General features: G+C 64.4%; 99 protein-coding genes and 1 pseudogene (2 of these 100 running past the window's edge). 61 read left to right on the forward strand and 39 right to left on the reverse strand.

The window, feature by feature from the left end; genetic code table 11:
• The 3 genes from EGM87_RS19760 to EGM87_RS19770 all read left to right on the forward strand — a co-directional run.
• A protein-coding gene (locus EGM87_RS19760; protein WP_137709018.1) for a cytochrome c3 family protein crosses the window boundary here: on the forward strand, positions 1–307 show its end. It extends 1538 nt beyond the left edge of the window; 307 of the gene's 1845 nt are visible here — the last part of the coding sequence; the start codon falls outside the window, past its left edge; its stop codon occupies positions 305–307.
• Between the two features lie 82 nt (positions 308–389).
• On the forward strand, positions 390–1235 hold the full coding sequence (locus tag EGM87_RS19765) for a metallophosphoesterase (RefSeq protein ID WP_061936724.1): 846 nt from the start codon (positions 390–392) through the stop codon (positions 1233–1235).
• 127 nt (positions 1236–1362) lie between these two features.
• Positions 1363–2130, forward strand: coding sequence for an SDR family NAD(P)-dependent oxidoreductase (locus EGM87_RS19770; protein ID WP_137709017.1), 768 nt, complete (start codon positions 1363–1365; stop codon positions 2128–2130).
• A 36-nt stretch (positions 2131–2166) separates the two neighbouring features.
• Here EGM87_RS19770 and EGM87_RS19775 read toward each other — a convergent pair whose 3' ends face one another.
• The 7 genes from EGM87_RS19775 to treF form a co-directional block, all read right to left on the reverse strand.
• Positions 2167–2478, reverse strand: a complete 312-nt coding sequence (locus EGM87_RS19775; RefSeq protein ID WP_044660774.1) for a hypothetical protein — start codon at positions 2476–2478, stop codon at positions 2167–2169.
• A 90-nt stretch (positions 2479–2568) separates the two neighbouring features.
• Positions 2569–4986: a malto-oligosyltrehalose synthase gene (gene treY / locus EGM87_RS19780; RefSeq protein ID WP_137709016.1), complete on the reverse strand. Its 2418-nt coding sequence runs from the start codon at positions 4984–4986 to the stop codon at positions 2569–2571.
• Positions 4983–6698 carry a 4-alpha-glucanotransferase gene (malQ, locus tag EGM87_RS19785; protein WP_137709015.1) on the reverse strand — a complete coding sequence of 572 codons (1716 nt, stop codon included), beginning with the start codon at positions 6696–6698 and terminating at the stop codon, positions 4983–4985. Before malQ ends, treY begins: the two co-directional genes overlap by 4 nt.
• Positions 6695–8401 (reverse strand): malto-oligosyltrehalose trehalohydrolase, encoded by a 1707-nt coding sequence (gene treZ / locus EGM87_RS19790; protein ID WP_137709014.1) that lies wholly within the window; start codon positions 8399–8401, stop codon positions 6695–6697. Before treZ ends, malQ begins: the two co-directional genes overlap by 4 nt.
• Entirely contained in the window at positions 8398–10503 is a 2106-nt protein-coding gene (gene glgX, locus EGM87_RS19795) for a glycogen debranching protein GlgX (protein WP_137709013.1), read from the reverse strand. Before glgX ends, treZ begins: the two co-directional genes overlap by 4 nt.
• Positions 10504–10533: 30 nt before the next feature.
• Positions 10534–10746, reverse strand: a complete 213-nt coding sequence (locus EGM87_RS19800; protein ID WP_025550207.1) for a DUF2934 domain-containing protein — start codon at positions 10744–10746, stop codon at positions 10534–10536.
• Positions 10747–10873: 127 nt separating this feature from the next.
• The gene (gene treF, locus EGM87_RS19805) at positions 10874–12454 is read right to left on the reverse strand and encodes an alpha,alpha-trehalase TreF (RefSeq protein WP_253719208.1); all 1581 of its coding nucleotides are present in this window, start codon (positions 12452–12454) and stop codon (positions 10874–10876) included.
• Between the two features lie 259 nt (positions 12455–12713).
• Here treF and EGM87_RS19810 point away from each other — a divergent pair, with 259 nt between their 5' ends.
• From EGM87_RS19810 to EGM87_RS19820, 3 genes are read left to right on the forward strand one after another with little or no spacing between them, the layout of a single operon-like run.
• The gene (locus tag EGM87_RS19810; RefSeq protein WP_171009959.1) at positions 12714–15158 is read left to right on the forward strand and encodes a TonB-dependent receptor; all 2445 of its coding nucleotides are present in this window, start codon (positions 12714–12716) and stop codon (positions 15156–15158) included.
• A gap of 6 nt (positions 15159–15164) precedes the next feature.
• Complete coding sequence (locus EGM87_RS19815; protein ID WP_137709011.1) at positions 15165–16583, forward strand: sulfatase-like hydrolase/transferase; 1419 nt, start codon at positions 15165–15167, stop codon at positions 16581–16583.
• Positions 16583–18133, forward strand: coding sequence for a sulfatase family protein (locus EGM87_RS19820; RefSeq protein WP_137709010.1), 1551 nt, complete (start codon positions 16583–16585; stop codon positions 18131–18133). Before EGM87_RS19815 ends, EGM87_RS19820 begins: the two co-directional genes overlap by 1 nt.
• A gap of 78 nt (positions 18134–18211) precedes the next feature.
• On the opposite strand, the gene EGM87_RS19825 is transcribed toward EGM87_RS19820, so the two are convergent.
• The 3 genes from EGM87_RS19825 to EGM87_RS19835 all read right to left on the reverse strand — a co-directional run bounded on the left by EGM87_RS19825 (position 18212) and on the right by EGM87_RS19835 (position 23312).
• On the reverse strand, positions 18212–18718 hold the full coding sequence (locus EGM87_RS19825) for a GFA family protein (RefSeq protein WP_216614602.1): 507 nt from the start codon (positions 18716–18718) through the stop codon (positions 18212–18214).
• Complete coding sequence (gene xth, locus EGM87_RS19830) at positions 18715–19518, reverse strand: exodeoxyribonuclease III (RefSeq protein WP_137709008.1); 804 nt, start codon at positions 19516–19518, stop codon at positions 18715–18717. The genes EGM87_RS19825 and xth overlap by 4 nt, the downstream gene beginning before the upstream one ends.
• Before the next feature lie 164 nt (positions 19519–19682).
• Positions 19683–23312, reverse strand: a complete 3630-nt coding sequence (locus tag EGM87_RS19835; RefSeq protein ID WP_397586526.1) for an autotransporter outer membrane beta-barrel domain-containing protein — start codon at positions 23310–23312, stop codon at positions 19683–19685.
• A gap of 224 nt (positions 23313–23536) precedes the next feature.
• Here EGM87_RS19835 and EGM87_RS19840 point away from each other — a divergent pair, with 224 nt between their 5' ends.
• Positions 23537–24226, forward strand: a complete 690-nt coding sequence (locus EGM87_RS19840; protein ID WP_253719210.1) for a retropepsin-like aspartic protease family protein — start codon at positions 23537–23539, stop codon at positions 24224–24226.
• A gap of 36 nt (positions 24227–24262) precedes the next feature.
• Here EGM87_RS19840 and EGM87_RS19845 read toward each other — a convergent pair whose 3' ends face one another.
• Entirely contained in the window at positions 24263–25069 is an 807-nt protein-coding gene (locus EGM87_RS19845) for an SDR family NAD(P)-dependent oxidoreductase (protein ID WP_025550200.1), read from the reverse strand.
• 241 nt (positions 25070–25310) lie between these two features.
• On the opposite strand from EGM87_RS19845, the gene EGM87_RS19850 reads away from it, so the two are divergent.
• On the forward strand, positions 25311–25886 hold the full coding sequence (locus EGM87_RS19850; protein WP_137709006.1) for a TetR/AcrR family transcriptional regulator: 576 nt from the start codon (positions 25311–25313) through the stop codon (positions 25884–25886).
• Here the strand turns inward: EGM87_RS19850 and EGM87_RS19855 are convergent.
• Entirely contained in the window at positions 25861–26784 is a 924-nt protein-coding gene (locus tag EGM87_RS19855) for a LysR family transcriptional regulator (protein WP_137709005.1), read from the reverse strand. The two genes, EGM87_RS19850 and EGM87_RS19855, sit on opposite strands and share 26 nt — an antisense overlap.
• Positions 26785–26928: 144 nt before the next feature.
• Here EGM87_RS19855 and EGM87_RS19860 point away from each other — a divergent pair, with 144 nt between their 5' ends.
• The 7 genes and pseudogenes from EGM87_RS19860 (at position 26929) to EGM87_RS19890 (ending at position 35036) form a co-directional block, all read left to right on the forward strand.
• Complete coding sequence (locus EGM87_RS19860) at positions 26929–28041, forward strand: S-(hydroxymethyl)glutathione dehydrogenase/class III alcohol dehydrogenase (protein WP_048576202.1); 1113 nt, start codon at positions 26929–26931, stop codon at positions 28039–28041.
• Between the two features lie 69 nt (positions 28042–28110).
• Positions 28111–28968 (forward strand): S-formylglutathione hydrolase, encoded by an 858-nt coding sequence (gene fghA / locus EGM87_RS19865; protein WP_137709004.1) that lies wholly within the window; start codon positions 28111–28113, stop codon positions 28966–28968.
• Between the two features lie 48 nt (positions 28969–29016).
• Positions 29017–29190: pseudogene (locus tag EGM87_RS19870) on the forward strand (2Fe-2S iron-sulfur cluster-binding family protein); the annotation flags it as partial.
• A gap of 5 nt (positions 29191–29195) precedes the next feature.
• A complete protein-coding gene (locus EGM87_RS19875) occupies positions 29196–29597 on the forward strand; it encodes a ketosteroid isomerase-related protein (protein ID WP_137709003.1) in 402 nt (133 codons plus the stop codon).
• Between the two features lie 61 nt (positions 29598–29658).
• The gene (locus EGM87_RS19880; protein ID WP_137709002.1) at positions 29659–30624 is read left to right on the forward strand and encodes a carbon-nitrogen hydrolase family protein; all 966 of its coding nucleotides are present in this window, start codon (positions 29659–29661) and stop codon (positions 30622–30624) included.
• A 256-nt stretch (positions 30625–30880) separates the two neighbouring features.
• Complete coding sequence (locus EGM87_RS19885; protein ID WP_171407213.1) at positions 30881–32734, forward strand: methyl-accepting chemotaxis protein; 1854 nt, start codon at positions 30881–30883, stop codon at positions 32732–32734.
• Positions 32735–32744: 10 nt separating this feature from the next.
• Positions 32745–35036 carry a TonB-dependent receptor gene (locus EGM87_RS19890; protein ID WP_137709000.1) on the forward strand — a complete coding sequence of 764 codons (2292 nt, stop codon included), beginning with the start codon at positions 32745–32747 and terminating at the stop codon, positions 35034–35036.
• A 148-nt stretch (positions 35037–35184) separates the two neighbouring features.
• Here EGM87_RS19890 and EGM87_RS19895 read toward each other — a convergent pair whose 3' ends face one another.
• Positions 35185–35508, reverse strand: a complete 324-nt coding sequence (locus tag EGM87_RS19895; protein ID WP_044660683.1) for a hypothetical protein — start codon at positions 35506–35508, stop codon at positions 35185–35187.
• A gap of 149 nt (positions 35509–35657) precedes the next feature.
• Between EGM87_RS19895 and EGM87_RS19900 the strand changes: the two genes are divergently transcribed.
• Together EGM87_RS19900 and EGM87_RS19905 are read left to right on the forward strand one after the other, a co-directional pair.
• Complete coding sequence (locus tag EGM87_RS19900) at positions 35658–36542, forward strand: DUF1206 domain-containing protein (protein ID WP_061936675.1); 885 nt, start codon at positions 35658–35660, stop codon at positions 36540–36542.
• Between the two features lie 57 nt (positions 36543–36599).
• A complete protein-coding gene (locus tag EGM87_RS19905; RefSeq protein WP_226870466.1) occupies positions 36600–36896 on the forward strand; it encodes a hypothetical protein in 297 nt (98 codons plus the stop codon).
• Positions 36897–37100: 204 nt separating this feature from the next.
• Here EGM87_RS19905 and EGM87_RS19910 read toward each other — a convergent pair whose 3' ends face one another.
• The gene (locus tag EGM87_RS19910; RefSeq protein WP_025548404.1) at positions 37101–37859 is read right to left on the reverse strand and encodes a ZIP family metal transporter; all 759 of its coding nucleotides are present in this window, start codon (positions 37857–37859) and stop codon (positions 37101–37103) included.
• A gap of 214 nt (positions 37860–38073) precedes the next feature.
• Between EGM87_RS19910 and EGM87_RS19915 the strand changes: the two genes are divergently transcribed.
• The 4 genes from EGM87_RS19915 to EGM87_RS19930 all read left to right on the forward strand — a co-directional run bounded on the left by EGM87_RS19915 (position 38074) and on the right by EGM87_RS19930 (position 41176).
• Positions 38074–38559 carry a VOC family protein gene (locus EGM87_RS19915; RefSeq protein ID WP_171009958.1) on the forward strand — a complete coding sequence of 162 codons (486 nt, stop codon included), beginning with the start codon at positions 38074–38076 and terminating at the stop codon, positions 38557–38559.
• Between the two features lie 127 nt (positions 38560–38686).
• Positions 38687–39514, forward strand: coding sequence for an SDR family NAD(P)-dependent oxidoreductase (locus tag EGM87_RS19920; protein ID WP_171407214.1), 828 nt, complete (start codon positions 38687–38689; stop codon positions 39512–39514).
• Positions 39515–39522: 8 nt separating this feature from the next.
• Positions 39523–40377, forward strand: a complete 855-nt coding sequence (locus tag EGM87_RS19925) for an SDR family NAD(P)-dependent oxidoreductase (protein ID WP_137708996.1) — start codon at positions 39523–39525, stop codon at positions 40375–40377.
• A 16-nt stretch (positions 40378–40393) separates the two neighbouring features.
• The gene (locus EGM87_RS19930) at positions 40394–41176 is read left to right on the forward strand and encodes an SDR family NAD(P)-dependent oxidoreductase (RefSeq protein WP_099186863.1); all 783 of its coding nucleotides are present in this window, start codon (positions 40394–40396) and stop codon (positions 41174–41176) included.
• Positions 41177–41333: 157 nt separating this feature from the next.
• Here EGM87_RS19930 and EGM87_RS19935 read toward each other — a convergent pair whose 3' ends face one another.
• The gene (locus EGM87_RS19935; protein ID WP_061936658.1) at positions 41334–41609 is read right to left on the reverse strand and encodes a hypothetical protein; all 276 of its coding nucleotides are present in this window, start codon (positions 41607–41609) and stop codon (positions 41334–41336) included.
• 184 nt (positions 41610–41793) lie between these two features.
• Between EGM87_RS19935 and EGM87_RS19940 the strand changes: the two genes are divergently transcribed.
• The 8 genes from EGM87_RS19940 (at position 41794) to EGM87_RS19975 (ending at position 49651) form a co-directional block, all read left to right on the forward strand.
• The gene (locus EGM87_RS19940; protein ID WP_082718674.1) at positions 41794–42504 is read left to right on the forward strand and encodes a GntR family transcriptional regulator; all 711 of its coding nucleotides are present in this window, start codon (positions 41794–41796) and stop codon (positions 42502–42504) included.
• Positions 42505–42698: 194 nt separating this feature from the next.
• Positions 42699–43625: an SDR family NAD(P)-dependent oxidoreductase gene (locus EGM87_RS19945; RefSeq protein WP_171009955.1), complete on the forward strand. Its 927-nt coding sequence runs from the start codon at positions 42699–42701 to the stop codon at positions 43623–43625.
• Positions 43626–43737: 112 nt separating this feature from the next.
• A complete protein-coding gene (locus tag EGM87_RS19950) occupies positions 43738–44637 on the forward strand; it encodes an SMP-30/gluconolactonase/LRE family protein (RefSeq protein ID WP_137708994.1) in 900 nt (299 codons plus the stop codon).
• A 56-nt stretch (positions 44638–44693) separates the two neighbouring features.
• Positions 44694–45251 carry a UGSC family (seleno)protein gene (locus tag EGM87_RS19955; protein WP_137708993.1) on the forward strand — a complete coding sequence of 186 codons (558 nt, stop codon included), beginning with the start codon at positions 44694–44696 and terminating at the stop codon, positions 45249–45251.
• A complete protein-coding gene (locus EGM87_RS19960; RefSeq protein WP_253719211.1) occupies positions 45169–46269 on the forward strand; it encodes a hypothetical protein in 1101 nt (366 codons plus the stop codon). The genes EGM87_RS19955 and EGM87_RS19960 overlap by 83 nt, the downstream gene beginning before the upstream one ends.
• A complete protein-coding gene (locus tag EGM87_RS19965; protein ID WP_137708992.1) occupies positions 46266–47747 on the forward strand; it encodes an AMP-binding protein in 1482 nt (493 codons plus the stop codon). Before EGM87_RS19960 ends, EGM87_RS19965 begins: the two co-directional genes overlap by 4 nt.
• A 3-nt stretch (positions 47748–47750) precedes the next feature.
• Complete coding sequence (locus EGM87_RS19970; protein ID WP_137708991.1) at positions 47751–48842, forward strand: CaiB/BaiF CoA transferase family protein; 1092 nt, start codon at positions 47751–47753, stop codon at positions 48840–48842.
• 11 nt (positions 48843–48853) lie between these two features.
• On the forward strand, positions 48854–49651 hold the full coding sequence (locus tag EGM87_RS19975; RefSeq protein ID WP_137708990.1) for a sugar phosphate isomerase/epimerase family protein: 798 nt from the start codon (positions 48854–48856) through the stop codon (positions 49649–49651).
• Between the two features lie 28 nt (positions 49652–49679).
• Here EGM87_RS19975 and EGM87_RS19980 read toward each other — a convergent pair whose 3' ends face one another.
• Complete coding sequence (locus tag EGM87_RS19980) at positions 49680–50000, reverse strand: 2Fe-2S iron-sulfur cluster-binding protein (protein ID WP_137708989.1); 321 nt, start codon at positions 49998–50000, stop codon at positions 49680–49682.
• Between the two features lie 216 nt (positions 50001–50216).
• On the opposite strand from EGM87_RS19980, the gene EGM87_RS19985 reads away from it, so the two are divergent.
• Together EGM87_RS19985 and EGM87_RS19990 are read left to right on the forward strand one after the other, a co-directional pair.
• On the forward strand, positions 50217–51230 hold the full coding sequence (locus tag EGM87_RS19985) for an alcohol dehydrogenase catalytic domain-containing protein (RefSeq protein ID WP_137708988.1): 1014 nt from the start codon (positions 50217–50219) through the stop codon (positions 51228–51230).
• A complete protein-coding gene (locus EGM87_RS19990; protein WP_137708987.1) occupies positions 51230–52396 on the forward strand; it encodes a sulfotransferase family protein in 1167 nt (388 codons plus the stop codon). The genes EGM87_RS19985 and EGM87_RS19990 overlap by 1 nt, the downstream gene beginning before the upstream one ends.
• A gap of 80 nt (positions 52397–52476) precedes the next feature.
• Here EGM87_RS19990 and EGM87_RS19995 read toward each other — a convergent pair whose 3' ends face one another.
• The gene (locus EGM87_RS19995) at positions 52477–53706 is read right to left on the reverse strand and encodes a CaiB/BaiF CoA transferase family protein (protein WP_137708986.1); all 1230 of its coding nucleotides are present in this window, start codon (positions 53704–53706) and stop codon (positions 52477–52479) included.
• Positions 53707–53889: 183 nt separating this feature from the next.
• Between EGM87_RS19995 and EGM87_RS20000 the strand changes: the two genes are divergently transcribed.
• From EGM87_RS20000 to EGM87_RS20020, 5 genes are read left to right on the forward strand one after another with little or no spacing between them, the layout of a single operon-like run.
• Complete coding sequence (locus EGM87_RS20000; RefSeq protein WP_137708985.1) at positions 53890–54693, forward strand: enoyl-CoA hydratase/isomerase family protein; 804 nt, start codon at positions 53890–53892, stop codon at positions 54691–54693.
• Positions 54693–55823, forward strand: coding sequence for an NADH:flavin oxidoreductase (locus EGM87_RS20005; RefSeq protein WP_025548375.1), 1131 nt, complete (start codon positions 54693–54695; stop codon positions 55821–55823). The genes EGM87_RS20000 and EGM87_RS20005 overlap by 1 nt, the downstream gene beginning before the upstream one ends.
• Positions 55820–56374 carry a nuclear transport factor 2 family protein gene (locus EGM87_RS20010; protein WP_099186873.1) on the forward strand — a complete coding sequence of 185 codons (555 nt, stop codon included), beginning with the start codon at positions 55820–55822 and terminating at the stop codon, positions 56372–56374. The genes EGM87_RS20005 and EGM87_RS20010 overlap by 4 nt, the downstream gene beginning before the upstream one ends.
• Before the next feature lie 28 nt (positions 56375–56402).
• Positions 56403–57170, forward strand: coding sequence for an SDR family NAD(P)-dependent oxidoreductase (locus EGM87_RS20015; protein WP_137708984.1), 768 nt, complete (start codon positions 56403–56405; stop codon positions 57168–57170).
• A 58-nt stretch (positions 57171–57228) separates the two neighbouring features.
• Entirely contained in the window at positions 57229–58539 is a 1311-nt protein-coding gene (locus EGM87_RS20020; RefSeq protein ID WP_253719212.1) for a DUF1214 domain-containing protein, read from the forward strand.
• A gap of 53 nt (positions 58540–58592) precedes the next feature.
• Here EGM87_RS20020 and EGM87_RS20025 read toward each other — a convergent pair whose 3' ends face one another.
• Together EGM87_RS20025 and EGM87_RS20030 are read right to left on the reverse strand one after the other, a co-directional pair.
• Complete coding sequence (locus EGM87_RS20025) at positions 58593–59591, reverse strand: alpha/beta fold hydrolase (RefSeq protein WP_137708982.1); 999 nt, start codon at positions 59589–59591, stop codon at positions 58593–58595.
• A gap of 69 nt (positions 59592–59660) precedes the next feature.
• The gene (locus EGM87_RS20030; protein WP_137708981.1) at positions 59661–60812 is read right to left on the reverse strand and encodes a Gfo/Idh/MocA family protein; all 1152 of its coding nucleotides are present in this window, start codon (positions 60810–60812) and stop codon (positions 59661–59663) included.
• An 84-nt stretch (positions 60813–60896) separates the two neighbouring features.
• On the opposite strand from EGM87_RS20030, the gene EGM87_RS20035 reads away from it, so the two are divergent.
• Positions 60897–61538 carry a TetR/AcrR family transcriptional regulator gene (locus EGM87_RS20035; RefSeq protein WP_137708980.1) on the forward strand — a complete coding sequence of 214 codons (642 nt, stop codon included), beginning with the start codon at positions 60897–60899 and terminating at the stop codon, positions 61536–61538.
• 57 nt (positions 61539–61595) lie between these two features.
• Here EGM87_RS20035 and EGM87_RS20040 read toward each other — a convergent pair whose 3' ends face one another.
• Positions 61596–63338, reverse strand: a complete 1743-nt coding sequence (locus EGM87_RS20040) for an N-acyl-D-amino-acid deacylase family protein (protein ID WP_137708979.1) — start codon at positions 63336–63338, stop codon at positions 61596–61598.
• A gap of 98 nt (positions 63339–63436) precedes the next feature.
• Here EGM87_RS20040 and EGM87_RS20045 point away from each other — a divergent pair, with 98 nt between their 5' ends.
• From EGM87_RS20045 to EGM87_RS20055, 3 genes are all read left to right on the forward strand, one after another.
• The gene (locus EGM87_RS20045; RefSeq protein ID WP_137708978.1) at positions 63437–64078 is read left to right on the forward strand and encodes a TetR/AcrR family transcriptional regulator; all 642 of its coding nucleotides are present in this window, start codon (positions 63437–63439) and stop codon (positions 64076–64078) included.
• Positions 64079–64175: 97 nt separating this feature from the next.
• Entirely contained in the window at positions 64176–65141 is a 966-nt protein-coding gene (locus EGM87_RS20050) for an SDR family NAD(P)-dependent oxidoreductase (RefSeq protein ID WP_137708977.1), read from the forward strand.
• Entirely contained in the window at positions 65138–66043 is a 906-nt protein-coding gene (locus EGM87_RS20055) for an acyl-CoA thioesterase (RefSeq protein ID WP_137708976.1), read from the forward strand. The genes EGM87_RS20050 and EGM87_RS20055 overlap by 4 nt, the downstream gene beginning before the upstream one ends.
• A gap of 151 nt (positions 66044–66194) precedes the next feature.
• Here the strand turns inward: EGM87_RS20055 and EGM87_RS20060 are convergent, their stop codons facing one another.
• A complete protein-coding gene (locus EGM87_RS20060; RefSeq protein WP_137708975.1) occupies positions 66195–67448 on the reverse strand; it encodes an MFS transporter in 1254 nt (417 codons plus the stop codon).
• Between the two features lie 135 nt (positions 67449–67583).
• Here EGM87_RS20060 and EGM87_RS20065 point away from each other — a divergent pair, with 135 nt between their 5' ends.
• The gene (locus tag EGM87_RS20065) at positions 67584–68393 is read left to right on the forward strand and encodes an enoyl-CoA hydratase/isomerase family protein (protein ID WP_253719213.1); all 810 of its coding nucleotides are present in this window, start codon (positions 67584–67586) and stop codon (positions 68391–68393) included.
• A gap of 54 nt (positions 68394–68447) precedes the next feature.
• Here the strand turns inward: EGM87_RS20065 and EGM87_RS20070 are convergent, their stop codons facing one another.
• Positions 68448–69431, reverse strand: a complete 984-nt coding sequence (locus tag EGM87_RS20070) for a TauD/TfdA dioxygenase family protein (protein WP_061936757.1) — start codon at positions 69429–69431, stop codon at positions 68448–68450.
• Between the two features lie 287 nt (positions 69432–69718).
• Between EGM87_RS20070 and EGM87_RS20075 the strand changes: the two genes are divergently transcribed.
• Positions 69719–70825: an amidohydrolase family protein gene (locus tag EGM87_RS20075; protein ID WP_061936754.1), complete on the forward strand. Its 1107-nt coding sequence runs from the start codon at positions 69719–69721 to the stop codon at positions 70823–70825.
• 53 nt (positions 70826–70878) lie between these two features.
• Here EGM87_RS20075 and EGM87_RS20080 read toward each other — a convergent pair whose 3' ends face one another.
• Both EGM87_RS20080 and EGM87_RS20085 read right to left on the reverse strand, forming a co-directional pair.
• Positions 70879–71625, reverse strand: a complete 747-nt coding sequence (locus EGM87_RS20080; RefSeq protein ID WP_137708973.1) for an enoyl-CoA hydratase-related protein — start codon at positions 71623–71625, stop codon at positions 70879–70881.
• A complete protein-coding gene (locus EGM87_RS20085; protein WP_137708972.1) occupies positions 71622–72725 on the reverse strand; it encodes an epoxide hydrolase family protein in 1104 nt (367 codons plus the stop codon). The genes EGM87_RS20080 and EGM87_RS20085 overlap by 4 nt, the downstream gene beginning before the upstream one ends.
• 171 nt (positions 72726–72896) lie before the next feature.
• On the opposite strand from EGM87_RS20085, the gene EGM87_RS20090 reads away from it, so the two are divergent.
• Entirely contained in the window at positions 72897–73745 is an 849-nt protein-coding gene (locus EGM87_RS20090) for a metal-dependent hydrolase (RefSeq protein ID WP_171009954.1), read from the forward strand.
• A 56-nt stretch (positions 73746–73801) separates the two neighbouring features.
• On the opposite strand, the gene EGM87_RS20095 is transcribed toward EGM87_RS20090, so the two are convergent.
• From EGM87_RS20095 to EGM87_RS20110, 4 genes are all read right to left on the reverse strand, one after another.
• A complete protein-coding gene (locus EGM87_RS20095; protein WP_137708970.1) occupies positions 73802–75376 on the reverse strand; it encodes an AMP-binding protein in 1575 nt (524 codons plus the stop codon).
• A gap of 109 nt (positions 75377–75485) precedes the next feature.
• Entirely contained in the window at positions 75486–76829 is a 1344-nt protein-coding gene (locus EGM87_RS20100) for an MFS transporter (protein ID WP_253719214.1), read from the reverse strand.
• A 4-nt stretch (positions 76830–76833) separates the two neighbouring features.
• On the reverse strand, positions 76834–78309 hold the full coding sequence (locus EGM87_RS20105) for an aldehyde dehydrogenase (RefSeq protein ID WP_137708968.1): 1476 nt from the start codon (positions 78307–78309) through the stop codon (positions 76834–76836).
• Positions 78310–78350: 41 nt separating this feature from the next.
• Positions 78351–79139, reverse strand: coding sequence for an SDR family NAD(P)-dependent oxidoreductase (locus tag EGM87_RS20110; protein ID WP_044660673.1), 789 nt, complete (start codon positions 79137–79139; stop codon positions 78351–78353).
• Positions 79140–79324: 185 nt separating this feature from the next.
• Between EGM87_RS20110 and EGM87_RS20115 the strand changes: the two genes are divergently transcribed.
• Positions 79325–80998 (forward strand): GMC family oxidoreductase, encoded by a 1674-nt coding sequence (locus EGM87_RS20115; protein WP_103001079.1) that lies wholly within the window; start codon positions 79325–79327, stop codon positions 80996–80998.
• A 337-nt stretch (positions 80999–81335) separates the two neighbouring features.
• Here the strand turns inward: EGM87_RS20115 and EGM87_RS20120 are convergent, their stop codons facing one another.
• A complete protein-coding gene (locus EGM87_RS20120) occupies positions 81336–82109 on the reverse strand; it encodes an SDR family NAD(P)-dependent oxidoreductase (protein ID WP_137708967.1) in 774 nt (257 codons plus the stop codon).
• 149 nt (positions 82110–82258) lie between these two features.
• Between EGM87_RS20120 and EGM87_RS20125 the strand changes: the two genes are divergently transcribed.
• From EGM87_RS20125 to EGM87_RS20155, 7 genes are all read left to right on the forward strand, one after another.
• Positions 82259–83461 (forward strand): acyl-CoA dehydrogenase family protein, encoded by a 1203-nt coding sequence (locus tag EGM87_RS20125; RefSeq protein ID WP_137708966.1) that lies wholly within the window; start codon positions 82259–82261, stop codon positions 83459–83461.
• Between the two features lie 16 nt (positions 83462–83477).
• Positions 83478–84605, forward strand: a complete 1128-nt coding sequence (locus EGM87_RS20130) for an acyl-CoA dehydrogenase family protein (RefSeq protein WP_137708965.1) — start codon at positions 83478–83480, stop codon at positions 84603–84605.
• Positions 84606–84769: 164 nt separating this feature from the next.
• Positions 84770–85612, forward strand: coding sequence for a MarR family winged helix-turn-helix transcriptional regulator (locus EGM87_RS20135; RefSeq protein WP_137708964.1), 843 nt, complete (start codon positions 84770–84772; stop codon positions 85610–85612).
• Positions 85613–85690: 78 nt separating this feature from the next.
• A complete protein-coding gene (locus EGM87_RS20140) occupies positions 85691–86899 on the forward strand; it encodes a sulfotransferase family protein (RefSeq protein WP_061934549.1) in 1209 nt (402 codons plus the stop codon).
• A 40-nt stretch (positions 86900–86939) separates the two neighbouring features.
• On the forward strand, positions 86940–88184 hold the full coding sequence (locus EGM87_RS20145; protein WP_137708963.1) for a hypothetical protein: 1245 nt from the start codon (positions 86940–86942) through the stop codon (positions 88182–88184).
• A gap of 318 nt (positions 88185–88502) precedes the next feature.
• Positions 88503–90851, forward strand: coding sequence for a TonB-dependent receptor (locus EGM87_RS20150; RefSeq protein ID WP_025550532.1), 2349 nt, complete (start codon positions 88503–88505; stop codon positions 90849–90851).
• A 105-nt stretch (positions 90852–90956) separates the two neighbouring features.
• On the forward strand, positions 90957–92042 hold the full coding sequence (locus tag EGM87_RS20155; protein ID WP_137708962.1) for a phosphotransferase: 1086 nt from the start codon (positions 90957–90959) through the stop codon (positions 92040–92042).
• Between the two features lie 25 nt (positions 92043–92067).
• Here the strand turns inward: EGM87_RS20155 and EGM87_RS20160 are convergent, their stop codons facing one another.
• From EGM87_RS20160 to EGM87_RS20170, 3 genes are read right to left on the reverse strand one after another with little or no spacing between them, the layout of a single operon-like run.
• On the reverse strand, positions 92068–92556 hold the full coding sequence (locus EGM87_RS20160; RefSeq protein ID WP_253719215.1) for a VOC family protein: 489 nt from the start codon (positions 92554–92556) through the stop codon (positions 92068–92070).
• Between the two features lie 19 nt (positions 92557–92575).
• Positions 92576–94213, reverse strand: coding sequence for an AMP-binding protein (locus EGM87_RS20165; RefSeq protein WP_137708961.1), 1638 nt, complete (start codon positions 94211–94213; stop codon positions 92576–92578).
• A complete protein-coding gene (locus EGM87_RS20170) occupies positions 94210–94638 on the reverse strand; it encodes a carboxymuconolactone decarboxylase family protein (RefSeq protein ID WP_025550538.1) in 429 nt (142 codons plus the stop codon). The genes EGM87_RS20165 and EGM87_RS20170 overlap by 4 nt, the downstream gene beginning before the upstream one ends.
• A 282-nt stretch (positions 94639–94920) precedes the next feature.
• Between EGM87_RS20170 and EGM87_RS20175 the strand changes: the two genes are divergently transcribed.
• Positions 94921–96147, forward strand: coding sequence for an amidohydrolase family protein (locus EGM87_RS20175; RefSeq protein ID WP_137708960.1), 1227 nt, complete (start codon positions 94921–94923; stop codon positions 96145–96147).
• A 25-nt stretch (positions 96148–96172) separates the two neighbouring features.
• Here the strand turns inward: EGM87_RS20175 and EGM87_RS20180 are convergent, their stop codons facing one another.
• Positions 96173–96946, reverse strand: a complete 774-nt coding sequence (locus tag EGM87_RS20180; protein WP_137708959.1) for an IclR family transcriptional regulator — start codon at positions 96944–96946, stop codon at positions 96173–96175.
• A gap of 159 nt (positions 96947–97105) precedes the next feature.
• Here EGM87_RS20180 and EGM87_RS20185 point away from each other — a divergent pair, with 159 nt between their 5' ends.
• The 4 genes from EGM87_RS20185 to EGM87_RS20200 all read left to right on the forward strand — a co-directional run bounded on the left by EGM87_RS20185 (position 97106) and on the right by EGM87_RS20200 (position 101330).
• Positions 97106–97948 (forward strand): IclR family transcriptional regulator, encoded by an 843-nt coding sequence (locus EGM87_RS20185; RefSeq protein WP_025550544.1) that lies wholly within the window; start codon positions 97106–97108, stop codon positions 97946–97948.
• 19 nt (positions 97949–97967) lie between these two features.
• Complete coding sequence (locus EGM87_RS20190) at positions 97968–98915, forward strand: MDR family NADPH-dependent oxidoreductase (protein WP_137708958.1); 948 nt, start codon at positions 97968–97970, stop codon at positions 98913–98915.
• A gap of 87 nt (positions 98916–99002) precedes the next feature.
• Complete coding sequence (locus tag EGM87_RS20195) at positions 99003–100190, forward strand: acyl-CoA dehydrogenase family protein (RefSeq protein WP_137708957.1); 1188 nt, start codon at positions 99003–99005, stop codon at positions 100188–100190.
• A gap of 6 nt (positions 100191–100196) precedes the next feature.
• Positions 100197–101330: an acyl-CoA dehydrogenase family protein gene (locus EGM87_RS20200; protein WP_137708956.1), complete on the forward strand. Its 1134-nt coding sequence runs from the start codon at positions 100197–100199 to the stop codon at positions 101328–101330.
• A gap of 308 nt (positions 101331–101638) precedes the next feature.
• On the opposite strand, the gene EGM87_RS20205 is transcribed toward EGM87_RS20200, so the two are convergent.
• The 5 genes from EGM87_RS20205 to EGM87_RS20225 all read right to left on the reverse strand — a co-directional run bounded on the left by EGM87_RS20205 (position 101639) and on the right by EGM87_RS20225 (position 107159).
• Complete coding sequence (locus EGM87_RS20205) at positions 101639–102097, reverse strand: nuclear transport factor 2 family protein (RefSeq protein ID WP_171009953.1); 459 nt, start codon at positions 102095–102097, stop codon at positions 101639–101641.
• Positions 102098–102107: 10 nt separating this feature from the next.
• Positions 102108–103094 carry a phytanoyl-CoA dioxygenase family protein gene (locus EGM87_RS20210; protein ID WP_025551477.1) on the reverse strand — a complete coding sequence of 329 codons (987 nt, stop codon included), beginning with the start codon at positions 103092–103094 and terminating at the stop codon, positions 102108–102110.
• Between the two features lie 111 nt (positions 103095–103205).
• Entirely contained in the window at positions 103206–104168 is a 963-nt protein-coding gene (locus EGM87_RS20215) for a 3-hydroxyacyl-CoA dehydrogenase NAD-binding domain-containing protein (protein WP_137708954.1), read from the reverse strand.
• A gap of 5 nt (positions 104169–104173) precedes the next feature.
• Positions 104174–105007, reverse strand: coding sequence for an enoyl-CoA hydratase/isomerase family protein (locus tag EGM87_RS20220; RefSeq protein WP_025551473.1), 834 nt, complete (start codon positions 105005–105007; stop codon positions 104174–104176).
• A gap of 40 nt (positions 105008–105047) precedes the next feature.
• Complete coding sequence (locus EGM87_RS20225) at positions 105048–107159, reverse strand: 3-hydroxyacyl-CoA dehydrogenase NAD-binding domain-containing protein (protein WP_137708953.1); 2112 nt, start codon at positions 107157–107159, stop codon at positions 105048–105050.
• A gap of 201 nt (positions 107160–107360) precedes the next feature.
• Here EGM87_RS20225 and EGM87_RS20230 point away from each other — a divergent pair, with 201 nt between their 5' ends.
• Genes EGM87_RS20230 through EGM87_RS20240 form a run of 3 tightly spaced genes read left to right on the forward strand, consistent with a single transcriptional unit; the run spans position 107361 to position 111560 of the window.
• Positions 107361–108530, forward strand: a complete 1170-nt coding sequence (locus EGM87_RS20230) for an acyl-CoA dehydrogenase family protein (RefSeq protein ID WP_226869687.1) — start codon at positions 107361–107363, stop codon at positions 108528–108530.
• 36 nt (positions 108531–108566) lie between these two features.
• Complete coding sequence (locus EGM87_RS20235) at positions 108567–109907, forward strand: aromatic ring-hydroxylating oxygenase subunit alpha (RefSeq protein WP_137708952.1); 1341 nt, start codon at positions 108567–108569, stop codon at positions 109905–109907.
• Complete coding sequence (locus EGM87_RS20240) at positions 109908–111560, forward strand: FAD-binding protein (RefSeq protein WP_137708951.1); 1653 nt, start codon at positions 109908–109910, stop codon at positions 111558–111560. It abuts the gene before it with no gap.
• Positions 111561–111607: 47 nt separating this feature from the next.
• Here the strand turns inward: EGM87_RS20240 and EGM87_RS20245 are convergent, their stop codons facing one another.
• The gene (locus EGM87_RS20245; protein WP_025551465.1) at positions 111608–112576 is read right to left on the reverse strand and encodes a GlxA family transcriptional regulator; all 969 of its coding nucleotides are present in this window, start codon (positions 112574–112576) and stop codon (positions 111608–111610) included.
• A gap of 136 nt (positions 112577–112712) precedes the next feature.
• Between EGM87_RS20245 and EGM87_RS20250 the strand changes: the two genes are divergently transcribed.
• Both EGM87_RS20250 and EGM87_RS20255 read left to right on the forward strand, forming a co-directional pair.
• The gene (locus tag EGM87_RS20250; RefSeq protein ID WP_102999931.1) at positions 112713–113531 is read left to right on the forward strand and encodes an SDR family NAD(P)-dependent oxidoreductase; all 819 of its coding nucleotides are present in this window, start codon (positions 112713–112715) and stop codon (positions 113529–113531) included.
• A gap of 148 nt (positions 113532–113679) precedes the next feature.
• Positions 113680–115343, forward strand: partial view of a TonB-dependent receptor gene (locus EGM87_RS20255; protein WP_137708950.1) — the 5' portion only. 658 nt of this gene lie beyond the right edge of the window; the window shows 1664 of its 2322 coding nt (coding positions 1–1664); the start codon lies at positions 113680–113682; the stop codon falls past the right edge of the window.

The following is a 115343-nucleotide window of genomic DNA, read 5'->3' on the forward strand; positions in this document are numbered from 1 at the left end:
GAACGGCTGGTTCGACCATGCCGCACACCGGACCGAGAAATGCGAAAGCTGCCATGCCGCACCCAAATCGCACGATGCCAGGCAGCTGCTGCTGCCCGGCATCGACAGTTGCCGCACCTGCCATGGCGGGGAAAAGGCCAAGGCGGACGTGCCATCGGGTTGCGCCATGTGTCACAGCTATCATGCCGGCGATGACGCGCCATGGGTTCCCGCCAGCCGTTCGATCGGGAAAGATGCGGCCGACAGGCGGAAGGCGCTGAGCACATCAGCCTATCCCGTGCTGCTGCGCGGGCGGGAGCCCGGTTGAAACGGCGGAACCGGCATAGCCTTTGCAGGAGCGGATGGCGCCGAAGAGTGGCCGAGGACACGAATAAGGGGAGCAAGGACCAATGCTGATCGCGCAGGTCACGGACATCCATCTGGGGTTCGATCCGGACAATCCCGCCGAGTTCAACCGCAAGCGGCTGGACCAGGTCCTGCGTGCCCTGAATGATGGTCCCAACCGGCCCGATCTGTTGCTGGCGACCGGCGACCTGACCGACCGGGGCGATGCGGACAGCTACCGCCGCCTCGCCAACGCCTTCAGCCAGTGCGATTTCCCGGTGTGGCCCTGCATGGGCAATCATGACGACCGGGCGCATTTCGCCGCGCATTTCCCTCACATTCCCCAGGAGGATGGCTTCGTCCATTATGCGATCGCGCAGGATGGGCGGCGGATCATCATGCTCGACACGCTGGAGCCGGGGCGTCATGGCGGCGCCTTCTGCGAGCGGCGCGCGCAATGGCTCGCCGCGCGGCTGGACGAGGACAGCATCACTCCGACGCTGATCGTCATGCACCATCCCCCGGTGGAGGTCGGCATCGACTGGATGAACACCCATCCCGAAGAACCCTGGGTCCGGCGATTCGCTGCGACGATCGCCGGTCGCCCCAATCTGCAAGCGATCCTCTGCGGTCATATTCACCGATCCGCAGTGGCGCCGTGGAAAGGCACGACCATTGCGATCTGCTCGTCGACCGCGCCGCAGCTTGCCCTCGACATGCGGCCGATGGACCCGGACGCTCCGGACAACCGCCCGATGATCGTTGCCGATCCGCCGGCCTATGCACTCCACCGATGGACCGAAGAGGGGCTGATCACCCATTTCGAAACCGCGGACGATCATGTGATGCTCGCGAAATTCGACGGCAGCATGCAGCTTCTGGTCCGGACGCTGATGAACGAGCGGCCCTGAGGCAAGGGTTGTGCATTGCCGGACCGGTTTGGTCCGTTCCGGGCTGCTGCCGGATGTCTCGGCATGCGTTATCCTTGTTCACAATTGGATATGGCCGGGGCAAAGCCGGCAAAAGGAAGGAGCCGATATGTCGCGCATTTTCATAACCGGCAGCACCGAAGGCCTGGGACGTGCCGCCGCCGAAGCGCTGATCGACGATGGGCATGAGGTGATCCTGCATGCGCGTTCGCCGGAGCGGGCCGCGGCACTGGACGGGCTGGGAAAGCGGTCCGGCGGGCTTGTCGTGGGTGATCTCGGCAGCGCCGCCCAAACACGCGACGTGGCCGATCAGGTCAATGCCCTGGGCAGGATGGACGCCATCATCCACAATGCCGGGATCTACAGCACGGCGGACCGGGGACCGGCTGCAGAGGGACATGCGACGATCTTCGCCGTGAACAGCCTGGCGCCCTATATGCTCACCGCCCTCATCGATCGGCCGTCACGCCTCGTCTATCTCAGCAGCAGCCTGCATCGGGGCGGCGAGGGCTCCCTTGACGATCTCGACTGGGAAAAGCGCGAATGGGACGCGGGCAAGGCCTATGCGGAGACCAAGCTGCATGTCGCTGCCCTTGCCGCCGCATTGTCGCGCCGCTGGCCGGATGTCGTCTGCAGCGCCGTCGACCCCGGATGGGTGCGCACGCGCATGGGCGGGGCCAGCGCGCCCGTCGACATAGACACAGGCCGCAGGACTCAGGTTTGGCTTGCCGCCAGCAACGACCCGGCGGCGCTGGTCAGCGGTCGCTATTGGCACGATCTTCAGATGGAGGAGCCTGCCGGCGAAGTGACCGACACCGGCTTTCAGGACCGGCTGCTTCAGAGGCTGGAGGAGATAACGGGCATAGGCCTGCCCTGATTGCGCCAGCCTGCCGGACATGACCTGCCGCCGCGATCAGGCGGCGAGCGCACCCCGCGTCGAGGAGATCAGAAGGGCCTCAGCCAGCGCCAGACATTGTTCGAGCGACGGCCCGGCCAGATGCGTGTCGCTGCCGTCCCAATGCCGGATGCTCAATTCCCAAAGCGTTCCGCTGTCGATGCAGGCGGCGCGAGCGTCCTGACCGGCGAAATGCAGCACGTCCCCGAGCCGCTCGCGGTGCAGAAGATGACGCGCAACCGTTGTGTGGCTTTCATGATGCGCATTGAAGTGCAACTGGATATTTTCGCTGTTGGCTGCCAACCATGGAAGAATATTGCTGTCGATCATCGGGCCTGCTTTGCATGACGCGGCCGGTACACAGATCGCCGCTTCTGGCGTATACTCGCGGAACCTGCTTATGTTCCTCGACATTTCTCCTTATTCACTCAGGTTAATGAAATAGGGGGTGCTGGCGAACATTTCGGCTGCCAGCTGATCGACCTCACCCTCCAACCGGCTGTCGCTCCACCACTGGGCCGGGGGCAGGGCGCCCTGTTCGGTCAAAATCCGTCCGCAGCGGATCATGACAGCGCAGCAAAGGCGCACGCCCGCATGACGGCGTTCGAACGCGAACATATGCGCCGCCCTGGGGCCAGCCGGGCAAAGCGGACGATAGCTGCCCAGCGCGAACAGGTCGGGATGCTCCTTCCGGTAGCGGAGCAGGCGCTGGATGAGGACCATCTTCCCCCCCTCTGCCACGTCGCCCTCGTCCAACAGGCGGAGCCGGCGTGCATAGTCGACGGGCCGCCGGTTGTCGGGATCGACGAGGCTCAGGTCTTCCAGTTCGCTACCCTGATAGATGTCGGGCACGCCGGGCAGGGTGAATTTGAGGGCAGTCTGGACCAGGCTGTCGGCGCGCGCCGCGGGGAGGAGCCGCGCCACGAAGGCCCCCATGTCCTGCGTGAATTCCGGTTTTGCCAGAAGGTGATGCAGCAGCTTACGGGCGTCCGCCTCATAGCCCGCTTCGGGTTGTTCCCAGCTCGATCGCAGCCGCGCTTCGCGGAGGGACTTTTCAAGCCAGCCGGAAATACGACCGGGAAAATCCTCCGGCAAAGCCTGATCGGCCGATGCCGGCCAGGCGCCGAAAAGCGTCTGAAAGAGCTGGTAACGATCAGCGGGATGAATGTCGGCGCCGCATTCGTCCGCCATGCGCGACCATCGGCCGACCGCCTCCTCCCACAGTCGCGGGACGGCGCTCAGCACCGCAAGCCGGGCACGAACATCCTCGCCGCGCTTATGGTCATGGGTCGCCGTCGCGAGCATGGCATGGGGAAAGACCTCTGCACGGGCCTGCACCCTTCGGTGAAATTCCTCCGGAGAAAGGGTGAAGCGTTCCGGATCGGCGCCCACATCATTGGCGGATAGCAGCGGAGCGTAGCGGTAGAAGGCGGTGTCCTCCACGCCCTTGGCGGCGATGGGTGCGGAAAGCTGCTGGAAGCGCCGCACGGCCTCCGCAGCGCAATCGGCATCGCCCGGACCAGTGCCTCCCAACCAGTCAAGGATATGCCTTGCCACCTCTGCCTCGCCGGGGGGGAGGTACGGCTGAACGGCGTTCCAGGCCCGTTCGCGGACCGTCGCGTCTCTCATCGGCGCAGCGCGGCCGTCGCCATAGGTGCGATAGACGGGAAAGACCCAGAGCAGCCGTTCGATCGCCCTGCGGATCATTGCGGGGGTGACGGCTTCCAGTGCGGCGTCGGCGGTCCGTGCCGAACCGGCAAGGGCAGCGAACGCAGCGACGCAGGCGGCAAGCTGGCCTTCGAACTGCCAGGACAGCATGTCGCGGCGCGCCTCCAGCACCACCCTGGCCGGATCGCCATGATCGGGATCGAGGTTCCGCCACAATGCCCGGAGCGGCGCTTCACCGGACGGATCGTGGAGAAGCGCCGTCATGTCGCTCATGAAATCATAGCCGCTGGTGCCGTCGACTCCCCAATCGGGCGAAAGCGGCTCGTCCGCGGCCAGGATCTTCTCCACCACGATATAGGCGCGATCCGGTCCGGAACGGATCGCATCGAATGCGGCGCGCAGGGACCGGCAATAGGCGGCGGGGTCGGACAGGCCATCGACATGGTCGACCCGCACGCCGTCGATCAGCCCCTCCCCGAACAGGTCGAAATATAGCCGGTGCGTGGCATGGAATATGGCGGCGTCCTCGATCCGCAGGCCCGCCAGATCGTTGATCGAGAAAAAGCGCCGCCAGTTCAGCAGGTCATTGGCGGCGCGCCAGTGGACCAGCCGGTAATGCTGCATGTCCAGCAGGCGGCGCAGCTCGTCAGGTTCCTGTTCCAGCGATCCGGGCTTTAGCGGCAGCCGTTGGTCGCCATAGAGCAGCAGGTGCGGATCGTTTCCGGCTGAAAGCCTGAGGTCGCCATCCTCGATTGCTTGGGTCAGGGGCGCCCCCAGCAGCGGCAGCACCAGCGGACCGCTCTGCCAGTCGATGTCGAACCAGCCCGCATAGGGGCTATCCGGCCCAAGGCGAAGAACGTCGTTCCAATAAGGGTTTTCGCCGCCCGCCACGCCCATGTGATTGGGCACGATGTCGATGACGATGCCCATGCCCCGCGCGCGAAGCGCGGCGACGAGGCTGCGGAAGCCGCTTTCGCCCCCCAGTTCGGGATTGATGCGGGTCGGATCGATCACGTCATAGCCATGGGTCGATCCGCTGCGCGCCATCGTGATCGGGGATGCATAGACATGGCTCACCCCCAGCGCCGCCAGATAGGGAACGATGTCCTCCGCCGCCGCGAAGGGGAATTCGCGGGTCAGTTGCAGGCGGTAGGTGGCGCGCGGGATCATGCGCCCCGCTCCCGGTTCAACCGGTCGATGCGGCGGGACACATCCGGCCGGTCGAGCAGCTTTTCCATCCTGTCGGGCAGGCGCCGCCGCCAATTGGGATGCGTGTCGACGGTGCCCGGCAGATTGGGCTGTTCGATCATGCCGACCATATCCTCCATCGGGACAAGAAGCAGGGACGAAGGCGTCCCGGCCAGAAAGGCGAGCGCCCGGTCGATCACCATGTCCGGATCGTCCTTCGCGGGCATGGGCGTTGCTTCACCGATGGCGCGCCACAGCGCCTTGCGGTTCTGGTCCCGCTCCGCCCCGCTTTCCCCGCCGCGATCCAGCAGGCGGCTCCACTCAAGATCGCGTCCGGTCCACCAGCCCGCCAGCGTCGGCGTGTCATGCGTCCCGCTCATCGCCACCGATCGCGCCGGATAGGCGGCGGCGGGCAGGAATTCGCCAGCCTCATCGCGCGAGAAGGGCAGCACCGCCATGCCATGGATGCCCGCCGCCTCCAGCGCGGCGCTGAAGCCCGCAGGCCGGGTGCCCAGATCTTCCGCGATCACGATGGCGCGGGCGCGCCACGCCTCCAGCTTCACCAGCCGCAGCAGATCGTCGAACGGATAGCGGAGATAGGCGCCTTCGCTCGCCGCCCGTCCCTCCGGCACGACCCAGAGCCGTTGCAGGCCAAAGCCGTGGTCGATGCGGATGCCGCCGCCCGCGGGCATATTGGCGCGCAACATGGCGATGAAGGGTTCGAAACCCCGTTCGACCAGCGCCAGCGGGCTATAGCCCGTCAGCCCCCAATCCTGCCCCCGGGGGCCGAGCGGGTCGGGCGGCGCGCCGATCCGCAATCCCTGAAGAAAGGCGGCGGGATCGGATCGCGCGTCGCTGCCGCCGGGATCGACGCCGACGGCAAGATCGGCGATGAGGCCGATGGCCATGCCCGCCTCCCGCGCCGCCTGCTGGACGGCATCCAATCCACGCCGGGCATGGGATTGCAGCAAGCCGGCGTCGTCACCGCCGACAGTCCGGCGGAGCGCCGCCAATTTGGCCGGGCCGGCCTTGCTCCAGTCGATCAGGTCCGATCCATCCGCTGCGGCTATGGGCTCGGCCTCCCCGAAAAGGATGTTGAGGGCAAGGCGGCTGGAAGGGGAATAGGGCGCGAAGCGGGCAGGGTCGTCCAGCGCATGGACCGGGCTGATCGCCACGGCATCGGCGCCCTTCGCGCCCAGCAGCCGCACCGCCTCGCACAGCGTGCCGAAATCCCCGAAATCGCCGGAGCCGCGAAGGGACGGGATCTGGATGGCGACACCCCAGCAACGGCGGCCTATCGGCGGGCAGCGATCCGGCGCGATGGCGATGCGGATGCTGCCCTGTGCGGATTCCAGACGGTAATAGCCCGGTTCCGCCACGCCGGATCGACGCAGGCTGTCCATGCCGATGTCGACGGCATAGCCTGCTTCGTCCAGCAATTGCGCGTCGTGCAGCCGGTCGGGCAGGGGGATGGGCTTGTTCCGGTCCGCCGTGATCATGGCCGGCAGGCGATCCAGCCGGTGGTGGAGCGAGGCCCTGCTTCTGGCGATCTCCTCCGGCGTCCCGGCCGGCAGGTCCAGCGCCGTCAATATGGCGCGCAGGCTGCCGTCGCTGACCTCCTGCCCCGCGCCATCGGCATCGGTCCAGCATCGCATCAGCCCGGCTTCGGCGGCAAGGCGGTGAAGGTCGCTCATGGCTCCTCGATCCAGGCGGCGAAGCTGGCAGGGGCGCCGGGGGAATTGGTGGCGAACAGGGGTGGATCGGCCAGGATCTGATCGAGGGGTGCGTCGCCCAGATTGAGCAGAATGGAAAGATGGCGGCCTGTTCCCAGCCGCCACCGGGCGCTGACGCAGTTCGGGGACAGCGCCCGGGCGCCGATCGCGCGGCATCCCTCCAGACCGGGCACGACATAGGCGTGGCGCAGGGCAAGCAGATTGCGGTAGAGGGCGCGCCATTCCTCCGCGTCCTCGCCCGCGGCGATGCGGGACTGCCCGAAAGTCTCACTGGCATTGGGGTCGGGAATGCGCGCGCGGGCTTCCGCGCTGGAAAAGCTAGCAAAACCGGCGAATTCACGCCGCCGCCCCTCGCGCACGGCATCGGCCAGTTCGTCATGGAAATCGGTGAAGAAGAGGAACGGGCTGCGCGCGCCCACCTCCTCCCCCATGAACAGCATCGGGATTTGCGGCATCAGCAGCAGCAGCGCCGTCGCCGCCCTGAGCCGCGCCGGATCGGTCAGGTCGATGATCCGCTCGCCCATCGCGCGGTTGCCGACCTGATCGTGATTCTGGAGGAAGGCGATGAAGGTCGTGGGCGGCAGATGCCCGCTGGGTGCGCCCCGCGTCCTGCCCTGCTGGTGCGGCGAGGCTTCGCCCTGATAGATGAAGCCCTGTTCGAGGCAGCGGGCGAGCTTTTCCGCAGGCTGCCGGGCGAAGTCGGCATAATAGGCGTCCCGCTCGCCGGTCAGCAGCACATGCAGGACATTGTGGAAATCGTCGTTCCATTGCGCGTCATAGCGGCCGGGCATGAGCCGGTCGGGATCGTTGCGTTCATTTTCCAGCATCAGGTGGACATGGCGCTGGGGCCCGATGGCGCTGCGGATTTCACCCGCCAGCCAGTCGAGGAACCGGTCGTCGCCTATGGCATGGACGGCATCGAAGCGCAGACCGTCGAAGCCATAGTCGTTGAGCCACATCAGCGCGTTTTCACGGAAGAAGGCGGCGACCGGAGGACGGTCCACGGCGACCGCGCCACCCCAGGGCGTATGCCGCTCCGCATGGAAGAAGGGCGAGGCATAGGCGCCGAGATAATTTCCGTCCGGCCCGAAGTGATTATAGACCACGTCCATGAAGATCATGAGGCCATGGCCATGGGCAGCATCGACCAGCGCGCGCAGGTCTTCCGGCGAGCCATAGGCTTCGGCCGGGGCGAAGGGCAGGACACCGTCATAACCCCAGTTCCGTGCCCCGCTGAAGGCATTGACCGGCATCAGTTCGATCGCCGTCACGCCCAGTTCCGCAAGTTCCGGCAACCGGGCCCGGACTCCAGCGAAGCCCTCTGCAAGACCGGCATGGATTTCATAGATGACCGTTTCGGTCCAGGGACGGCCGCGCCAGCTTTCGGCCGGCGGGTCGAGCGCCGTGATGACGCTCCACCCATGGACTCCGCCGGATTGCCGTCGGGAGGCGGGGTCGGGCACCGCCCGTTCCGGATCGAGGCGGAAACGGTAGCGCGTTCCGGGCCCGGCGGGCGCTTCGGCAAGGAACCATCCGTCCGCCTGCGCGGCCATGGCGATCGGCGCCGCGTCTTCGATCTCCAGCGTCACCGCATCCCGGTCCGGTGCCCAAAGGCGGAAGCGCCAGCGGCCTTCTTCCAGTTCGACAGGGCCCCAGAGCGTCATGCGTCCGGCTTCTCGCCCACCCAGCGCACCAGCACGGCCGAATGGGCCTGCACGCCATAATCGCCGGCGATCTCGAACGGTTCCCGCTCGGACTGGGCGCTGTCGATCAGCACTTCATGCGAAGCGGAGGGCGCCGACAGGTGGAAGTCGATGGGCGCATCGCTGGCGTTCAACAGCAACGAAAGGGCCTCTACCCGCCCGTCCTCCAATCGGTGCGCGCGGCGCATCGCCAGCGCGCGCCCCTCCGGATTGTTCCAGTCCTCCTCGCTCAGCGGGTTCCCGCGCTCGTCCCACCATTCGATGTCGCCCACACCGGAGCCCGGGCCGTCCTGACCGTAGAGGAAGGTCGATGCGCGCAGCACGGGATGGCTCCTGCGCAGGGCGATCAGCCGGGCGGTGAAGTCGAACAAGGCCTTGCCGGCCTCACCCTCCATCATCGACCAGTCGAGCCAGCTTATCTCATTATCCTGGCAATAGGCATTGTTGTTGCCGCCCTGGGTCCGCCCGAACTCGTCCCCCGCCACCAGCATCGGCGTGCCGAGCGAGGCGAGCAGCGTCGTCAGCATGGCCCGCCGCACCCGGTTGCGCGTGTCGTTGATGGCGGGATCGTCGGTCGGTCCCTCCGCGCCCCAGTTGCGCGAGAGATTATTATCATGCCCGTCGCGATTATCCTCTCCATTGGCCTCATTATGCCGCTCCTCATAGGAAATGAGGTCGGCCAGCGTGTAGCCGTCATGGCTGGTGAGGAAATTGACGCTGGCCCAGGGCCGGCGGGCGCGGCGGTCGAACAGGTCGCCGGACCCGGCAAGCCGCGCGGCGAGATCGGCGCGCTGCCCCGGATCGCCGCGCCAGAAGCGGCGGGTGGTGTCGCGGAAGCGGTCGTTCCATTCGGCAAAGCCCGGCGGGAAATTGCCGAGCTGGTATCCGCCCATGCCGACGTCCCACGGTTCCGCGATCAGCTTCAGCCGGCCCAATATCGGGTCCTGCCGCAGCACGTCGAACAGCCCGGCATTGGGATCGAACCCATGGTCGGTGCGCCCCAGCGTCAGCCCCAGGTCGAAGCGGAAACCGTCGACGCCGAAGCTGGTCGCCCAGTAACGCAGCGAATCCGCCACCATCTGGATCACGCGGGCATGGGTCAGCTTGAAGGTGTTGCCGGTGCCGGTGTCGTTCAGGCAATAGCGCGGTTCGCCCGGCACCAGCCTGTAATAGGTCGCATTGTCGATACCGCGCCAGGACAGGGTCGGCCCCAGTTCGCTCCCTTCGCAGCTATGATTATAGACGACGTCGAGAATGACCTCGATCCCCGCGGCATGCAGCCGGCGCACGGCGACGCGCAGTTCATCATGCGTATCCCCGGCGAAATAGCTGGGCTCCGGCGCGAAGAAGCTGAGCGTGTTATAGCCCCAATAGTTGCGCAGCCCCTTTTCCTGAAGGAAGCGGTCCTGCACGAAGGCGTGGATCGGCATCAGCTCCAGCGTCGTGACGCCCAGCCGCTTCATATGGTCGATGACCCTGGGGTGGGCGAGCGCGGCGAAGGTGCCCCGTTCCTGCGGCGGCGCGGCCTCCAACAATTTGGTCAGTCCCTTCGCATGGGCTTCGTAGATGACGGTTTCCGACCAGGGCACGTTGGGCCGCACGTCGCGGGACCAGTCGAAACTGTCATGAGTCACCACTGCCTTGGGCATGGCCGCCGCGCTGTCCCGCCGGTCGAAGCCCAGATCCGCGCGCCGCCCCCGTACCGGATAGCCGTGCAGCACGTCGTTCCATCGCAGGCTGCCCGACAGACGCCGGGCATAGGGGTCGAGCAGCAGCTTGTTCGGGTTGAAGCGATGCCCCTGTTCCGGCGCATAGGGTCCGTGCACGCGATAGCCATAGAGAAGGCCGGGCCGCGCATCGGGCAAATAGCCGTGCCAGACCTCATCCGTGCATTCCGGCAGGGCCAGACGGGCGATTTCCTTGCGGCCTTTCGGATCGAACAGGCAAAGGTCGACCCGGTCTGCATTGGCGGAGAAAATGGCGAAATTGACGCCCAACCCGTCGAAGGTGGCGCCCAGGGGGTAGGGTGATCCGCCCTCAAGGCGGTCGGGATATTGGCTCAAGCGGGCTCCGGCTATGCTGGAATGGACGGATCAGGCCGATTTCGTTCGGGAGGCGGGCCTGGAGAGCAGCTCGGCGGCGGCACCGGTCGCCAGCGGATTGGGGAGGGTGCTGTCCTCCGGAAGTCCGCCGATCTCCGCCTCGGCCTGCCGCCAATGATCCTCGGCCAATCCTTCGGGGTGGCCCTGCGCCTCCCATATGGCATAGGCGCGCTCTCGAATCCTGTCTTCGGTATCGTCCGGCATGGAGCCTCCCTCGGCGGCCCTGATGGCTGCCTCGGTCAAATGCGCGGGATGCGAATAGGATGCGCAGTCTGATCTGGATCAGTAAAATTTCAGCCCGGACGTCAGCCCCGCCCAGCGCCATTGCGCGTCATTCGGTAGCAAGTTCGGGATATTTCTCCATGATCGCGCTGGTCACGCCATTGGTCCAACCGAAGCCGTCCTGTGTCGGATATTCGCCGCCGCCGCCGGGCTTGCGTTCCTCCACATCATATTTTTCCAGCATCCGGCCGGTCTCGACATAGGCGGCCGTCACCGTGCCCAGCCAGCGCCTGGCGATTTCGCGCGCCAGCGCGGCTTCACCCGACCGCTCAAGTCCCGCAATCGCGATCCATTGCAGCGGCGCCCAGCCATTGGGCGTATCCCATTGCTGGCCGGTGCGCAGCGTCGTTGTGCGCAGCCCGCCCACCGCCAGCAACCGGCTCCGCACGGTCGCGCCGACCGCCTTCGCCTGGGCGGGCGAAGCGGCGCCGGCGAACAGCGGGTAGAGCGTGGCGGCCGACAGAACCGGCGTCGGCTTGCGGGCGGTGCGGTCCCAATCGGCATAGCGGCCCTCGCGCGCTACCCAGAAATAGCGGTCCAGCGCTCCGCGCCTCTGCCTTGCCAGACGGGTGAAGCGATCGGCGCAGGGGCCGTCCCGCGCTTCGCCGCAACGGTGGGCGATGGTCTCCTCCACGATCAGCATCAGGCTGTTGAGGTCGACGGGCACGATGTCGGCGGTGCGGATCGATGAAAGCCGGCGCGGGTCCGCCAGCCAGCGGCTGCTGAAGTCCCATCCGCTTTCCGCCCCGGCGCGCAGATGGCGGTAGAGCGCCTGGGCGGGGCGCGTCCGGTCCTCTGCCGCCGTCGCCACATCTTCGGCATAGGATTCGTCGCGGGGCTGCGGAACATCGTCCCAATAGCGGTTGAGCAGCGTGCCGTCCGGCATTTTGACGACCCGCGCGCATGCGCCGCCGGCGTCGACACAGCTGGCGCCCGTCATCCAATAATCATATTCGCGGCGCAACGCGGCAAGCCGTCGGGCGTCGACCGCGGGATCGCCCTGTTTCGACAGGCCCAGCATCAGCGCGAAAAAGGGCGGCTGCGACCGGCCCAGATAATAGCTGCGCATGCCGTTGGGAATATGGCCATAGCGCTCGATGGCCGCCGTGAAATCCGTCAGCATGGATTCGATCAGCGGCTGCTGCCCGTCGACGGCCAGGCCGAGCATGGTGAAATAGCTGTCCCAATAATAGATTTCGCGGAAGCGGCCGCCCGGCACGACATAGGGCGCCTCCATCGCCAGGGCGGAACTGCCCGGCGCCACGGCTTCGGGCTGGCGCACCAGCGTGGGCCAGAGCGTCCGGATGTGCCGGCGCAGGGTGCCGGCGTTACGGTCATTGACGCCCGGCACGGCGAAATTGGCGAGGACGAAGCTGCGCAGCGCTTCCTTGTCCTGCGGCCTGCTGCTTCGGAAATCGGCCATGATCGCTTCCGGCGCGCGCCGGGGCACTGCGTCGACGAAGGTCTTGCCGTCGGGGAACAGCCGCTGCGTCTGCACGGCCCGGAACAGGTCGCCATAAATCTCCGCCGGGGAGGTTTGGGCCGAAATCGACGCCGGCAGCGTCAATATTGCAGCCAGAATGACGATACGCCGCCAGGGCGACGACTTCATGGCCGATCGGACGTGCATGGTTCCTCTCTCCTTGACCGAAGACTTTATTATGATGCGCTCCCGTGCCGCGCGGACCGGCTTCTTCTCGCTCTCTTCACCGGAGGGATCAAAGGAAAACCTCTCTCCATTGAGACATTAATGCAACGATTGCGCGGAAAAAAGAAGAGCATAGCGGCTGTGGATGCACTTTCCATTCCGTCATCGAAAACAGATGCAGTATGTCAGCGGCAGATCGGCGGGGCATCGATCGCGCCGACTTCGGATGAGGGAGGAAGTCATGCCGAAAAGCCTTCAACGCCGCCTGATGGCGGGTGTTACCGTCAGCGCCTTTTTCACCGCCTTTCCCGCCCTGGCCCAGGTTGCAGGCGGCAGCGCCGCTCCGCCGGAAGAAGCCAGCGACGTCGAGATCGTGGTCGTCGGCACCGCCGGCGCGGGCACGCGGCGGCAGGATGCGTCCTTCGCCGTCACCTCGCTCAATAGCGAAGCGATCACGCGGGCGGCGCCCAACAGCACCGCCGACCTGCTGCGCACCGTGCCGGGCGTCATGGCGGAAAGCTCCGGTGGCCAGAACGGCGCCAATATCTTCGTGCGCGGCTATCCGTCGGGTGGCGACGCGCAGTTCGTGACCTTCCAGCTTGCCGGCGTGCCGATCTTTCCGCCGCCGACATTGTCCTTCCTGGAAAACTCGCAACTCATCCGGCTGGACGAGACGGTGCAGCGCGTCGAAGCGGTGCGCGGCGGCACCGGCTCCCTCTTCTCCAGCGGCCAGCCGGGCCTGACCGTAAACGTCGTGCCGCGGATCGGCGGGGCGGATTTCAAGGGTTCCGCCAAGATTTCCTATACCGATTATGACGAAATTCGGGGCGACGCCTGGGTCTCCGGCCCGCTCGGCCCCGACACGGGTTTCATGGTCGGCGGCTTCTACGCGCAGGGCAACGGCATTCGCGATCCGCGCTATCGGGCGGAAAAGGGCGGCCAGATCACCGCGAACATCCATCATGACTTTGGCGGCCGCGGTTCCGTGGAGGTATATGCCCGCTATCTCAACGATCACGGCCAGTGGCTGCTGCCGATCCCCGTCGTCTCGAACGGCGGCAAGATCAGCGCCTATCCCGGCTTCGATGCGGGGACGGACACGCTGAACGGTCCGGATACGCGCCGCGTCACCAATCTGGTCGGGCGCGCCGTCGATCTGGCCGACGGACGCGGGGCCAAGGTGATCAACACCGGCATCACCTTCGATTACGAACTGGTCGACGGGCTGCGTTTCCGCGAGCGCATGAGCTTCCTGGGCGGGCGGGCCGACACGGTCGGGCTGGTGCCGGTGGCGGCGCCGGTGGCCGCTTCCGCCATGGCGCAGACGCTGGGCGGAACGGGCGCGACGCTGGCCTCGCTCACCTATGCCAATGGCGGTGGCGTGGTTCCGACCGGAGCCAATACGCAAGTGCTGCGCGCCGGCATCTGGGAAGTGCGCAAGAAGATCTCCTCCTTCGTCGCGGACAGCGCGCTGGAATGGGCATCGGGCAACAACAAGCTGACCGGCGGCTATTATTTCGCGGACTACACCACCCGCGACCAATGGGTGCTGGGCAATCAGGTGCTGTTGCAGGCGGAACCCAATGCGCGGCGGCTCGACATGACGCTGACCAGTGGAGCCGGGGTGTTGCAGGCAGCGACGCTCAACGGTTTCTCCAGCGGGCCCGCCTTCCAGGTGCGCGGCAATTATGAGGGCAAGGACTATGCCTTCTACGCGGTGGATGAATTGCAGATCACGCCCGAACTGCGCGTGGATGGCGGCGTGCGGTGGCAGCGCCATGTGGTCGATGCGACGCTCAGCACATCGGCCGATGGCGGTTCGTTCGATCTGGACGGCAATCCCAACACATTGTACGACAATGCGATTACTCGGCTGGGGCCGCCGCGCTCAATCCGTTACCGGGACTCGGCCTGGTCGTGGACCGTCGGCGCGAATTACGATTTCAGCCGGGAGATCGGTGTGTTCGCCCGGTACAGCCGGGGCAACAGCTTCCCGCAATTCGACAATCTGCGCGAGGCGTCCGCCACCAATATTGCAGACAAGACTGGTCTTGCCGCCGTTGCCGAGGTGGATACCTATGAGGCAGGCGTGAAAATATCGACTGCCTTCGCCAATCTCTATGCGACGGTGTTCCACAACAAGTTCGATGGTCTTGCCACCACGACGCTGATCAACAATGTGCCGATCAGTTCGAATGGCGGCGCGAAGGCGACGGGCGTGGAACTGGAAGGCGCGCTGCGGCCGTTCGAAGGGTTCAGCATTTCCGGCGCGCTGACCTGGCTGGACGCCACCTATCGCGGCTTTTTCAGTGGCGGCGGCACGATCGACAACACCGGCAACCGCGTGCAGCGGCAGCCCAAATGGGCCTGGCGCGTCACCCCTGCCTATGAAGTGACGGTGGGCAGCCTCAAACCCTCCGTCTTCGCGACGCTGCAATATACCGGGGACCGCTTCTCCGATCCGGAGAACAACCAGTTGCTGCCGAATTTCTACCAGCTTGACGCGGGCGTGGCCGTCACCGTCAACGACCGCATCCGCCTGGCCGTCACGGGCAACAACCTGACCGACGAGATCGGATTGACGGAGGGCAATCCGCGCATCATCGGCGGGCAAGGCTCCGGCCCGATCCTGGCGCGCCCGATCCTGGGCCGATCCTTCCGGTTCAGCGCCGCGGTCAATTTCTGATCGCTGATGGACCGGCGCGACCTTCTGAAGGGAATGGCCGGGGCGGCGGCAGCGTCCGTCGCCCCGGCCGGCCTGTCCCAGACGCGGCGGGGCAGGGCGCGCAACGTGCTGCTGCTGATTTCCGACGATCAGGGCCTGGACCTCGGCTGCTATGGCGTGCCGATCCGCACCCCGCGCATCGATCGGCTGGCGGGGGAGGGGACGCGCTTCACCCAGGGCTTTGCCGCCGTATCCTCCTGCAGTCCCAGCCGGGCGGTGATCAATAGCGGGCTCTACACGCACCAGAACGGCATGTACGGGCTCCAGCACGACATCCATCACCAGTCGTTGCTGCCGGGAATAGAAACGCTGCCCTCGCTCCTGCGGCGGGCGGGCTATGCGACAGCGCTCGTGGGCAAGAAGCATGTGGGGCCGGACTCGGCCTTTCCCTATGAGGCGGAACTTGTGCCCGAACGGTCGGGCATCCGCGATGTCCGCGAACTGGCGATTGCGGCGTCCAGCTTCATCCGCTCCACGGACGATCGGCCTTTCTTCGTCACCATCGCCTATAGCGATCCGCATCGCTCCGCCGTCGATTATGGCAATGACCGGTCGTGGCCGGGCGTGAAGCCGGCCCGCTACGATCCGCACAAAGTGCCCGTTCCGTCCCATCTGCCCGATCTGCCGGCCGTCAGAGCCGACCTGGCGGAATATTATGAGTCCGTCAGCCGTCTGGACAGCGGGGTCGGCATGGTCCTGGACGATCTTGCCGCGACCGGCCGCGCCGACGATACGCTGGTGATCTTCCTCAGCGACAATGGGCGGCCCTTTCCCGGCGCGAAGACCAACCTCTACGACGCCGGACTGCACCTGCCGCTGATCATCCGCGCCCCGGGAAGCGCGACCGCGGTCAACGATGCGATGGTGAGCTGGGTCGACATCGCGCCGACCATATTGGAATGGACCGGCGTCGCCGCGCCGACCGCCTATGCGCTTTCCGGCCGTTCGCTGCTGCCGCTGCTGGGCCGTCGCGCCGATCCGCAACGCGACGCCGTGTTCGCCAGCCACGACTTTCATGAGATCAACCAATATTATCCCATGCGGGCCATCCGCACGCGGACGCACAGCTATATTCTCAACCTCGCCTCCCCGCTGGACTATCCCATCGCCGGAGACGTGGCGGGTTCTCCGGCGTGGAAGGCGATCAGCGCCGATCCCGCCATCCGCCTGGGGAAGAGGACGCAGGCAGCCTATCTCAAGCGGGACGCGGAGGAGCTTTACGACCTGACGCGCGATCCGGATGAACTGGGGAACGTCGCCGCCGATCCCGCCTATGCCGGGGTGAAGCGGACGCTGGCCGAACGTCTGCATGCCATGCGGGCGGCGACCAAAGACCCCTGGCTGGCCGGACAGACCGATCCCTATTCGCATATGGGACGGCCGTAATGGCGGACGAGCTGGACCGGCGCGGCCTGTTGCTGGCGGGCAGCGCGGGGGCATTCGGCCTTTACAGTTGGGCGGCGGCGGATGCCGCGGCCGTTCCGGCCAAAAAGAAGCGGTTGAAGCTGCGCCGCCACGCAGGGACCAGGCCGAAGAATATCCTGGTCGTCCTCACCGACGATCATCGCTACGACGCGATCGGCTTCATGAAGGCGCAATCCTTCGGGGAGACGCCGACGCTGGACCGGCTGGCGCGGGAGGGGGTGCATTTCAGGAACGCCTTCGTCACCACCGCCCTGTGTTCGCCCAGTCGCGCCACGATCTTCACCGGGCTCTATGCGCATCAGCACAGGGTGGTGGACAATAATCATCCGATACCGGCCGGCCTCATCTACTATCCCGAATATCTCCGGCAGGCGGGCTATGAGACCGCCTTCATCGGCAAATGGCACATGGGGCAGGAAACGGACCAGCCCCAGCCCGGCTTCGACCATTGGGTCAGCTTCAAGGGGCAGGGCACCTATCTGCCGGGCGAGGATGGCCTGAACGTCAATGGCCGCAAGGTGCCGCAAAGGGGCTATATCACCGACGAACTGACCGACTATGCGATGGACTGGATCGGCAAGCGCGACGGCAAGCGCCCGTGGATGATGCATCTGGCGCACAAGGCCGTCCATTCGGAGTTCATTCCGGCCGAGCGGCATGCAGGGCGCTATTCCGGGGAGACGTTCCGCTATCCGGACACGATGAAGCCAGATGTTCCGGGCCGGCCGATGTGGGTCGAAAACCAGCGCAACAGTTGGCACGGCGTCGACTATGCCTATCACGGCAAGCTCGACATCGCCGACTATTACAAGCGCTATATGGAAACATTGCTGGCCGTCGACGAAGGACTGGCGCGTATCATGGACCTGCTGGAACGAAGGGGCGATCTGGACGACACGCTGATCCTCTATATGGGCGACAACGGGTTCATGTTCGGGGAACATGGGCTGATCGACAAGCGCGCCGCCTATGAGGAATCGATGCGCGTGCCGATGCTGATGCGCTGTCCCTCCCTCTTCGGCCCGCGGACGGTGGAGGACATCGTCGCCAATCTCGACGTTGCGCCCACCATGCTCGCCGCCGCAGGGCTGGAGGCGCCGGATGGGCTTGCCGGCATGGACATGTTGCCGCTGGCGCAGGGACGGGCGGTCCCGTGGCGCAAGGATCTGGTTTATGAATATTATTGGGAACGCAACTTCCCGCAGACGCCGACCGTCCACGCCCTGCGCGAGGATCGGTATAAATATATCCACTTCCACGGCATCTGGGACGTGGACGAACTGTACGACCTGGCGGCCGATCCACAGGAGAGCGACAATCTGCTGGCCAGGCCGGGGCATGAGCAACTGGCCGAACGGATGAGCGCGAAGCTGTTCCGGATGCTGGAGGAAACGGGCGGCATGCAGATTCCGCTCAGTCCGGATGCCGGGGAGCGGAACGAACTGCGCGATCCCAAAGGCTCGCCGGCCGCTCCTTTCCCGCCGCGCTTCTATCGGCCATCGGGAAGATAGCGACGCGAAGATAGGGCGGGGCGGACGGAAGGGGACCGGAAGATGAAATTGGTCATCGAACCGTTGCCGACGCCTCCATCACCGCGCGCCCGAACTCGTTGCGCTCGACGACAGCCATGCACCTCTGCTGGCTGAGGAATCGCCGCCGGAAACGCCATCGTCCAGTCCCACCGTATCGGGCCGGAAACCGGCATGGCGCGGCAAGGCATCGGCCATTTCGAACCAGGCAATGCGGCTGGCATCCCAGATATGGAATTGAGGGGCAAGGGCGGAGGGATCGTCAAGCGTGGCAATCGTGAAGTCGATCGTGTCGGGCTGGTGATCGACCTGCATGGTGAGAGGCGTTCCGCACGCGGCGCAAAAGCCGCGCTCGCCAAAGTCGGAGGACCGGCGGACGGCGCGTTCGCCCGCGACGATGCGAAAGTCCCCGACCGGAACCGTGGCAAAGGCCATGACCGGCGCGCCGCTCGTCAACTGGCATAGCCGGCAGTGGCAATAACCTGCATCGAAGGGCGGGGAATGAAGCGCATAACGCACCGCGCCGCAGGCGCAGCCGCCGGAAAGCATGGCAGAGGCGTTCATCATCCCTTCTCCCTGGCGCGCGGCGGCGGCGCATCCGCCAGTTCGATCCAGACCGGCGCATGGTCGCTGGTCTTTTCCCAGCCGCGCACGTCGCGATCCACTTCGGCGGCGACGAGCCGGTTCGAAAGGGCCGGGCTGAGCAGCAGGTGATCGATCCTGAGCCCCGCATTGCGCGCATGGGCGTTCCGGAAATAATCCCAGAAGGTGTAGATGGTTTCATCGGGATGAAGCGTGCGGAGGCTGTCCGTCCAGCCCTGGTCGAGCAGGCGGAAATAGGCCGCCCTGACCTCCGGCGCGAACAGCGCGTCGTCGCGCCAGCGTTCCGGCTTATAGACGTCGAGGTCCGTGGGCATGACGTTGAAGTCGCCGGCGAGCACGACCGGCAGTCGCTGGTCGATGAACCCGGCGGCATGGTCGATCAGCCGGTCGAACCAGCGGAGCTTATAGTCGAACTTGGGGCCGGGGCGGGGATTGCCATTGGGAAGATAGAGGCCGCCTATGAGGATGCCGTTCACCGCCGCCTCGATATAGCGGCTGTGGCTGTCGTCGGGATCGCCGGGCAGGCCGCGCCGGGTTTCGTGGATTTCGCCGACGCGGCTGAGGATCGCCACGCCGTTCCAGCTTTTCTGGCCATGCCAGACCGCATCATATCCAAGGTCACGGATCGGTACCTCCGGAAACTTCTCGTCGGGCGCCTTGAGTTCCTGAAGGCAGACGATGTCAGGCCGCGTCTCGGCCAGCCAGCGAAGCAGGACAGGGAGCCGGCCGTTGACCCCGTTCACATTGTAGGTCGCGACCTTCACGGCCTGGGCGACAGCCGGCGGGCGTCATGGGCCATGACCGCCGCATCTCGCGCCAAAATATCGTCGCCTGTCTTCATGGTGATTCAGGAGACGCCCGTCCGCGGGACTCGTTCCGCCGTCATGTCGCTTCTTCGGCCATTATCCATGCGGCGCGGCTTTCTTCGTCAGAATTGCCATAGCAGCCCCGCCCGCGCGGCATGGTTCTGACTGGCCGGCGAGAGCGCGCCGCTGTAGCCGAGATTGATCCGCATGTTCGATCCCACCGCCGCTTCCAGCCCGATCTCGCTGACCAGCGTGTCGCGGGCGATCGGCAGGCCCGTCACATGGAAACGCTGGCCGCCCAGGGCGGCTCCCACCACCGGAAGCTGATCTCCGAAAGCATGTTGCCAACCGGCCGATGCGCGCAGCGTCAGCGATGAAGCGCCCCATTGCAGCCGGGTGTCGCCGCGCAGACCGGCGGTCGCGAAGCTGGTCCGCATCGAATCCCCGCCCAATGCCAGCGCCGCGCTGCCGCCGCTTTCCTGCCCTTTTCCGACGCGAAGCTGCACATGCGCCATGCTGATGAAGGGTTCCAGCGCTCCGGCGGACAGGGCGAAGCGATGGGCCGCCTCGGCAAAGGCCTGGGTCGTCGTGGCGCGGTACCGTGTGCTGAGGCTATCCGCGAACCCAGCGAAGGCGACCGAGCGTCGCGCGTCAATGTCCTGCCAACTGACGATAAGACCGCCGCGCAGCGTGACTGGCGCCAGCGCAGCGCCGCCATAGAAACCGGCATGGTAGCTGTCGATGTCGGCATAGCCCTGCGCCCTCATGGCGGCGCGATGATGGCCGCCGACGATACCCAGCCGCAGCGTCGTTTCCGGCACCTGCCATTCGGCCCCGAACAAGGCGCCCGACGAACCTTGCGCCATGGCCGACGCATTGTCATGGCCCCGCCGGTTGCCCCATTCGTCAAGCGCCTTCCCCCAATAGGCAGGCCCCAGCCGGTCGTCGGCCGGACCGCGCAGCCGTTCCAGCGTGGCATCGCGCGAAAGGCCGCTGGCCTCCACCAGCGCCGTACGGATCGAGGCGTGGAACGCCCCGGAAAGCCGGTCGAAGGCATTGCGCGCCGTGTGCGCATCGCTCAGCAGCACGGCGTCATAGGCCGCATTGCCCGAACCCAGTGTCTGGAGTGCGGCTCCGGCGGCGCGCTGGTTGGACGTGGCGGCCACCTCATCGAACCGGACGTCGTTGCGCCTGAGCGTCAGGGTGACCGCATTGGCCGAATAGCCAAGGCTCGGCGTCAGGAAGGCGAAGGAGGAGGTGACCGTGTCGAACCGCCCCCGGATTCCAGCCTGGGCGGTGAGGATGGTATAGGTCGCGCTTGGCCGATACGCGCCGGTCGCGCCGATATGCGCCACCGTGCCGCCAAGCGTCGCCGTGCCCAGCACATCGATGCGGTCAGTGACCGTGCCCGATGGATCGACCTCGATCTCCGTACGGCTGCCCGGCGACAGTTCCAGATCGCCTTCCACCGTGAGCGTCGCGATGCCTGGCCCCGGCGCGATTATCCCTCCCGGTGCGATCCGCACCGAGCCCAGGCGGCCGCGTCCCGCCAGAAGGCTGCCGCCCTCCACCGCCAGCGCGCCGCCTAGCGCGCCGTCGACCGTCAAGCGACCGAACCGCACTTGCGTGGCGCCGGTAAAATCCCGCGATCCGCCGGTCAGCGTCAGATCGCCGGTTCCTGCCTTGATGAAGCGGCCGGCGCCCGCCAGCGTGCCTGCATAGCGGCTGTCGCCCGGTTCCTCGAACAGCAGTTCGGCGCCCGAGTTCAGAACGGCGTCGCCGGTGAAGCGGCTGGCGGCGGTGGCCAGCCGCCCTTCTTCCAGCCGCCAGTCCAGCGTGCTTGCTCCCATGAGTGTCAGAACGCCGCTGCCGCGCTTCACCATCCGGCCCGCAATGCCGCCAAGCGGGCGGATGCCACCGGCAAAGCCTTCATTGGTTCGCTGGTCGAACACTATTGTCGCCGCGTTCGATATGTCGCCGCGGATCGACAGCGCATTGCCGACCAGCGTGCCCGCCGCAACCTCCGTATTGCCGGCATAGCCATTCAAGCCCGACAGGATCAGCGTGCCCGCGTCCTGCTTGACGAGCGTGGTGTTGCCCGAAAGAGCCACCGCGATTTCGGCAGTCATCGTTGTGCTCCAGACGCTTCCGTCACCGACCCGGATGACCGTGCGGTCGCCTCCCGCCAGCGTCAGCCCGCTTCCCGACAGTTGGTAGCCGGTCACGGCGAACTGCATGCCTGCGGTCGACAATGCCCCCGCGCTGCCGTCCAGGACCACCTGTCCGCCACGCCCGGCAAAGATGGCGAAGGCGGCGGGATCGGCTGTGCGGCTGCTCGCGCCATCCTCCCCGGTCCAGTCCGGCGTCCCGGCGCGCCATGTGCCGGGCCCGCCATCCACCCTGCCATCGGAATGGCGCGTTGGATCGCCGCCATCCCAGAAAAGCAGCGGGCGTGCGGACGCGCCGGACAGCAGGTTCACCTGACCCGCCGTCGCCGTCTGGACCGACAGCCTGCCTGGAACCTGTCCGGGCGGCGGGGCGCCGAGTTCCAGGCCATGATCGGTCAACTGCCCGCCATAGCTGAACAGCCGGTAGAGGCCGTCTTCCAGAGGATCGCTGCCGCCAAGGTCGAGGATGCCGTCGAGTGTCAGGTTCCCGGCTATATCGAACAATGCCGGATCGCCCGACCGGCGCAGGGCGGCCACGACGACCGATCCCGAACCCAGCTTCAGGCTGGCCATGTGGAGCGTGTCGCCACCCTTGCCCAGCAGGCGGCCGCCGCCTCCGACATCGACCGCGCCGACCCGGCCCGTGCCGCTCAGCACGCCGCCGTCGGAAAGGCGAAGCGTGCCGCCCAGCGCGCCATCGACCCGCAATGCGCTGCCTTCGACGCGGGTGGCGCCAGTGAAATCGCCCGATTGCCCGGTCATCAAGAGCGTTGCGGAGCCGGTCACGTCGAATCCCCCGCTGCCGGATAGCCGATAGGGATATACCGTTTCCGCGCCCGTTATGTTGCCGGAGGAGAAGGTCAGCGCACCTCCACCGCCGATTTCGACATCGCCGCCAAATCCCTGGGCGCGGGCGATCAGCCGCCCCTCGTCCACCCGCCAGTTCAGTGCATTGCCGCCGCTCAGCGTGAGGGCGCCCGCGCCCTGTTTGATCATATATCCCCAGAAGCTGAACACCCCGCTGACATTCCCGGCGAAGGTCGCGTCCTCCTCCTGGTCGAAGATCACGGTGCCGCCATTTTCCAGATCGCCCCGGATCGAATGGACATTGCCGATGACGGTGCCGCCATCCACCCGCGTGTTGCCCAGATAGCTGTTCTTGCCGGTCAGCACGACCGTGCCCAGATCGTTGAAGAACACCCCGCCCGTGCCGGTCAGTTCCGTATCGATCCGGGTGGTGGCGCCCATTTCCGACCGGATCGAGGTATAGGCGCCGCCGTCCAGCTTCAACGACCCGCCGGTGAGGCGATAGCCGTCCGACCGGAACAGCATGCCGGTGACTGACGGCACGCCCTGGCTGTCGTCTATGGTGACCGTTCCCGGCCTTCCCTGGAATATCGCAAAGGCGGGCACCGGGCGCATCGGGCCGTTGATGACGCCGTTGCTGTCGGTCCAGCTCGGTTCCGTCATGCGCCAGAGGCCGGACCCCCCGTCTACGGCGCCATTGGCGTGCAGTTCAGGATCGCTGCCATCCCAGAAGCGGAGCGCCGTCTGCGCCTCCGCTTCGGCGGGCGTCATCATCATGCCCCCCAGGAAAAGCGCTGCGGTCGTGTCCCGCGCGATCGATCCGGACTGCGCAAACCCTCCGCGTCGACCCCTACGTCGCATCGGCCCGTTCCCTTTTCACGCCAGCCCCCGAAGGGGATTGCGCCCGCTAAGCAGTTCATCGGCAACGCTTTTGCGCCGATCTGTGAGATTGGCGCGGGGAAGGGAGGCCGCAACATTCCATCCGCCGATGGAGCGCGGGCATGCCGCAGACCGCTGGCGGCAAGCGACTGCGCGCTCCGGGATCAAACGACGTTTCCATCGGTTCGAAGGCGATGGACATCGCGACCAATCCCGAATGGCAACGCCTTCTTCCCTATGCACTGGCAGGCGCCGTCTTCCTCATCCTGCTCTTCAACATTCCCTTCATCGGACGCGTCCTCCGCGCCCTCCTATCGGTGGCTCTGCTGGCGCTGTGCCTTCTGATCCTTGCGCAACAGGCACCGTTCGACCCCAATCTGAGCCCGCTGATGAACCGATTGGGCCTTAGCAGCCAGCAGGTGACGGGGGATATGATCCGCATCCGCATGGCGGCAGATGGCCATTTCTGGGCACGGGCCGAACTCAATGGCGTGAAACGCCGGATGCTGATCGACAGCGGCGCGACGGTGACGGCGCTCTCCCGGGAGACTGCGCGCCAGGCCGCGGTCAGCGTGGACGATGGTCTGGTGCCGGTCCTCATGCGGACGGCGAACGGAACCATCCGGGCCGACACCGGCACCGTCGCGCGTCTGAAGGTCGGCGGAATGGAAGCCCGCAACCTCAAGGTGATCATTTCCCCGGCGCTGGGAAATGTTGACATATTGGGCATGAACTTTCTGACGCAGCTCGCGTCCTGGCGGGTGGAAGGACGCGAGCTGATACTGGTGCCGGCCAAGGATCGGGACGGCTGAAGCAAAGGGAAGCCGCTTCCCGCATCGGCGGCCCGTTCAGGCGGTAAGAAGGGCGTCCCGGTAACGGGGCGCGACATCGCTCTTGGACAGATTCGGTCCCATGGCGAGGCGCGCCTCCTGCAAGGTCAGCCATTGCTGTTCGTCGGACAGCGGCGGAATGGTGACGGTCTCCCCCCTGTCGAAGCCGAGCAGGGCGGCATCCACCATATCGCCCGCTTCCATCACGAAACCTGCGGGAAAGGCATCGACATCCTTGCCCGACCGCGCCCAGATTTCGGTTCGCGTGGCGCCCGGCAGGACGGCCTGCACGCGGACGCCCTTGTCGCGCAATTGCGTGGCCATCGACTGGCTGAGGTTCAGGATGAAGGCCTTGGTTCCGCTATACACCCCATCGAACATCTCGGGCGCGAGGGCGAGCACGGAGGACAGGTTGACGATCGCGCCACGGCCCGCCGCGACGAAGGCCTTGCCCGCCGCGGAGGCGAGCCGGGTCGGCGCCGTCACGTTGAGGGCGATGATCCGCGACAATTGCGGCGTGTCATTGTCCAATATGCCGCCGTTCAGCGACATGCCCGCATTGTTGACGAGCATGGTGACGTCGCCTGCGGCCAGACGCTCCTCGATCCGTTGCAGGTCGCCCTCGGCGGTCAGGTCCGCCGCGATGACCTCCACGTCCACGCCCGCTTCGCCGCGCAGCCTTTCGGCCAGCGCATCCAGGCGCGGCCGGTCCCGCGCGACGAGAATGAGGTCGAAGCCGCGTCTGGCCAGGCGGTCCGCATAGACCGCGCCGATACCGGTCGAAGCACCTGTGATAAGGGCGATGTTCTTTTCAGCCTGTGTCATGGCAATACTCCTGGGGATGGTCGAAAGAGCCGGTGAGGCCCGTCACATCAGCGGCGGCATCGGAAAAGCGGCAGGCTCCAGCACGGGCTGGTGCCGGCGGATCCTAACATTATCTCGGGCTGCATCATCGCCCTTCCTGACATCATTGCGAATATGACGACCATCATATATATTACGATTATCATTTGTCCAGAGGGAAGGGGCATGGCAAAGACGCAGAAGAAGAGGAGGACGAGCGGTCATGGCTGACAAGAGCGCGCACAAGGCGAAGACGCGCGCGCGTATCCTGGGCGAGGCGGCTGGGGCCATGCGCATGGCGGGCGTGCAAGGCATCGGCGTCTCGGCGCTGATGCAGCGGGCGGGCCTCACCCATGGCGGCTTCTATGCTCATTTCGAGTCGCGGGACGATCTGGTGGCGCATGCCGTCGACCGCATGTTCGAGGAAAGCGCCATGATATTGGACCGCTTTCTGGGGGAAAGGCCGGACCTTGCCGGCCTGATCGACCATTATCTGTCGGAAAGCGCCTATCGGGCGGTGGACCGTGGTTGCCCCTTGCCCGGCCTTTCGGGGGAGGCCGCACGCATGCCACCCGCCGCGCGCTTGCGGTTCGAAGCGGGGGTCAGGCGGTTTCGAGAAGGGATTGCGCGGGCGCTGGAGATTGCAGGCCGGTCCGATGGCCCGGCCCTCGCCCATTCGCTGCTTGCGGAGCTTGTCGGGGCCATGACGCTGGCGCGGGCGATGTCGGATGAAGGCGCGGCGCTGGATTTCCTCGCTTCGTCTCGCGACCGGCTCAAGGAACGTATCGGTCTGGCCTGACCGCGGCTTCCCTTCTGGGGGTGTTCATCGCCGGCCCCAGTTCATGCAGCAGGCAATCCACGACCTGCCGCACCTTTGGCAGCAGATGCCGCCGCTGGGGATAAACCGCCCATATGGGCTCATCGTCCGGCTGGACATCCTCCAGCAGCAGTTCGACCATGCCGTGCTTCAGATAGGGGAGGATGTAGAAATCCGGGAGCTGGCAGATGCCGAGCCCCGAAATGCACGCTTCCATGACGGCATGTCCGCTATTGCACCTGAAGCGCCCCTTGGGCCGATGGATCATTTCCTGGCCGTCGACCTTGAAATGCCATGTGCCTGCGGAGCCCGCGATGCATTCATGCCCCGCCAGCGCACCGACGCCGGCGGGGCGGCCCGCGGAAGCCAGATAGCTGGGGGCGGCGCAGGTGTAGAGCGTGCGCGACGCCACCCGCGTCGCGATCAGGCGAGGGTCGTTGACCGTCCCCGTCCGCACCGCGACGTCGAATCCCTCGCCGACCAGATCGATGACCCGGTTGGACAATTCGATAGACACGGCCAGCTTGGGATGTTGCATGGCGAAGCGGCGGATGATCGGCGCCACGAAGCGCTCGCCCATGGCCGTCGAGCAGGTGACGCGCAACTCTCCCTGCGGCTCGCTTCTCTCTCCGATCAGGGCGATGGCCTCGTCCCTGTCCTTGGCGATGCGCTCGCACCGTTCGAAGAACACCCGGCCGGTGTCGGTCAGCCGGACGGTCCGGGTGGTCCGGTGGAAAAGCTGCGCCTGCACACGCTGCTCCAGCGCCATGATGGACCGGCTGACATGGGTGGTGGAGACACCCAGCGCCCTTGCCCCGCGCGTGAAGGAGCCTGCGGTGGCGACACTGATGAACTCGTCTATGCCATCCCAGTTGGACATTTGATTATACCAGCTCAGGAATAATGATTTTCCGAAACACTATATTATCACCATTGCGGAACAGCGCTAGGGAGGGCGGAAAGAGAGGGCGCGGCGGGAGCCATGGCCTCTCTTCTCGCAAATGATCATGACGAGGAATGAGAGATGAAGACCCGCGCCGCCGTCGCCTTCGAGGCGAAGAAGCCACTGGAGATCGTCGAAGTCGATCTGGAAGGCCCGAAGGCGGGCGAGGTTCTGGTGGAGATCATGGCGACGGGCATCTGCCACACCGACGCCTATACGCTGGACGGCTTCGACAGCGAGGGCATTTTCCCCTCGATCCTGGGCCATGAGGGCGCTGGCATCGTGCGGGAGGTCGGCGCGGGCGTCACTTCGGTGAAGCCCGGCGACCATGTGATCCCGCTCTACACGCCCGAATGCCGCCAGTGCAAAAGCTGCCTGTCGGGCAAGACGAACCTGTGCACCGCGATCCGCGCGACCCAGGGCAAGGGACTGATGCCGGACGGCACGACCCGTTTCAGCTACAAGGGCCAGCCGATCTTCCACTATATGGGCTGCTCCACCTTCTCCAACTTCACCGTCCTGCCGGAGATCGCTGTGGCGAAGATCCGCGACGATGCGCCCTTCCAGACGAGCTGCTATGTCGGCTGCGGCGTCACCACCGGCGTCGGCGCGGTCGTCAACACGGCCAAGGTGCAGGCGGGCGAGAATGTCGTGGTCTTCGGCCTGGGCGGCATCGGCCTCAATGTCATCCAGGGCGCGAAGATGGTCGGCGCGGACAAGATCATCGGCATCGACATCAACCCGGATCGGGAGGAATGGGGCCGCAAGTTCGGCATGACTCATTTCATCAACAGCAGGGGCCTGTCGCGCGAGGAGACCGTCGCCAGGATTCTGGAGGTGACGGACGGCGGCGCCGACTACAGCTTCGACGCGACCGGCAATACGGAGGTGATGCGCACCGCGCTCGAATGCTGTCATCGCGGCTGGGGGGAAAGCATCATCATCGGCGTCGCCGAAGCGGGGAAGGAGATCAGCACCCGCCCGTTCCAGCTCGTCACCGGCCGGGTCTGGAAGGGTACGGCCTTCGGCGGCGCGAAGGGCCGCACCGACGTTCCCAAGATCGTCGACTGGTACATGAACGGCAAGATCGAGATCGATCCCATGATCACCCACGTCCTGACGCTGGAGGAGATCAACAAGGGCTTCGACCTGATGCATGCGGGGGAGAGCATCCGCAGCGTCGTGCTGTTCTGATACGGCGAGGAGAAAATTTATGGCGGTGACTTCCGGTGCCGTTCCCACGCGATCGGATGGCAGGTGATCATGGAACAGGTGAGCGCCAACAAGGCCTTTGGCGGCGTGCAGGGCGTGTACCGGCACGCCTCCGCCTCGACGGGGACGGACATGACCTTCTCGGTCTATGTGCCGCCCCATGCGGAGGGGACGAAACTGCCGGTCGTCTGGTATCTGTCCGGACTGACCTGCACCCACGCCAATGTCACTGAAAAGGGCGAGTTCCGCGCCGCCTGCGCCGAACTGGGCCTGATCTTCGTCGCGCCGGACACCAGCCCGCGCGGCCCGGACCGCAACGGCGATGCCGTGGCGGACGATCCGGACGGGGCCTATGATTTCGGTCTGGGCGCCGGTTTCTATGTCGACGCGACGCAGGCCCCCTTCGCCGCCCATTATCGCATGTGGTCCTATGTGACCCAGGAACTGCCCGCGCTGGTCGCGGCCAATTTCCCCGCGGACATGGAACGCCAGTCGATCATGGGTCACAGCATGGGCGGCCATGGCGCGCTGACCGTCGGCCTCACTCTTCCCGACCGGTACAAGGCGGTATCGGCCTTCGCGCCGATCGTCGCGCCGGGGCAGGTGCCCTGGGGGCAGAAGGCGCTGGCCGGCTATCTGGGCGATGACCCGGCCGCCTGGCGCCGGCATGACGCGGTCGCGCTGATCGAGGACGGCGCCCGGGTTCCGGCGCTGCTGGTCGACCAGGGGACGGCCGACAATTTCCTGGAACAGGAATTGCGCCCGGAACTGCTGAAGGCGGCTTGCGAGACAGCGGGGATCGACCTGACGCTGAACCTGCGCGACGGCTATGACCATAGCTATTATTTCATTTCCACCTTCATGGCGGACCATCTGCGCTGGCATGCGGCCCGTCTTGGCAAGGATTGATCGATGGTGCAGATTTTCGTGACCGGCCGCGACGGCGCAGAACATGCTTGCCATGCCCATGTGGATGACGGACGCGCAGCCGGTCTGCCGCCGCTCGGCCCTGATGAGAACGACCTGCTCGACAGCAGCGATCATCGTATCGACCGGTCGCGCCTGTCCTGCCAGGTTCCGCTGACGGTCGAACTGGACGGCCTTCGCGTCACCATCGCGCCGGAGGATTGAACGCCATGGCTGCGGACCTGCTCGGTCGCTATTATGCGGCCTTCAATCGCGGCGACAGCGCGGCGATGCTCGATCTGCTGGCGCAGGATGTCGTGCACGAACCCTCGCAGGGTTCAGCGCGGGAAGGGAAGGCGGCCTTTGCGCAATTCCTCGACCATATGAACCGCTGCTACAGGGAAAGGGTCATCGATCCCGTGTTCCTGGCCTCCGCCGATGGAAGACGGGCGGCCGCGGAATTCATGCTGGAGGGCGAATATCTGGAGACGGACGGCGATCTGCCTCCTGCATCCGGCCAGCGCTATATTTTGCGCGTCGGCGCCTTCTTCGAACTGCGCGACGGCGTGATCGCGCGGGTCAGCAACCATTATAATCTGGCCGACTGGCTGGATCAGGTGAAGGCGGGATGAGGCAGGCCGGGGAGGGCGATCATCCGACGCGCTTCGGGCGGAAGCCGCTACGGGACTCCGAATGACCGAGGTCCGCATTGCAGCCGCACAATATCCGATCGAACTGTTGCCGAGCTACGGCGCCTGGGAAGCGAAGCTCAGCCGCTGGGTGTCGGAGGCGGCGGCCAGGCGCGCGCAGCTCCTTGTCTTTCCGGAATATGCCGCCATGGAACTGGCCGGCACCGATCCGGCGGCGGCGGCCGATCTTCATGCTTCGCTCGACCATGTCGTGGCGCTGGGGGAACGGATCGACGAACTGCACCGGCAACTCGCCATCCATTATGGCGTGACGATCCTGGGCGGCAGCCGCCCGTGCCGCAATACCCGGGGAGCGGTCCTCAACCGCGCCCGGCTCTTCTGCCCCGATGGCCGGACCGGTTATCAGGACAAGATCGTCATGACGCGGTTCGAACGGGAAATCTGGGGCATAACGGGCGGCGAGGCCGTTCATGTCCTGGATGCGCCCTTCGGTCGGGTGGGAATTTCCATCTGCTACGATGCCGAATTTCCGCTGATCGCGCGGACACAGGCCGAGGCGGGCGCCAGGATCATCCTGGTGCCGTCTGCGACCGACAGCATGCAGGGCTATTGGCGCGTCCGCATCGGGGCGCAGGCCCGCGCGCTGGAAAACCAATGCTATGTCGTTCAGGCGCCCACGGTGGGGCAGGCGTCCTGGCTGCCCTCGCTGGATGACAATCACGGCGCGGCAGCCATTTACGGTCCGCCCGACGGCATCGCGCCGGATAATGGCGTATTCGCGGTCGGTGAAGTCAACCGGCCGCAATGGCTGTTCTCGGATGTCCGGCTGGATCAGGTTGATGTGTGGCGTGGCTCCGGTACGGTCCTGCCCTTCCTCCATTGGCCTGAGCAGCATGCGGCCATGCGACCGGATGATGCCCGCCGGGACGAGCCTGCGCCTCCCGCTCCAATCACGGCTCCGGACAGGTCTGAGGATCGTCCTGAACCGATCTTCGGAAGTCTTGAATGAGCAGCCGTCGATTTTATCGAGCCTGACCGAAGCTGGCGCAGATGCCTCGCGCCATATCCTCTCATTTCCACCAAGCAGATACAGGATATTCCTGTCGGGTCGCCCAAAGTCACCGGACCCTATTACCTAAGTTATCTGACATAGGTTAAACGCAGAACAATTTTCAGCCCAATGGCAGAAGCGTTAAATCAATCATAACCATTCGGGGCGCAGTCAAACGGCAAGACAAGGCTGGTCAGACGGGGGCTCTTACATCGTGCGGCATCTAGCCCCATTGACAGGTGCACTACGCCGCCTGCCCGGCGCCATCCTGCCGCTCATCGCGTTGACGCTCGTGACCTTCATGACCTGCGGCATCCTCGTGACCGTGCTTGTTTCGAGGATGGACGATGCGGCGGCGCTGGAAAAGGCGCGCATGGTCAACGGCGCCATGAAGCGGGAGACCAATGCTCTTGCAGCCACGGCCCGGGATTATGCGCTCTGGGATGACGCCGTCGATCATCTATACGGCCGGATCGACCGTGAATGGGCCGCCTCGAACTTCGGCGGCGCCATGCCCCTATATATTCTCGACGAGCGCGGCGGGACCATTTTCGGCTGGCAGCCCCGGTCGACCGTCAGAACCACGCTGATGAAGGATGCGCCGGAAGCGCTTCGGCATCTTGAGCGTACGCTGCCCAAGCATGTCGATGATCGCCGCAACTTCCCCATCCGCCCCTTCATCCAACTTTATCGGGGCCGTCCGGCCTTGTTCGCCGGCGCCCCGATCCTTCCTTTTTCCGCGAACCGGCCGCTCCCTTCCGGGCCGCTCCGCCATGTCGTCGTCGTTCGCCTGCTGGATGCCGAGCTGTTCGCCAGTTGGGAACAGGCCTATGCATTGGCCGACATCAGCTTCAACCCGCCGGAAGCGGATCCCGAGACATCGCCCGGTCATCCCTTGATCAGTCCTGACGGGACCGATCTGGGCCATATCCACTGGTTGCCGGTGCGCCCGGGCATAGCGGCACTCAAGAGCCTTTCATGGCTGCTGGCATCGGCCGCCGCGCTCTTCATCCTGTTTTTCCTCGCCGTCTCCCGCGCCATGTTGCGGACCCATGCGTCGTTGCTCGCCGGCCGGTTGCGGGCCGAACGCATCTCCAGGGATCGGGAGAATGCGACTCTGGCCGCGGAAGAGGCGCGCCAACAGGCGGAACAGGCGAGGGAACAGATCGCCGCCATTGCAGAGCGGGAAGGGCGGGAACAGGCCGAACATCGCGAAGCGCTGCGAAACGCCGCGCATGAGGTCGCCAATCTTCTCTCCACCAGCGTGGGTGATCTGTCGGGATCCTTGCTGAGGCAGGCGGATCAGCTTGAAGCCAGCGCCCGCGACACGCTGGCCGCTCTCGCGGAACAGCTCACCGGGACGGCCCTAGTCCGCGACCGCAGCCGTGCGTCGGCGCAGGCCGTGCACGAGATCGAGGCGCATGTGCAGGAGTTGAGCGTGGCCATTGGCCAGATCCACACCCAATCGATCGCCACCCGTCAGAACATGGACAAGACGGAGGTCGAGGCTCGCGCGGTGATGGGCGCCAACGACCAGTTGCAAAGGGAGATAGAGGCGATCGACCTTGCCACCCGCACCATCCGACAAATAGCGGGCCAGACGAACATGCTGGCCCTGAACGCCACGATAGAGGCTGCGCGGGGCGGCAAGGCGGGAGCCGGCTTTGCGGTCGTCGCCGGCGAGATAAAGACGCTGGCGAACAGGGCCGGCGACATGGCGGGCCAGATCGAGCGGCGGATCGAGGCGGTGAACGCATCCGCCTCCTCGATCGCGTCTCTGCTCAACCTGCTGAACACCGTCGTCCGCCAACTGGAGCGCAACGTGTCGGATGTGTCCCTGGCCGCCGATAAGCACCATCAGGGAGCCCGTACGATCCTGGCGAGCAGTCAGAGCGTCGGCGGCGACGCGCAAGCGGTGCACGACGCCATCAGCGCCATCGCCGCGGGTCTGGATGCGGTGAAGGCGAACGCCGAACATACGCTCAATGTAGGGGCCGCGGTCCGGTCCAGCGCCAGCGAGCTGACGCAGCGGTTCGATCTGGTCATCGCCCGCCTGCGCGCGGCGTGAAGGGGTAATCATGCATCTTCGTATCTTCCCGGCCCTGACGGCCTGTGCCGTCATGCTGCCGCATTCCGCCTCTGCCGAGGACCTGCCGAACCCCATATTGGCGGCGGAGATCACCGTCACGGCGCAACGCCGGGAGGAAGCCATCCAGACCGTTCCCGTGGCGATCTCCGCCTTCGGCGAAGCTTTTCTCGACCGCACGCGGCTGGACGACGTCAAGGACATCGTCACCTTCACGCCCGGCTTTTCAGGCAATTCGGACGACAGCTATATCGACAGCATCGCCATCCGGGGCATCACCTCCAACGACTATGGCATTGGCGGCGATCCTTCGATCGGGATCTTCAAGGATGGGGTCTATCAGGGCAGGACAGGCGCTGCCGTGACCTCCCTGTTCGATGTCGCGCAGGCGGAAGCCTTGCGAGGGCCCCAGGGGTTCCTCTTCGGCCGCAATGCCATTTCCGGTGCGATCAGCATCGTGACCAACAAGCCGGATCCTGGGCGTATTTCCGGGCATCTCTATGTCGGGGTCGCCAGCTTCGACCGCAAGGATGCGGAAGGCGCCATCAACCTGCCGGTGGCGGAGGACTGGACGCTTCGCATTGCGGGCTATGCGACGGATTATGATGGCTGGATAGACAATGCCTTCACGGTTGGCCGCAATGATCGCCTGATGGGCGGCAACAAGCAGGCCGGGCGCGTCGCCCTGCGTTACAGGGCCGGCGATGCCGATGTCCTGCTGAGTGCCGAACATGAGCGTCGGCGGCTCGACGGCACGCCTTATCGGGCGTCCAATGACGATCGTGAAGTTCTCGACTATCTCAGCGAAGTCTTGCAGCGGGATATTATTATCCGGGGGTCTCGCCGCGACGTGGATACCGATCTCCTCAGGCCGCGTGACGATGGCGACATCACCAGCCTGACCGCGTCGATCGATCTCGATCTTGGATCGGCACGCTTCAACAGCCTGACTGCCTTTCGCAAGTCCGATTTCCACTATCTGGAGGACTATGACGGAACGGCGCTGCAACTGGGCAATTACGACCAGCGCCAGCATGCCCGCTATGTCAGCCAGGACTTCCGGCTGATGTCCAGAGACGATCGGCGCCTGACCTGGTCGGCGGGGGCCTCGCTTTATTGGGAGGATGTCGCGGCGCGCTTCACCAACCAGGCTGCCGAGGATCTCGTCTGCACGGCGGGCTATGGCTATGCCGATTGCGGCGGGATGACCATGGACCTTTACGGCGCGCCCTACCGGCCGGCGCCGGGCGGCCTGCTGACCGACATCAACGACGTGCGGTCCCGCAACCGCGGATGGTCCGTTTTCCTGGACACCAACTTTCATTTCTCGAAAGCGCTGGAGGCTGGCATCGGCATTCGATATGCGCGCGACCGCAAGCATTTCAGCATCGATGTGCTGCCCAGCCAAAGCAGCCTCGGCAATGTCTGGACCTTCACCTATTTCACCGATGGTCCCGTTTCTTCCAGCAAGAGCTGGGGCGGACTGACGCCACGCGCCTATGTGCGATATGCGGTGGGGCCGGACATCAACCTCTACGCCAGCATCACCCGCGGCTACAAGGCGGGCGGATTCGGATCGTTCACGGTCGCCGCGCCTGTCCCGGTCGAGGCGTATCGGCTGGTGCCCGACGGAACGAAGCCCGACGCCTTCGCGCCGGAGACGATATGGAGCAAGGAGCTGGGGATAAAGGGCCTGGCCCTCGCCAGGACGCTGAGCTTTGACATAACCGGCTTCCATTATCGCTACCGCAATCTTCAGACGGTTTATTTCGACACGGAAAGCCGGACCCAGCAGGTTGTGAATGTCGGCAGCGTGACCGGATATGGCGTGGAAAGCGCCCTCAATTGGAAGCCGAGCCGCTATTTCGACCTGTCGGGCCATGTGACCTGGACGCGAACCGAAAAGCAGGGCGACCGCGACTGTCGGCAAAAAGACTGCGGCGGCCTGCCCAACCCGATCTGGTCGAGCGCGGGCGTCGCGACCGGCCATTATCCGATCGGCCCGGCCGAGATCTATCTGCAAGGCGAGTGGATGCACGAGGGGCGTCGAAGGGAGAGTTTCGACTGGCGGGGCATCACCCGACGGGAAGCTTATACGCAGATCAATCTGAGGCTGGGCTATGACAGCGGCAGGGGCGTCGAAATCGTCGCCTATGTGCAGAACCTGTTTGATGCCTATTTCGTCAGAGGGGTGGAAAATGGCGGCGATCTTACGCCTGCCAATAGCTGGGGCATCGCCCAGCCACGCAGCTTCGGCGTCGACCTTCGATTGCGGTTCCGGTGACGATCCGCGATTCCAACGACGCACTCGCGACGATTGCGCCAGCCCGGTAACGCTGCCGGCCGTGGATGCCCCTGCCGACTTGATCCCTCACGTCATGGCAGATCGAATGTGCTTGTGACGCGCGGTCAGCGCTGCACGACCTGTTCGGTCAGTCGGCGCAATATTCCCAGCGCCCGGCATTGCAGGCCGCGACGGCCCGGCGCCATTCCGCCATTCTCTGCGCGTATTCGCCGCGGGCGTCGGCATAGCTGTCGCGATCGCCTTGCGCCTGGCGGTAGTTGCGCATGATCCTGGCGTCGCGCTGACGGACATAGGCGAGCTGCTGCTGATTCATCCTTCTGATGATCGCGCTGTCGCGTGCGCGTGCTGCGGCGCTGCGCATCGTCGGATCATTGGGGTCGTCCGCATGCGCCGTCACGGGCAGCAGGGCCGCACCTATCGCAAGCGCCAACGCACAGGATCCAAGCTTCATGAATGCGCCCCTCTTTATCAGTCGCCTTCCTTCGCGCGGGAGAGAGCGCAAGGCAATCGATTTGCGATAAATGGAGGGCGCCCGGCAGGTTTCCGACCTGCTTCCGCATGTGCAGCCTGGCAAATGCGGCTGAGGCAACTTCACGGGCGATGCCGCGTTACCCTGCTTCCAATGCGATGGTGAAGATGATGAACGGCACGGAGAGTTATGGCGAACGTCTGACGATACTGGCGCGCATAGGGTTCGCGGCGCGCGGGATGGTGTATCTTCTCATCGGACTGTTCGCCATAGACGTGGCGCGCCACGGCGGCCAACCAAGCGACAATCAGGGCGTTCTCGGCTCCCTTTCCCAAAGCAGCCTGGGGTCGTTCCTGCTCCTGCTCTGCGCGTCGGGTTTCGCGGGCTATGCGCTCTGGCGCTTGATCGAAGCCGCTCTCGACCCCGAACATCGCAGCCGCAGCCTGAAGGGAAGGCTGGAACGGGCAGGCTATGCCATGAGTGGAATCGTGTACGGGGCACTCGCCCTGGCGGCGGTCAACCTGGTGCTTCGCAAGGCGCCGGCAGCCGAAGGAAGTCCCGGCGACCGGACGGCGCAAGGCTGGTCCGCCTGGCTGCTCGATCAGCCGGGCGGTCAGGCCGTGCTCGTCATTTGCGGGGTCATATTCTTCTTCATTGCGCTCGCACAGGCGGTAAAGGCCTGCCGGGGCCGTTTCGACGAACTCGCGGCCGATGTGCCGGTGCCGGAAGCCGTGCGCTGGGCCGGACGGATCGGCTATGCGGCCCGCGCCATCGTCTTCGCCATGATCGGGTGGTTCGTGATCAACGCTGCCTTGCATGCCGATCCCGACGAGGCGGGCGGGTTGGGCGCGGCCCTCAGGCAGCTCCGCGATCAGGAGCATGGGCCGCTGCTGCTCTTCATCGTGGCGAGCGGGCTCGCGCTGTTCGGCCTGTTCAGCATTGTGGAAGCGCTATATCGCCATGTCAGGATCGACGGTTCGCAGCTTCGGGAAATTGCCCGGACGGCCAGACAATGAATGGAAAGGGAACAAGAATTAAGGCCTGATTGTTTCCCCAGTCTCTTAAGGAGGAGGATGGAGATGGTAGAAGTTCACAGGGATCGCTATACGGATGACCGTGTCGTGGTTCATAAACATCGCGGCGGGCGGACCGTTGCGATTGCCTTGATCATCGTTCTGGCGATTGTCGGAATATTGTTCGCAACCGGCTTCTGGAAAGCCGATGTTTCCGGTGGAGATGTTCCGGAGGTCAGTGTGAAGGGCGGCGAACTTCCCAAGGTGGACGTCGATTCCAAGGCGGTCGTCGTCGGCACAAAGAAGGAAACCATCGACGTGCCGACAGTGGGCGTGAAGGATAATGGCGAAGAATAAAGGCCGATTGTAAATTCAGCGCCGGCGCCCTGTCCCGAAAGGGACGGGGCGTTTTGTTATGGCAGGGGGCCTGCCTTCCCTTGCGAAGTCGTCGGCTACCCGCAAACATGAGGGTTGGACGCCGTGTAGTGCATGGGCGTCGGTCCTGCATGTGGAACCGGAGATGAACGAGGCTGGCATTTTCCCGTTCATCTGTGGCCACGCTCACTCCAGCTTCGTCAATATGAAGGCAATCAGGAATCCCGCGACGGCGATGAGGCCGGAAAATTCATGCGCTTCCTCCGTCGCTTCCGGAATCATCGTGTCCACCAGCATGGCCAGAATGGCTCCTGCTGCCACGGCGGTGGTGGCTGCGATCAGATCCGGATCTGCGCCCGCCAGAGTGATGTAGCCGATCAGCGCCGCCAGACCGGAAGCCAAAGCGATAGCTCCCCAGACGCCGAAGATATAGGCGGGGCCCCGGCCCGCCTTCTTCATTCCCGCCGCGCTGGAAAGGCCTTCGGGGACGTTGGAAAGGAACACGGCGATGACCGTGACCATGCTGACGCCGCCGCCATGCAGCAGACTCACCCCTATGACCACGGACTCCGGAATGCCGTCCAGCAAGGCGCCGACGGCAATCGACAGCCCGGAATTCCCGGCAGCCGGCGCCTGGCTCTCGTGCGGGTTCGAACCCGACCGTTTACGATGCCGGGCACCGGCCCGCGACACGGCCACATTCGCAATCGTGTAGACGACCGCCCCGGCCAGAAATCCGAAGGCGGTGGAATCGAAGCCGCCGCGAGCATAGGCATCGTCCATCAGGTCGAAGGCCACGGCCGAAATCAGCACGCCCGATCCAATCGCCATGATCGCGGCGATCAGCCGTTGCGGAAGATCTGCCACATAGGCGATGCACGCGCCTATCAACAGCGCCGATCCGCCCACCAGGCCCCAAAATCCCGCTTCCAAGGCTCCATGCATCGATGCTCTCCCTCATTCTGAAACGGCAAGGGGCGATAAAGGATGCTGGGGCCGCCCCATTTCACGGCGCGCCTATGTCGCCCATGCGCGCTTGCTGGACGACCGCTTGGGCCAGGGCCTCGCGCTGCCGAACCCGCCCGGGACGGCTCGCTTGTCAGCATAGGTTCTTGATAGTACCTATCCTGGCATAAGGTACCCAGCGGCGGAGGACAGGGTGCAGAATTTCTTCAAGGGCTTTTTCCAGTTCGGCTATGTCACCCGCGACGCGGACGCCGCTGTTGCCGCGTTCCGCGCGAAATTCGGCCCGGTCGAGTTCATGGTGAACGAACCGCCGGCGATCGACGGCCGACCGGCGCCGACGCGGCGGATTGCGCTTGCATGGATCGACGATGTGATGACCGAGATCATCGAACCCGATCCGATGCAGAGGACAATCTATGACGATCATATACCCGCTTTGGCGGGGCCGATACGGCTGCATCATTTCGGTTATCTGATCGACGATCATCAGGCGATGCTCCACCGGCTTCGGGGCATGGGCTATGATGTACCGATGGCGGGTTCCATGTCGGGGGTGCTGGACTATAGCTATGCCGATACGCGCCGCGATCTGGGCCTATGGTCGGAATTCATCCGTCTGGAAGAGGCCGGCAAGGCCTTTTTCGACGCCGTGCCGCGCACGATAACAGGCAATTCATAAGAACGATCGTTCTATATATTTGGCGAATTTCCGTTCGACTTCGCATCCGTGATGGAATTCCTTTAATATTGATCGTCTTCATGGCCATATAATAAACTTGGTGAAATATCATCGAGTGGAGAGAGCCGTGCAGCCCATATTGGCGGACAAGGTGGCTGTCGTGACGGGCGGCGCATCGGGCATCGGCAAGGCGACAGCCGAGTTGCTCGCTACGCAAGGCGCGGCGGTGGTGATTGCCGATCTGGACGAGGGTAATGCACGCTCCGCGGCGGGGGCCATTGCAGCGGCCGGTGGACAGGCGTTGGCGCTACGGGTCGACATGCGCGACGAAGCGCAGGTCCGGATGATGGTCGATGAGACCGTGGCGCGCTTTGGGGGTGTCGATCTGCTCGACAACACCGTGTCGTACAACGCGCTCGATCAGACCGGTGCCGATGGCGAGATTCATGAGATGGACGTCGCCATCTGGAACCGCGCGCTGGAGGTCAACCTGCGCGGGCCGATGCTGGCCGCCAAATATTGTATCCCGCAGATGTTGAAGCGCGGCGGCGGGGCGATCGTCAATATTTCGTCCACCGCCGGCTTATTGTCGCTTGGCACCGTTCCCGCCTATGCGGCTTCGAAGGCGGCGGTGCACAGTCTGAGCCAATCGATCGCCACCGCCTATGGCAAGCGGGGAATCCGCTGCAACACGATAGCGCCGGGCTTCATCGACACGCCCACGACACGCAATATGGGCGACCGGTTCTTCCAGATGACACTGGACAATAATGTGCTGCCTTATCTTGGTCGGCCGGACGATATTGCGCAGGCCGCGCTGTTCCTGCTGTCAGACGCGGCCCGTTACATCACGGGCCAGTTGCTGGCGGTGGACGGCGGACAGACCATCCACCTGCCGGTAGTCGCAGACATGTGGCGCATGACGGCGGGCAAGCCGCTGATCGAAACAGCTTGAGGAGGGAAATGATGCAGACGCATGGGCGACTGAGCGGCAAGGTGGCGGTCGTCACGGGCGGCACGAAAGGCATTGGCCAGGGCATCGTGCTGCGTTTCCTGAAGGAAGGCGCCGCAGTGGTCTATTGCTCGCGCAGCCCGGAAAATAATCGGGAGAATGAAGCGCTGATCGCGCAACTTTCCGGCGCTGCGGAACGAGCGCAGTTCGTCGCCGCCAATGTCGGCAACCGGCAACAGATGGAGGATCTGGTCAATAATGCGGCAGAACGATTCGGGCGGCTCGACATCGTCGTCAACAATGCGCAGGGGATCGCGCCTGTCCGGTCGATCGAGAACAAGCCCGACGGCGATTACAGCATGACGCTGATGACCGGCTTCTACCAGTCGCTCTGGACCAGCCGCGCGGCGGTTCCGCACATGCGCAAGGTTGGCGGCGGGCGGCTGATCTATTTTTCCAGCCACTGGAACATCTGGGGTCAGCCCTATGCCAGCGATTACAACATCACCAAATCCGCCAATGAAGCACTGACGCGCAGCGCCGCACGAGAATTCGGCAAGGACAATATCACTGTCAACTGCATCACGCCGGCTGGCGACAGTTGGGCCTATAAAAGCTGGGCCGACCAGAACAGGGAAATGGCCGAAGCCAGCGTGCGCCAATTCCCGATGCGTCGCATGGGCGATTGCGAGATCGACATTGCCGGCGCGGTGCTGGGGCTTTGCAGCGACAATGGCCGCTTCATCACCGGGCAGGTCTTCTGTGTCGACGGCGGCGTATGGGCGACCGCGCCGCTCCAGATGCATGAGGAAGGCACCGACATCCACAAGGGGCACAGCCAGGCGGCCGTCGAACTGACGGCCTGAGCGCGGGGAGGACAGGATGGGATTGATCGAAGGGCAGGTCGCGATCGTTACCGGCGCGGCCAATGAAGTGACGCGGGGCATCGCCCTCCGTTTCGCCCGTGAAGGCGCAAAGGTGGTGCTGGTCGACAAGGATCACGAAGCGGTGCAAGCGGCCGCCCGCCCTATTCCCGGCGCGGAGGCGCGCAGCGCCGACCTTTCCGACCCCGACGCCGCACGGGCGCTGGCCGATGCGGTAGTGGGGGCGCATGGCCGGATCGACATAATGCTGAATGGCGCGCACGCGGCGCTGAAATGGGACCGGCTGGCGGACAGGCAGGCGGCGCCCGACTTCACCGCAGCGTTCAATGACGTGCTGCTGAGCGCGCTCAACATGATGCAGGCGGTCTATCCGCACATGAAGGCGGCGGGCGGCGGGCGCATCGTCAACCTGGGTTCGATCTACGGTCCGACGGCGAATGAGGGCGTGACGGATGCCGTCACCATGGACTTCGCGCTGACGGGCCTTACGCGGTCGGCAGGCGTCGAATGGGGGAAGGATGGCATTCTCGTGAATTTCCTCCAGCCGGCGGTGCCGGACATTGCGGTCTTTGCGGATTATCGCGCGAAGAAGGGCAAGAGCGTCGATACGCTGATCGCCAATATGGCGATGCCGCGCCTTGCCGACCCGGTGGAGGATGTGGGCGGGGCGGCGATGTTCCTGGTCTCGGACGAGGCCAGCTTCATCCTGGGCCATCGCGTGCTGGCGGACGGCGGCCAGCATCTGACCGCCGCGGTCTTCGAACCTGGTGCGGAGCGGTGAGCGAAGGCGGGGCCGGCATCCCAAGCAGGCAGCCGGGCAAGTTCGTCCAGCTCCGCCATCTGGCGCCCGACGAGGGGTTGCGCTTTTCCGGGCCGGGATAAGATGCCGAACGCAATGGCATGACGCGCATGATGCGCCATGCCATTTTCCGCCCCGGTCAGAGCTTGTTGAGATCGGCTGCGGTCAGGCTGGTGACCAGTCCCTTTTCCCCATTGGACAGGGTTGCCGCCGGTATCGACACGAAGCGGCCCCTGTAGATGATCTGTACGGAGGTCGGGGCGCCCTCGGCATTCGCATTGACGCGATCGATGAAGCCGACGCGGACGCCATCGGCCGTCTTGACCATCGTGCGCGCCTTGATGACGGGCGCGTCCTGCGCGGCCGCCGGGCTGGAAAGGGACAGGGCAGCCGCAAGAGCAAAAATATACTTCATATATGCCTCATGATCGTTTGCCCGCGCGCTATCATGCCGGCCGGCAGCAAACAAAATGAATCCGATCCGTTCAGCATGCCATCGCCTATCTGAAGATTGCCGTGGTCATATCCTCATGCCTGCAATTGGCACGGCGGCCCGGTTTGCGTTGAAACCAGCTGCGATTGGGAGCATGGAGCTTTGCATGCAGAAGGAACATGAATATGCCGACGGGGAGCTGGAGGCGTCTGGGCATTTCGAACCGCTGACCCGGCCGGAGGCGCTGACGGAAATGGTTGCCGAGCGGCTGCGCAATGCCATACTTTCAGGCGCACTGGCCCCCGGCACTCATTTGAGCGTGCCGGAGATCGCGCGGCAATTGGGGGTTAGCCGTACGCCTGCGCGCGAAGGACTGATCGCGCTGGAGCGGGAAGGGCTGGTCGAACCCCGCGCCAGGACCGGCGTAGCGGTGATCGCAGGCGGCACGCCCGACATTCTCGATCTGCTCGACATTCGGGAAGGGTTGGAGATCATGACCGTGCGCCGTGCGGCCGAGCGCATGGATGCGGAAGGCGTTGCCCGGCTTAGGGCGTTGTTCGCGCAGCATGAGATCGTGGTGGAGAAAAGCGATCTGGCTGCTCATGTCGAACTCGACGCCGCCTTTCACGGCATGATCCGCGAGGGTGCGGGCAATATGCGGCTGGCGCGGCAACTGGTGCAGATCGACCAGCAATTGCGGGTACTCAACAGCCGGCTCTCTCGCGCCCGTGGCTGGAGCGGACGGGCCGTGCTGCGGGATCACAAGGCGATCATCGACGCGATCGAAGCCGGCAATCCCGACGCTGCCGAACGGCATATGCGGGCGCATATCGAGCGCACCCGCGCATTCCAGTTGCAATCCGCCGGCCAGGACTGAGGCTGCGACCCTTCCATATTCGCCGATCCCGGTTGTGGCCCCGCTCGTGGCGCTGGGCCGCCTTATGTGGACTATTGCCACCGCTCCGCCGCAGGGACGCCCCCATATAATGGATAGGCGATGTTTTGGACGCGGATATGGCGGCGTCGTCCCTCTGCATGTTGCATGTATATGGACAGGCGAGAGGAAGCGGGATGATTCGGTTGGACGGGCGGGTCGCGATCGTCACGGGGGCGGGGCGAGGCATGGGCCGGGCTCATGCCCTTCTGCTCGCCGCGCGGGGGGCGAGGGTGATCGTCAACGACTATGGCGGCGCGCAGTCCACATTGACGCCCGGCACCATTTCCCATGCCCAAGCGGTTGTGGATGAAATCCGCGCTGCGGGAGGTGAGGCGGAAGCGGACGGCGAGATGGTCGGCACCGGCGAGTCCGCCCGGCTCATCGTCGAACATGCGCTCGACGCCTTCGGCCGGGTCGACATTCTGATCAATAATGCCGGCGGATCGCTGATCGGTGAGCCCGATGCCTTCACCGATGAAGAGATAGAGGGCGTGCTGCGGACCAATTTCATCGGTCCCTATATGCTGCTGCGTCGGGTCTGGCCGCTGATGCGCGGTCAGGGTTTCGGACGCATCGTCAACGTCATGTCGTCGGCGGTTCTGGGCGCGGGACATCTGGGGCCCTATGCAGCGGGCAAGGCCGGGCTGCTGGGGCTGACCCATGATGCGGCCTTTGACGGGCGGCCGCATAATATATTGGTGAACGGCATCTTCCCCACGGGCGCCTCCCGCCTTACGGAAACGTCGCACGAAGATCTGGCGCGCTGGTATCGCACCCATTTCCAGCCGGAGAAGGTGTCGGCGCTGATCGCCTATCTCAGCAGCGAGCAGTTGGACTTCTGCGGAGAAGTCTTCAACGTCGGGGGTGGGCGCGTCGCGCGGCTGGCGATCTTCGACAATGACGGATTGTTCGATCCGGCGATCACCCCTGAAAGCATAGCCGCCAATATCGACCTGATTCGTGACCTGAGCAAACCCACCATGATTCCCACGCTCTGGGCGCAGACCGAGCGCTATTTCGTGCATATTCCCTGGACTGGCGGCAAGGCCGGCCTGTTCTGAAGCGGTGAAACGACAGAATATGGCTGCCTGGCAGGAAAGGCCGCAGCCATCAACGGAAGCGGGTTCGGCATAACCACCATGAGCTGACAGGCGCCGGATGAAGGAGAAGAAGATGCAGGAGGGTCACGCCCCGGCGCGCTGCGTGCTGGACATCAAGGCGGAATCGGGCGAAACCCCGGTCTGGTCCGTGGCGGAGCGGAAGCTGTTCTGGGTGGATCAGGAGGCGCACCGGCTCAATGCCTTCGATCCGGCCTGCGGGAGCAATGAAAGCTGGCAGATGCCCGCCCATGTCAGCAGCTTTGCGCTGCGCGGCGCGGGCGAGCCGATTGTCGTGGCGCTGCGTACCGGCCTGTTCGATTTCGACCGGGCCAGCGGCACGTTGGCGCCGGTCGCCGCGCCGCCGCCCTATCCCGTCAAAACCCACCGTTTCAATGACGGCCGGTGCGACCGGCAGGGTCGCTATCTGATCGGTTCGGTCGACCTTTCCTATTTCCAGACCGGGGTGGCCGGCCGCGCCGCCGTCTATCGGCTGGACGGCGGCGGGTTGGCCGAGGTGATCGGAGACATTACGTGCAGCAACGGCATGGCCTTCAGTCCCGACGGACGGATCATGTATCTGGCGGATTCCCCCGCCGGGCGGGTCTATGCCTTCGACTATGACATTGCGACCGGCACGCCGTCCAACCGCCGTGTCTTCACGGAGCGGGATCGCGGCGACGGGATTTTCGACGGGGCGGAAGTGGATGCGGAGGGCGGCTATTGGGTCTGCCTGCTGATGAAGGGCGCGGTGGCGCGCTATATGCCGGACGGACGGCTGGACCGGGAGATTGCCGTGCCGGTTCTGCAACCGACCAAGGTGGCCTTTGGCGGGCCGAAACTGGCCACGCTTTATCTGACGTCCGCGGCGCACCGCCATCTTCCCGGCGATCAGCCCCTGGGCAGGCATGCCGGTGGCCTCTTCGCGATCGAAACGGGCGTTCGGGGCATTGAGGAGCCGAAATACCGCTTCTGAAATGCCCCATTTGACAATTTGCATGCAACATGCAAAAAGATGGCGGAGGTAACGACATGACCATCATTCTCGATCCCACTGCATCGCTGGTGCACGATCTGGCTGAGCCGGGTCCGGATGCCGGCGTCCTGAGGGGCAAGAAGATCGCCATCCGCATCGATATGCTGTGGCGTAGCTGGGACTGGGTCAGCGAGATCTGGGCCGAAGGCTTGCGGGCCGAAGGCGCCGAAGTGACCTTCTGGCGCAGTTGCGGCCGCACGGGCCGGGAGGGCGAGCAAGCCGAACGCGACTATGGCGCGCTACTGGCGCAAAGCGACATGGCCATCGTCGGACTGGGCAATTGCGGGTCCTGCACCAGTTGGACCATCGCGGACGCACTGACCGCGGCAGCCACCGGCATCCCGACCATCGCGGTGGCGACTGCGCATTTCGAAGGGCTGGCCCATAATCTGGCGAAACGGGGCGGCCGGTCGGGCCTGCGCCTTCACATCCTTCCCTATCCTCTCGACATTCTTCCAAAAGAACAGGTCCATGACATTGCACGAAACCACTATCGATCGTTCCTGCGGAATTTCGGGGTGCGAAGCAGACTGGCTGAGCAGTCGGCGGCATGAGGTCGAGGATGACATCGTCGCCTTCAACGATTTCGCCATGGCGCAGGGCTGGGGTGACGGACTGCCGCTGATCCCGCCGACGCAGCAGCGGGTGCAGGATTTCCTGATCGCGGGCGGACGCTTTCCGGACGAGTTGATCGCCGTGCTGCCGTCGCTGCGCGCCGAATGCACGGTGGAGAAGATCGCGATCAACGCGGTCATGGCCGGCTGCACGGGCGACGCGATGCCGCTGCTGTGCGCGGCGATAGAAGCGATGGCGGACCCCAGGTTCGACCTGGCCGGCCTCAATGCCACGACCGGGTCGGTGGTGCCCGCCATGATCGTGAACGGGTCGATCCGCAACCGGCTGGACATTCCCTGTCAGGCCGGTTGCCTGGGCGGAGTGGCCGGTCCAGCGGTGGCCATCGGCCGGGCGATCCGTCTGATCATGCGCAATGTGGCGGGCCAGTCGATCGGTTCGACCTCGCAAAGCGTCTATGGCACGCCGGGGCGTGTCGCCGGCATCGTCTTTGGCGAATGGGAGGAGCGCTCTCCCTGGGCGCCGCTGGCTGAACGTCGCGGCGTAGGAGGCGATGCCGTCACCGTTTACGGCGCGATGGGCACGGCCAATATCTGCGACGTGGTGGCGAACAGTGCCGACGGTTTCCTCGACATGATCGCCAAATCCATGGCCTATCCGGGCGCAAACGGCTTCCTGCCGTCCTCGGCCTTTGCGGAGACTTTGTGCGTCATCAACCCGATCTGGGCGGAGGTGATTGCGAAGGCCTACCCCAGGATCGAGGATGTGCAGGCCTATATCTGGGACAGATGCGCATTGCCGATCGACTGGTTCCGACCCGAATATCGCGATCCCATCGGCAATCTGGGTCGGATCAAGCCCGACGGGCGCGTGCATCTGGTGCCGACGCCCGACGATGTGCTGGTCATGGTCGCGGGAGGGGAAGGCGGCCTGCACGCCGCGATGCTGCATAGCTGGGGCACCTGCCTCACCGTGACCCGGCCCGTCGAGACGGCATGAGCGGCGATGTGATCGTCGGCGATCGCATTCGCGGACGCGCCGAACTGCTCGACCGGGCGGCGCGGCTGGCGAGCGCGATGGCGGCGGCAGGCGTCGGCGCGGGCGATGCGGTGGCGCTGTTGCTGCGCAACGACTTTGCCGTGCTGGAAGCCAATCTGGCCGTGCGCAGGCTCGACGCCTATGGCGTGCCGATCAACTGGCACTGGCACCCGACGGAGATCGGCTATGTGCTGCGCGACGCGACGCCCCGGCTGCTGATCGGCCATGCCGACCTGCTGGACGGGCTGGGCGCCCATATTCCCGAAGGCCTGCGCGTGATCGCCGTCGGCGGTACGGGCGAGCAGCCGGATTATGACGACTGGATCGCTGCCCATGAACCCCATGAGGGCCATGGCAACGGTCTCGGTTCCTCCATGGTCTACACGTCGGGCACCACGGGCAAGCCCAAGGCGGTCAGGCGCCTGCCCGCGACAGGCGAGGAATCGGCGCAGCGCGCCCGTGTGCTGGCGGTCATCCATGACACGGCGCCCGGCAATGTCGCGCTGGTGACGGGACCGCTCTATCATCTCTTCAGCCAGGCGATCCTGATGGCGACTTTCGCCGCCGGGGGCACGGTGGTGGTGATGGAGCGCTTCGATCCGGAGGAGTGCCTGCGGCTCATCGAGCAGCATCATGTGACCCATGGCGCGCTGGTGCCCACGCTTTTTGTCAGGCTGCTGCGCCTCCCCGAAGAGGTGAAGCGCCGATATGATCTCTCCACCCTTCGTCACGTCGTCCATTCGGGCGCGCCTTGCGCGCCGGAAGTAAAGAGGGCGATGCTGAACTGGTGGGGGCCGGTCCTGTATGAAACCTATGGATCGACCGAAACCGGCGTCGTCACGAAGATCAGTCCTCGGGAATGGCTGGCTCGACCCGGCAGCGTCGGCCGACCTGTCCTGACTGGTGAAGTCCGTATTCGTGGCGACGACGGCCAATGGACAGAGGCGGGGCGAACGGGCGACGTCTACCTGCGCATCCACGGCACGCCCGATTTCACTTTTCACGGCGATCCGGAAAAGCGCGCCGCCGTCGAATATGACGGCCTTATTACCTGCGGCGACATGGGCTGGCTGGACGAAGAAGGCTATCTGTTCCTGTGCGACCGGCGCGCGGACATGGTGTTGTCCGGCGGGGTCAACATCTATCCGGCGGAGGTGGAGGCTGCCTTGCTGGAGCATCCCGCGGTATCCGATTGCGCTGTCTTCGGCGTGCCGGACGCCGAATATGGTGAAGTGCTGGTCGCGTATCTCCAGAGCGACGAGGCGCTGATCCCCGATGAGGTGACAGCGTTCCTGCGCGGACGCATCGCCGGCTACAAGATTCCGCGTCATCTGGTCGTCGGCGCCAGCTTGCCGCGCGAGGAAACGGGAAAGATCTTGAAGCGCAGGCTGCGGGAAAGTTTCCTGGCCGGCGAAGCGCGGGAAACGGGAGCATATTGACGGATGGAGGAACCGGGGAAAGGCGCCATCCCGCCCGGCGCGCTGGCGGGGCTGAAGGTCATCGACATGGCGTCGCTCTATGCCGCGCCGCTTGCGGCGACGATCATGGCCGATTTCGGCGCCGATGTGCTGAAGATCGAGCCGCCGGAAGGCGACCTGTTCCGCGACAGCAAGATGTGGCCGCTGGTCGCGCGGGGGAAGCGTTGCCTGGCGCTGGACTTGCGTTCGGAAGAGGGGATCGATCGGCTCAAGGCGCTGGCGGCGCAAGCCGACGTGCTGGTGGAAAATTATCCCGCCGCCGTACTGGAGAGGCGGGGCATTGGCTGGGAAGTCCTGTCGGCGGTCAATCCCCGGCTTGTCATGCTTTCCGTGTCCTGCTTCGGCGCCACCGGTCCTTATCAGGGCCGGCCTGGATCGGGCACGATCGGTGAAGGCTTTGGCGGCCTGACCTTCCTGACGGGGACGGAAGACGGTCCGCCGATGCTCCCTTCCGTAGCCTTGGGTGACGCCGTGGGCGCGATGAGCGCGGTGATCGGCACGCTCTCTGCCCTTTATTGGCGCGACCGCAGCGGACGGGGGCAACAGGTGGACGCCAGCCTCTACGAACCGATATTGCAGATCGTCGCCCATGCGGCGCAAAGATGGGAGCCGGGCCGCTCACCCGAACGTTGCGGGTCGCGACTGCCCGGCGTACTGCGCAACGTCTATCGAACCTCCGACGAAAGATATGTCGCTATCTCTGCCAGCACCGCTCGGCATGCCGCCGATCTGCTGGCGCTGGCGGGCGGGCAGGGGGACGACCAGGATGCCTGCGTCGCCGCCTGGATCGCCACCGTGCCGCAGGCTGCGCTGGTGGAGCAGCTCGTCGCCCGGCGTATTCCGGTGACGCCGGTCAACAGCCTGGACGATATGCTGGCCGATCCTCATATGCGCGCTCGCGGGAGCCTGATCCATGTGGCGGATGAAGCGTTGGGCGATCTGGCATTGGCCGCGCCCGCGCCGCGCCTGTCGGAGACGCCGGGCAGGATTGGCGATGTAAACCCGCCCCTGGGTACGGATGCGGATGCCGCGCTTGAGCGCTGGGCCGGAAGCTGACGGCGCAGCTCATGCGGTATGCGGCGCATCTTGGCATAGCCGATCCCGACGCGCCGTTGCTGGCCGCAACGGCCGGCTCGGTCGATCCGGTCGCTCAGATAAATTGCGCCGCTCGGCTGGGCTTTGCCGGCATCACCGACAATGGTCTGAAAGCCCGCACGCCGGAGGTTCAGCGGCGCATGGGTGTGGCGTTGCGCGACCATGGGATGGAGATGGGCAGCTTCACCCATAATGTTCTGGGGATGGAGCCGCCCTTCTTCTGGGGCGCGCCGATCACCGATATGGAAGCGGCCATGGCGTCCAGCCTGACGGCAGCGGAGCATGTGGGCGGTGGCTGCATCAACGCGGTCCTGCTGGATTGCGGCGCACCGTTGGCGGAACAGCTAGCGCGGGCGACGGAGAATTTCGCTGCCGCCACGAAGCTGGCGGCGGAGCGGGGCGTGGCGCTGGCGGTGGAGATGGTCAGCGGGGAGCGTGTGCCCCTGGCCCTGGTCGAGCGCCTGGCCGACATCGGCGCTATCGCCCGGTGGGCAGGCGTGGGGCTGATCCTCGATAGCTGCCATTGCCATTGCGCCGGCGAGGACATGGCGGCGGCGATTGTGGCGCAGGCGGATATTCTCGCCGCTGTGCAGATCGCTGACATGCCAGGCCGCGTTCAACCCGGTGCGGGCGTGATCGACTTTGCGCCGATCATGGCGGCGCTGCGGACAATCGGCTGGGGCCGCCTTGTCGAGGCGGAACTGATGCCGAAGCTGCGGGACATCGATGGGGAGGCGGCCGCCATCGCCGCGCTCAGGGCGCTGGGCTGACGTTTCTTGCCGGGCGCGCCGTTGCGCCTCAGCCCTGCCGTTCCGGCGTATGCACGATGAGGCCATCCAGCGCCGCGCGCAGACGAATCTGGCAGGAAAGGCGCGAATCCGCCCGCTTGCCATGGGCGAAATCGAGCATGTCCCATTCGTCGGCGGATGGAGGACCGACCCGATCGATCCACGCGGGATCGACATGAACATGGCAGGTCGCGCAGGCGGCGCTGCCGCCGCATTCCCCGATGATATTCTCGACGCCCGCCCGCTTGCCGATGTCCATCACCGACTGGCCGACATCGCCGTCCAGCGTGGTCGCGACCCCGGCAGGGGTGATGAAGGTGACATGGACCATGGTGATCCCCTTTGAACCGGCTTGGCGCGATCGGAAAGCGCTTATGCCGCCGACCGTTCCGGACATCATGTTTGCGATCACTCGCCGCCGATCTTCACACCTCTTGCCGCTACGGGCAGGTTCGGCCGCAGGCCGACCGTTCCAGTGCCGCCGCCTTGTCAGTTTAGGTACTGAATAGTAGCTTTAACGACACGGTATGAGAATGAGGAGAGAGAGATGAGGGCAGCGTTATTCAAGGGCGCGGGGACGCCGCTGGTCGTGGAGACCGTGGACGATCCCCAGCCCGGCGAGGGCGAAGCGGTCATCAAGGTCACGCGCTGCGGCGTGTGCGGCACGGACCTCCACATGACCTCCGGCCATGGCAATGATTTCCCCGTCAACAGCGTGATCGGCCATGAATATTGCGGGGAGGTCGTCGCGCTGGGCAAGGGCGTCGACAATCTCAAGGTCGGTCAGTTCGTCACCGCCATGCCCGTGGCGGGCTGCGGCCGCTGCGCGCCCTGCCTGGCCGGTTATCCCATGGCTTGCGCGCAGATGCAGGGTCTTGTCGGCGGTTTTGGCGAATATATGCGGATCGCGGCGACAAGTTCGATCGTGCTGCCCGACACGCTGACGCCCGCTGACGGTGCTCTGATCGAGCCTCTCGCCGTGGGTCTGCGCGGCATACGGCTCGCGCAGATGCCGCCGGGCGCGAAGGTCGCGGTGCTGGGCGCCGGGTCCATCGGCCTCGCTGCCATCTATTGGGCGCGGTTGCTGGGGGCGGGGAAGATCGTGGCCATTTCCCGTTCGTCACGGCGCGCCGATCTTGCGTTGCAGATGGGCGCGAACAGCTTCGAGGCGCTGGGCGAAGGCGAAGCGGAACGCGTTTCGGCCGCGCTGGGCGGCATGCCCGACATCGTGCTGGAATGCGTTGGCGCGGTCGGCATGACGCAGAAAGCGGTCGAACTGGTCGCGCCCGGCGGAACGGTCGTCTCGCTGGGTTTCTGCACCTCGCCCGACCCGATTCTGCCTTCGCTCGCCACATGGAAGCAGGTCACGATCAAATTCTCGTTCGCCTATGATCTCAGGGAATTCGAACATAGCGCCAATGCGCTGGACGCCGGGCATGTCGAGCCGCGCCTGATGGTGTCGCGGACGGTCGGCCTGGACGCCTTCCCCGACCTGTTCGAGCAACTGCGCGCCGGGGCAAACGAAACAAAGATTCATGTCGATCCGTGGAGCGCGGCCTGATGAGCACGGAAACCATTGTCCAGGACCAGCGGATATTGACCCTCGACGCCCTGCTGGCTGCCTCGACGGCGCGCACGGGCCTTGACGATTTTGGCGACGCCGGCTTTCGCGAGGGGCTGGGCCTGCTGCTGTCGGACATACGCGCGCTCGACCTTGATCCCGCGTGCGTGCAGGCGACCGCATGGCGCATCGGCCAGTCGCTCGATACCCGCGCCCTGGCGGTCAAGGGGTTGAAGGAACGACCGGAGGTGCTGGAGCAGCCGATCAGGGAGCCGATCATCATCGCCGGTCTCGTCCGTTCGGGCACGACGGCGCTGCACCTGCTGATGTCGCTCGATCCGCAGTTCCAGGGGCCGGAACATTGGCTGACCGTCTATCCCATGCCGCGCCCGCCGCGGGAGACGTGGGACGGTATCGCCGAATATCGGACGGAGAAGGCGTCGCTGGACGCCTATCTGGCGGCGTCGCCGGAATCCGCCGACGACCATATGATGACGGCGGAGGGGATCGAGGAATCCCTGTTCATCCTGGGCGCCAGCTTTGCCAGCAACATGTGGCCGTCCATGTGGGACGCCCCCCGCTATGACCGCTGGTATCGCGGGCGCGACGACACTGACAGCTATCGCTGGCTGGCCGATGTGCTGCGCCTGATCGGCGCGGGGGACGATCGCCGCTGGCTGCTCAAGAACCCGACGGACCTCTTTTCCTTGCAGGAGGTGCTGAACGTCTTTCCCGATGCGAAGATCATCCAGACGCATCGCGACCCGGTGGATTCGACGCCTTCGGTCAGCAATCTCATCTTCTCGGCGCGCCGGGCCTTTTGCGGCGACAAGGCGGATCGCGCCGATGTCGGGCGGCGCGAGGCGGAGATGTGGGCGCAGGCATTGGAACGCGCCGAGTCGGTGCGCGAAAAGAGCGACGCGACGTTCATCGACGTCGAGTTCCGCGACTTCACCCGTGACCAAATGGCTTCGATCCGCTCCATCTACAACCAGCTAGGCCTGACGCTGACGGCCGAGACGGAGGGCGCGATGCAGGCCTGGCTGGACGCGCATCCTCACAAGCCGAGCAAGGGCCCCAAGCACAGGCCGGAGGATTTCGGCCTGACGCGGGAAGGGCTGGAGGAACGCTTCGCCGCCTATCGCGCCCGGCACGGCTATATCTGACGGATTTGCATCCGAGGGATCTGCATCTGAGGGATCTGGGCGGGGGGCTCGTTCAAAAATGGGCCCCCGCGCAATCTGTTTCAGATGATCCCGTCTTCGGCCAGCCCGTCAAGCGCCGCCGTGTCCAGCCCCAGTTCCTGCGCCAGCACGTCGCGCGTATGTTCCCCCAGCATCGGCGGGGCGCGATAGTCGGTGATCGGCGTTTCCGAGAAGTTCAGCGGGCTGCGGATCACGTCCAGATCGGGCTTCAGCGGATGCGGAGCGCGCACGCGCAGGCCCCGATGGACCGCCTGTGGATAGGCGAACACCTGCTCCAGATCGTTGATCGGCCCGCTGGGGATGCCGGCGGCCCCGAGCTTCTCCAGCCAGTAATCGACGCTGTTCGTCTGGAAGATCGCGTTGAACACTTCGGTGATCTCGTCGCGATTCTTCACCCGCTCGACATTGGTGTAGAAGCGCGGATCGTCCTTCAATTCAGGATGGCCGACCGCATCGCACAGCGCGACATATTGCTTGTCGTTGCCCGACGTGATCATGATCGCGCCGTCGCTGCACGGGAACATGCTGGTCGGCATGCCGCCATTGCCCTGCGTGCCCCGCCGGACCGGCACTTCGCCCGACGTCAGGTAGATCTGCGCATAATGCGACAGCGCCGACACGCCGCAATCGAGCAGGGCGACGTCGATATACTGACCCTCGCCGCCCACCGCGTCGCGATGATAGAGGGCCGCCAATATGGCATTGGCGACGTTCAGCCCGGTGAACAGGTCGATGATGCTGGGGCCGACCTTCATCGGCCCCGCGCCAGGCTTGCCCTCCGGCACGCCGGTCACGCTCATCAGGCCGCATTCGCCCTGAAACACCGCGTCATAGCCGGGCTTGGTCGCCAGCGGCCCGTCCTGTCCATAGCCAGTGACGGAGCAATAGATGATGCGGGGATTGACGGCCTTCAGGCTTTCATAGTCGAGGCCATAGCGCTTGAGATCACCGACCTTGTAATTTTCCATCACCACGTCGCAGGACTTGACCAGTTCGCGGACCAGTTCCTGCCCCCTGGCGCTGGCGATGTTGAGCGCGACCGACCGCTTGTTGCGGTTGACCGACATGTAGAAGGCGTTTTCCCGCGTCGGCCTGCCTTCCGCATCGCGCAGATAAGGCTCCCCGAAGATGCGGGCGTCGTCGCCCACGACCGGCCGTTCGATCTTGATCACGTCGGCGCCCATGTCGGCCAGCACCTGCGATCCGAACGGCCCCGCCAGCACGCGGGTCAGGTCAAGCACGCGGATCTTTTCAAGGGGCAGTCTGGCCATGGATCACCTTGCTGAAATACCCTTTTCCCATGCCATCGGCAGGCATGATGACAAGATCGGGGCACGCCTGTTCACAACCATGATATGCTCTGCGCGGAAGGCTGTCAGGGGTTCCGCGACCCCCGTCTTTTGGTCGACTATGGTCCACAGCCACGCGGAATGAAAGAAAAGGACGGGAGCCAGATGGGCGACATCTTGCGCGACATGCCGGTCGAGGGCGTCTGCCGACTGACGCTGAACCGGCCCGATGCGCTCAATTCACTGACCTATGCCATGTATGCCGAACTGATCGGCCATCTGGAGGCCGTGCGCTACGATCATGATGTGCGGGTCGTCCTGCTGACGGGCGCGGGGCGGGGCTTCTGCGCGGGTCATGATATTCGCGGCGCAGGCAAGCCCGATTGGGTGGCCGAAGAGTTGGGCAAGGCGCAGTTCCAGCAGCGGGTCATGGCCAGGCTGGGCCAGATTCCGCTGCTGATGCGCGCCCTGCCGCAGCCTGTGATCTGCGCGGTGAACGGCGTGACAGCGGGCGCAGGCTATCCGATCGCAATCGCCGCCGACATGACCATCGCGGCGCGCTCCGCCAAGTTCGTCAACGCCTTCCACAATGCGGGGACGGGCCATGAAATGGGCTTTTCCTACCTGCTGCCGCGCCTGGTCGGATTGCAGCGCGCCGCCGAGCTGATGTTGACGGGCCGCCCCGTGATGGCCGAGGAAGCCGAACGGATCGGCCTCATCCTGCGCTGCGTCGACGACGATGCGCTGATGGAGGAGGCGCTCAAGCTGGCGGAGGCGGTGATGGTCAACAGCCCGATCGGCATCGCCCTCACCAAAAGCTCGCTCCAGTTCAATGTCGACGCGCCCAGCCTGGAAGCGGCGATCGAAATGGAGAACCGCGCCATCTTCATGAGTCAGTCGACCGCCGACACCGCCGAGAAGCGGGCCGCCTTCATCGAGAAGCGCAAACCCCTGTTCAGGGGGAAATGATGAGCCTGATCGATCCTCTGCTCAGCCCTCTAACTCTGCGTGGCCTGACCCTGCCGAACCGGGTGGTGATGGCGCCAATGACCCGTTACCGCTCGCCGCTGGGCGTGCCGACCGATGACGTGGCGAGCTATTATGGTCGCCGCGCCGCAACGGGGCTGGGCGCAATCCTGACGGAAGGGGTTGCGCTGCCGCATTATGCGGCGGCCGATCATCCGGACATACCGCGCATCGACGGGGTCGAGGCGCTGGCCGGCTGGCGCAAGCTGGTCGATGTCGTGCATGATGCGGGCGGGCGGATCATTCCCCAGCTCTGGCATCAGGGGCCGATGTGGAATGTCGAATATGCCGGCACCGGCACCGGCAATCCGATGCGGCCGTCGGGCATCTGGGGTCCGCCGGACGGCATCATCTCCTTCCGTGAGGAGGGACGGGTGGAGAGCTTGGCGCCTGTGCCGCCGATGAGCGAAAGCGATATTGCCGACATCATCGCCGCCTACCGCCAGGCGGCTCGCAATGCGGTGGCGCTGGGCGTGGACGGCATCGCCATCCATGGCGCGCATGGCTATCTGATCGACAGCTTCCTGTGGGACTATACCAACCGGCGCGAAGACCGATGGGGCGAACGCGCCGCCTTCGGCGTGGCGGTGGTGAAGGCGATCCGGGCGGAGATTGGCGAGGATATGCCGATCGTGCTGCGCTTTTCCCAATTCAAGATGCAGGATTACCGCGCCATGCTGGCGGATACGCCGGATGGCCTTGGCGCGTTGCTCGGGCCGCTGGCCGATGCGGGGGTCGACCTGTTCGATGCCAGCCAGCGCTATTTCGACACGCCGATTTTCGACGGATCGCCGCTCAATCTGGCGGGCTGGGCGAAGAAGCTGACCGGCAAGGCGTCCATGACCGTGGGCGGCGTCGCGCTGGACAAGGCCAAGGGCAAGGCCAGGCATATCGACGACAGCCAGCAGTCGGTGAACAATCTGCCGCTGCTGATCGAACGGTTCGAAAAGGGCGAGTTCGATCTGGTCGGCGTCGGCCGGGCGATCCTCAACGATCCGGACTGGTTCGGCAAGGCAAAGCGGGACGAACCCTTCCTGCCGTTCGACCCCGCCAATCTGGAGCGGCTGGCATGAACGAACTGGAGGCGCGGATCGACCGGCTGGAATCGCTGGCGGCGATCCAGCAGCTTCCAATCCGTTACGCGATCGCAGTGGACAGCCGGGATATGGACGCCTGGGTCGATCTGTTCATCCCTGACGTCTATTGTGGGGCGCGCGGCAGCGGGCGCGATGTGCTCAAGTCCATCATCACGCCCGCGGTCAGGACTTTCTATCGGTCCGTCCACCAGATTTGCGGGCACCGGGTCGAATTTGACGATGCCGATCATGCGCATGGCGTGGTCTATTGCCGCGCCGAGCATGAGGACCAGGGCAAATGGGTGGTCATGGCGATCGCTTATTTCGACACATATGAACGGCGGGATGGCGAGTGGTTCTTCGTCCGGCGACGGGAAAAACACTGGTATTCGGCCGATTGGCAGGAACGGCCGGCGGCCCCCTTCACCGGTTGGGCCGGGCATGACAATCCGCCTGATCTTCCTCAGGATTTCGACAGTTGGGCGCGTTTCTGGGCGGACATGGACGGGCAGGACATCGGCCGCCTGACCGACCGGCCGGCACATTGACGGATAAACAATCGGCAGGAGATTCAGGATGGGCGACAGGCGGCGTTTCGAGGGGCGATCGGTTTTCATCACCGGCGCCGGATCGGGCATTGGTGAAGCGACGGCGCATGCCTTTGCCGAGGAAGGCGCGAAGGTGGCGATTGCCGAACTGGCCCCGGCCAGGGGCGAAGCCGTGCGCGACGCCATCCGGGCCAAGGGCGGCACCGCCCTGTTCGTCGCCACCGACGCCACGGACGAGGCGTCGGTGAAGGCCGCGATCGCCGCCGCCAACGAGGCGCATGGTCCCATCGCCCACGCCTTCAACAATATCGGCATGTCGCGCCCCGGCAGCATCGAGGAGATGAGCCTGGAGGATTGGAACTGGACGATCAGCATTTCGCTGACCAGCACCTTTCTGGCGATGAAATATGAAATCCCGGTGATGAAGGCCAATGGCGGCGGCACCATCGTCAATACCGCATCCATGGCGGCGCGGCTCTACACGCCGTCCGCGCCCTGCTCCTATGCCGCGGCGAAGGCGGGGGTCATCCATCTCAGCCATCATGCGAGCTGCGCCTATGCGGACGACAATATCCGCGTGAACAGCGTGCTTCCGGGGCTGACCGCGACGCCGCAGATCGCATCCATGTTCACCGCCGAGGAGCAGGCGGAGATTGCGGGCGAGAATCAGGTGATCCGCCGCGCGGTCGATCCCCGCGAAATCGCCAATGCGGTGCTCTTCCTGTCGAGCGACGAGGCATCGATGATCACTGGGCGCGGGATCGAAGTGTCGGGCGGACGCAGGCACGGAAGCTGACATCAGCCCGTCGGGCGGCGCCCGGCCGCCCGAGGAAATGACGATATGGAGAAGGAGAGTGCCGGATGAGGACGCGAAGGACTTTGCACTGTCACGCCGGGGCCTTCTGGGCGCCGCGCTCTGCACAACGGTCGGCGGCCTGCTGCCGGCATCCGCATCGGGCGCGGCCATGAACAGCAGCGCCGCGCCTGCCGCCGCGCTCAGGGACTGGAGCGCCTATGCCGACCTGTTGAAACCGGCAGGGGCGCTCAACGCCATGACCGGCTTTCCCGAGGATGGCCAGATCCGCGCCGAGCTTTATCGACAACTGGTGATGAACATCGCGCAATCCTATGTCTGGTATTTCCAGTCGACGCCTGAACATCCCGACTGGATGCCGTTCGAAAACAGCATCTTCCTGCTGCAACCCAATCCTGACGCCATTTACCACATCGCGCCGGTCAGCGGCGACGGCGTCTACAAGATCAGCGGCTATCGCGGCACCAACAAGGTGATGGGTTTCGCCGTCGGCCGCGGCATGTTCGGCACGCAAGACCCCAAACCCGGCTTCAACAATTATGATGCCGATGGCCTGACGCTGGACAAGGACGGCTATTTCGAGGTGATATTCAGCGCGGAAAGGCCCAAGGACTGGACCGGCGACTGGCGTTATCTCGATCCTCAGGCGGGCGACATCATGATCCGCCAGTTTGCCTATGACTGGGGCGTCGACGTGGATGCGCGCTTCGCCATCGAACGGCTGGACAAACCGCCACTGAAACCCCGTCTGACGCAGGAACAGATCGCTGCGCGGCTCGACGCGATCATGGGCGGGTTCGTCGAGCGTTTCTCGCGCATCTGCATCGGCTATCAGAACAAGGTCATCCATGATCTTGGCCTGAACGTCATGGAATTGTCGGGCTTCGAAGATCTGGGAAACAGCGGCGAATGGCCGCAAAAATATTTCCGGTGCATCTATGACTATCAGCCGGGCGAAGCGCTGATCATCGAGACGGAATTGCCCGAGAACTGCAAATATTGGAATGTGCAGCTTAACGACGAACTCTGGAACCAGATCGAGTTCGGCTATCGCCAGAGCAGCCTGAACGCGATGCAGGCGAAGCTGGACAGCGACGGCAAGTTCCGCGCCGTGATCGCGTTGGAAGACCCGGGCATCGCCAATTGGCTCGACAGCGGCGGTCACAGGCGGGGCATGCTGGTGGGGCGCTGGCATGGCGCGGACAGCTATCCGATGCCGACGATCAGGAAAGTGCCGCTTTCCGAAATCGCCAGCCACCTGCCCGCCGACACGCCCAAAGTGACGCCGGATGAGCGCGAGGCTGCCCTGCGCAAGCGCAATCTGGGGCTCCAGATGCGCAGGCGCTGGTAGGATATTCTTCCGGCATCCCCGGCGCAGGGGGATGCCGGGGCCTATCGCATGTTTCAGTGCAGGCCTTCCGCAGCGGCGACCATGCGCGACCAGTCATTAAGGCGCTGCCACAATATGGCGCGGGTGGAAGCGAAATTGTGCATGTGCGCCATGCGCGGCACGATGAAGAGCGAGACGTCGCGGGAAGCGGAATAGGCCGACGGCTCGCGATAAGGCTCGGGGCAGGTATCCCGCTCGCCATCCCCGACCAGCACCGGCACCGCGACACGCGCCGCATCTTCCGCGAAGACGCCGGGCAGCATCATCCGCACCGCGCAATGCGGGATGGTGAGGCTGCCGAATATCGGAGCGGTCTGCCGGATCGGGTATCCGCCCTTCATATCCTCCTCCAATATGTCGGCGGGCACATCTTCCCAGTGGAAGGGGTAGACATAATCGACGCCCTCATGGTCGTGGTCCAGATGGCTTGTGACTTCCCCACTCGCCACCTTGTCGAAGCGGCGCATGCCATGTTCGAAAGCGGCCTTGTCGCGCTGGGGCAAGGCGGTGTGGATCGCGCTGACGCCGAAAGGCGCAATCGCGTCGAAGGTGGCGAAGCGGCCCTGCGTCAATATGCTGACGCCGCCGCCCATGGACTGTCCCATGCCCACCAGGAAGAGCGACGGCAAGCCGGGAAAACCCTCCGCCGCCGTGCCGTCGCGCAGGGAAGCGGCAACCTGCCGCACGCAGGCGTCATGGGTCGCCGCCATCGTCTGGAAATCGATGCTGGAGAGGTCCGGGATGCTGCTTTCCCCGACGCCCACATGGTCGATGGCGACGTGGATCAGGCCGTGCCGCGCTTGCCATTCCGCCTCGTCATAGCCTTCATGACCCTCGAAGCGCATCATGAAATAATGGCGCGAATATCCGCCGCCCGGACAGGCGAAGATCGCGACGGGCCGGTCCGGCATCGCGGACGGATCGGGCAATGTCAGCGTGACGGCCATTTCGACCCTGTCTCCCAATTGTGGGGCGGCCGTAGTGACATCAATGCGCTTATGCACTCTCAGCATATGCTTCTCTCCCTGCAAATATCCCCTGGCCGGGCAGGCGGATCGTTTCGTTTATTGGATCGCGCCGGTTCAGCCCATGTCCTTCATGGCGATCCAGCGCCTCTCGGCATTGGCGCGCTCGACCGCCTCGACCACCCGATGTACGGCTGCCGCCTCGGTGAAGCTGGGCGATCCTTCCGTCCCGTTGCGAATGGCATCGACCATATGCCGGAACATCCAGTCCATCGCGGCGAAGGGACGCGGCTCCGCCGTGGCGCCCGCGACGCCGGGAACGGCATAATAGTCGTCCACCGTCACCTCTTCGCAGGTGCGCTGGCCATAGGTCAACAACCGCGCATCGCCGGCATAGAGCTTTGCCGAGGGGAAATTGCCGAAGCTGTCGTCGACCAGCAGCAGCCGGCCCCTGTCGCCCCAGACCTCCACCCGCCAGCCTTCGGTGTCGGGCACGCACCAGCCCGCCTGCAGGCTGCCGATGGCGCCATTCTCCATGCGCAGCACCGCGCTGCCCAGATCGTGCGTATCCGGCCGCAGCACTTCGCCATTGGGCAGGAACCATTCGGGCACGCCGGTCGTCAACATGCCGGTCGCCTCCGCTACCGGGCCGATCAGGTGCGTCAGGAACAGCAGCGAATGGGTGGCGAAATTGCGCCAGGCGCTGCCACCGCTGCTCTTTTCCGCCAGCCAATAATAGGGGTCGGTATGTTCCGAATAGGCGCAATAGGCATAGGGCTTGTCGTTGGCGACGATCAGCGGCAGCATCAACTGAACATTGAAGCCCAGCGGGCGGCCGATGAAGCCTTCATCGATCATGCGCTTCATCTTCTGCGCATGCGGCGACCAGCGGAACTGCGCGTCCACGACGCCGACGACGCCGGCGGCCCGTTGCGCGTCGCGCATCGCTTCGGCATCGGACAGGCTGACCGCGAAGGGCAGGGCGTCATAGACATGCTTGCCGTTCTTCAGCGCCGCCATGACCATGGGAAAGCGGAAGGACGGGCGCGTGCCGACATCGATGATGTGCAGGTCCGGATCGGCCGACATCTCCTCATGATTCCAATAGGCTTTGGGAATGTCATATTCCCGGGCCGCCCGTTCCGCCGTTTCCTGGCGGGAGGTGCAGATGGCCGCGACTTCCACGCCGTCGATCCGCCGCCAGGCCGCGCCATGGACCTTGAGGCTCCAGTTGGCGCTGATGATCCCGACTCTGAGTGTATCCGCCATTGCCTTGCACCTTCGCCTTGATTTAATTGAACCTATGTGTCCAATTAAAAAGAAGCCCGCGCAAGCGGGAAGGGGATCAGGAATATGATGATTGGGCACCAGGCCCGACGGCGGCGGGGGCGTCCCACGGCGGAAGAGACCCAGGCGCGCGAGCAGGCCGTCATGGAGGTCGCTGCGGCACTGTTCGAACAGCATGGCTTTGCCGGCGTGACGATGGCGGAGGTGGCGCGTCGCGCCCGCATCAGCAAGACGACGCTCTACGCCCGCTACCCCGACAAGCCGGCACTGTTCCGCGCGATATGCAGCTATGCCTGCCGCGTCCCGGCCTATCGTTTCGCGGCAGTCGCGACAGAGGGGCGTGAGCCGGACGATGTGCTGGCCGATTTTGCCGTCGCGATTGCCGAAGCGACCGCCGACCCTGCCGCTGACCGCTTCCTTCGCCTGGTCATTTTCGAAGCGCCTCGATTTCCCGAACTGGCGGAGCAGATATTGCTCGAGAGCCGCGACGTGGCCGCGCCGCTCGTCGTCTGGCTGGAGGGGCTGGCGCGGGAGGGACGGCTTGCCAGCCATGATCCGGCTTTGCTGGCGCGGCAATTCGGCGCGCTCGTGACGGGCGGTCATGATGGCCTGCTGCAATGCTCTGAACAGGAGACGGGAAAACGGATCGCCTCAGCGGTCGCATTGCTGCGGCCGCTGTTCCGCCATGAAAAAGACCGGCACGGATAGGACCGTGCCGGTCTTCAGGAGGCCCGCGCGCCCCTTATCCACGCGGACACGCCCTATTCAGGCGACCTCATGCTGCCTGGCCTGCGCGGTTGCCGGAGCGCCACGAACGCCGCGCACCAGACGGCCCGGCAGCGCGTCGGTCGCTTCACCATTGCGGTAGGTCACGGCGCCGCTGACGAGGGTCGCGACATAGCCCTTCGACTTTTGCGACAGGCGCTTGCCGCCCGCCGGCAGGTCCGCGATCACCTGCGGCCGGTGCAGGATCATGTTGGGGATGTCGAGGACATTGATGTCCGCCTTATAACCCACGCCCAGCACGCCGCGATCGCACAGGCCCACGGAGTTTGCGGGCTGGCTGGTCAACGCCTTGATCGCGGTCGGCAGGTCCAGACCGTCCCGGCCCAGCCGCCCGGTCAGCAGATAGGTGGTATAGGCCGCGTCGCAGATCATGCCGTAATGCGCCCCGCCATCGCCCAGCGCGACGATCATATTGTCCTGCCCGATCAGGTCGCGGCTCTGGGCGAGATATTCGGGCACGTCGGACGAATAGGAACAGAGGATCGCCCGGCCTTCATCCTCCAGCAGCGCGTCGTAGATCATTTCGCGCGGATCGACGCCGCGCCGCGCCGCTTCCGCCTGAATGCTGTCCTCGGCCGCGAAATTGTAATCGGCCGGATCGCTGATGCGGAACAGCGCTTTGATCGACTTGATCAGCCCGACGAAGGCGGGGTTCGGATCGTCCGGCTCCTCCGCGATCAGGCGCGCGCGCAGTTCCGGATCGCGCATCCGCGCCACCTTTTCCTCCAGCGGCAGCTTGGCCAGCGGGCGGAAGCTGGGGTTGAGCGAGAAGGGGTGGTAGCTGAGCTCCAGCCCGTACATGACGCCCATCGGACGCGGCATGAACTGGCAACGGATGGTCAGGCCATCAGCCGCCGCCTGGCGCACGCCTTCGACATAGCGGCCCCAATTGTCCGGCCGCGTCGGCATGGCGATCAGGCTGAAGGTCACGGGAACGCCCGCCTGCTGGGCGATGGTGCGGAAAATCTTCAGTTCCACCTCGGCATCATTGTCGAGATTGGGGTTGCACTGGAACGTGCCAGCGCCCGCATCCTTCAGGCCCTCGGCCAGGGCCAATACCTCGTCCAGCTCCGTCGTGACCGAAGGCGCGAGTTCGCCGGAACGGAAACGGTGGAACAGATTGCGCGAACTGGCGACGCCCAGCGCACCGGCCTTCACCGCCTCGCTGACGCAGCGGCGCATTTCGACCAGATCCTCCAGCGTTGGAGGCTCCAGATTGGCGCCACGCTCGCCCATGACGAAGACGCGCAAGGGGCTGTGGGGGATTTGCGCGGCGAAATCGACGTCGGACACGCGCTGTTCCAGCGCGTCGAGATAGTCGGGGAAGCTGTTCCAGTTGAACGGCACGCCTTCGGCCATGACGACTTCGGGAATATCCTCGACCCCCTCCATCAGCTTGATCATCAATTGATGATCGCCGTCCCGCACCGGCGCGAAGCCGACGCCGCAATTGCCCATGACGACGGTGGTGACGCCGTGATTGGACGAAGGAGCCATGCGGTTTTCCCAGGTGATCTGGCCGTCATAATGGGTGTGGACATCGACGAAGCCGGGCGTCACCGTTAGGCCACGCGCGTCGATTTCCTCCGGAGCCGAAGCCTCGATCCTGCCGATTTCAGCGATCACGCCATCCTTCACGCCGACATCCGCGACATAGGGCTGGGCGCCGGTGCCGTCCACGATCGTGCCACCGCGGATCACCACGTCGAATTGACTGCTCATGCCTCTCCTTTCAGAATCGCCACGCAATGGAGTCGCGTAGATAAATAGTATGTGCTATTTATAGCATCGATGAAGACAGGACAATGGCCTAGTGACGCATGCATGATATTTCCGATCGTCCCCAGGACGTTGCCGTTCCTCGTCGCCGCGCCCGGCGGTCGACGGCGGAAATTCGGGCGCTCATTCTCGACGCTGCCCGCGCGGTCTTCGCGGAGCGGGGCTTTGCCGGCGCGACGACGCGCCATATCGCTGCCCGCGCGGAGGTGGCGGAGCCTTTGATCTTCAACAATTTCGGCAGCAAGGAGGCTTTGTTCATCGAAGCGGTGACCGAGCCGTTCAATGCCCGTTTCCGCGAATTCCTGGACTATAGCGACACGCTGCCACCCGACCGTGAGGAACGCAGCATGCGCTTCGTCCAGGCGCTGTATCCCTTTCTGCGCGACCATGCCGATCTGTTGCTGGCGATGGTCAAGTCCAGGGGGGACGTGGATGCGGCGGCCATTCATGGTCTGGACGACTATTTCACGCGTGCCGTCGCCCGCATGCGATCGCAATATGAGCAGGCGGGGCTGGAATTCGACGTGCCGCCGGAACTGATGGTCCGCTATGGATTCGGCATGCTGGCCGGATCGGTCCTGCTGGGCGACTGGTTCTTTCCCGAGGGCGGACCGGACCCGGACGTCGAGGAAAGCGTTCTGGCGCGCATGCTTTTCAAGGCGAGCGAACCCAAACAGCTTTGAGTTACGGCGCCGCCATTCATCACATGGCCGAAATTCCATCGCCCGGCTTGGCGGCCGGCCGGGCTGCCGCCATGGTCAGCGCCTGATGGAGGCGCGGATGGCGATCGATTTCAACGGGCAAGTGGCTGTGGTGACGGGTGCGGGCGGCGCGCTTGGTTCGGCCTTCTGCCGGGAACTGGCGCGCAGAGGGGCAGCTGTGGTCGCCAATGACCTGGGTGGAGATCCGACGGGGCAGGGCGGATCGACCGGCTCTGCCGATGCCGTCGTGGAAGAACTCAGGAATCTGGGCGCCCGCGCCATCGCCAATTACGACACGGTGGCGACCGAGACGGGAGGACAGGCCGTCGTCGATGCCGCGATGTCCGCCTTCGGCCGGGTCGACATCGTCATCTCCAATGCCGGCAATCAGCGGAATGGAGCTTTCGGCGCACTGACCGGGGAGGACATCGAATCCGTGCTGGCCGTTCATGTGAAGGGCGCGTTCAACATATGCCAGCCCGCCTATCGCGCCATGACGGAGCAGGGCTATGGCCGGATCGTGCTGGTCAGTTCGCAATCGGGCGTATTCGGCAACCCCTATCGCGCCAATTATGGGGCCGCCAAGACGGCGCTGATCGGCCTGATGAACGTCATCGCACAGGAGGCTCCCGCAGGGATCGTCGTCAATACGCTCTTCCCCAATGCGCAGGGCGGGCGGCTGGGCGGCACCCCTGTCGAGCAGCGCCCGGACATCGCTTTCCTCAAGGCCGCAGGCGCGCGGACCCGTCATTTCATCGAAGGGATGAAGCCGGAATTCGTCGCCGCCCTGGCCTGCTATATGGCCAGCCGGGACTGCACCTCCTCCCAGCATATGTATTCGGTGCTGGGCGGCAAATATTCGCGGCTGTTCGTCGGCCTGACGCGGGGCTGGTACAGCCCCGGCCCGGACGCGCCGAGCTGCGACGACATCGCCGCCCATATCAGCGAGATCGACGACCGCTCGGAATATGACCTGCCGTTGAGCGGTCTGGACGAGATGGATACGGTCCTGTCGGTGCGGCGCGCTCTGGGACTCGATGCATGATCGCGGCGGATGGGCCGTTCCATGACGATAAACCCCTGCCGACGCGGGATGCCATTTCCGACATCCTCGATGTCACGCAAACGGGACCGGACCGGTTCACCGGATCGGCCGGAGCGCACAATCACATTGGGTCGGTGTTCGGCGGGCGATTGCTGGCCCAGGCCTTGCTGGCAGGGATGAAGACGGTGGAAGCGCTGCCCGCAAGCTCTTTCCACGCCTATTTCCTGGCCGCCGGGCGCACGGATCGGCGGCTCGACTATCAGGTTGCGCGCCTGCGCGACAGCCGTCGCTTCGCGAACCGTCAGATCACCGCCTGTCAGGATGGGCGGGCGATCTTCACGATGATGGCCGAATTCCATGCGCCAGAGGAGGGATTCGTCCATCAGAACGCAGCGATGCCTGTCGTGCCGCCGCCCGAGCGGGTCGCGCCGATCCAGCATTTCGTGCGCGAACGGGCGGCGGAGTTGGAACAGGCGGTGACGCACAACTTCGCCGCCGCCCTGGCGATAGAGATGCGCCCGATCGCGCCGGAAGACTATTTCCTCGCACGGCCGACCGAAGCGGCGCGATCATTCTGGTTCCGCCAGTCCGGCGCCGCCACTGTGGAGGACAGCCGGTTGCAGCAGTGTCTGCTCGCCTTCGCCAGCGATTACTGGCTGGGCGGCGCCGCGGCGATCCCGCATTTCCTGCCCACCAACAGCGGCGAATTCCTGATCACCAGCATGGATCATGCTGTGTGGTTCCACCGCCCTGCCCGCTGCGAGGCATGGATGCTGCATCATACGTCCAGCCCGTCGGCGGGTGATGGCTTGGGCCTCACGACGGGGCGGATTTTCGACCGCGATGGCCGTCTGATCGCGTCGACCGCCCAGGAATGCCTGATGCGCCGCCTACGGACTTGAGGCGAGCTTAGAGCCAATCGACATTCAGAAGATGACGAGCCGAAAATGGTGGTTTTCCGTGACCCGGAGCGCAGCCTACTCAAAGTAGGTGAGCACCGGAAGCACGGAAAAGCGTCATTTGCAGGCCGTCAGGGCTGAATGTCGATTGGCTCTAGTCCGGTTGGCCGCCCTCCGGATAGCGCCCCATCATCAGGTAGAACAAGGCGGCGAGAAAGAAGCTGCTTGAACAAGCCAGCAGGGCAATGTCGTAACTGCCGAAACGATCATAGGCCATGCCGATCAGGCTGGCGCCTACCGCGACGCCAAGCGCGATGCCCAGCGTCGACAGGCTGTAGATGGTGGCATAGCTGCGCAGCCCGAAATAGCGCGCGATCATGAAGGCGACGATGTCGATCTCCGCCCCCTGGCCAAGGCCGATCATCAGCACCGCGCCATAGAAAAGCGCGGGCGGTACATCGTGCTGGAGCAGCAGCAGGCAACCGACCGCAGGCGCGAAATTCAGGATGAAGGCAATTGCGGGCGCCCAGAAGCGATCGACCAGGACACCGCTGAGCAATGCGCCCATGGCGGCAGCCGCGCCCATCATCGATACCGCGCCCACGGCGGCGACGGCATCGAGCCCCTTTTCCACGCCAAGCGGCTTCATCTGGGAGAGCAACGCCACCACCGGCACATAGTTGAGAACGGACGCCGCGATGAGGATGCGGACCTTGCCATTGGCCAGCAGCGACAGCGCGCTGTCAGCGCGGGGCAGCGCGGTGCGTCCGGACCGCAGCTCCGCAGTGCGTGAGGGCACCCAGAACCAGATGAGAGGCAGCGCGATCAACAGGATGAAGGCGGCAAGCAGCAGATAGCCGCCCGACGATCCGAAGCGCAGGATCATCGGGTATAGCGCCATCGGCATCAACGCGCCCGCGACCGCCAGCCCCGACCGGCCTATGGCGAGCGCGGTCCCCCGCGTCCGCTCGAACGCGCCGCTCAGGATGCGCGTGACGGTGATGCCGGTCGTCGCCATGCCGACGAGCGCAAAGCCGAAATGCACCGCGTAGAAATAGCCGAGCGATCCGCCCATGGAAGCGAGCAGCCCATAACCGATGGCGGTCAGCAGCAGGCCCGCTGACAATATCGGTCTGACGCCGTGACGATCCGTCATTCGGCCGATGACCGGCGCGATGAAAGCGATGATCAGGCCGAAGCTGTGGACGAAGGCGATATCCCCGCGCGACCAGCCGAACTGCTGCTGCAAGGGTTCCACGAACAGGCTGGAAACCGCAGAATAGAGGGAATAGCCCAGCGATCCTGCGAACAGCGCCGCGACGCCGGGACGCCAGGCGCGCCTCCATTCCTGCGCGATCAGATGCAATTGGGATGTACCGGCGGCGTCAGGGGGCGGGTGCGGGCTCATGCCCCATTCCTGCGCGAAAGCGGGCGATGGGAACAGCCGCATTCCATTTCTACGCATATGTGTAGAGACCATGGCCATGGCTTGCCAGCGGGTCGACGGCGGCGGCACCGTCATGGCCATGTTGGGGAGAGGATGATGGCCGAGGATATTGTCGTCGAACGGCTGACGGACGGCCAGGGAATCGCGCTCGTAACGCTCAATCGGCCCGCGCGCATGAACGCCCTGCTTCGGGAGACGGTCGCCCGCTTCAACGGGCTGATGGACGAACTGGCGGCCGACGCCGCCTGCCGGGCCGTCATCATCACCGGCGCCGGGCGAGGCTTCTGTTCAGGGCAGGATCTCGCGGCGTCCAACCAGCGTAACCAGACGGGCAGCAGCGGCGTCATCGAGAAACTTCACTGGCAACAACTGTTCGCCGGCATGGGCGGACGCATCCGGTCCATGCCGAAACTGGTGATCGCGGCTGTCAACGGCCCGGCTGTGGGTGCGGGCATGGCGATCGCGCTCAGCGCCGATGTACGGATCGCGACCCCCGCCGCGAAATTTCTGGTGGCGGCGGTGCGGATCGGGCTGACAGGCGGCGAGAGCGGCATCTCCTATCTGCTGCCGCGCATGATCGGCGCGGCGCGAGCCTTCGACATATTGCTGACCGGCCGCGCGATCGAGGCGGAGGAAGCCGAGCGCATCGGCCTTGTGCGATCGCTGTCCGATCCGCAGTCGCTGATCGATGACGCCATCGCCTATGCGCGCTCCGTTCTGGCGAACAGCCCCTATTCGGTCGCCCATACCAAGGCATTGATGTGGGCCAATCTGGACGCCAACAGCTATGAAGCCGCGATCCAGGCGGAGAACCGGGCGCAGATACTGGGCACGATGACGGAGGATTATAGCGAGGCGACCGCCGCTTTCATGGAAAAGCGGCCGCCGCATTTTTCGGGACGATAGGCCAAAGGCGCCCCATCACGGCCCGAAGGCGGTGACAAGGCGCTCCCCTGATTGTCAATCCACGATCCGCTTGACGGCCCGGTTGCGGTCGAGCGTGGGATCGAGATAGCGGCCCACCGCATAGTCGCCCATGATCGTGGTGCGTCGGGCGCTGCGTGGGACGTTCAACGGCACGCCCTCCGCATGGTGGATCATCCGCCAATTGTCCCATACCAGCATGTCGTTCTTCTGCCAGTCGTGGAAATAGGCATGTCGCTCATCGGTCAGATGCCCCGCCAGTTCGGCGAGCAGCGAATCGCTTTCGGCCCGATCCATGCCCAGAATATACTGCGCCTGCAGCGGCGAAATCTTCAGCGCCTTGCGCCCGGTCTCCCGCTGGGTGATGACCATCGGGTGGACGACGGGCGGGAAATCATATTTCGTTCCGCCAGAAGGCGTGTCGCGCGCCAAGGCACGGAGATCGGCCGGGACGCCATATTTGCACTGCATGAAGTCCGTCACGAAATGATAGACGACCTCCATGCCGTCGATCTTCTCCTTCATTCCGGGCGACAGCCGCTCATAGGCTTCGATCGCATCGATGAACCCGGTTCGGCCAAGCTGCGTCGCCGGCTTCTCCATGCGGAGCACCGCGCCGCGCACGATCGTCGGCATGAAGCTCTGGTCCCAATGCCACGGGATATAGCCCGCCCGGTCATGCCCGCCGAAATGATAATCGGTCTGGAAGCGGGGCTTGTCGTCCGCCGGGTCATATTTCAGCGTCATCATGAACTGGTTATTGGGATCGTTCATATCGGCGGTCGCAGCCGGCTCCATCTCCCCGAACAGACGGCTCAGCCGCATCTGCGCTTCGTCATCGGCATCGGGATCGCGGAACAGCAGCAGTCCGGCCTCGATCCATATGTCGCGGATTGCGTTTGCCATGTTGTCGTCCAGCGGGCGCGACAGATCGACGCCGATGATCTCCGCACCGAAACCGGGGCTGAGTGCGCGGACCTTGAGCCCGGCCCTTTCCTGAACCTCGTCTTCTTTCAGCATCATTCTCTCCTCGCGCATGCGGCCGGGCCATAACGGCGGACCAGTGCGCTCATGTTAAACCTTATCCATTGCCCCTATAATCGGGCAATTTTCGAAAAAACTATTCAATATCATTGAACAATGATCTTGAATGGACTTTCGACAACTCATCAGAAGTCTGATGACATCGCCCGGAACCCGCCCATAACGGCGCCTATTCCTTCGGCCATGCTATAAGGGCGAGCAAGACGGGGGTGGCGGACGGCAGCCCCGTGTCGGACGAGATCCCCAAGAAGGAATGGAAAAGGATGAATAGTTTCACCGCGACCCCGTGGCCCAAGGACCGCGTCATGCCGGCCCGATCGTGGGAGAGGCCCGCCGGCATGCGCGTCATTTCCAGCGACGATCATCTGATCGAGGAACCGGGGCTGTGGGAAAACCGGCTGAAGGGCGCGGACAAAGATCGCGCGCCTAAATATTGGAAGGATGAGACGGGCTTCCATCTCGAAGTCGACGGGCAGAATTATGACGTCCCCGGCCTGCCGCCGACCTTCCCTGAAGGGCGCGAGGGCTTTTGGGATGTCGACAAGCGCCTGGCGGACATGGACGCGGAGGGCATTGACGCCGCCATCATCTATCATGGCCGCCTCAACAGCCTGATCCGCATGCCGGACAAGGAATTCTGGTATCGCTGCGTCGATGTCTGCAATGAATGGGCCGCGGAATGGAAGGAAGCGGCGCCCGACCGGCTGTTCCCCGTCGCGCTGCTGCCCACCTTCCTGTGGCCGGAACGAACGAAGGATTATCTCCAGAAGCTGAAGCAGCTCGGCTACAAGGCGATCGACATTCCCGTCAGTCCCAAGGGCGTGCGCTACAACAGCAAGGATATGGACCCGTTCTGGGAAGCGATCCAGGAAAGCGGCTTTCCCGTCTCCTTCCATATCGGCGCCTATCTGCAATATAGCGGCCGGGGCTCATTGGGCGCGAACCTGAACGCCAATCTGATGCCCTTCACCGGGCTGTTCGGGCAGTTGGTTTTCTCCGGCCTGTTCGACCGTTTCCCCGGCCTGCGCGTCGTCTTCACCGAAGGCGGCGCGAGCTGGGTGCCCGGCACGCTGGAAAATGCCGACAAGGTCGCACGCGACTATGCGACCGAATTGCGGCCCAAGCTGGCGCAGAAGCCGAGCTGGTACTGGCATAACCACTGCTACACCACTTTCATGGAAGACGATGTCGCGATGGAGAATATCGCGCGCATCGGGGATGGCCGGGTGATGTGGTCGACCGACTATCCGCATCCGGAAGGTGTGATGGGCAGCAGCGACGCCATCATGAAGCGCATCTTCGACACGGTGGGTGAGCCCGCCGCGCGCAAGGTGCTGGGCGAAACGGCGGCCCAGCTCTGGGGCATCTGACCGGAAAAGGGGTAAGGGAAGGGGAGCGGATCTTTGGTTCACCCCCCTTTCTTTCAGCCGGGCGTCGCGCTGCTCCACGCCATGGCGCCCATGGCCTTGCGCTGTTGCAGCGCCTCCGTCTCGATCGCCAGCGCGTCGGCCAGCGTGCCTTCCGTTCCGCGATCGATCACGCTCTTGGACATGCGGATCAGGCCGGGATCGAGCCCGGCGATCTCCCCGGCAATCTCGATGGCTCTGGGCAGCAGTTGCGCAGCCGGCAGAAGCTCATTGACCAGGCCCACGCGCAAGGCCGTGGCGGCATCGACCGGCTGGCAGCTCAATATCATCTGGCGGGCGAAGCGCGCGCCCACGGCGCGGGGCAGGCGCGACCCCATGCCGCTGCCGGACAACGCGCCGATCTTCGCATGCGTATCGGCAAACCGGGCATTCTCGCTGGCCAGAATGAAGTCGCAACCCAGCGCCAGCTCAAGCCCGCCAGTATAGGCCGCACCGCCGACGGCGGCGATCATGGGCTTGCCTAGGCGCGGTACGCGCTGGATCAGCGCCGTCACGCCCTGGCGCGGCGCATCAGGGGCAGAGAAGGTCTTGAGGTCCAGCCCGGCGCAGAAGGCGGGCGGCGCGCCCGTCAACACGCCCACCCGCCAGCGGTCGTCCTGCACGAAAGCATCGAATGCCGCGTTCATGGCGTCGAGCAGCGCGAGATCGATCGCATTGCGTTGCGCCGGCCGGTTCATCGTCAGCAGCAATATGCCTTCGCCGGCTTCCTCGGCCAGCAGCACGCCATTCGGTTCCAGCGTCATATCCGGCTCTCGAAAAATGCGACGACGTCGCGGGCGAACGCCTGGGGTTCCTCCATCGCGGCGAAATGCCCGCCCGCGTCCATCTTCGTCATGCGGACCACATGATATTGCCGCTTGGCCAGGGCGTGGCTGGGCATGGGATAGAATTCGCCGGGAAAATGGGCGAGCGCGGTGGGCACTGTCACCGGCCCGGCCGCCAGCGCGTCGCCGTTCAGGCCGTAATACATCCATATCGACGACATCACATTGTCGGTGACAAGATAGGACATGAGGTTGGTGATCAGATGATCCTTGCTGAACCGGCTCTCTATATCGCCCTTGGTGTCGCCCCAGCGCCAGAATTTCTCGACCACCCAGGCCGCCCAGCCGACCGGATTGTCGTGCAGCGCAAGGCCGATGGTCTGCGGTTTGGTGGCCTGTTCGTGATGATAGCCGCTTTCCGCCTCCATCACCGTGCGGACCAGCGCCCAATAGTCGAGCAGTTCCGCATCGGCATCGGCATGCGGCGGCGGCGCCATGAAGAAATTGAGATGGATCGCCGCCACGACATCGGCATGGCTGATGCCCAACTGCGTCGTCACCGCCGATCCCCAGTCGCCCCCCTGCGCGAAGAAGCGCGGATAGCCCAGCACGTCCACCATCAAGACGCGCCACAAGGCGGCGACGCGGGCGGGGCCGATCGGCCGCGGCGGCCGGCCCGACCAGCCATAGCCGGGCAGGGACGGCACGACGACGGAAAAGCCCGCCTCCACCAGCAGCGGGATCGCCTCCTGGAACTCCACCACCGATCCCGGCCATCCATGCGTCAGCAGGATCGGCGGCCTGTGCGTGTCACTGCCCCGCACATGATAGAAATGAAGGGGGATGCCGTCGATCTCGACCATGAACTGCGGCCAGCGGTTGAGCTTCTCCTCCTCCGCGCGCCAGTCATATGTGGTGCGCCAATAATCGACCAGCTCGGCCAGATAGCGCGCATCCATGCCATATTTCCACTGGTCGGGATCGTCGGGCATATAGCCGATGCGACTGTCCGCCAGCCGGTGCCGGATATGATCGAGCACGGACTGCGGCACGTCGATGCGGAAGGGGGTGGGAGTCAAAGGGCCTCTCCTCAATGATCGGCCGATTCATAATGCTTCCATCCCCTGGCCGAATATCCATGGGCGGATGCATCACAGTCATGATCGGACTCCCGGGCAGTCATGACGGGAGAACGGGCCGGTGGTACGATGGCGTATCCTTGATGACAACGAAAGAAAGAGGGGATGTCCGTGGGCATCATCATACGCTATCCACGTATCGATTTTTCGAAGGTGCGCGCGCATTGGGCGCCCAATATCGCCTTCGCCCAGTTTCAAAACGCGACGTCGATCATTCCCGCCCCGGTCGAACCCTGGCTGATCAAGGTGCTGAACATCGCGATGGAACGCCTGCCTGCCGGTTCGGAGCAATTGCGCGAGGACATGGCCGCCTTCATCGGCCAGGAATCGCAGCATTACCGCCAGCATCAGAAGTTCAACAAGGTGATCGCGGCGCAGGGCTATCCCCGGCTGGCCGAGTTCGAGAAGAAGTTGGCCGACGATCTGGACGCTTTCCTGAAGAACCGTTCGCTCAAATTCATGCTGGCCTATGCCGACGGCTTCGAATCGCTGGGCGCGGTGCAGGGCGGCATCTGGTTCGAGCGGATGGATGCGCTGATCGAAGGCGCCGACCCCAATGCCGTGGCATTCTGGAAATGGCATATGGCCGAAGAGTTCGAACATCGGGAGGTCTGCTTCCAGATCTATCACCGGATTTACAGCCGCGGCCTGTGGGGCAGGATCTGGAACGGCTATTTCTACCGTGTCTATGGCTGCCTCTATGCCATGGTTCATTTGCGGGGTTTCATGGACCGCATGTTTTCCTACCTGATCGAGCAGGACAAGAAAAGCATGACGCCTGCCCAACAAGCCGCGCTTGATCGCGACATCAAGGCGCTCAACAATTTCCAGCTCAGGGTATTTTTCCCACAACTGCTCAAGAACTTGCTGCCCTGGTACGATCCGGGGAAAAAGCCAACCCCGCCCCGGCTGTTCGATTTTCTCCGCCAGTTCGAAAAATCGGGACCGGCGGAGGCCTGAGCTGACGGTTCGCCAGAAATGACGGGGCGCGCGGCGCTGACGCCTCTTCTTCCCGGTCACGCGCTTTTATACAGTTCCTTCAGCGCGAACTTGATCACTTTCCCCGTCGAATTCATCGGCAGCGCGTCGAGGAAGGTGACGCCGCGAGGGATCTTGTAATTGGCGAGATTGGCCTTCGCCCAGCCGATCACCTCCTCCGCCGTGATGGAGGAACCGGCGGCCCGGACGATGAAGGCATGGCCCACTTCGCCGAGCCGCTGGTCGGGCACGCCGATGATGGCGGACTGGTGGATGCCGGGCAGGCCCGTCATCTGCTTCTCGATCTCCGCCGGATAGACGTTGAAGCCGCCGACGATATACATGTCCTTCAGCCGGTCGGTGAGCTTCAGATACCCGTCCGCATCCAGACAGCCGACATCGCCCGAATGCAGCCAGCCATCGGCGTCGAGCGTAGCGCGGGTCGCCTCCGGATTGTCGAGATATTCGATCAGCAGCTTGTCGTCGCGGATCAGCACTTCGCCCGGCTCTCCCACCCCCAGCGAGCGGCCATCCGGCCCGGCGACGCGGATTTCGGTGCCGGGGATCGCCGTGCCGACCGTATAGGCGATGCGCTCCATCGGATCGCCCGGTCGGGTGTGCGTGGCGGAGCCGCAGCATTCGGTCATGCCATAGCCGGTGCTGATCTCCTGGATCGGGGTTTCGGCCTGGAGCCGCTTCATCAGTTCGATCGGCACGACGGTCGATCCCGTCGACATGAAGCGCCAGCTCGAAATGTCCCAGTCGCGCCAGTTGGGAAAGGCCAGCATTTCCTGAAACACGGTCGGCGGCGCGGGCATAACGGTGATCCGGTTCTTCGCCACCAGGTCGAGCACGCTCGCCGGATCATAGGCTTCGGGCCAATAGAGCGTGCTGCCCGCGATCAGCGATGCGATCCAGCCCGCCTTGTAGGATGCGTTGTGCGAGAAGGGACCGAAGGCGGCATAGCGGTCGTCCGCCGTCTGCCGGGCGATGTCGACCCATGCCTGACCGCCGCCCAGCGACCGGCGATGATCGAACAGCGCGCCCTTGGGCGCTCCCGTCGTGCCGGACGTGAACATGAGGTCGGCCAGCGTGTCGGGCTTCACCATCGCCTCGCGCTCGGCAAGCTGCGCGTCGCTGCTGTTTGCGGCCAGCGCGACGAAATCCTCGAAACCGATTTCGCCTTCGCCCAGTTCCTGCGGTTCGGCGCGCAACACGATGCGGCGGCGCAGGCCGGGCATCGCTTCGTCCTTCAGCATGGCCGGATAATAGCGGCCCAGGAAACTGCCGATGGAAAACAGGCGGACAATCTGTCCCCGCCGCACGATGTCCGACACCTCGCCGCCCTTCAGGCGCGTGTTGAGCGGCACCATCACGCCCGCGGCGCGCTGGATGCCGATGGCGATGGCGACCCATTCCCACATATTGGGCGCCCAGATGGCGGCCCGGTCGCCCGGCCGGGCGCCGTCCGCGATCAGGGCCTTGGCGACCAGATCGGCCTGGCGGTCGAGTTCGCGATAGCTGATCGCCCCGTCAGTCTGCGAAACCAGGGCCGGGCGGTCCCCGTGACGCGCGGCGGCGCTGCGCATGAGGGCGGGAATAGTCGTCGTCATGATGGCCTTTTCGTCAGGATTCTGGTGCCGATGCCATGTTGCAGCATGGGCCGAACTTGCCTTCGAAGGAAGGACAAGCTTGGCATCACCGTGGTTGTGATGGCTGGCTTCATCGATCCAGATGGCGCAGGAAATCGGCCCGCGCCGACCAGACCATCCAGGCCGCGAGCGGTCCGGCGGTCAGCAGGCCGGTGATGATCGCCCAGCCCAGCTTCATGGGATCGCCATAGACATAATCCGTCAGGAAACCGATCAGCATCGGTCCCAGCGCATAGCCGCACAGATTGGACGCCAAAACCATCAGCGCGGCGAAGCGTCCGCGCATCTCGATGGGCGCGATCATCTGCACGGCGGCCATGGTCGGCCCGTAGCTCGACCCCATGGTCATCATCATCAGCGTGATCGCGCCGAACAGCAGGGCGAAATTGCCGGCTGCGAAGGCCGCCGCCAGAACCGGGGGAATCGCGATGCAGAAGCCGCACAGCAACCGCAGCGCCATGTCGCGGGTGCCGCGCGCGAAGCGATGGTCGATCAGCACGCCCAGCGACAGCCCGCCGACGATGCCGCCCAGCGCGACCGCGACCGACATCATCGTTCCCACCTCCGCCGCGCTGACGCCCAGCACGCGGCGGGCATAGGTCGGCGTCCATACCATCGTCCCCTGAATGGCGACGGCCATCACCGCCGATCCCAGGATCAGCCCCAGCATCAGCCGGGGATGCGCGCCGATATGGCGGAAGAAGGCGCCCCAGCTTGCCGCCTGCAGATCCGGCGGAGGCTGGCTGCGGCGCTTCGGCTCGCGAAAGGCGAAGGCCAGGAACGCGACCGCCACGCCGGGCAGACCCGTCACCACCAGGACTTGCCGCCAGGGGGCAAGTCCCGCGAACGGACCGCTCAACGGCTCCGCGCTGAACAGCGCGAGCAGGTTGCCGCCCAGCGCGTAGGACAGCGATATGCCGATGACGCCGGACACGGAAAGGCAGGCGATCGGCGTCGTCAGCCGATGACGGGGGAAGATGGAGGCAAGGAGCGACTGCCCGGCGGGGGATACCGCCGCCTCGCCCGCGCCCACCAGCAGCCGGCCGGCGAAGAGCTGGCTGTAGCTGCGCGCCAGCCCTGTGCCCGCCGCCGCCAGTGACCAGACCACGATGCCGGTGAACATGATCGCGCGCCGCGAATAACGGTCGACCAGCCCGCCGATCACCAGCCCCATCAGCCCGTAGAAGAGGGCGAAGGACAGGCCTTGCACCAGGCTGATCTGGAAATCGTTGAGGCCAAGGTCGGCCCGCATCTCCGGGATCAGCACCGATATGACTTGCCGATCGATCATCGACACGATCTGGAAGATCATCAGGATGAAGACGGTCCACCAGGCGCTGGCCGGACCATAATTGTCCGGCCAGTGACTGGTCTGGGCGGGGGCGTCGGCGGGGCCATCCACGCGCGCGTGCAAGGGGTCAGCCCTTCAGATGGGCAGGCAGGTCCTGCATGAAGACGGCCTTGATCTCGGTGAAGCCGTGCAACCCTTCCTCACCGCCCTCGCGGCCCACGCCGGACTGTTTGAAGCCGCCATAGGGGATGGTGTAGTCGATGACGCGGCCATTATGGCCGAAATTGCCGGTACGGATGCGGCGGGCGACCTTGTAGGCGCGCTCGACATCCTGCGTGAACACGCCGCCCGACAGGCCGTAGATATTGTCGTTGGCGATGGCGATCGCCTCTTCCTCGCTGCCATAGGCGATGATCGTGCCGACGGGTCCGAAAATCTCCTCGCGGGCGATGGTCATGTCGTTGCTGGCGTCGGTGAACAGGGTCGGCTCCACGAACCAGCCCTTGTCGAGATGCGCGGGGCGGTTGCCGCCCGTGACGATGCGGGCGCCCTGCGCCTTGCCCTGCTGGATATAGTCGAAGACGCGGCCGTGCTGGCGTTGAGTGACGAGCGGACCCATCTGCGTCGTTTCGGTGAAAGGATCGCCCACCTGCACATATTGCATGGCGGCGGCGAGCGCTTCCTCCACCGCGCCCTTCAATGAGGCGGGCACTAATATGCGGCTGAAGGCGGCGCATTGCTGGCCGCACAGCCCGACCAGGTTCGGCATGATCCCTTCCACGACCTTGCCGATGTCGGCATCGTCCAGGATGATGGCGGCGGACTTGCCGCCCAGTTCCGTCGTGATGCGTCCCGACCGGGCGCTGACGACCGAGGCGATGTGCAGGCCGGCGGCGGTCGAACCGGTGAAGCTCACCTTGTCCACCCCTGCATGGCGGATCAGATAATCGGACACGTCGCGATCCGCCGTCAGGACGGAAAAGACGCCCTCGGGCACGCCCGCCGCCGCGATGCATTCGGCCAGGATCAACGCTTCCAGCGGCGTTTCGGGCGAAGGCTTGGCGATGATCGTGCAGCCTGCCGCCAGCGCGAAGGCGACCTTCAAGGAGAGCGTGGCCAGCGGCGCGTTCCATGGCACCACGGCGGCGACGACGCCCACCGGCTCGCGCACGACGATGGCATGCCCGCCGGCCATGGCGGGGCGCACCTCCTCAAACCCCTTTTCGGCAAGGTCCGCGGCATAGGTGTAATAGCCGCTCATGAAGGGGGCCGTCATCGACGATTGCGAATAGGGCATGCCCACCTGCAGCGACCAGGCGCGGGCGAAATCGTCGTTGCGCCTGGCCATTTCCTCAGCGATGCGGCGCAGATAGACGGCGCGCTCCGGCCCGGTCATGTGGGGCCAGGGGCCGTTGTCGAAGGCATTGCGCGCCGCCGCGATGGCGCGGTCCATGTCGGCGGTGGTCGCCTTGGCGACGCGGCCCACTTTCTCCTCGGTGGCGGGCGAGATGATCTCGATACCGTCCGATCCCGAAGAAGGGGACCAGTCGCCGCCGATGAACAGCTTTTCGGGGTTCGCGAGGTGGAGAAGCGTATCGGTCATGCGCGATTTTCCTTCTGGATTCGGCAAAGAAAGGGGGCTGCTTAGGTCTCGACCACGACAGGCAGCGACAGGATATTGGCGACGCCGCCATCGACCGGCAGCATGTGGCCCGTGATATAGGCCGATGCGTCGGACGCCAGGAACTGGACGGGGCCGACCATCTCCTTCGGATCGCCAAAGCGGTCGAGCGCTATGGCGCTGCGGAAGATCTTCGCCCGCTCCGGATGGCCGACGGTGGGCGCTGCCATGTCCGTGTCGAAGAACCCGGGCGCGATGGCGTTGCAGGTGACGCCATGGGGCGCCAGGTCGGCCGCGATGGATCGCGTCAGGCCCAGCACCGCATGTTTGCTGGCGACATAGGCGGACAGGTTCGGCCGCCCGGTGTCGGAGACGTAGGAGGCGAAGTTGATGATCCGCCCCCATTTGCGCGCCGCCATGCCTTTCGACAGGTCGCGGCACAGCAGATACATGGACGATACGTTCACATCGAACATATTCTCCCAATGGGCGAGGGTGGACTCGTGGAGCGGTCCCCATCCGCCGATGGCGCCGTTATTGACCAATATGTCGATGGCCGCGCCTTCGGCGTTCAGCCTGTCGGTCGTCGCCTGCACCGCGTCCAGATCGGCCAGGTCGAACGCGATCGTTTGCGCCCGCCCGCCAGCCGCCCGTATTTCTTCGGCGGTTTCCTCCAGCTTCGCGCCGTCCCGCGCCGCGAGGATCAGCGATGCTCCCGCGTCCGCCAGCCCCAGCGCGATCGCCCTGCCCAGGCCGCGGGAGGCTCCCGTGACCATCGCCGTGCGTCCCGCGAGCGAGAAAAGCCCCGTCATTCTTATCCTCATCCTTGGCCAAGACTACGTCCCGATGCAGTCATAGCGCTGGCGACCCCCGGATTTCGATGGCATCCGCCAAGCCATCATAAGGGCGATGTTCGTCGGTAAAGTCCGACATAAGGCTTGCGCACCCTTCATCCCTCCCCGCTATGCACGGTGCTGAGGATAAGGAGAAAGGCAGCATGGTCGAGGCGCAGAGCAGCGTGGAGGCGGAAGCCGATTATGTCATCGTCGGCGCCGGATCGGCCGGCTGCGTGCTCGCCAACCGGCTGAGCGCCAACGGCCGCCACAAGGTCGCGCTGCTGGAGGCGGGCGGCGACGACCGGCCGTTGCAGAATCTCTTCAATCCCGCGCAGGCGATGAGCACGATGAACATTCATGTGCCCGCCGGCTTCACCAGGATGCTGAAGGACCCGCGCATAAACTGGAATTACATGACCGATCCCGATCCGGGTTCGGACGGCCGGCAGCATTTCTTCCCGCGCGGCAAGGTTCTGGGCGGTTCCTCCTCCATCAACGGCATCCTCTGGGTGCGCGGCTTGCCGGAAGATTATGACGGCTGGCGGCAAAGGGGGCTGACGGGCTGGGGCTGGGACGAAGCGGAAACCTATTTCCGCCGGATCGAGAACCAGCAGGGCGAAGGCGCCAGCCGCGACCAGCAGGAAGGCCCGCTCAAGATCAGCGACGTGCCGATGCGGCACCCGATGCTGGACATCATGACGAAAGCGTTCGAGGAAGCGGGCGCCCCGGTCGCCAAAGACCTGAACGGCACCACGCGGGAGGGCGTGGCGCGGGTCCGGCTCAACGCCCATAAGGGCCTGCGCGTATCGGCGGCGGTCGCCTATCTGCACCCGGCGATGAAGCGGCCTAACCTCCAGGTCATCATCCATGCCCACGCCACGCGCATCCTGTTCGAAGGCAGGAAGGCCGTGGGCGTCGAATATTGGAAGGGCGGCCGGCTGCGGCAGGTGCGCGCCCGCCGCGAAGTCATCCTTTCGGGCGGCACGATCAATTCGCCCCAATTGCTGGAACTGTCCGGCATCGGCCAGGGCGAACGCCTGCGGGCGCTGGGCATCGCGACGCTGGTGGACAGCCCGAACGTCGGTGAGAATTTGCAGGACCATTATGCATCGATGGTCCGCGCTCGCCTCAAGCCGGGCGCTTCCAGCTTCAACGCCATGTCGCGCGGCCTGCCGCTGGTGGGGCAGATGATCCGTTTCGCCGCGAGCCGTACCGGACTGCTGGCGCTGGGCGGGTCGAACCTGACGGCCTTCCTCAAATCCGATCCGGCGCTCGACCTGCCCGACCTGCAATTCTTCGCCAGCCCCGCCACGGTGGATTTCGAGGCGCTGGCCAAAAACGGCGCCATGACGATGGAAAAGCTGCCGGGGATGACGGTGGGCGGTTATGTGATGCGGCCGCAGTCGAAGGGCTCCATCCATGTGAAGAGCGGCGACTTCCATGACGCGCCCTCGATCAAGCCCAACTTCCTGTCGGCGGAGGCGGACTGCCGCGCTCAGGTCGGCGGGCTGCGCTGGGCGCGCCGCGTGATGGAAAGCCCCGCGCTCGCGCCCTATTTCGACCATGAACTGACGCCGGGGGCAGCGCTTCAGAGCGACGAGGAATTGCTGGCCTTTGCGCGGGCGAGCGGGTCGACCGGTTATCATCACACCTCCACCTGCGCCATGGGCGTCGGCCCGGATGCGGTCGTATCCGGCACGCTGAAGGTCAATGGCGTGGAAGGCCTGCGCGTCGTCGACGCCTCGGTCATGCCCGCCGTCGTGTCGGGCAACACCAATGCGGCGACGATGATGATTGCGGAGAAGGGTTCCGACCTGATCCTTGCAGAAAGCTGATGGGAGTGGCGCCGCCGCCTCTCTCAGTCAGCGATGCTTTGGATTGAAGCGCGACTTGCTCCTGCACAGGAACGCGGTTCAAACTGGGCTGCATGGACAAATTCGGAATGTCGGGAAATGGCCAATCCAAGACATTCCCCTCCCGTAAACGGGAGGGGTTAGGGGTGGGCGCGAGCGGAGCGAGCTTCTGACTTAGCCGTTGAAAATTCACGCAGGTGCCGCGCCAGCCCACCCCCTAACCCCCTCCCGCCTGCGGGAGGGGGAATGTCCTGATTCCACCCAAATCACTCAGTCGGGCGAGTCTGGAATTATCCACCCCGCCTGGGCAGGACAAACTCTAGGCTTCCCGCCGCACCTGCTCACCGAACAGCAGCAGCGACTGGTCCGTCGGCAATGCGGCCCAGATCTGGCGCGCCGCGCTGTCTATGTCCATGACGCCGATGCCCTGTTCCATCTGCCTGCGCATCTGCGAAGCGATCGGATAATGGTCGTCGGCCATCGCCGCGACATGCCGGGTGAGGGGGGTGTCGACGAAGCCGGGCCGCACCGCCGTGACCCAGACGTTGCGTCTATCCCGCATCGCCAGTTCCCGGCGCGCCACCCGCACCCACATTTCCAGGGCGGCCTTGCCGGCGCAATAGACGCTTTGTCCGATGGTGGGAGAGCGGGCGGAGGAAGAGGACATCATGACCAGCCCCGCCTCTCCGGCAAAGCCGCTCTCTCCGACCGCGCGCAGGAACATCTCTCCCAGCCGCAATGGCGCGGCGACATTCGCGGTGATGTCGCGGGCATAATCGTCCGGCGGCACCTCTCCGACAAAGCCCGTCATCCCCTTCATATGCGCGTTCTGGATGAATATCGCGCGGGCACCCCGAAAATTGGCAAGGCTATCGGCAAAATGCGCGCCGACATTGTCCCAACTCTCGGGATCGGCCAGGTCGAGGAAGATGCTCTCATGATGGGGATGCGGCCGCCGCGACAAATTGATGATGCGCGCATCGCCATAGGGAACGTTGCGCGCCAGGCCCAGGCCGATGCCCTCGGTCGCGCCCGAAATCCATATCAGACTGCCGCGTTCCGCACCCGCATCTTCTTTATCTGCATTTTGCATGTATGATTTTCATCATGACGACTATCTGCTGTCAAATCGTGCCGCCGCACCATCGCATGGATGATGCTGCTCCCCGCCCTGCTTGCACCCCCGGGGAGTGCAGGCCATGGAAATCGGGTATCACCCTATAGTCAGCCGGAGCCGATCCGATGGAATTGCGCCTCGATCCCGATCTTCAAACCTTCCGGACGGAAGTGCGCGCCTTTATCGACAGCGTCTTGCCTGCCGACATGAAGGAGCGCCAGCGTCGGAAGGTCGCCAACAACGCCGCCGTGCCCGACTTGCTGGAATGGATGCGCATCCTCAACGCCCATGGCCGATCCGTGCCGCACTGGCCGGTGGAGTTTGGCGGCTGCGGCTGGACTCCGATGCAGCTCTTCATCTTCAATGAGGAATTGTACAGGGCCGACGCGCCCGAATTCGACTGGGGCGGCACGCATATGCTGGGGCCGGTGCTCTACACCTATGGTTCCGATTATCTGAAGGACAGGTTCCTGCCCATGATCCGCGAAGGCGCGACGATGTGGGCGCAGGGCTTTTCCGAACCGGGGTCGGGCTCCGATCTCGCCTCGCTGCGCACCAGCGCCGAACTGGTCGGCGACAAATATATAGTCAACGGGCAGAAGATCTGGACCAGCGGCGCCGCACATGCGGACTGGGGCTTTTTCCTGGTCCGCACCGACAAGACTGTAAAGCCGCAGCGCGGCATCAGTTTCCTGATCATCAAGATGGACACGCCGGGCATCACCGTGCGCCAGATTCCGCAGATCAATGGCGAGGCGCATCTGTGCGAGGTGTTCCTGGACAATGTCGAAGTGCCCGCCGACCAGTTGATCGGGGAGCCGGGCATGGGCTGGACCTATGCCAAGTTCCTGCTGGAGCATGAGCGTACCACGTCCAGTTTCATTTACTGGAGCAAGCGTGAGCTTGCCCGCGCAAAGGACATCGCGCTTGGCGAAAGCGTGGGCGGCCGCCGCGTCGCGGACGATCCCGCCCTCCGGGCCCGTTTCGCGAAGGCGGAGGCGGATCTGCTCGCGCTGGAATGGTCCGTGCTGCGCGTGCTGGCGCATGAGGAGTTGGACGCGCCGGAGGCTGCCGCCGCCTCCGTGCTGAAGATCAGGGGCTCGGAACTCCAACAGGAAATCACCATGTTGCAGGTCGACGCCATGGGCGCCAAGTCGCTGCGCTTCTTCGACGCCGCGCCCGTCCCGCCGCCGGCGCCCACCGACGTGTGGCCCGACTATGCGCCCGGCCGGACCACCGTGGCGCTGATCAACCGGGCGGCGACCATCTATGGCGGCTCGAAGCAGATCCAAAAGAATATTCTGGCCAGGCTCGCCTTCGGCCTTTGAGGGGAAGACAGGGACAATGGATTTCGCGAAGTCGGACATTCAGGCGATGCTTCTGGACAGCGCCGATCGGCTGCTGTCCGAAAATGCCGACGTCGAATATTGGCGGCATCAGCGATCGAGCGCGCTGGGCTTTGACGAGGCGCGCTGGGCGCAGTTCGCGGAACTGGGCTGGCTCGCCCTGCCGGTGCCCGAGGCTGCGGGCGGTCTGGACGGCACGATGGAGGATATTGCGCTGCTCAACATCGCGCTTGGCAAGGCCCTGGCGACCGAACCCTATGTCAGCACGGTCGTCCTGGCCGATCATGTGTTCAAGCAGGCGGCGGACGAGGCGCGCGCATTGGAATTGCTGGGGGAGATCGCGGGCGGCACGCTGCGCGTCGCGCTCGCGCATCAGGAAAATGGCGCTCATCCGCTCGATGTCGAAGTGACGGGCACACAGGCTCGTCCTTCGGGCGACGGTTATATTCTGTCGGGTACTAAAATCATGGCGCTCGACGCACCGGGCGCGGGGCAGTTGATCGTCTCGGCTCGCATCGAGGGAGAGGAGGGCATCGGCCTGTTCCTCGTGCCCGCCGATGCATCCGGCCTTTCCGCCCGGTCCTATGCGTTGATCGACGGCACCCGCGCGTCCGACATCGTCCTTGCCGATGTAAAGTTGCCGTCCGCGGCTCTGCTGATCGGCGGCAATCGCGGCTCGGCGGTGCTGCGCGAGGCGATCGACCGCGCTTCGATCGCGCTGATGGCCCAGGCGGTGGGCGCGATGGAGGCAGCGAACAAAATCTGCGGCGCCTATGTTCAGGAGCGGAAGCAATTCGGTGCCGCGATCGGTTCCTTCCAGGCGATCCAGCATATCATGGCCGATAATTTCGTCGCGGCCCATCAGGCGCGATCCATGCTCTACCATGCCTTGGCCAATGCCGATCAGGATGAGGCGAGGCGATCCGCCGCGCTCTCCGCTGCGCGGCTCGTCGTCGGGGAGGCCGGGCAGACCGTCTCGCGCAACGGCATTCAGGTGCATGGCGGCTATGGCCTGACCGATGAATATGCGATCGGCCATTATTTCCGGCGCCTGATGTGCATCGAAAAGCAATATGGCGACCTGATCCAGCATGGCGAGCGGTTCGGGAACAGCATCTTCGGCTAAATGCCTGTCCCGATCAGGGTCGAGGCACAAGTGTTCCCGCGCAGGCAGGAACGGGTTTTCCCGAAGCAGGAAAATTCGCCTGGGCGGGAATTTCGGTCCTTGGCCGGGCAGGCGGATCGCGCCCGCCCCTTGCGGATCGTATCGGCCTATGGCTTTGTGGGGCGATGACGGGAAGGGCCAGGACTGGGGAAGGGCGGCGGGACCTTGAGGCATGCCGCGCCGCGCTGGAGGCGCATTATGCGGTGCATCGCACCATTCCATCCATGGCTGGTCTTGCCCGGCTGTGGGACTATGCCAGCAAATCCTCGGCATCCCGGCGCGTCGATCAACTGATCGAGGCGGGCGCGCTGCTCTGGTCGACCGACCGGCGGCTGGCGCCCGGCCCGGCCTTTCGCATCCTGCCCGACCCGCAGGCGCAGGTCAGCGATGCTCCGCACTTGAACGATACGGGTCCGAACGATAATGGCCGGCACGATCCCGATCCGCTTCAGGCCGCGCTGGCAGCCTGGGCGACCGACTATGATCCCGTGCTGGTCCGCGCCTATTCCGTCACCACGCGCCTGCTGCGCCTCGCCCGCAGCATGGAGCGGCATATGACGCAGTCCGCCGCAAGGGAGGGGCTGACCTCGGGCGACGTGCTCCTGCTCGATGCGTTGTACCGCGTGGGGCCGCCCCATCGCATCGCGCCGACTGCACTCAAACATTATTTCCTCATGTCGCTGGCGGGCGTCGCCAAGCGGGTCGACCGGCTGGAGGCGCTCGGCTTCATTCGCCGCGTTCCCAATCCGGACGACCGGCGCGGCCTGTTCATCGAATTGACCCATGCAGGTCGAGCCGCGCTCACCAGGCTGGTGGCGGTCGACCGCACCGCTCCGCACATCCTTTGGCCAACGGTGCTCAGCGATCGGCAATATCAGGCCATGATAGAATCCCTGACGGTCGCGGAAGCGGTCGTGGCCGCTGCCGATAAGAACGATCGTTCCGAATTTCCTCCTCCAGATATGTGATGTTCTGCCGGTTCATTGACTTTTCTGCGCCAATCCGATCCAGTTTCCATATCTTGGTAAACTAAATAGGAGCGGATGATGCGGAGCAGGTCGGAAAAGGTTGGAAATGTCGCTACCCTTTCGACCGGCATAGACGCTTCGGCTCTCATTCGTAGCTCGCAGATGATCGCCGGCCATTTCGATACGCCCGATCCCGCGCTGGTCGGACGGGTCGAGCGGTTCATAGCCTGGCTGAACGACCAGCCCCCTCTGCGCGCGGAGCAGAAGGCCGACGTCGAACTGCAACTGCGCAAGCTGTTATCGACGCGCCTGCGCCTGGCCGCCGACCGCAAGCGCATTCCCGCCATTGCCGAGGAGAAGATCGAGCGACCCATTTTCGTCATCGGCTTCGGCCGTACCGGCACCACGCTCATCCATTCGCTACTGGCCGAGGATATTGGCGCCCGCGCACCGCTCTGGTGGCATAGCCATTCGCCCAGTCCACCGCCGGGCGAGGTGCCAGCGACGCCGGAACGGATCGAACTGGCCGCCCGGGAACTGGACGAGATGCTGATGCGCTCGCCCGGTCTGCTGACCCTGCACCCCTATTGGGACAAGCGCGGACATTGCCCGATCGAATGCGAGGAAATCTTCACCCTCGACTTCCAGAACGCCTATCCTTCGCTGCTGTACAAGCTGCCTGCGCTGGCGATGATCCTCGACGCCAGCAATATTGCCGATGCCTACCGCTTCCACCGCCAGTTCCTCCAGCAGTTGCAGTGGCGGCAGCCCACCAGTCATTGGGTGGTCAAGGGCATCTATCACCAGTTCGCTCTGGACGCGCTGTTCGAAGCCTATCCCGATGCGCTGTGCATCTGGCCGCACCGGGACCCGGTTCAGGTTCATCCGTCGATCATGGCGATCACGGCCGTGCTCTATGGCGGCATCACCAACTGGCAGATGGATTTCCAGGCTCTTGGCCCCGCCTTTGTCGAAAGCATCGCCGCATCGCTGTCCGAAACGATGGAAAATCCGCTGGTGGACGATCCGCGCATCTTCCATGTCGATTTCCACGACCTGACGCGCGATCCGGTGGACGTCATCCGCCGCGCCTATGGCCATTGGCAACTGGATTGCACACGGGAATTCGAAGCGCGGATGCGGGCCTGGCTGGCCGATCCCGGCAATGCCTCCAACCGCTATGGCCGCTACGATTATGCGCTGGAGCCTTTCGGCCTCACCCGCGAGATGATCGAGACGGCGTTCGAGGGCTATTCGCGCCGGTTCAGGCTGGGGCGCTTCGCCTGACGTTCGGCCTGATGCCGAATGCCGACATGAGAGAGGGCTGATGACCAATCCAATCGCCAATGCGGATCAGTTCGCCGCCGAAGCGGAAGTTCGCGCCATGTGGGACGATGCGGCAACCAGGGCAGCGCGCGACCATTGCGCGCAGCTCTGGCGCGTGGGTCATGGCAGCGACGTGCCGCCGGAGGTCGAGCCGCTTTTCGACGCGGCGATGGATGCGTGGATGGGCAATTACCTGTTCAAGGCGGCGGCCCGCGATCCGATCCGGCCTCGCTTCGTGCGTAATTTCATGCCGGGCCATGGCTGGAATGGCGCGGTCGTGCCCGATGCGCGGATGGGCGGCGACAATCCCGACAATTGTTATCGCCTCGCGGGCATCGCACATGGCGGCCGTTATCGGATCACTGGCCGGGTGATCGACGCTTGCCCGGCGCATGTGTCCTTCACGCTCGTCGAGAATTGGGGCACATCGATGACCGTCCAGACAGTCGAACTGCCCGGCATCGATGTGACGCAGGACGGTCGCTTCACGATCACCATAGACGATCAGCCCGCCAATGGGCGGCGCAACCACATGACGACCAATCCACGCGTCAAATTCCTGTTCGTGCGCGATTCGATGATGGATTGGGAAAGAGAGACGCCACTGGCTCTGGAGATCGAACGGATCGACGCGGCCGGCGCCCAGCATTTCTCCTTCGAGCAGCGGCTGGACGAAGCGCTGCGGCGGGCGCGGGAAGAGGTGCCGCTCTATTTCTGGTTTTTCCGCCTGTCGGCGGCACGTCCGGCCAACAGCATGCCGCAACCCGTGCGCACGGCCAGCGTCGGCGGCCTCGTCACCCAGGCAAGCAGCATTGGAAGGCTTCGTCTGGAGGAGGATCAGGCGGCGATCATCCGCTTCGACCCCGCCGGCGCGGCCTATAGCAGCCTGCAACTGGCGATGTGGTGGTACCGGTCCATCGACGCGCATCTTTTGCAGAGCGGCCTCTCCGCGGCACAATCGGCGCGCGATGCCGACGGGCTGATCACCGCGGTCGTTTCGGCGCGCGATCCGGGCGTCGCCAATTGGGTGCAGACGGACGGATTGCGCGACCTGTTGCCGATGATCCGCTGGCAGGGTCTGCCGGAAACGCAGCAGGGCGCTGGGCCGATTCACTGGCTCGACATCCTGCCCTTCGACCGGCTGGACGCGCATTTGCCCGCCGGCATCGCGCGGACGAACCGGCAGCAGCGCGAGGATCAACTCCGCGCGCGGCGCGCCGCCTGGTCGCGCAGGATCAGCGTTTGAGTGAAAATATCCGGCCGGCCGGACAAAAGCATCCGACGAAGATCTGGAGATTTGCTTTGGTCGGAATGTTGATGCCCATGTAACCGTAAGGAATGGAAAGCGAAAAGCCGGCGGTCGAACTGTGGCCTGGAATCAACCATCCGCTCAAATCTTCATCCTCTTCCTCCGGCGATCAGAAGATCGTGTATCTGATGATGCATAACATCCGCTAATCAAGGGTTTGGCATGGCCGGAAATGAGGCTAGCTGGCTTTCATCCGTTCGCCGGCTTCAGAGCAGAGCCTATTGGCCGGTTCCATCCAGTCCTTGAGAGGATGCAATGACCTATCGACGCTATCTTGCCGCGACCTGTGCGGCCCTGTTCATATCCGCGCCTGCCTTCGCGCAGGATAATGCGCAGCCGCAGGCCGAAGGCGTGTCGAGCGGCGACATCGTGGTCACGGCGCGCCGTCGCGACGAAGCGCTCCAGGATGTGCCGATTTCCGTCTCCGCCATTTCGGGCGAACAGCTTTCCCGCTCGGGCGTGACCGACGTTCAGGGTCTGCAGTATCGCACCCCTTCGCTGTCGATCACGAGCGCGCAGAGCCAGCGCAACACCGTCGCCTTCTCGCTGCGCGGCCAGCGCACGCAGGAAACGCAGCTTTTCACCGACCCGCCGGTCGGCACCTATTTCGCTGAAGTGGTGCAGCCGCGCCCCTATGGTTTCGGCAACAGCCTTTACGATCTGGAATCGGTTCAGGTTCTGAAGGGCGTCCAGGGCACGCTCTTCGGCCGCAACATGACCGGCGGCGCGGTGCTGGTCGAGCCTGCTCATCCGAAGCTGGGCGAATTCGCCGGCGAAGTGCGCGGCCAATATGGCAATTACGACATGCACGACCTGTTCGGCATGGTGAATGTGCCGGTCGGGGATTCCGTCGCCCTTCGCTTCGCGGGCAAGACCCGCGAACGCGACGGCTGGGCGCGCGACATCGGCAGCGGCCTGCGCCTCGACAACCAGAATTACGACACGTTCCGCGTGTCGGCGCTGGTCTCGCCTGGCAACGGCATCGAATCGCTGACCATATTCGACTGGTTCAAGTCGCGGGAAAACGGCACGGCGTCTTTCCTGACGTCCATCAACTATCCTTCGGCTCTCAACAACTATGCCAGACTCGCGGATATTCCGGGTCAGTTCGCGGAGGCGCAGCAGCTTTTCCGCTCGCGCCGCTTCACGCTCAATTCCGGGTCGGGCAATGGCAGCAATCTCGACGTGTTCGGCCTGCCGCGGGAGAGCATCAAGAACTGGGGCATCACCAACAAGACGACCTGGGATCTGGCCGACGGCCTGACGCTGAAGAATATCTTCGGTTATCGCAAGGAGCGTCGGGATACCGTTCAGGATTATGACGGCATTCCCGCCTTCCTGATCGCCCCTTATCAGTTTGCGCGTTCACGCAACATTTCCGAAGAACTGCAACTTCAGGCCAAGATGTTCGAAAACCGGCTCGACCTCATCGTCGGCGGTTATTATTTCGAGGAAAAGGGCATTGACGGTTCGCTCGCCAATACGCTGCCTCAACTGAATATCCTGGGAGCCGGCCTCAATCCTGCGACGACAGACGCGACGCTGTTCGTCACCAGCAATCCGGGCGAAGGCTATTCGCGCACCGCGGCCGCATTCGTCGCCGGCACCTTCAAGGTCACGGATCAGCTCAGCCTGTCCGGCGGTCTTCGCTATAATTATGACAAGCGCAAGATCACCGTTTCGCCTTCGCAGCCCAACTATCCCAATGCTGACGGCACCTTCGGCCGCTGCTCGTTCGACACCGATACGTCGACTGCCGGCGTTCAGCGGGTTCCGCTCAGCCAATGTTCCTTCACCAACAGCAAGTCGTTCAAGGAATGGACCTACGACGCGACGGTGCAATATGAGCCGAGCCCGGAAGTCACCACCTATGCGTCCTATCGCCATGGTTTCCGCGCGGGCGGCTTTTCGACCCGGGCCACCGACGCGATCACGCTGCGGCCGTTCCTGCCCGAATTCGTCGATGAATATGAAATCGGCCTGAAGACCAACCACCGGCTGGGCGCGGGCCGCCTGACCACCAGCACCGCCCTGTTCCGTCAGGACGGCAGCGACGTGCAGAAGCAGCGCGCGACCTTCATCGACGGCAATGTCTTCACCATCGTCGACAACACCGCCAAGCAGCGCAATGTCGGCGGCGAGTTCGAGGCGAATTTCAGCACCGACAGCTTCTCGCTGGCGGCCTTCTATTCCTATACGAAGGTCGACATCCGAGCAGGCCGGGTCGTGCTGAACGGCCTGACCGAGTTCGAGCAGCGCGGCGTGCCCAAGCATCAGCTCGGCGCCACGGCAACCATTTCGCCGCCGGTCAGCGAAGATCTGGGCCAGCTCAACTTCGTCCTGAACTATACCTGGCGCAGCAAGATCTATCTCGACGACTTCGAGATACAGGGCGTGCAGCCCGCCTATTCGCTGATCAACCTGCGCGCCGAACTCAACAATGTCGGCGGTTCGGGCGCTTCGGTGGCGGCCTTCGTCAACAATGCGCTGAACGAGACCTACCGCATCGGCGTGCTGGGCCTCATCGCGGAAGGGCTGGGCTTCCAGAACAGCGTCTATGGCGAACCGCGCACCTATGGCGTGGAAGTCGGCTTCAAATTCTGATCCGGACCGGGCCGTGAAGCATCAAGGGGGCGCAGAGTTCTGCGTCCCCTTTTTCTTGCACGCCGCCGTCTGGCATTCTGTGCGGAAACGACGCTGGAGAGAATGATGAGTGAGGCTTATCCCGCCGATGCGCTACCCCTGCCGTTGACGCCGCAGCAGATCGACAGCGCGTGGCTGACCCGCGCCTTGCGCCAGCGGCTGCCTCATATATCCGTTGTTGAATCGCAGGTGATCGATGTCATTCTCGGCACCTCGACCAAGATTCGCGTTCGCCTCGCCGTGGAAGGGGAGGGCGCCGGGCAGATTGGCGAAACCCTGATCGTCAAGGGCGGCTTTGAGGAGCATAGCCCTAAGATGGCGGCGATGTACGCCAATGAAACGCGCTTCTACGCCGACATCCAGCCGCTCATCCCCATGCCGTCGCCGCGCGCCTATTTCGCGGGCACCGACCCCCATTCGCACCAGTCCATCGTCATCATGGAGGATCTGAAGCGCCCCGGCGTCGATTTCTGCGACGCCTTGCGCCCGCAGCGGTTCGACCAGATCACCCGCCGCATGGAGACCATGGCCGCCTATCATGCCGCGACCTGGGCTTCACCCCATTTCCGGCCCGGTGGCCGCTGGGCCGACATCGCCAGCCGGTTCGACGGTTGGGGGCTGGACTATATGCGCCGTTATCTCCTGCCCGATGTCTGGGCGCATTATATGGCCTCGCCGCGTGGCGCGGCCGTCTCCACCCGGCTGCACGACCGCGACTGGATGGAACGGGCGCTGATGACCATAGGGGAGATTCAGCGCGCCCAGCCCCGCTGCCTGATCCATGGCGATACGCATCTGGGCAATCTCTACATATTGGAGGACGGCACGCCCGGCTATTTCGACGCACAGGTGGCGCAGACCGCCTGGCACCATGAAGTCTCCTATCATATCGTCTGCGCCGCGGACCTGGCCGACCGCGCCGCATGGGAAGGCGATCTGCTGCGAATCTATCTCGACGCGCTGGCGCGGGAGGGTGGTCCCGTTCTGGATTGGGAAGCGGCCTGGCTCGACTACAGGCGGTCCATTCTGTGGGGCCTGTTCATCTTCCTCACCAATGAGGTGCGCTTCCAGACCGAGGCCGTCAACACCGCCTATGCCGCCCGCTTCGGGCAGGCGGCGCTCGACCACGATCTGCGTCTCCTATTGCCCTAGGGCAAATAGGAGACGCAGCGCGCGTTCATATCGCCAGTTCATTCATGAACTTGTCGATTCTGGCGTTCAGCTTATCGGCCAAAGCCCGGTCCGAAAGCTCCACATAATAACCAAGCTGCTCCACCGTATCGAGGTGGATCACCGCCGCATCGCCATTGGGCATTTTGGCGCCCCAACTCTCGAACACGCAATCGACGCCATCAGGCCGCTGCGACAGGTCGTCGACCGCATAGCCGAGATGGAAAATGCCTTCACCGCGCGTTTCCAGCCATTCCCTGGCATTCCCCTGGCCGACCACCGGCTCGATCATTTCCAGATAGACGTCGCCCCATTTGGTGAAGGCGTTCCTATTGGCGAAGCGCCCGCGCCAGTCGCGATAGCGCCCTTCATAATCGGTATCGAGCCGCCAGAAAGGCCCAAGGCCCAGCAGATTGCGATAATGCGCCATGCCTGCATCGATGTCGCGCACCACGACGCCGATCTGATAGAAATCGCCCTTGAACTTCATGGTCATGCTCGCTTCCGCTCTGTGGTCAGCCGGCGGATCGGGCCTTCGCCTGATCGCGCAGCAGGAATTTCTGGATTTTCCCCAAGGGCGTGCGCGGAAAGTCATCCACCAGGAACAGATGGCGCGGCACCTTGTAATTCGCCATCTGCTCGCGGCTCCAGGCCGTCAGTTCAGCCAGCGTCAGCGCTGCGCCTGCCTTAAGGATGACGCAGGCGGCGCAGACCTCGCCCATGCGATCGTCGGGCCAGCCGATGATGCACACATCAGCGATGGCGGGATGTTTGCGCAGGATATTCTCGATCTCCGCCGGATAGGCGTTGAATCCGCCGACGATGACGACATCCTTGAGGCGGTCGAGAATGCGGAGCGTGCCGTCCTCGCCAATGCACCCGACATCGCCGCTATGAAGCCAGCCATCCGCGTCGATCGTCGCCGCGGTCTGCTCCGGCTCCTCGAAATAGCCCTGCATGACCACTGGCCCGCGAATCAGCAGTTCGCCGCTTTCTCCGGGAGGCAGCGGATTGCCGTCCCCATCGACGATGCGCAGTTCGACGCCGGGCAGCGGCTTGCCGACGGTCTTCGCAATGGTTTCAAAGCTGGCGTCGGGATAGTTGACTGTGGCCAGCGCCGTGCATTCGGTCTGGCCGAAGCTGGTCAGGAACAGGTCGAACCCGAATATCTCCCGCCCGGCGCGGATCAGCTCCACCGGAACATTGGATGCGCCCGTATGCCCGACCCGCAGGGATGAGATGTCGAACGCACCGAAATGCGGATGTTCCATCAGTGAGAAGAAGATGGTCGGCGGTCCCATCAGCACGCTGATCTTCTCGCGCTCGATCAGCCCCAGCAGCGCTTCCGCGTCGAATGTCGCCAGCGGATAGACGGTGATCCCCGCGACCAGCGCGGAAATCCAGCCAGACCGGTAACCGAAGCTGTGGAAGAAAGGATTGACGATGGCCATGCGGTCGCCGGCCCGCAGGTCGTTGGATTCGTTCCAGATGGCCGGCACCCACAGCGCCTGCCCATGATTGTGCATCGCGCCCTTCGGCTGCCCGGTGGTGCCGCTGGTGAAAAGAATGTCGGCGGTCGTTTGCGGCGTCACGGCCGCGATCCGCGCCACCAGCTCTGCCTCGTCCGCCTGTTCCCGCTGGAAGGCGGCGAAGGCAGGCCCGTCCAGCGCCACGATATGGCTCAACCCCGGCAGGTCGCGCACCGGCCCGGTTTCGCCTGCGCCGCCGCCCGCCTGAACCAGCATGGCGGCATAGTCATTGCCCAGAAATCCCGTCACGGTGAACAGGATCTTGGCGCGCGTCTTCGCCAATATGTAGAGCGCTTCCCCACCCTTGAAGCGGGTGTTGACCGGCACCATGATCGCGCCGATGCTTTCCGCCGCCGCCGCCGCGATCATCCATTCCGGGCTGTTGGGCGCCCAGATCGCCACCCGGTCGCCATGGGCGACGCCATGGGCGATCAGGGCGCGGGCAAGACCGTCCACCCGGTCCTTATATTGCGCGAAGCTGATCCGCGCCCCGTCCTCGCCTATGATGAAGGGCGTGCTGCCATAGCGTGCCGCGACATGCGCGATGACTTCCGGCAATGTGTGTTCCAGCGTCTTCGGCAGGTCGGAAAAATGCGGATTCGCCATGGTCGTCGCGCCGGTCACAACAGCCCCTTTTCCTCCGCCGTCTGCACGTCCGGGGACACGCCGGCTTCCCGCATGGCCTCGATGACCGCCGTGGTGGCGGAGGCGATGCAGGGGAAGCCGACATAGGGCGTAAGCTGCACCAGCAATCCCTCCAGCTCTTGCGCCGTCAGTCCGTTGGCGATGCCGATCTTGACGTGGTTCTTCAGTTCCAGCGACTGTCGCATGGCGATGAGCGCCGATATGACGGCCATGCTCTTTTCCCTGGGCGCAAGGCCCTGATGCTGCCAGGCGTCGTGAAAGGCCCAGCTTGCCGCCATGCGCGGAATGGGCGAGCCGAAACGGTCAGCGGTGCAGGCCTCCCGGAAGGCGTTGCCGAACCCTTCGCCCATGATGCCGCTGATGAAGTCGACGCCCGATTTCTGTTTCTCGTCCAGCTCAGCCATCCATTGCCTCCATGCGTTTTGATTGTCTGGCCTATGGGTGGCGGCGTGCCCGCGTCAATAACGCCGCCACCGCCATCGGAGGGTAACACACACTGATCGGCCATCTGATGGCATCGGCATCCCATCGCCTATGTGATGGCAGGGCGGGGCCGATATTCGCGCCATGCAGCCATGCCTATATAGATTTCGACACTTACAGGTTTCGACACTGGGCGCCCCGGTTTGATGGCGGCGTGGTCCAGATCATATCGAATAACGTCATGGTTTTGGGGAAGGAACATCATGTCTGCACAAATCGAAGCGGCGGAAACTTCGCCCGTTTATTCCGGTCCGATCTTCGATGCCGATACGCATTTCTGGGAAACGGATGAGGCTTGGACGAAATATCTGCCCCAAGACGCCGCCGAACGTTATGGCGTCACGTTCAAGACAGGACCGGACGGCGACTTCGCCATGTATGTGGGGCCGCGCAAGGTGGAGATCAGCGCCGACCATCTGTTCGAGGATGGCCGCGTTCCCGCGCCCGGCAAGCTGCATGAATGGCTGCGCGCCATGAAGGAAGGCAAGGCCGAGATCGACATGCATGTGCCCAAGACCCCGGCCATGGTCGAGCCGGGGGAACGGGTGAAACTGCTCGATGCCTGGGATGTGCGTTCGTCAATCCTCTTCGTCGGCAACATGATCACGGCCATCAGTTTCCTGGACGACCCGCGCTATGCCTATCCGGTATTGAACGCCTATAATGGCTGGATGTACGACCAGTGGAAGTATAATTACAACGACCGCATCTTCTCATGCCCCATCATGACGCTCGACAATGTCGAGGAAGCCTGCAAGGCGCTGAAGGATGTCGTCGCCAAGGGCGCGAAGCTCATCCTGATGCCGATGGGCCCCTATAACGGCAAGGCGCCCGCGCATCCCGATCACGATCCCTTCTGGGCGATCGCCAATGAAGCCGGCATCCGCGTCGTCTTCCATGTTTCCGAAGCCATCTACATGAAGGATCATATGGCGCTGTGGGGGGAGGGGATGCAGCAGTCGCGCATCCGGCAGTCCGCCTTCGTGTGGATGCACGGCTATTCGGAACGGCCGGTGATCGAGACGCTGTCGAGCTTCATCTTCTGGAACTTCTTCGAACGCTTTCCCAATGTAAGGCTATTGTCGGCCGAAAATGGCGCCGAATGGGTTCCGTCCATGCTGGTGAAGATGGACAAGTGCCGGGGCATCGCAAAGAACGGCCATTGGCCCGCCGGCCAGTTGAAGGACCGGCCGAGCGCCATTTTCGCCCGGCATGTGTCGGTCGTCGCCTATCCGGAGGACGATCTGAAATCCATCATCGATCAGGTCGGCAATGCCGATTGGGTTCTGATGGGATCGGACTATCCCCATGCGGAAGGCGTCGCGGAACCGCGCCTGTTCGCGGAGGAAGCGTGCAGGGGCCTGTCGGCATCGGATGTGCGCAAGGTCATGTATGAAAACGGCATGCGCTTCATGGGCCTGCCGGTCTGAACCTGATCCGACCCGTCGCCGCGCGTCAGCTTCCCGCTGAGGCGTGGCGGCCCGCCTCCACCGTGGCATTCAGAAGCCGTTCGAAATTCTGCTTCATCCGGTCCAGCGGAGCCGCCAGCATGAGCGCCCCCAGCAGATCGCCGTCAGGGCCCATGACCGGCACCGCCAGGGCCGCGGTGTCGCTCAACATCTCCCCGAAGCTGGCGCAATAGCCCTGTTCGCGTATCGCCGCGAGGCCGGCGCGGATGACATCGGGGTCGGTCCGCGTGCTGTCCGTCAACTTCCTGAGATGGGCGCGGGCCAGATATTCCTCCACCTGTTCGGGGCTGGCAAAGGCCATGAGGACGCGCCCGGCAGCGCTGGCGTAGAGCGGCGCACGCAGCCCTGCCTGCATGGCATATCGCACCGGCTGCGGGCTGTTGCTCGCCTCGGTGTAGATGGCCTGCCCGATTTCCCAATCGGCAATGGCGAACCCCACCGACTCGCGGGTTTCGGAGGCGAGCTGCTTGACCAGGGTGCGGATGAGTTCCGGCGCCGACCAATGGCGCACGATCCGGCTGGCGAAATGATAGGCCGCCGGACCCAGTCGGTATCGCCCCTCCTGACAGGACAGATAATGCATGTCGCACAGACCCCGCAGCGTGTCGACGAATGTGCTCTTGGGCACCGTCATGACCACGCTGAGTTCGGCCAGGCTCATGCCGTCCTGCTTGCCTGCCAGCAGGGCCAGCAGATCGAGCACGCGGGTGATCGCCTTCGGTCCGCGGGCGCGGGTTTCCTCTGATTTGGCCTGCTGCATCGTCCCCTGTTCACCTTTCCGGTCTCAACTCGCATTGCATAGCTGTTCGAAAATTCGAACGCAATTCGAAAAACCGTTGGACATTATATTCATGATGCGGTACGAAAATCCGTGCAGCAGATGCAATTTCATGCATCCGCGGGAGGAAGAGGAAAGCCAATGGCCACCAGCGCATCCCGGACCATCAAATCCGCGCATCGAGTGCTGGAGATCCTGGAATATTTCGACCAGGATCGCCGCGTCGCCACCGTCATGGAAATGTCGCGCACGCTGAACTATCCGCAATCCAGCACATCCGAACTGCTCCGCTGCCTGACGCGGCTGGGCTATCTCCACTATAATCGCGTTCGCCGGACCTACAGTCCGACCGCGCGGGTCGCCCTGCTCGGCGCCTGGGTGAAGCCTTCGCTGTTCCGTGGCGGGCCGGTGCTGTCCGCAATCGACGAGATCGCCAAGCTGACGGGCGAAACGGTGCTGCTGTCGACCAGTTCCAACTATGTGCTGCAGCATCTGCATGTCATCCACGGCAATAATGAGGATGCGCTCGATGCTCATGCGGGCGATCAGCTCTCCATCCTGCACAGCACGCAGGGGCGGCTGCTGCTTTCGAGCTACCGCAATGAAGGCATCCGTTCCGCGGTTCACCGCCTGAACGCGGAGGAAACAGACCTGTCCCGGCATGTCCGCCTTGCCGAGCTTCTGTCCGAATTCGCCGTGCTGCGTGAAAAGGGCTGGGCCATCGAACAGGATCGGGACGGGGTCGGCTGCGTCGCTGTATTGCTGCCTTTCGGCCGGAATATGGATCGGCTGACCGTCAGCGTCATCGCCCGTCCGTCCGTGATTGCGGAGCGCGGACAGGAAATGCTGGACCTGCTGATCAGCCGCAAAGCCCGGATTGCCGAACTGCATCAGGAGGAAGACGGGCTGGAGCGGGACAGCAGCAATGTCGTGAAAATGCCCGAGACGATCAAGATCGCCAGCTACCGGCGGCATTTCGCCTGAGCGCAGGGCCGGTATCGGCGTGAACCGCGCGGTGCTGCCCTGCGGAAAGGGGCGTGTCCGCCTTGCGGAGGCGCCGGCGCCGTCCGTGCCCCGGAACGATGAAGTGCTGGTGCGCATGGCCCATGCGCCTGTCAATCCGGCTGACCTTCTGGCGATTGAAGGCCGATATTCCTTTGATCTGCCGCACGACCAACCGCTGGGAGCCGAGGGCGCGGGGCTGGTGGAGGCAGTAGGCGAAGCCGTTGCCGACCTTCGTCCGGGCGATCTGGTGATGGTGCTTGGTCGGGGCAACTGGTGTGCGATGCGCCTTTTGCCCCGTCGCCATCTGATAGCTCTGCCGGCCGGATTCGATCCCGTGCAGGCGGCGATGTTGCGCATCAACCCTCCTACTGCGCATCTGCTCCTGCGCCATGCTGGCGTGCTTCCGGGCGATGCGATCATTCAAAATGGTGCGGGATCGGTCGTGGCGCATTGGGTTCGCACCTTTGCCGCGCGCATGGACGTCAAGGTTGTCGATGTCGTGCGAAGGCCGCATCCCGCGACACCCGATGCGCTGTTGGACGGCGACGGTCTGGCGGAGCGCGCACTGGCGGCGTCGGGCGGGCGGCCTGTCCGCGCCGCACTCGATTGCGTGGCGGGCGCGGCGACCGGCCGGCTTGCAAGCTGCCTGGCGCCGGGCGGCCGGCTGTTGCTGTTCGGCCATCTCTCCGGCGAACCGATCCAGGTTCGTTCGCAATTGCTGACCGGCGGCGGTCTCTCGATCTTGGGCTTCAGCCTTCGCCCTGCGGAGGAAGCCATGGGTGTTGAGGGCGTGCACGCCATGTTCGGGGAACTGGCCGCGCTCCATGCCGCCGATCCGCCGTCCCTGCCGGTGCGCGCCATCGTTCCGCTGTCCCGTGTGGAGGAGGGGATTGCGCTTGCCCGGACGGGCGGGGGCGGGCGCGTGCTGTTCGATCTGACGCAATGATATCGGGCATGTGAAGGCCTTGGTCGCGCCGTTGACTTGGAAGCCCGATGCCTGCTGGGGAAGGGGTTCTTATATGGGAACAGCGCGATGAAACTGGATTTTACGCCCGAGGAAACGGCCTTCCGCGATGAGGTGCGGACCTTCCTCAAGGATGCCCTCCCAGAGGATCTGCGGCGCAAGATGATCAACCGCGATCATCTGACCAAGGAGGATACGGTCCGGTGGCAACGCATCCTCAACGCGCGGGGATGGGCCGTGACGCATTGGCCCGTCGAATATGGCGGGCAGGCCTGGACCCCGGCTCAGCGCTATATCTTTCAGGAGGAGATGGCGTTGGCCCATGCCCCGGAAGGATCGCCGTTCAATGTCAACATGATCGGTCCGGTGCTGTGCAAGTTCGGCACGCCGGCGCAGAAGGACCGGTTCCTGGCGGCCACCGCCAATATCGACATCTGGTGGTGCCAGGGCTTTTCCGAACCCGGCGCCGGTTCCGACCTTGCCAGCCTCAAGACGACGGCGGTTCGAGACGGCGATCATTATGTCCTCAACGGGCAGAAGATCTGGACGACACAGGCCCAGCATGCGGACTGGATGTTCGGCCTGTTCCGCACCGACAGCAGCGGCAAGAAGCAGCAGGGCATCACCTTCCTGCTGCTGGACATGAAGACGCCGGGCATCACCGTCCGCCCGATCGAGACGATCGACGGCGAGCATGACGCCAATGAAGTCTTCTTCGACGATGTGCGCGTGCCGGTGGAGAATGTCATCGGTGAGGAAGGCCGGGGCTGGGACGTCGCCAAGCATCTGCTGGGCAGCGAACGCAGCGGCATCGCCCGCATCGGTCTTTCCAAGGAAAGGCTTTCGCAACTGCGCGCGCTGGAGAGCCGCCTTGCCGCGGACGGCACCCTGACCGACGAAGAACAGCGCCGCCTTGCGCACAAGCTTGCGGAGGTGGAGGTGGAACTCCGCGCTCTGGAACTGACCCAGTTGCGCGTCGTCGCCGCCGATGCCCATGGCGGCGGCGCCAATGCGGCGGCGTCCATCCTGAAGGTCAAGGGCACGGAAATGCAGCAGCGCATGACCGAACTGGTCGCTGAGCTGGCAGGCCCGGCTGGCCTCGCCATGCCCGACCATGACCATGCGCCGAACGATCCGGACGATGGCTGGATCGGCGCTGCCGCTCCTTTCTATTTCACGATGCGCAAGGTGTCGATCTTCGGTGGGTCCAATGAGGTCCAGAAGAACATCATCGCCAAGACCATGCTGGGACTTTGACGCGCCATGGATTTCGACCTGAACGACGAACAGAAGATGCTGCAGGAAACCGTCACGCGGTTCGTGGCGGAAACCTACGACTTCCAGAAGCGCGAACATGCGCTCAGGACGCCCGATGGCTGGAGCCGGGAGGCCTATGCAGGTCTTGCGGAGATGGGCCTGCTCGCGCTGCCGTTCGCGGAAGAAGATGGCGGCTTCGGCGGCGGCGGCGTGGAGATGATGATCGTCATGGAGGCGCTGGGGCGCGGCCTGATGGTCGAACCCTATTTCGCAACCGTGGTGCTGGCGGGCGGCGTGCTGCGCCATGGCGCGTCAGCGCAGCAGCGCGGTGACATCGTTCCGGGCATTGCGGCTGGCGAGCGCATCCTGACGCTGGCGCATGGCGAGAAGGGCCTGCCGCGCCATACGCTGGCGGCGCGCACGACCGCGTCTGCGTCGGGCGATGGATGGACGCTCGATGGCCGCAAGATCGCGGTCCTGCATGGGCAGAGCGCCGATACGTTCATCGTGAGCGCGATGACGGCAGAGGGCCTTTCGCTCTTCCTCGTGGATGCGGCGGCGGCTGGCGTGACGGTCGAGGGGAAGCGCGGCTATGATGGCGTGCCGGTCGCCACGCTCGCCCTGTCGGGCGTCAATGTCCCGAAAGACGCGCTCATCGGCGCGACGGGGCAGGGGGAAGACATATTGTCCCGCGTGTTCGAGGAAGCGAGCGCCGCATTGGTGGCGGAAGCGGTCGGCGCCATGGCGGAGACGTTCGATGTCACCGTCGACTATCTCAAGACCCGGCAGCAATTCGGCGTCGCCATCGGCAGTTTCCAGGCGCTCCAGCATCGCGCCGTCGAAATGCTGATGCAGCTTGAACTGTCGCGCAGCATGGCGATCCTTGCGGCGCTGTCGCTCGACAGCGATGCCGATCAACGAAGCCGCAACATCTCCGCAGCCAAGGCGCAGATCGGCAAGTCAGGCCGCATAATCGGGCAGGAAGCGGTGCAGATGCATGGCGCCATCGGCATCACCGCCGAATATAAGGTCGGCCATGCCTTCAAGCGGCTGACCGCCATCGACGCGCTGTTGGGCGACCGGGACTGGCATCTCGCCCGTCTCGTGGAAAAGCGCGGCGTCTATCCCGCCTCTGCCTGAGGGTCGTTGCTGATGTCGCTGACGGGGATCGGCGCGTTTCCGTCAGCATAGGGCGCATGTTCCAGGCGGTTAGGCCGCGTGGAGAGTTTCGGAATGGCGGGAAATGGCCAATCCAAGACATTCCCCTCCCGTAAACGGGAGGGGTTAGGGGTGGGCGCGAGCGTAGCGAGCTTCTGACTTAGCCGTTGCAAAACAGCGCAGATGCCGCGCCAGCCCACCCCCTAACCCCCTCCCGCCTGCGGGAGGGGGAATGTCCGCCTTCCACCCAAATTACTCAGTTCAGCGAGTCCTGAATTTGCCCACGCCGCCTAGAAAGTCGAACTGGGGTTAGGCCTCTGACGGACTCGCCCCCAAAAGGCCTGCGCGGGGGCATCCAGCATGTCGGCGCCATAGGTGATCAGGCCCTGCTCCACGCGGTAGAGCATGGCCCATTCATAATGGATGTCCTCGCCATTCGCCGCGCTTTTGCGGTAGGCGCGGGCGTGGACGAAGGCGCATTGCCGGTCGACGCAGGTGATGGCGATGATCTCGTCCCGCCTTTCCGCCAGAGCCTCCGCGCAGGACGCCGCGAAGGCGAGAAAGGCGTCGCGCCCGACCAGCGTCTCCTTCGCGCCGCTGGGGCCGAACAGGCTGTGCACGACATCGGGATGGAAATAGTCCGCCGGCGACGGCCGGCTTTCGCCTCCGACAGGAAAGATGTCGCGACGGTGCCGGCCTTCTTCCGTGAAGCCGAACATGCGCGTCAACAGCTTCACGGCATCGTTCATCGCCTTGCCCTTATCCCTCCGCCGCCTTGCGCAGCATGACGGCGCGGTCGCCATCCCGCACCACGACCAGCCGCATGCCGGGCTTCATATAGGTGACGAAGCCATCGAAGCTCTCGCGCACGCCCGGATCGATGGGCCGCAAATAGCTGTCCTTGTCGATATTCAGCGTGATCTCCCCGACGCGATCCGCATCCACGGTGACGGTCGTGGGCGTGAAGGACTTGACGGTGGCCGCGATGGCGCTGGGGTTGGCGGCGGACTGCACCCGCGAGTCGAAGGAGACGCGCAGCCGGTCGCTATTATTGGGAAGGCCGCAATGCGGCGTGCACGGATGCACGACCAGCACGTCTCCCGGCATATAGTCGGTCGTCGCCCAGCTTTCCGCCGGGATCGCGTCGCGCGGGATCGGGAAAGGATTGGGCTTGCCGACATTGTGGAAATAGCCGCGCTTGTTCTGGCCCACCGCCAGCGCCAGCCCGCCCATGTCGCGGGTGCAGGGGGTCAGCGACACCCAGACCGGGCGATAATCCTGAATGCCGGGGCTGTAGAAGCCGTCCTGATGCACGGTGCCCAGCTTGCTCTGGGGCGGATAGGTCCGATATTGCACGATCGGGACGGAGCAGGCCGGTTCACCCAGCACCTTTTCCATCACCGCCTGATTGGCCGGGTCCTCGATCAGACGGGCGGCGATCCCGGCATAGAGATCGCTTTCCTCCATGCCGCCGACCGACGGCTTGCCCGTCCACTTGCCGGTGGGATCGCCCGGCTCGACCAGCCCCATCTGAGCAGCGACCGCGAGCATTTCATCCCGCGCGCGCGCCACCGTATCCCTATCGAACACGCCGCGCAGCAGGATATAGCCCTTCTCCTCGTAGAAGCGGTTGAGCGCTTCCGGGTCGTCCAGCAGATGGTTGCAGCTTTCCAGTTCGCCCGCCGCGACGACATCCTGCACATGCAGGTCTTCGGCTTCCGGGCGATTGATCACATCGACGGTCATCTCTTCCTTCCTCTCCACTCGGACCGGCCAACCTTTGGAGGCGCCGGGACGGGACCATATTATCATGGCCGGGATCGGTAGGGTGGGATGATTTTCGTCTACTTTCGGCTATTATTGCTCATTGTCCGGCGCCAGCAGCTTCAGCATCTGCATCAGCTTCTCGTCCTGCCGGGCGGCGATTTCCGCCACGCTTCGCCCGGCAGCGGCTTCCTCCATCTGCTCGACCAGCATCGCCTGCAAGGCCGGGTCGGCCAGCGGCGGATCGGCCATGCTTTCCCAGCGCCTGACGATGCCCGGCCCGAATTTGGGAAGGAATTCGGCCAGACCGCCCGCGCCGCCCGATGTGTGGAAGGTGGTGAACTGCCCCTGGATCGCCCATTTGAGCGCGAAGCTGTGTTTCATCGCCTTGTCGATGTCACCGATGCTGGCATAACCCTCCGCCACCAGCCGAACCGCCTCCCGGAACATGGCGGCGGTCAGCCGGTTGCCGATATGGCCGAATATCTCGCGCTTCAGCCGGATCGGCTGCTTGCCCATGGCGGCATAAAGCGCGAAGGCGATGTCGACCGCTTCTTCTGCGGTCCGTTCGCCGCCGCCCACTTCGACCAGCGGGATCAGGTGCACGGGATTGAACGGATGGCCCAACACGAAGCGATCGGCGGTCGCAAGGCCGGCCTGCAACTCGGTGACGGGCAGGCTCGACGTGCTGCTCGCGATCAGCACATCCGCGGGCGCCAGCCGGTCAAGATCAGCGAACAGCGCCTGCTTGACCTCGGTGCGTTCGGGGGTGCTTTCCTGCACGAAATCCGCGCCCGCAAGCGCGTCGGCCACCGTGTCGTGGACCGAAAGGCGCGCAGACCAGTCGTCGTCGGCCTGGGCCAACCCAAGTTCGACCATCTGGTCCCATGCGCCCGCAACATGGGCGCGGGTGCGTTCGCCCGCGCCGGGCATCGGATCGTAAAGGCGCACGGCCCGGCCGCTGCCCAGAAAGGCAGCGACCCAGCCATTGCCGATCACGCCGCCGCCGATCGCGGCGACGGTGCTTATGCTGTCCGCGTCGCGATAGGCGGCCATGGCGATCAATATCCCTTGAAGACCGGCTTTTCCTTGTTGGCGAAGGCGGTGGTCGCTTCCTTGTAATCCTGCGTCAGCATCGTCATCGCTTCATAGGCGATGGACAATTCGCCCGTCAGGTTCACCTGATCGCGGATGCACTTGTTGACCGCCGCCTTGGACCAGCGGACCGCCCACATCGGCTGTCCGGCGATCTCGCGCGCGATCTTCAGCGCTTCCTCCAGCACCTGCTCCTTGGGGAAGGCATAGTTGACCAGGCCGATCTCCTCGGCCTTCCTGCCGTTCAGCAGCTTGCCGCGCATCAGATATTCCTTGGCCTTTTGCGGCCCGACCAGCAGCGGCCACATCACCGATCCGCCGTCGCCCGTCACCAGGCCGACGCGCACATGGGTGTCGCCCAGCTTGGCGTCCTCCGCGACGATGCTCATGTCGCAGAAGGCGAAGAGCGACGTGCCAAGGCCGATGGCGTCGCCATTGACCGCCGCGATGATCGGCTGCGGCGTCATCAATATCTGGTCCCAGATGCGCAGCGTGTTGATCGGCACGCGCAGGGCATATTTCAGGCCATATTCGGTCTGGGCGCGTTCGGCCATCAGCTTGATGTCGCCCCCGGCGGAAAAGGCCTTGCCCGCGCCGGTCAGCACGATGACCTTAACGCGCTCGTCGCGCGCCAGCTTCAGCCAGATGTCCTCCAACTGCCAATGATTATGCGGTCCCACCGCATTCAGCTTGTCGGGATCGTTCATCGTGACGGTGGTGACGCCGTCCTCGGCGATTTCGACCTTGAAGAAGTCGAACTCGCTATAGTCGATGTCGCGCTGAAACTCGTTGTCGCTCATAATCGTCTCCGAAAAATCCCTGTAATATTCTCTGTCTCGTTCAGGCCGCGGCGCGGCTTTTCTGCCAGTCGGCGAAGTTCTGGCCCCTGTCCGCCAGCTCTACCAGAAGCGCGGCGGGTTGCAGCGACGGATCGCCCGGCGTTTCGGCGGCCATCTCGCGCAACTTGGCGACGATCGTCGCCAGGCCGGTTTCGTCCGCATAGAATATGGGCCCGCCCAGATGCCGGGGCCAGCCATATCCGTTGATCCACACGAGATCGACGTCCGACGGCCGCAACGCGATCCCTTCTTCCAGAATGCGCGCCCCTTCGTTGATGAGCGGGAACAGCAGCCGCTGCACCATTTCCTCCTCCGCTATGTCGCGGCGGGTGATGCCCAGCTTCTCCGACGTCGCGATGATGAGCGCCTCCGTCTCCGGACTAGGATGTGGCGTGCGGTCGCCCGGTTCGTAGCGATAATAGCCTGCGCCCGTCTTTTGTCCCAGCCGCCCGCTCTCGACGATGGCGTCGGCAATAGGGAAGGGGGTGCCGCGGCGCTTGCGGATCGAATAACCGATGTCCAGGCCGGACATGTCGTTCGTGGTCAGCGGCCCCATCGGGAAGCCCAGATTGGTGAGGGCGGCGTCGACCTGTTGCGGGAAGGCCCCCTGCTGCAACAGCCGTTCGGCCTGTGCGGAGCGCTTGGCGACCATGCGGTTGCCGATGAAGCCGTCGCAATTGCCCGACCAGACCGGCACCTTGCCGATCGTCTTGCCCACCGCCATCGCGGTCAAGATCGCCTCGGGGCTGCTGTGCCGGGCCACCACGACCTCCAGCAGCTTCATGACATTGGCGGGCGAGAAGAAATGCATGCCGACGAAATCCTGCGGACGCTCCAGCACCGACGCGATCTCATCCACGTCGAGCGCCGAGGTGTTGGAGGCAAGGATGGTGCCGGGCTTCACCCGCTTTTCCAGATCGGTGAAAATCTCCTTCTTGACGTCCATATCCTCGAACACCGCCTCGATCACGATGTCCGCGTCGGCCGCCGCCGCGCGGTCGGTGGCGCCCGCGATCAGCGCAAGGCGCTCGTCCATCTGCGCCTGACCGATGGACCCGCGCTTGACCGAGGTGGCGTAATTGCCCTTCACCCGCTCCAGACCACGATCCAGCGCTTCCTGCGTCGTGTCGACCACGGTGACGGGCACCCCGACCCCGGCAAAGCACATGGCGATGCCGCCGCCCATGGTGCCCGCGCCGATGATCGCGGCTTTCTGCACGGGCCGCGCCTTTGCGGTTTCCGGCAGGCCGGGGATGCGGGCGGCTTCCCGTTCGGCAAAGAAAAGGTGACGCAGAGCGCGCGACTGGCTGCCCGCCATCAGTTCCCGATTGGCGGCGGCGTCGATCGCCAGCGCTTCGTCCAGGCTCATGGTGAAGGAGCGGCGGATCGAATCGATATTGGCCTGCGGCGCGGCCTGGCCCTTGCTGCGCGCCGTCAGCTTCTTCGCCAGCGTGTCGAAGGCCGACGGATCGGCGCGGGTCGCCGCCAGCTTCTCATCGCGGTCGCGCACCGGCACGGCGGGGATGTTTTCGTCGATCACCCGGCGGGCGAAGGCGGCGCCGATGACGGCGGGATCGCCTTCCTCCACGGCATCGACAATGCCCAGTTCCAATGCCTGCCTGGCGCCGACCGGCTTGCCGGACAGCACATGCTCCAGCGCCTTTTCCGGGCCGATCAGGCGCGGCAGCCGCTGCGTACCGCCGCCGCCTGCGAACAGGCCCAGGTTGATTTCGGGCAGGCCCATCCGGGCGGAAGGGATCGCGACGCGGAAGGCGCAGCCCAGCGCCGTCTCCAGCCCGCCGCCCAGCGCGGTGCCGTGGATCGCGGCGACCACCGGCCTGGCCGAGCTTTCCAGCGCGGCGATGACGTCCTGCAGGGTGGGCGACTGGCGCGGCTTGCCGAATTCGGTGATGTCGGCGCCCGCGAAGAAGGTCCGTCCCGCGCAATAAAGCACGATAGCCTTCACGCCCGGGTCGGCGTTCAGTTCTTCCAGCGCGCCGACCAGTCCCTGCCGGACGCCGATGCCCAGCGCGTTCACAGGCGGATTGTCGCTGACGATGAAACCTATATCGCCTTCGATGCGGGTGGAGATCTTGTCGTTGATCTGGGTCATGGCTGGATCGAGGGGCCCTGTCTTGAAAATGCGTCTGAAACCTGTCCCCACAAGCTATTTGCCGGTCATAACTGTCAAGCTGGGGCGGCGGGCGGCGGCGATGCATCGTGAATGTGAAGGATCGTAGCGGTAATCTTCGCATCGCGATCATCCCCGATTAGGTCGAGGATAGCAGTTTATCCGCGGCATATGAGCCGCCCTATGGGAAGCGATCGAATGCAGTTCGACCTGAATGAAGAGCAGACCATGTTCCGCGACGCGGTAGCCGCCTTCGCGCAGCGCCATCTGGCCGCCGGAGCGCTGGAGCGCGCGCATAGCGACGATTATCCGTGGGACGTGGCCAGGATGATGGCCGAACAGGGCCTGATCGGCATCACCGTGCCGGAGGACAAGGGTGGTCTGGGCGGAAGCCTGATGGACGCGGTCATCGCGATCGAGACGATCGCGTCGGTGTGCCCCCGGTCTGCGGATGTCGTGCAGGCGGGCAATTTCGGGGCGATCCGCACTTTCGCCCAGTTCGCCACCGACGCGCAGAAGGAACAATATCTGGCCCCCCTGCTACGCGGCGAGGGGCTGATTTCGGTCGCCATGACGGAGCCGAATGCCGGTTCCGCCGTGACAGAGCTGACCACCACGGCAGTGGAGGATGGCGATGGCTACCGCATCACCGGGCAGAAGATCTTCACGACCCACGGCACCCATGCCACCGTGTTCCTGGTCTATGTCCGCTATGGGCCGGGCACCGGCAATATCGGATCGGTGCTGATCGAGCGCGGCCAGGAAGGCTTCAGCTTCGGCAAGCCGATCCGTTTCCTGTCGGGCGAGGAATGGAACCCGCTGTTCTTCGACAATGTCTATGTGCCCAAGGACAAGGTGTTGCTGGGGCCGGGCGGCTTCAAGAAGCAGATGTCGGGCTTCAACGTCGAACGCATCGGCAACACGGCGCGCAGCCTTGCGCTCGGCCGCTACGCCTTCAACGCGGCGGTCGAGCATGCCAAGACGCGCAGGCAGTTCGGCAAGGCGCTGTGCGAATTTCAGGGGTTGCAGTGGAAATTTGCGGAAATGAAGCTGAAACTCGATGCGGCCCAGTTGCTGCTGTATCGTGCGGCGACCAATGCCGACGCGGGCCTGCCTTCGCCGGAAGAGACCGCCATTGCCAAGGTCGCGTGCAACCGCGCCGGTTTCGAATGCGCCAATGAGGCGATCCAGATCATGGGCGGCGCGGGCTACAGCCAGGACAGCCTGGTCGAATATTGCCTGCGCCGCACGCGGGGGTGGATGATTGCAGGCGGCGCGATAGAAGTGCTGCTCAACCGTATTGCGGAAGGCGTATTCGACATGCGTTTCCCTCAGGGCCCCGCAAAAGGCTGAAAGGCTGAAGCGTCCCGCCAAGGAGAGGATCGGACAATGAACGAAATGATCAGCGTTTCCAGGCAGAAAGTCGCGGTGACGGCCGATCGCATCCCGGTCGACGCCTATATTTCGCGCGACTATGTGCGGCTGGAAAAGGAACGGCTCTGGCCCAAGATATGGCAGGTCGCCTGCCGCGCCGAAGAGATTCCCAATCCCGGCGATTTCTACACCTACGACATCGCGGATGAATCGATCGCGGTCGTCCGCCAGAAGGACGGGACGATCGCCGCCTATTTCAACGTCTGTCCTCACCGGGGCCGCCGCCTGACGGAAGGCTGCGGCCGGATGGGCAAGTTCCACTGCAAATATCATGGCTGGCAGTGGAGCCTGGACGGCAAGCCGACCGAGATTGTCGACCGCCACGATTGGGGCGATGCCCTGCCGGACGAGGACGTCGCCCTGCAACGGGTGAAGGTCGGGCAATGGGGCGGCTGGGTCTTCATCAACATGGACCCGGACAGCGAAAGCCTGGAGGATTTCCTGGGCGAGGCCAAGACGATCCTCGACCCGTTCGAGATCGAGCATATGCGCTATGCCTGGCGCAAGCGCATCGTCATGCCCTGCAACTGGAAGACCGCGCAGGAGGCCTTCATGGAGGGCTATCATGTGCAGACGACGCACCGCCAGCTGCTCGCCTACCAGGACGATTACACCTATTCCAAGGCCTATGGGAAACATGCGATGTTCGGCTATGCGCCGACCGCGCTGTTCGGCCTGCCCAGCCCGCGCGTCAGCGACCAGAGCGGGGACATCCGCAAGGGTTTCTACGAGTTCAACAAGGAAATCTGGGACACGCTCCAGGCGACCACCACGCAGGAGATGCTGGCGGCGGGCAAGCGCCTGATGGAATTGCCCGAGGGCGTCGATCCCTTCGCGCTCTACGGCGCCTTCGCCCAGTTCCATGCGGAGGAATCGGCCAGGAGCGGCCGTCCCTTCCCGGCGATCAGCGGGGAGCAGTTGATGAAGGCGGGGACCGACTGGAACATCTTCCCCAACCTCGTCTTCCTGCAACAGGCGACCAATGTGCTCTTCTATCGCGCCCGCCCCTATGGCGACGACCCGGACAAGTGCATCTTCGAGGTCAATGTGCTGGAGCGTTACGCGCCGGGCGCCGAGCCCAAGGTCGAGGTGGAAGACGGCGGCGACGGCAGCGACGGCCAATGGCGCGCCCTCAATTGGGGCCTCATCCTTGAGCAGGACTTCCAGAATATGGAGGAAGTGCAGAAGGGCATGAAGTCGCAGGCCTTCAGGACCGCCCGGACCAATCCCGTTCAGGAGGTGGAGATCAGCAATTTCCACCGCGTCTATCATGACTATATGGGGAAGGCGGACTGAATGGACGAGACGAAGTTCGACGAGGTGGCCGACTTCGTCATCATCGGTTCGGGCGGCGGGTCGATGGCGGCGGGGCTGTACCTGAAGTCCATCGGCAAAACGCCGCTGATCCTGGAGAAGACCGACAGGCTGGGTGGTTCCACCGCCATGTCCGGGGGCGTGCTGTGGGTGCCCAACAATCACATCATCAGGGCCAAGGGCATCAAGGACAGCCATGAGATGGCCCGCACCTATATGGATGCGACCGTCGGCAACGATGGCGGGCCGGGCGCCACGCCGGAGCGCAAGGAGGCCTATCTGCGCAACGGGCCGGTCATGCTGAAATGGCTGGAAGAGCAGGGCATGAAGTGGCTGCACACCGAAGGCTGGTCGGACTATTATGACGACCGGCCCGGCGGCGTGACGCGCAGCCGCTCCATCGGCGCGCCGATGCTGGATGCGCGGGAGATGGGGCCGCTGTTCGACAAGCTGCGGCTCGGGCCGATGGTGATGCCACTGCCGACGGACAAGGCGGGCATTATCGGCCTCGCCACGCGGACCCCCCGCGGCATGTGGGAGGGGCTGAAGCTGCTATGGCGCATGCGTGTCGTCGCCAGGCGCGGAAAACCGATACTCAGCTTCGGTGGCGCATTGCAGGGGCGTCTGCTGATGCTGGCGGACAAGGCCGGCGTCGACATGCGCACGGAGCATGGCGTCACCGAGCTGATCGAGGAAGACGGCAGGATCGTCGGCGTCATCGCGGAGCATGGCGGCAGGACATTGCGCATCGGCGCCCGCGATGGCGTGCTGATCAATGCGGGCGGTTTTTCCCGCAATGCGGAGATGCGCAAGCAATATGGTCCTCAACCCAGTTCGGTGGAATGGACCAACGCCAATCCCGGCGACACCGGAGAGCTGATCCAGATTGCCGAAAGACATGGCGCCGCACTGGACCTGATGGACCAGGCATGGTGGGTTCCCGGCACGGTCGTGCCCGAAGGCGGACCGGCGAACATGCATAATACGGACATTTCCAAGCCGCATTGCATCATCGTCAACCGCCATGGCCGCCGCATCCTGAACGAAAGCGGCTCCTATATGGAGAATGGCCAGCGGCTGTACCGCAATGACGTGCCTGCCTATGTCATCCTGGATAGCCGCCACCGCAAGCGCTACGCCTGGGGCTATTATCCGCCGGGCAAGACGCCGCAGTCCTGGCTGGACAGCGGCATGATGAAGAAGGCGGATTCGATCGAGGAACTGGCGCGCATCACCGGCATCGATCCCGCCGGGCTGAAGGCGGAGATCGAGAAGTTCAACGGTTATTGCGAGACCGGCAAGGATCTGGACTTCAACCGGGGCGGGCGCGGCTATGACAATTGCTTTGGCGATCCGACGGTCAAGCCGAACCCCAATCTGGGCAAGATCGACAAGCCGCCCTTCTACGTCATGGAGATCGTGCCGGGCGACGTCGGCACGTCGGGCGGTATCGTGACCGACGAGAATGCCCGTGTCCTGCGGGCTGACGGATCGGTGATCGAGGGTCTCTACGCCACCGGCAATTCCACCGCTTCGGTGATGGGCCGCTGCTACCCGGCGGCGGGCGCCAGCATCGGCGCGTCTTTCATTTTCGGATGGATCGCCGCCCACCATGCCGTAGGCGGCAATGGCTGATCGGGGCCAGGCCCCTCCCGAACAGGGCGGGGCCTGTCAGTCAGGCTTCATTTTCGCCGCGGTTTCGCCCGCCATTCGCTAGCGGTCATGCCGGCATGCTGGCGGAACATCGCCCGAAACAGTCGGCTGTCCGAATAGCCGACCAGTTGCGCGATGCGGTCCACCGATCGCGTGGATTTTTCGAGCATGCGCACCGCCGCCTGAAAGCGAAGCTGCCCGACATAGGCCTTGGGCGACAGGCCCAGCGCCTTGTGAAAGCGGCGGTTGAGCGTCGCCGGGCTGGTCGACAGATGCCCCGCCAGTTCGGCCATGTTGATCGGCCCGGTGAAACGCTGCTCGATCCACAATTGCGCGCGGGCGACCAAAGGGTCGGGCGCCAGCAGTTCCTTCTCCTCATAGTCCTGCCCCACGATCGAGGAGAGCCATCGGGCAATGTCGGGGGAGATCATCCGCTCCAGCACCCGGATGATCAGTTGCAGGTCGTTGCCCATGCCGTTGCCGATCAGCAGATGGCCGTGATCCACCAGCCCAAACCGCTCCTCGAACGGCTGGCGGGGGAAAAGCATGCGGGTCAGCGGCTGCATCGCCCGCGCCACCGGAACCGCAAGATCGGCGGTGAAACCGCCCGCCATCAACAGGGTGGAAGCCGCTCCGCTGGCCCCGATCACCGCGCCCATCGCCGATTGGCGGCGGAGCCAGTCGAGCAGCGGACCTGCCTCCGCCAGGCGGCGTTCCAATGGCTCGCGCCCCCCGGCGCGGAAGGCGGGCAGCCAGATGAAAGCCATCGGTTCATCCCGGTTCGCGGGGCCGTCGACCGGAAAGGATCGGCCATCGCCCAGCACGACCGGCCCGCCGTCGGCGGAGAGGATATGCAGCTTCGTTTCCATGCGCATCTGGTCTTCGCCGGCGAAAACATGCTCCACCCGGTCGCGGGCGATCAGGAAGCTGTCCACGAGCGCGCCGATGCTGCTGAAATAGGCGCCGGGCAGCGCGACAAGGGCGAAATCAAAGGCCATGACTGAGAGAAAATAGCCGGTATATGCGCAAATACTCCCTGTCAATCTGCCCCGCCCTGCGCGAACAGCAGGTCTTGCACGCTGGACGGATCACGCGCTTGGGTCCATCTGCGCGACCGACGAGGAGAGAGCCCGCATGCCCGAACCGATCCGCCATTATGACCGTCTTGCCGGAAAGGTGGCGATCGTCACCGGCGCTGGAGCGGAAGGGGATGATGTCGGTATCGGTCGTTCCATCGCCCTGCTCATGGCAGCGGAAGGCGCACGACTTGTTTGCGCCGATCTGGACCCGGCGCGGGCGCAGACAACGGTGGAACGGATCAAAGCCGATGGTGGGTGCGCCGTTGCGGCTGGAGGCGATGTCGGTGACCCGGACGTCTGCGGAAAGCTGGTCGATGCGGCCGTTGCGGCATTCGGCAGGCTCGACATATTGGTCAACAATGTCGGCATTTCGGGACCGGCCACGCTCGAAACCATGACGCTGGACCAGTGGAACCGGACGCTGACCACCAATCTGACCAGCGTGATGCTGATGAGCCAGGCGGCCATTCCCCCTATGGTGCGCGGCGGCGGGGGATCGATCGTCAACATCTCCTCGCTGGCGGGCATAAGGGCGATGGGGGCGATCGCCTATGGCCCGTCCAAGGCGGCGATGGCGCAGCTTTCCCGCGAGATCGGCGTGCTGCATGGCCGCGACGGCATCCGGGTGAACACCGTGGCGCCCGGCCATGTCATGACGCCCCATGCAGCGCGTTACATGTCAGAGGATATGCGCGAGATGCGGCGGAAGGTCAGCCCCCTCGGCATTGAGGGCGACGCCTGGGACGTGGCGCAGGCGGTGCTGTTCCTCGCCAGCGACGAGGCCCGCTTCGTCAACGGCGTCGAACTGGCGGTCGATGGCGGCGTCGTGGGGATCGGACCGCTCGCAGGCCATGGCTTCATCGCGGAAAGCTGACGGGGTCGCGGGCAAATATCATGACTGCGATCAATCTCGTCCCGACGCTCGGGACGATTGAGTAAAAATATCCTTTCGACATGATCGTTCCCCAGAGCCGCAACAGCGGCCAGACCGGCGCCAGTGCCGGACGATCAGGAGAGGAAGGATGACCATGTTCCGGTCCGCATTGCTTGCCGCCACATCGCTCTTCGCCACCGCAGCCGCCGCGCAGGACGCCGCACCGCAGGACTCGGGCATGGCCCAGGCGTCCGACATCATCGTGACCGCCCGCCGGCGCGAGGAAGCGTTGCAGGACGTGCCGATTTCGATCACCGCCGTCAGCGGCGACTCTCTTGCGCGAAGCGGCGTCAGCGACGCGCTGGGGCTGCAAAGCCGCGTGCCCTCGCTCAGCCTCACCAACCAGGGCACCAGCCGGAACGAGCTGGGCTTCGCCATTCGCGGTCAGCGCACCCAGGAATCGCAACTGCTCACCGATCCGCCGGTCGGCACCTATTTCGCTGAAGTGGTCCAGGCCCGCAGCGTCGGCTTCGCCTACGCGCTCTACGACCTGCAATCGACCCAGGTGCTGAAGGGCGTGCAGGGCACGTTGTTCGGCCGCAACATGACCGGCGGCGCGGTGCTGATCGAACCCAACAAGCCGGTGGACAATTTTCATGCCGAATTGCGCGGCCAGATCGGCAATTACGACATGCGCGATATTTACGGCATGGTGAACCTGCCCCTTACGGAAGGTCTGGGCGTGCGTTTCGCGGGCAAGATCAGGAAGCGAGACGGCTTCACCAGGGATGTTCTGACCGGTCGCGACTATGACGATCAGGATTACCAGACTTTCAGAACCTCGATCCGCTTCGCGCCGACGCCTGAATTCGAATCCAATACGATCGTCGATTATATCAAGACGAACGAACATGGCACGGCGCTGGTCGGCACCGCCGCCAATCCCGCGGCGCCCGCCATCGCCGGATATGCGACGTTGCGCGGCTTCGGCATTCCGGTATCGGACGTCGTCGGCCAGTTCGCGGCACAACAGGCGCGGCCGCATTATCGCTTCGCATCGGGATCGGGAACGGGCGGCACGCTCGACGCCTATCAGACCCAGCCTTTTGAACGGCTGAAGAACCGGGGCGTCACGAACCGCACCACCTACAGCCTCGACACCATCACCTTCAAGAATATCGTCGGCTATCGCAAGCTGGACTTCGACCAGGTCATGGACCTGGATGGCGTGCCCGCCTATCTCATCAATTCCAATCGCTATCGCAGCATCGAACAGTTCAGCGAGGAATTCCAGATCCAGGGCAAGGCGATCGAGAACCGGCTGGATTATGTATTGGGCGCCTATTATTTCGTCGAGAAGGGGAAGGATGGTTCCACGTCCAGCCAGTTCCCGGAACTGGCGATAGCCGGCTCGGGATTGCCGCTCAACACTCCGGCCGCGACTTTCCTCAATGCCTATGCGGGCAGCGGCAAGGCGAAGACTTTCGCGCTGTTCGCGGCGGGCACCTATGCCTTTACCGACCAGTTCAAGGTTTCGGCGGGCATCCGCTACACGACCGACAAGCGCAATGCGCGGATTTTCGCCTATTATCCCAATCTGGGCACATGCCTGTTCCGCGTGGACACCGGCACGACCTCCTTCGTTCCCGCGACGCTGGCCGACTGCCCGCAGACCAACAGCAAGAAATGGGACGCCTTCACCTGGGACGTCACGCTGCAATATGAACCGAACGCGAATCTGACGACCTATATCTCGACCCGGCGCGGTTTCCGTTCGGGCGGTTTCTCGCTGCGGGCGGCGTCGACCGAAGA

Origin of the sequence: Sphingobium sp. RSMS (assembly GCF_005406185.4) — a bacterium.
Classification (GTDB): Bacteria; Pseudomonadota; Alphaproteobacteria; order Sphingomonadales; family Sphingomonadaceae; genus Sphingobium; species Sphingobium fuliginis.

Excerpts from the sequence above, each read along its gene's own strand:
- EGM87_RS20125 (WP_137708966.1), top strand. The coding sequence starts at position 82,259 with ATGGAATTGCGCCTCGATCCCGATCTTCAAACCTTCCGGACGGAAGTG.
- EGM87_RS20070 (WP_061936757.1), bottom strand. The coding sequence starts at position 69,431 with ATGCTGAAAGAAGACGAGGTTCAGGAAAGGGCCGGGCTCAAGGTCCGC.
- EGM87_RS19855 (WP_137709005.1), bottom strand. The coding sequence starts at position 26,784 with ATGTCCAACTGGGATGGCATAGACGAGTTCATCAGTGTCGCCACCGCA.
- EGM87_RS20230 (WP_226869687.1), top strand. The coding sequence starts at position 107,361 with ATGGGAAGCGATCGAATGCAGTTCGACCTGAATGAAGAGCAGACCATG.
- EGM87_RS19840 (WP_253719210.1), top strand. The coding sequence starts at position 23,537 with ATGCCGCAGACCGCTGGCGGCAAGCGACTGCGCGCTCCGGGATCAAAC.
- EGM87_RS19820 (WP_137709010.1), top strand. The coding sequence starts at position 16,583 with ATGGCGGACGAGCTGGACCGGCGCGGCCTGTTGCTGGCGGGCAGCGCG.
- EGM87_RS20040 (WP_137708979.1), bottom strand. The coding sequence starts at position 63,338 with ATGAGCAGTCAATTCGACGTGGTGATCCGCGGTGGCACGATCGTGGAC.
- EGM87_RS19815 (WP_137709011.1), top strand. The coding sequence starts at position 15,165 with ATGGACCGGCGCGACCTTCTGAAGGGAATGGCCGGGGCGGCGGCAGCG.
- EGM87_RS20025 (WP_137708982.1), bottom strand. The coding sequence starts at position 59,591 with ATGCTGAGAGTGCATAAGCGCATTGATGTCACTACGGCCGCCCCACAA.
- EGM87_RS19775 (WP_044660774.1), bottom strand. The coding sequence starts at position 2,478 with ATGATCGACAGCAATATTCTTCCATGGTTGGCAGCCAACAGCGAAAAT.
- EGM87_RS20140 (WP_061934549.1), top strand. The coding sequence starts at position 85,691 with ATGCGGAGCAGGTCGGAAAAGGTTGGAAATGTCGCTACCCTTTCGACC.
- EGM87_RS19845 (WP_025550200.1), bottom strand. The coding sequence starts at position 25,069 with ATGACACAGGCTGAAAAGAACATCGCCCTTATCACAGGTGCTTCGACC.
- EGM87_RS19880 (WP_137709002.1), top strand. The coding sequence starts at position 29,659 with ATGACCGAGGTCCGCATTGCAGCCGCACAATATCCGATCGAACTGTTG.
- EGM87_RS19995 (WP_137708986.1), bottom strand. The coding sequence starts at position 53,706 with ATGGCCAGACTGCCCCTTGAAAAGATCCGCGTGCTTGACCTGACCCGC.
- EGM87_RS20160 (WP_253719215.1), bottom strand. The coding sequence starts at position 92,556 with ATGACCATGAAGTTCAAGGGCGATTTCTATCAGATCGGCGTCGTGGTG.
- EGM87_RS19950 (WP_137708994.1), top strand. The coding sequence starts at position 43,738 with ATGCAGGAGGGTCACGCCCCGGCGCGCTGCGTGCTGGACATCAAGGCG.
- EGM87_RS19990 (WP_137708987.1), top strand. The coding sequence starts at position 51,230 with ATGAGCACGGAAACCATTGTCCAGGACCAGCGGATATTGACCCTCGAC.
- EGM87_RS20035 (WP_137708980.1), top strand. The coding sequence starts at position 60,897 with ATGATGATTGGGCACCAGGCCCGACGGCGGCGGGGGCGTCCCACGGCG.
- EGM87_RS20010 (WP_099186873.1), top strand. The coding sequence starts at position 55,820 with ATGAACGAACTGGAGGCGCGGATCGACCGGCTGGAATCGCTGGCGGCG.
- EGM87_RS20150 (WP_025550532.1), top strand. The coding sequence starts at position 88,503 with ATGACCTATCGACGCTATCTTGCCGCGACCTGTGCGGCCCTGTTCATA.
- EGM87_RS20185 (WP_025550544.1), top strand. The coding sequence starts at position 97,106 with ATGGCCACCAGCGCATCCCGGACCATCAAATCCGCGCATCGAGTGCTG.
- EGM87_RS20145 (WP_137708963.1), top strand. The coding sequence starts at position 86,940 with ATGACCAATCCAATCGCCAATGCGGATCAGTTCGCCGCCGAAGCGGAA.
- EGM87_RS20120 (WP_137708967.1), bottom strand. The coding sequence starts at position 82,109 with ATGCAAAATGCAGATAAAGAAGATGCGGGTGCGGAACGCGGCAGTCTG.
- EGM87_RS20170 (WP_025550538.1), bottom strand. The coding sequence starts at position 94,638 with ATGGCTGAGCTGGACGAGAAACAGAAATCGGGCGTCGACTTCATCAGC.
- fghA (WP_137709004.1), top strand. The coding sequence starts at position 28,111 with ATGGAACAGGTGAGCGCCAACAAGGCCTTTGGCGGCGTGCAGGGCGTG.
- EGM87_RS19925 (WP_137708996.1), top strand. The coding sequence starts at position 39,523 with ATGATGCAGACGCATGGGCGACTGAGCGGCAAGGTGGCGGTCGTCACG.
- treZ (WP_137709014.1), bottom strand. The coding sequence starts at position 8,401 with ATGACGCTCTGGGGCCCTGTCGAACTGGAAGAAGGCCGCTGGCGCTTC.
- EGM87_RS19810 (WP_171009959.1), top strand. The coding sequence starts at position 12,714 with ATGCCGAAAAGCCTTCAACGCCGCCTGATGGCGGGTGTTACCGTCAGC.
- EGM87_RS20130 (WP_137708965.1), top strand. The coding sequence starts at position 83,478 with ATGGATTTCGCGAAGTCGGACATTCAGGCGATGCTTCTGGACAGCGCC.
- EGM87_RS19910 (WP_025548404.1), bottom strand. The coding sequence starts at position 37,859 with ATGCATGGAGCCTTGGAAGCGGGATTTTGGGGCCTGGTGGGCGGATCG.
- EGM87_RS20005 (WP_025548375.1), top strand. The coding sequence starts at position 54,693 with ATGAGCCTGATCGATCCTCTGCTCAGCCCTCTAACTCTGCGTGGCCTG.
- EGM87_RS20240 (WP_137708951.1), top strand. The coding sequence starts at position 109,908 with ATGGACGAGACGAAGTTCGACGAGGTGGCCGACTTCGTCATCATCGGT.
- EGM87_RS19960 (WP_253719211.1), top strand. The coding sequence starts at position 45,169 with ATGACATTGCACGAAACCACTATCGATCGTTCCTGCGGAATTTCGGGG.
- EGM87_RS20060 (WP_137708975.1), bottom strand. The coding sequence starts at position 67,448 with ATGAGCCCGCACCCGCCCCCTGACGCCGCCGGTACATCCCAATTGCAT.
- treF (WP_253719208.1), bottom strand. The coding sequence starts at position 12,454 with ATGCACGTCCGATCGGCCATGAAGTCGTCGCCCTGGCGGCGTATCGTC.
- EGM87_RS20030 (WP_137708981.1), bottom strand. The coding sequence starts at position 60,812 with ATGGCGGATACACTCAGAGTCGGGATCATCAGCGCCAACTGGAGCCTC.
- EGM87_RS20195 (WP_137708957.1), top strand. The coding sequence starts at position 99,003 with ATGAAACTGGATTTTACGCCCGAGGAAACGGCCTTCCGCGATGAGGTG.
- EGM87_RS19800 (WP_025550207.1), bottom strand. The coding sequence starts at position 10,746 with ATGCCGGACGATACCGAAGACAGGATTCGAGAGCGCGCCTATGCCATA.
- EGM87_RS19940 (WP_082718674.1), top strand. The coding sequence starts at position 41,794 with ATGCAGAAGGAACATGAATATGCCGACGGGGAGCTGGAGGCGTCTGGG.
- EGM87_RS19970 (WP_137708991.1), top strand. The coding sequence starts at position 47,751 with ATGGAGGAACCGGGGAAAGGCGCCATCCCGCCCGGCGCGCTGGCGGGG.
- EGM87_RS20155 (WP_137708962.1), top strand. The coding sequence starts at position 90,957 with ATGAGTGAGGCTTATCCCGCCGATGCGCTACCCCTGCCGTTGACGCCG.
- EGM87_RS20205 (WP_171009953.1), bottom strand. The coding sequence starts at position 102,097 with ATGAACGATGCCGTGAAGCTGTTGACGCGCATGTTCGGCTTCACGGAA.
- EGM87_RS19765 (WP_061936724.1), top strand. The coding sequence starts at position 390 with ATGCTGATCGCGCAGGTCACGGACATCCATCTGGGGTTCGATCCGGAC.
- EGM87_RS20065 (WP_253719213.1), top strand. The coding sequence starts at position 67,584 with ATGGCCGAGGATATTGTCGTCGAACGGCTGACGGACGGCCAGGGAATC.
- EGM87_RS20250 (WP_102999931.1), top strand. The coding sequence starts at position 112,713 with ATGCCCGAACCGATCCGCCATTATGACCGTCTTGCCGGAAAGGTGGCG.
- malQ (WP_137709015.1), bottom strand. The coding sequence starts at position 6,698 with ATGAGCGACCTTCACCGCCTTGCCGCCGAAGCCGGGCTGATGCGATGC.
- EGM87_RS20080 (WP_137708973.1), bottom strand. The coding sequence starts at position 71,625 with ATGACGCTGGAACCGAATGGCGTGCTGCTGGCCGAGGAAGCCGGCGAA.
- EGM87_RS19930 (WP_099186863.1), top strand. The coding sequence starts at position 40,394 with ATGGGATTGATCGAAGGGCAGGTCGCGATCGTTACCGGCGCGGCCAAT.
- EGM87_RS19905 (WP_226870466.1), top strand. The coding sequence starts at position 36,600 with ATGGAGATGGTAGAAGTTCACAGGGATCGCTATACGGATGACCGTGTC.
- EGM87_RS20210 (WP_025551477.1), bottom strand. The coding sequence starts at position 103,094 with ATGACCGTCGATGTGATCAATCGCCCGGAAGCCGAAGACCTGCATGTG.
- EGM87_RS20055 (WP_137708976.1), top strand. The coding sequence starts at position 65,138 with ATGATCGCGGCGGATGGGCCGTTCCATGACGATAAACCCCTGCCGACG.
- EGM87_RS20200 (WP_137708956.1), top strand. The coding sequence starts at position 100,197 with ATGGATTTCGACCTGAACGACGAACAGAAGATGCTGCAGGAAACCGTC.
- treY (WP_137709016.1), bottom strand. The coding sequence starts at position 4,986 with ATGATCCCGCGCGCCACCTACCGCCTGCAACTGACCCGCGAATTCCCC.
- EGM87_RS20175 (WP_137708960.1), top strand. The coding sequence starts at position 94,921 with ATGTCTGCACAAATCGAAGCGGCGGAAACTTCGCCCGTTTATTCCGGT.
- EGM87_RS20115 (WP_103001079.1), top strand. The coding sequence starts at position 79,325 with ATGGTCGAGGCGCAGAGCAGCGTGGAGGCGGAAGCCGATTATGTCATC.
- EGM87_RS20135 (WP_137708964.1), top strand. The coding sequence starts at position 84,770 with ATGACGGGAAGGGCCAGGACTGGGGAAGGGCGGCGGGACCTTGAGGCA.
- EGM87_RS19895 (WP_044660683.1), bottom strand. The coding sequence starts at position 35,508 with ATGAAGCTTGGATCCTGTGCGTTGGCGCTTGCGATAGGTGCGGCCCTG.
- EGM87_RS19955 (WP_137708993.1), top strand. The coding sequence starts at position 44,694 with ATGACCATCATTCTCGATCCCACTGCATCGCTGGTGCACGATCTGGCT.
- EGM87_RS20215 (WP_137708954.1), bottom strand. The coding sequence starts at position 104,168 with ATGGCCGCCTATCGCGACGCGGACAGCATAAGCACCGTCGCCGCGATC.
- EGM87_RS19850 (WP_137709006.1), top strand. The coding sequence starts at position 25,311 with ATGGCTGACAAGAGCGCGCACAAGGCGAAGACGCGCGCGCGTATCCTG.
- EGM87_RS20245 (WP_025551465.1), bottom strand. The coding sequence starts at position 112,576 with ATGGCCTTTGATTTCGCCCTTGTCGCGCTGCCCGGCGCCTATTTCAGC.
- EGM87_RS19945 (WP_171009955.1), top strand. The coding sequence starts at position 42,699 with ATGATTCGGTTGGACGGGCGGGTCGCGATCGTCACGGGGGCGGGGCGA.
- EGM87_RS20225 (WP_137708953.1), bottom strand. The coding sequence starts at position 107,159 with ATGACCCAGATCAACGACAAGATCTCCACCCGCATCGAAGGCGATATA.
- EGM87_RS19935 (WP_061936658.1), bottom strand. The coding sequence starts at position 41,609 with ATGAAGTATATTTTTGCTCTTGCGGCTGCCCTGTCCCTTTCCAGCCCG.
- EGM87_RS19985 (WP_137708988.1), top strand. The coding sequence starts at position 50,217 with ATGAGGGCAGCGTTATTCAAGGGCGCGGGGACGCCGCTGGTCGTGGAG.
- EGM87_RS20110 (WP_044660673.1), bottom strand. The coding sequence starts at position 79,139 with ATGACGGGGCTTTTCTCGCTCGCGGGACGCACGGCGATGGTCACGGGA.
- EGM87_RS20050 (WP_137708977.1), top strand. The coding sequence starts at position 64,176 with ATGGCGATCGATTTCAACGGGCAAGTGGCTGTGGTGACGGGTGCGGGC.
- EGM87_RS19835 (WP_397586526.1), bottom strand. The coding sequence starts at position 23,312 with ATGATGATGACGCCCGCCGAAGCGGAGGCGCAGACGGCGCTCCGCTTC.
- EGM87_RS19770 (WP_137709017.1), top strand. The coding sequence starts at position 1,363 with ATGTCGCGCATTTTCATAACCGGCAGCACCGAAGGCCTGGGACGTGCC.
- EGM87_RS19875 (WP_137709003.1), top strand. The coding sequence starts at position 29,196 with ATGGCTGCGGACCTGCTCGGTCGCTATTATGCGGCCTTCAATCGCGGC.
- EGM87_RS19980 (WP_137708989.1), bottom strand. The coding sequence starts at position 50,000 with ATGGTCCATGTCACCTTCATCACCCCTGCCGGGGTCGCGACCACGCTG.
- EGM87_RS20220 (WP_025551473.1), bottom strand. The coding sequence starts at position 105,007 with ATGAGCGACAACGAGTTTCAGCGCGACATCGACTATAGCGAGTTCGAC.
- EGM87_RS20235 (WP_137708952.1), top strand. The coding sequence starts at position 108,567 with ATGAACGAAATGATCAGCGTTTCCAGGCAGAAAGTCGCGGTGACGGCC.
- EGM87_RS20045 (WP_137708978.1), top strand. The coding sequence starts at position 63,437 with ATGCATGATATTTCCGATCGTCCCCAGGACGTTGCCGTTCCTCGTCGC.
- EGM87_RS19890 (WP_137709000.1), top strand. The coding sequence starts at position 32,745 with ATGCATCTTCGTATCTTCCCGGCCCTGACGGCCTGTGCCGTCATGCTG.
- EGM87_RS19860 (WP_048576202.1), top strand. The coding sequence starts at position 26,929 with ATGAAGACCCGCGCCGCCGTCGCCTTCGAGGCGAAGAAGCCACTGGAG.
- EGM87_RS19825 (WP_216614602.1), bottom strand. The coding sequence starts at position 18,718 with ATGATGAACGCCTCTGCCATGCTTTCCGGCGGCTGCGCCTGCGGCGCG.
- EGM87_RS20000 (WP_137708985.1), top strand. The coding sequence starts at position 53,890 with ATGGGCGACATCTTGCGCGACATGCCGGTCGAGGGCGTCTGCCGACTG.
- EGM87_RS20095 (WP_137708970.1), bottom strand. The coding sequence starts at position 75,376 with ATGACGACGACTATTCCCGCCCTCATGCGCAGCGCCGCCGCGCGTCAC.
- EGM87_RS20075 (WP_061936754.1), top strand. The coding sequence starts at position 69,719 with ATGAATAGTTTCACCGCGACCCCGTGGCCCAAGGACCGCGTCATGCCG.
- EGM87_RS19900 (WP_061936675.1), top strand. The coding sequence starts at position 35,658 with ATGCCGCGTTACCCTGCTTCCAATGCGATGGTGAAGATGATGAACGGC.
- EGM87_RS19975 (WP_137708990.1), top strand. The coding sequence starts at position 48,854 with ATGCGGTATGCGGCGCATCTTGGCATAGCCGATCCCGACGCGCCGTTG.
- EGM87_RS20015 (WP_137708984.1), top strand. The coding sequence starts at position 56,403 with ATGGGCGACAGGCGGCGTTTCGAGGGGCGATCGGTTTTCATCACCGGC.
- EGM87_RS20180 (WP_137708959.1), bottom strand. The coding sequence starts at position 96,946 with ATGCAGCAGGCCAAATCAGAGGAAACCCGCGCCCGCGGACCGAAGGCG.
- EGM87_RS20105 (WP_137708968.1), bottom strand. The coding sequence starts at position 78,309 with ATGACCGATACGCTTCTCCACCTCGCGAACCCCGAAAAGCTGTTCATC.
- EGM87_RS19965 (WP_137708992.1), top strand. The coding sequence starts at position 46,266 with ATGAGCGGCGATGTGATCGTCGGCGATCGCATTCGCGGACGCGCCGAA.